The 113,759-nt window shown below is 61.9% G+C and carries 109 protein-coding genes and 3 pseudogenes (1 of these 112 running past the window's edge); 57 read left to right on the forward strand and 55 right to left on the reverse strand.

Annotation, left to right across the window (positions count from 1 at the left end):
- Both IEX64_RS12525 and IEX64_RS12530 read right to left on the reverse strand, forming a co-directional pair.
- Positions 1–1,091: acyl-CoA dehydrogenase family protein (locus tag IEX64_RS12525; RefSeq protein ID WP_188820013.1), on the reverse strand; the 1,091-nt coding region annotated here is incomplete at its 3' end.
- Positions 1,092–1,109: 18 nt separating this feature from the next.
- Positions 1,110–2,051: a VOC family protein gene (locus IEX64_RS12530; RefSeq protein WP_188820014.1), complete on the reverse strand. Its 942-nt coding sequence runs from the start codon at positions 2,049–2,051 to the stop codon at positions 1,110–1,112.
- Between the two features lie 456 nt (positions 2,052–2,507).
- On the opposite strand from IEX64_RS12530, the gene IEX64_RS12535 reads away from it, so the two are divergent.
- Together IEX64_RS12535 and IEX64_RS12540 are read left to right on the forward strand one after the other, a co-directional pair.
- A complete protein-coding gene (locus IEX64_RS12535) occupies positions 2,508–3,530 on the forward strand; it encodes an LLM class flavin-dependent oxidoreductase (RefSeq protein ID WP_188820015.1) in 1,023 nt (340 codons plus the stop codon).
- A complete protein-coding gene (locus tag IEX64_RS12540) occupies positions 3,523–4,578 on the forward strand; it encodes a class I SAM-dependent methyltransferase (protein ID WP_188820016.1) in 1,056 nt (351 codons plus the stop codon). Before IEX64_RS12535 ends, IEX64_RS12540 begins: the two co-directional genes overlap by 8 nt.
- A 48-nt stretch (positions 4,579–4,626) precedes the next feature.
- Here IEX64_RS12540 and IEX64_RS12545 read toward each other — a convergent pair whose 3' ends face one another.
- From IEX64_RS12545 to IEX64_RS12555, 3 genes are read right to left on the reverse strand one after another with little or no spacing between them, the layout of a single operon-like run.
- On the reverse strand, positions 4,627–4,884 hold the full coding sequence (locus tag IEX64_RS12545) for a cytochrome C oxidase subunit IV family protein (protein WP_188820017.1): 258 nt from the start codon (positions 4,882–4,884) through the stop codon (positions 4,627–4,629).
- A 16-nt stretch (positions 4,885–4,900) separates the two neighbouring features.
- Positions 4,901–5,509 (reverse strand): cytochrome c oxidase subunit 3, encoded by a 609-nt coding sequence (locus tag IEX64_RS12550; protein ID WP_229710236.1) that lies wholly within the window; start codon positions 5,507–5,509, stop codon positions 4,901–4,903.
- Complete coding sequence (locus IEX64_RS12555; protein ID WP_188820018.1) at positions 5,509–6,210, reverse strand: hypothetical protein; 702 nt, start codon at positions 6,208–6,210, stop codon at positions 5,509–5,511. The genes IEX64_RS12550 and IEX64_RS12555 overlap by 1 nt, the downstream gene beginning before the upstream one ends.
- A gap of 186 nt (positions 6,211–6,396) precedes the next feature.
- On the opposite strand from IEX64_RS12555, the gene IEX64_RS12560 reads away from it, so the two are divergent.
- The 5 genes from IEX64_RS12560 (at position 6,397) to IEX64_RS12580 (ending at position 11,071) form a co-directional block, all read left to right on the forward strand.
- Positions 6,397–6,786, forward strand: coding sequence for a nuclear transport factor 2 family protein (locus IEX64_RS12560; RefSeq protein WP_188820019.1), 390 nt, complete (start codon positions 6,397–6,399; stop codon positions 6,784–6,786).
- A gap of 117 nt (positions 6,787–6,903) precedes the next feature.
- On the forward strand, positions 6,904–7,746 hold the full coding sequence (locus tag IEX64_RS12565) for an SDR family NAD(P)-dependent oxidoreductase (protein WP_188820020.1): 843 nt from the start codon (positions 6,904–6,906) through the stop codon (positions 7,744–7,746).
- A 56-nt stretch (positions 7,747–7,802) separates the two neighbouring features.
- Complete coding sequence (locus IEX64_RS12570; RefSeq protein WP_188820021.1) at positions 7,803–8,585, forward strand: hypothetical protein; 783 nt, start codon at positions 7,803–7,805, stop codon at positions 8,583–8,585.
- A 140-nt stretch (positions 8,586–8,725) separates the two neighbouring features.
- Complete coding sequence (locus IEX64_RS12575) at positions 8,726–9,553, forward strand: SDR family NAD(P)-dependent oxidoreductase (protein ID WP_188820022.1); 828 nt, start codon at positions 8,726–8,728, stop codon at positions 9,551–9,553.
- A gap of 303 nt (positions 9,554–9,856) precedes the next feature.
- Positions 9,857–11,071 (forward strand): aromatic ring-hydroxylating oxygenase subunit alpha, encoded by a 1,215-nt coding sequence (locus tag IEX64_RS12580; protein WP_188820023.1) that lies wholly within the window; start codon positions 9,857–9,859, stop codon positions 11,069–11,071.
- A gap of 216 nt (positions 11,072–11,287) precedes the next feature.
- On the opposite strand, the gene IEX64_RS12585 is transcribed toward IEX64_RS12580, so the two are convergent.
- On the reverse strand, positions 11,288–12,886 hold the full coding sequence (locus IEX64_RS12585) for a phytoene desaturase family protein (RefSeq protein WP_188820024.1): 1,599 nt from the start codon (positions 12,884–12,886) through the stop codon (positions 11,288–11,290).
- Between the two features lie 5 nt (positions 12,887–12,891).
- Entirely contained in the window at positions 12,892–13,728 is an 837-nt protein-coding gene (locus tag IEX64_RS12590) for an SDR family NAD(P)-dependent oxidoreductase (protein WP_188820025.1), read from the reverse strand.
- 329 nt (positions 13,729–14,057) lie between these two features.
- Here IEX64_RS12590 and IEX64_RS12595 point away from each other — a divergent pair, with 329 nt between their 5' ends.
- Genes IEX64_RS12595 through IEX64_RS12605 form a run of 3 tightly spaced genes read left to right on the forward strand, consistent with a single transcriptional unit; the run spans position 14,058 to position 17,230 of the window.
- Positions 14,058–14,792 carry a GntR family transcriptional regulator gene (locus IEX64_RS12595; RefSeq protein ID WP_188820026.1) on the forward strand — a complete coding sequence of 245 codons (735 nt, stop codon included), beginning with the start codon at positions 14,058–14,060 and terminating at the stop codon, positions 14,790–14,792.
- A 2-nt stretch (positions 14,793–14,794) separates the two neighbouring features.
- Positions 14,795–15,958, forward strand: a complete 1,164-nt coding sequence (locus tag IEX64_RS12600; RefSeq protein WP_188820027.1) for an acyl-CoA dehydrogenase family protein — start codon at positions 14,795–14,797, stop codon at positions 15,956–15,958.
- Between the two features lie 51 nt (positions 15,959–16,009).
- On the forward strand, positions 16,010–17,230 hold the full coding sequence (locus tag IEX64_RS12605; protein WP_188820028.1) for a cytochrome P450: 1,221 nt from the start codon (positions 16,010–16,012) through the stop codon (positions 17,228–17,230).
- A gap of 45 nt (positions 17,231–17,275) precedes the next feature.
- Here IEX64_RS12605 and IEX64_RS12610 read toward each other — a convergent pair whose 3' ends face one another.
- From IEX64_RS12610 to IEX64_RS12650, 9 genes are all read right to left on the reverse strand, one after another.
- Positions 17,276–17,875: a malonic semialdehyde reductase gene (locus IEX64_RS12610; protein WP_188820029.1), complete on the reverse strand. Its 600-nt coding sequence runs from the start codon at positions 17,873–17,875 to the stop codon at positions 17,276–17,278.
- Positions 17,872–18,468: a gamma carbonic anhydrase family protein gene (locus tag IEX64_RS12615; protein WP_188820030.1), complete on the reverse strand. Its 597-nt coding sequence runs from the start codon at positions 18,466–18,468 to the stop codon at positions 17,872–17,874. The genes IEX64_RS12610 and IEX64_RS12615 overlap by 4 nt, the downstream gene beginning before the upstream one ends.
- A 4-nt stretch (positions 18,469–18,472) precedes the next feature.
- Positions 18,473–19,393 (reverse strand): quinone oxidoreductase family protein, encoded by a 921-nt coding sequence (locus IEX64_RS12620; protein WP_188820031.1) that lies wholly within the window; start codon positions 19,391–19,393, stop codon positions 18,473–18,475.
- Between the two features lie 87 nt (positions 19,394–19,480).
- The gene (locus IEX64_RS12625; RefSeq protein WP_188820032.1) at positions 19,481–20,707 is read right to left on the reverse strand and encodes an acyl-CoA dehydrogenase family protein; all 1,227 of its coding nucleotides are present in this window, start codon (positions 20,705–20,707) and stop codon (positions 19,481–19,483) included.
- A gap of 4 nt (positions 20,708–20,711) precedes the next feature.
- Positions 20,712–21,344 carry a TetR/AcrR family transcriptional regulator gene (locus tag IEX64_RS12630; RefSeq protein ID WP_188820033.1) on the reverse strand — a complete coding sequence of 211 codons (633 nt, stop codon included), beginning with the start codon at positions 21,342–21,344 and terminating at the stop codon, positions 20,712–20,714.
- Entirely contained in the window at positions 21,341–22,153 is an 813-nt protein-coding gene (locus IEX64_RS12635; protein ID WP_188820034.1) for an SDR family NAD(P)-dependent oxidoreductase, read from the reverse strand. The genes IEX64_RS12630 and IEX64_RS12635 overlap by 4 nt, the downstream gene beginning before the upstream one ends.
- Complete coding sequence (locus tag IEX64_RS12640; protein WP_188820035.1) at positions 22,150–23,322, reverse strand: NAD(P)/FAD-dependent oxidoreductase; 1,173 nt, start codon at positions 23,320–23,322, stop codon at positions 22,150–22,152. Before IEX64_RS12640 ends, IEX64_RS12635 begins: the two co-directional genes overlap by 4 nt.
- A 13-nt stretch (positions 23,323–23,335) precedes the next feature.
- Entirely contained in the window at positions 23,336–23,911 is a 576-nt protein-coding gene (locus IEX64_RS12645) for an aromatic-ring-hydroxylating dioxygenase subunit beta (RefSeq protein ID WP_188820036.1), read from the reverse strand.
- Between the two features lie 31 nt (positions 23,912–23,942).
- The gene (locus tag IEX64_RS12650) at positions 23,943–25,328 is read right to left on the reverse strand and encodes an aromatic ring-hydroxylating dioxygenase subunit alpha (protein WP_188820037.1); all 1,386 of its coding nucleotides are present in this window, start codon (positions 25,326–25,328) and stop codon (positions 23,943–23,945) included.
- Positions 25,329–25,420: 92 nt separating this feature from the next.
- On the opposite strand from IEX64_RS12650, the gene IEX64_RS12655 reads away from it, so the two are divergent.
- A complete protein-coding gene (locus IEX64_RS12655) occupies positions 25,421–25,627 on the forward strand; it encodes a ferredoxin (RefSeq protein ID WP_188820038.1) in 207 nt (68 codons plus the stop codon).
- Between the two features lie 125 nt (positions 25,628–25,752).
- Complete coding sequence (locus tag IEX64_RS12660) at positions 25,753–26,904, forward strand: NADH:flavin oxidoreductase (protein ID WP_188820039.1); 1,152 nt, start codon at positions 25,753–25,755, stop codon at positions 26,902–26,904.
- Here IEX64_RS12660 and IEX64_RS12665 read toward each other — a convergent pair.
- The 5 genes from IEX64_RS12665 to IEX64_RS12685 all read right to left on the reverse strand — a co-directional run bounded on the left by IEX64_RS12665 (position 26,901) and on the right by IEX64_RS12685 (position 32,122).
- Positions 26,901–27,626, reverse strand: coding sequence for an SDR family oxidoreductase (locus IEX64_RS12665; protein WP_188820040.1), 726 nt, complete (start codon positions 27,624–27,626; stop codon positions 26,901–26,903). The two genes, IEX64_RS12660 and IEX64_RS12665, sit on opposite strands and share 4 nt — an antisense overlap.
- Complete coding sequence (locus IEX64_RS12670) at positions 27,623–28,639, reverse strand: NADP-dependent oxidoreductase (protein ID WP_229710238.1); 1,017 nt, start codon at positions 28,637–28,639, stop codon at positions 27,623–27,625. The genes IEX64_RS12665 and IEX64_RS12670 overlap by 4 nt, the downstream gene beginning before the upstream one ends.
- 1 nt (position 28,640) lies before the next feature.
- On the reverse strand, positions 28,641–29,054 hold the full coding sequence (locus tag IEX64_RS12675) for a nuclear transport factor 2 family protein (protein ID WP_188820042.1): 414 nt from the start codon (positions 29,052–29,054) through the stop codon (positions 28,641–28,643).
- Positions 29,055–29,285: 231 nt separating this feature from the next.
- A complete protein-coding gene (locus tag IEX64_RS12680; RefSeq protein ID WP_188820043.1) occupies positions 29,286–31,622 on the reverse strand; it encodes a membrane-bound PQQ-dependent dehydrogenase, glucose/quinate/shikimate family in 2,337 nt (778 codons plus the stop codon).
- A 44-nt stretch (positions 31,623–31,666) separates the two neighbouring features.
- The gene (locus IEX64_RS12685) at positions 31,667–32,122 is read right to left on the reverse strand and encodes a nuclear transport factor 2 family protein (protein WP_188820044.1); all 456 of its coding nucleotides are present in this window, start codon (positions 32,120–32,122) and stop codon (positions 31,667–31,669) included.
- A 154-nt stretch (positions 32,123–32,276) separates the two neighbouring features.
- On the opposite strand from IEX64_RS12685, the gene IEX64_RS12690 reads away from it, so the two are divergent.
- Together IEX64_RS12690 and IEX64_RS12695 are read left to right on the forward strand one after the other, a co-directional pair.
- A complete protein-coding gene (locus tag IEX64_RS12690; protein WP_188820045.1) occupies positions 32,277–32,801 on the forward strand; it encodes an ester cyclase in 525 nt (174 codons plus the stop codon).
- Positions 32,802–33,253: 452 nt separating this feature from the next.
- Positions 33,254–34,588 (forward strand): MFS transporter, encoded by a 1,335-nt coding sequence (locus IEX64_RS12695; protein WP_188820046.1) that lies wholly within the window; start codon positions 33,254–33,256, stop codon positions 34,586–34,588.
- A gap of 199 nt (positions 34,589–34,787) precedes the next feature.
- Here IEX64_RS12695 and IEX64_RS12700 read toward each other — a convergent pair whose 3' ends face one another.
- From IEX64_RS12700 to IEX64_RS12750, 11 genes are all read right to left on the reverse strand, one after another.
- Positions 34,788–35,543: an SDR family NAD(P)-dependent oxidoreductase gene (locus IEX64_RS12700; RefSeq protein WP_188820047.1), complete on the reverse strand. Its 756-nt coding sequence runs from the start codon at positions 35,541–35,543 to the stop codon at positions 34,788–34,790.
- A complete protein-coding gene (locus IEX64_RS12705; protein ID WP_229710242.1) occupies positions 35,540–36,388 on the reverse strand; it encodes an alpha/beta fold hydrolase in 849 nt (282 codons plus the stop codon). Before IEX64_RS12705 ends, IEX64_RS12700 begins: the two co-directional genes overlap by 4 nt.
- A gap of 6 nt (positions 36,389–36,394) precedes the next feature.
- Positions 36,395–36,949: a VOC family protein gene (locus IEX64_RS12710; RefSeq protein WP_229710244.1), complete on the reverse strand. Its 555-nt coding sequence runs from the start codon at positions 36,947–36,949 to the stop codon at positions 36,395–36,397.
- Positions 36,950–36,968: 19 nt separating this feature from the next.
- Complete coding sequence (locus IEX64_RS12715; RefSeq protein ID WP_188820048.1) at positions 36,969–37,358, reverse strand: MaoC family dehydratase; 390 nt, start codon at positions 37,356–37,358, stop codon at positions 36,969–36,971.
- Entirely contained in the window at positions 37,355–37,813 is a 459-nt protein-coding gene (locus tag IEX64_RS12720) for a hotdog family protein (RefSeq protein ID WP_188820049.1), read from the reverse strand. The genes IEX64_RS12715 and IEX64_RS12720 overlap by 4 nt, the downstream gene beginning before the upstream one ends.
- Before the next feature lie 14 nt (positions 37,814–37,827).
- Positions 37,828–38,991: an acyl-CoA dehydrogenase family protein gene (locus IEX64_RS12725; RefSeq protein WP_188820050.1), complete on the reverse strand. Its 1,164-nt coding sequence runs from the start codon at positions 38,989–38,991 to the stop codon at positions 37,828–37,830.
- A gap of 63 nt (positions 38,992–39,054) precedes the next feature.
- The gene (locus tag IEX64_RS12730) at positions 39,055–39,609 is read right to left on the reverse strand and encodes an NADPH-dependent FMN reductase (RefSeq protein WP_268238453.1); all 555 of its coding nucleotides are present in this window, start codon (positions 39,607–39,609) and stop codon (positions 39,055–39,057) included.
- Positions 39,606–40,382 (reverse strand): SDR family oxidoreductase, encoded by a 777-nt coding sequence (locus IEX64_RS12735; RefSeq protein WP_188820051.1) that lies wholly within the window; start codon positions 40,380–40,382, stop codon positions 39,606–39,608. Before IEX64_RS12735 ends, IEX64_RS12730 begins: the two co-directional genes overlap by 4 nt.
- Positions 40,379–41,119, reverse strand: a complete 741-nt coding sequence (locus IEX64_RS12740; protein WP_188820052.1) for an alpha/beta fold hydrolase — start codon at positions 41,117–41,119, stop codon at positions 40,379–40,381. The genes IEX64_RS12735 and IEX64_RS12740 overlap by 4 nt, the downstream gene beginning before the upstream one ends.
- Before the next feature lie 5 nt (positions 41,120–41,124).
- A complete protein-coding gene (locus IEX64_RS12745) occupies positions 41,125–42,081 on the reverse strand; it encodes a VOC family protein (RefSeq protein ID WP_188820053.1) in 957 nt (318 codons plus the stop codon).
- A gap of 52 nt (positions 42,082–42,133) precedes the next feature.
- Entirely contained in the window at positions 42,134–42,985 is an 852-nt protein-coding gene (locus IEX64_RS12750) for a fumarylacetoacetate hydrolase family protein (protein ID WP_188820054.1), read from the reverse strand.
- A gap of 142 nt (positions 42,986–43,127) precedes the next feature.
- On the opposite strand from IEX64_RS12750, the gene IEX64_RS12755 reads away from it, so the two are divergent.
- Positions 43,128–43,823: a GntR family transcriptional regulator gene (locus tag IEX64_RS12755; RefSeq protein WP_229710246.1), complete on the forward strand. Its 696-nt coding sequence runs from the start codon at positions 43,128–43,130 to the stop codon at positions 43,821–43,823.
- Positions 43,824–43,831: 8 nt separating this feature from the next.
- On the opposite strand, the gene IEX64_RS12760 is transcribed toward IEX64_RS12755, so the two are convergent.
- Together IEX64_RS12760 and IEX64_RS12765 are read right to left on the reverse strand one after the other, a co-directional pair.
- Positions 43,832–44,614 (reverse strand): SDR family NAD(P)-dependent oxidoreductase, encoded by a 783-nt coding sequence (locus tag IEX64_RS12760; protein ID WP_188820056.1) that lies wholly within the window; start codon positions 44,612–44,614, stop codon positions 43,832–43,834.
- A 41-nt stretch (positions 44,615–44,655) separates the two neighbouring features.
- Entirely contained in the window at positions 44,656–46,365 is a 1,710-nt protein-coding gene (locus tag IEX64_RS12765) for a class I adenylate-forming enzyme family protein (RefSeq protein ID WP_229710254.1), read from the reverse strand.
- A gap of 121 nt (positions 46,366–46,486) precedes the next feature.
- Here IEX64_RS12765 and IEX64_RS12770 point away from each other — a divergent pair, with 121 nt between their 5' ends.
- The 5 genes from IEX64_RS12770 to IEX64_RS12790 are packed head-to-tail and all read left to right on the forward strand — an operon-like array spanning position 46,487 to position 52,655.
- Positions 46,487–47,689, forward strand: coding sequence for an acetyl-CoA C-acetyltransferase (locus tag IEX64_RS12770; RefSeq protein WP_188820147.1), 1,203 nt, complete (start codon positions 46,487–46,489; stop codon positions 47,687–47,689).
- Positions 47,690–47,723: 34 nt separating this feature from the next.
- Positions 47,724–49,874, forward strand: a complete 2,151-nt coding sequence (locus tag IEX64_RS12775; RefSeq protein ID WP_188820057.1) for a 3-hydroxyacyl-CoA dehydrogenase NAD-binding domain-containing protein — start codon at positions 47,724–47,726, stop codon at positions 49,872–49,874.
- Positions 49,871–51,028 carry an acyl-CoA dehydrogenase family protein gene (locus tag IEX64_RS12780; protein ID WP_188820058.1) on the forward strand — a complete coding sequence of 386 codons (1,158 nt, stop codon included), beginning with the start codon at positions 49,871–49,873 and terminating at the stop codon, positions 51,026–51,028. Before IEX64_RS12775 ends, IEX64_RS12780 begins: the two co-directional genes overlap by 4 nt.
- Positions 51,028–51,894, forward strand: a complete 867-nt coding sequence (locus tag IEX64_RS12785) for a MaoC/PaaZ C-terminal domain-containing protein (RefSeq protein WP_188820059.1) — start codon at positions 51,028–51,030, stop codon at positions 51,892–51,894. Before IEX64_RS12780 ends, IEX64_RS12785 begins: the two co-directional genes overlap by 1 nt.
- The gene (locus IEX64_RS12790) at positions 51,891–52,655 is read left to right on the forward strand and encodes a hypothetical protein (protein WP_188820060.1); all 765 of its coding nucleotides are present in this window, start codon (positions 51,891–51,893) and stop codon (positions 52,653–52,655) included. Before IEX64_RS12785 ends, IEX64_RS12790 begins: the two co-directional genes overlap by 4 nt.
- Positions 52,656–52,716: 61 nt before the next feature.
- On the opposite strand, the gene IEX64_RS12795 is transcribed toward IEX64_RS12790, so the two are convergent.
- From IEX64_RS12795 to IEX64_RS12805, 3 genes are all read right to left on the reverse strand, one after another.
- A complete protein-coding gene (locus tag IEX64_RS12795; RefSeq protein ID WP_188820061.1) occupies positions 52,717–53,223 on the reverse strand; it encodes a nuclear transport factor 2 family protein in 507 nt (168 codons plus the stop codon).
- Positions 53,224–53,317: 94 nt separating this feature from the next.
- The gene (locus IEX64_RS12800; protein WP_188820062.1) at positions 53,318–54,094 is read right to left on the reverse strand and encodes an SDR family oxidoreductase; all 777 of its coding nucleotides are present in this window, start codon (positions 54,092–54,094) and stop codon (positions 53,318–53,320) included.
- Complete coding sequence (locus IEX64_RS12805; RefSeq protein ID WP_188820063.1) at positions 54,091–55,092, reverse strand: quinone oxidoreductase family protein; 1,002 nt, start codon at positions 55,090–55,092, stop codon at positions 54,091–54,093. Before IEX64_RS12805 ends, IEX64_RS12800 begins: the two co-directional genes overlap by 4 nt.
- 230 nt (positions 55,093–55,322) lie before the next feature.
- Between IEX64_RS12805 and IEX64_RS12810 the strand changes: the two genes are divergently transcribed.
- From IEX64_RS12810 to IEX64_RS12855, 10 genes are all read left to right on the forward strand, one after another.
- Positions 55,323–58,004: a winged helix-turn-helix domain-containing protein gene (locus tag IEX64_RS12810; protein ID WP_188820064.1), complete on the forward strand. Its 2,682-nt coding sequence runs from the start codon at positions 55,323–55,325 to the stop codon at positions 58,002–58,004.
- Positions 58,005–58,085: 81 nt separating this feature from the next.
- The gene (gene kce, locus IEX64_RS12815; RefSeq protein ID WP_188820065.1) at positions 58,086–59,015 is read left to right on the forward strand and encodes a 3,5-dioxohexanoate:acetyl-CoA acetone transferase; all 930 of its coding nucleotides are present in this window, start codon (positions 58,086–58,088) and stop codon (positions 59,013–59,015) included.
- Complete coding sequence (locus IEX64_RS12820; protein ID WP_188820066.1) at positions 59,015–60,109, forward strand: CaiB/BaiF CoA transferase family protein; 1,095 nt, start codon at positions 59,015–59,017, stop codon at positions 60,107–60,109. Before kce ends, IEX64_RS12820 begins: the two co-directional genes overlap by 1 nt.
- Before the next feature lie 183 nt (positions 60,110–60,292).
- The gene (gene cofC, locus IEX64_RS12825; RefSeq protein WP_188820067.1) at positions 60,293–60,859 is read left to right on the forward strand and encodes a 2-phospho-L-lactate guanylyltransferase; all 567 of its coding nucleotides are present in this window, start codon (positions 60,293–60,295) and stop codon (positions 60,857–60,859) included.
- A 341-nt stretch (positions 60,860–61,200) separates the two neighbouring features.
- A complete protein-coding gene (locus IEX64_RS12830; RefSeq protein WP_188820068.1) occupies positions 61,201–63,576 on the forward strand; it encodes a TonB-dependent receptor in 2,376 nt (791 codons plus the stop codon).
- Between the two features lie 108 nt (positions 63,577–63,684).
- Entirely contained in the window at positions 63,685–64,686 is a 1,002-nt protein-coding gene (locus tag IEX64_RS12835) for an LLM class flavin-dependent oxidoreductase (protein WP_188820069.1), read from the forward strand.
- Positions 64,687–64,763: 77 nt separating this feature from the next.
- Positions 64,764–67,022: a 5-amino-6-(D-ribitylamino)uracil--L-tyrosine 4-hydroxyphenyl transferase CofH gene (cofH, locus tag IEX64_RS12840; protein ID WP_373290149.1), complete on the forward strand. Its 2,259-nt coding sequence runs from the start codon at positions 64,764–64,766 to the stop codon at positions 67,020–67,022.
- 83 nt (positions 67,023–67,105) lie between these two features.
- A complete protein-coding gene (gene npdG / locus IEX64_RS12845; protein ID WP_188820071.1) occupies positions 67,106–67,762 on the forward strand; it encodes an NADPH-dependent F420 reductase in 657 nt (218 codons plus the stop codon).
- Positions 67,763–67,931: 169 nt separating this feature from the next.
- Positions 67,932–68,852, forward strand: a complete 921-nt coding sequence (locus tag IEX64_RS12850) for a TIGR03619 family F420-dependent LLM class oxidoreductase (protein WP_188820072.1) — start codon at positions 67,932–67,934, stop codon at positions 68,850–68,852.
- 77 nt (positions 68,853–68,929) lie between these two features.
- Positions 68,930–70,585: an FAD-dependent oxidoreductase gene (locus tag IEX64_RS12855; RefSeq protein ID WP_188820073.1), complete on the forward strand. Its 1,656-nt coding sequence runs from the start codon at positions 68,930–68,932 to the stop codon at positions 70,583–70,585.
- Between the two features lie 240 nt (positions 70,586–70,825).
- On the opposite strand, the gene IEX64_RS12860 is transcribed toward IEX64_RS12855, so the two are convergent.
- Positions 70,826–71,899, reverse strand: a complete 1,074-nt coding sequence (locus IEX64_RS12860; RefSeq protein WP_188820074.1) for an aromatic ring-hydroxylating oxygenase subunit alpha — start codon at positions 71,897–71,899, stop codon at positions 70,826–70,828.
- Between the two features lie 14 nt (positions 71,900–71,913).
- Positions 71,914–72,906: a Rieske 2Fe-2S domain-containing protein gene (locus IEX64_RS12865; protein ID WP_229710258.1), complete on the reverse strand. Its 993-nt coding sequence runs from the start codon at positions 72,904–72,906 to the stop codon at positions 71,914–71,916.
- Between the two features lie 23 nt (positions 72,907–72,929).
- On the opposite strand from IEX64_RS12865, the gene IEX64_RS12870 reads away from it, so the two are divergent.
- Complete coding sequence (locus IEX64_RS12870; RefSeq protein WP_188820075.1) at positions 72,930–73,580, forward strand: TetR/AcrR family transcriptional regulator; 651 nt, start codon at positions 72,930–72,932, stop codon at positions 73,578–73,580.
- A 141-nt stretch (positions 73,581–73,721) separates the two neighbouring features.
- Here the strand turns inward: IEX64_RS12870 and IEX64_RS12875 are convergent, their stop codons facing one another.
- Together IEX64_RS12875 and IEX64_RS12880 are read right to left on the reverse strand one after the other, a co-directional pair.
- Positions 73,722–74,039: a 2Fe-2S iron-sulfur cluster-binding protein gene (locus tag IEX64_RS12875; RefSeq protein ID WP_188820076.1), complete on the reverse strand. Its 318-nt coding sequence runs from the start codon at positions 74,037–74,039 to the stop codon at positions 73,722–73,724.
- Positions 74,040–74,132: 93 nt separating this feature from the next.
- Positions 74,133–75,422 carry a sulfotransferase family protein gene (locus tag IEX64_RS12880; RefSeq protein WP_188820077.1) on the reverse strand — a complete coding sequence of 430 codons (1,290 nt, stop codon included), beginning with the start codon at positions 75,420–75,422 and terminating at the stop codon, positions 74,133–74,135.
- 285 nt (positions 75,423–75,707) lie between these two features.
- Between IEX64_RS12880 and IEX64_RS12885 the strand changes: the two genes are divergently transcribed.
- From IEX64_RS12885 to IEX64_RS12940, 12 genes are all read left to right on the forward strand, one after another.
- A complete protein-coding gene (locus tag IEX64_RS12885; RefSeq protein WP_229710260.1) occupies positions 75,708–76,496 on the forward strand; it encodes a helix-turn-helix transcriptional regulator in 789 nt (262 codons plus the stop codon).
- Between the two features lie 126 nt (positions 76,497–76,622).
- Positions 76,623–77,408, forward strand: a complete 786-nt coding sequence (locus IEX64_RS12890) for an SDR family NAD(P)-dependent oxidoreductase (RefSeq protein WP_188820078.1) — start codon at positions 76,623–76,625, stop codon at positions 77,406–77,408.
- 63 nt (positions 77,409–77,471) lie between these two features.
- Entirely contained in the window at positions 77,472–77,987 is a 516-nt protein-coding gene (locus tag IEX64_RS12895) for a VOC family protein (protein WP_188820079.1), read from the forward strand.
- Positions 77,988–77,993: 6 nt separating this feature from the next.
- Positions 77,994–78,758: a tyrosine-protein phosphatase gene (locus tag IEX64_RS12900; RefSeq protein WP_188820080.1), complete on the forward strand. Its 765-nt coding sequence runs from the start codon at positions 77,994–77,996 to the stop codon at positions 78,756–78,758.
- A 103-nt stretch (positions 78,759–78,861) separates the two neighbouring features.
- Positions 78,862–80,055 (forward strand): DUF1214 domain-containing protein, encoded by a 1,194-nt coding sequence (locus IEX64_RS12905; protein WP_188820081.1) that lies wholly within the window; start codon positions 78,862–78,864, stop codon positions 80,053–80,055.
- 10 nt (positions 80,056–80,065) lie between these two features.
- A complete protein-coding gene (locus tag IEX64_RS12910) occupies positions 80,066–80,521 on the forward strand; it encodes a nuclear transport factor 2 family protein (protein ID WP_188820082.1) in 456 nt (151 codons plus the stop codon).
- A 60-nt stretch (positions 80,522–80,581) separates the two neighbouring features.
- Positions 80,582–81,676: a TIGR03857 family LLM class F420-dependent oxidoreductase gene (locus IEX64_RS12915; RefSeq protein ID WP_188820083.1), complete on the forward strand. Its 1,095-nt coding sequence runs from the start codon at positions 80,582–80,584 to the stop codon at positions 81,674–81,676.
- 1 nt (position 81,677) lies between these two features.
- Positions 81,678–82,808 (forward strand): phosphotransferase family protein, encoded by a 1,131-nt coding sequence (locus IEX64_RS12920; protein ID WP_188820084.1) that lies wholly within the window; start codon positions 81,678–81,680, stop codon positions 82,806–82,808.
- 124 nt (positions 82,809–82,932) lie between these two features.
- A complete protein-coding gene (locus IEX64_RS12925; protein WP_188820085.1) occupies positions 82,933–84,120 on the forward strand; it encodes a sulfotransferase family protein in 1,188 nt (395 codons plus the stop codon).
- A 21-nt stretch (positions 84,121–84,141) separates the two neighbouring features.
- Positions 84,142–84,918 (forward strand): SDR family NAD(P)-dependent oxidoreductase, encoded by a 777-nt coding sequence (locus tag IEX64_RS12930; RefSeq protein ID WP_188820086.1) that lies wholly within the window; start codon positions 84,142–84,144, stop codon positions 84,916–84,918.
- Positions 84,915–86,183, forward strand: a complete 1,269-nt coding sequence (locus IEX64_RS12935; protein WP_188820087.1) for a hypothetical protein — start codon at positions 84,915–84,917, stop codon at positions 86,181–86,183. The genes IEX64_RS12930 and IEX64_RS12935 overlap by 4 nt, the downstream gene beginning before the upstream one ends.
- Positions 86,183–86,713: a VOC family protein gene (locus IEX64_RS12940; RefSeq protein ID WP_229710267.1), complete on the forward strand. Its 531-nt coding sequence runs from the start codon at positions 86,183–86,185 to the stop codon at positions 86,711–86,713. The genes IEX64_RS12935 and IEX64_RS12940 overlap by 1 nt, the downstream gene beginning before the upstream one ends.
- Here IEX64_RS12940 and IEX64_RS12945 read toward each other — a convergent pair.
- Positions 86,705–87,346 carry a TetR/AcrR family transcriptional regulator gene (locus IEX64_RS12945; RefSeq protein ID WP_188820088.1) on the reverse strand — a complete coding sequence of 214 codons (642 nt, stop codon included), beginning with the start codon at positions 87,344–87,346 and terminating at the stop codon, positions 86,705–86,707. The two genes, IEX64_RS12940 and IEX64_RS12945, sit on opposite strands and share 9 nt — an antisense overlap.
- A gap of 208 nt (positions 87,347–87,554) precedes the next feature.
- Between IEX64_RS12945 and IEX64_RS12950 the strand changes: the two genes are divergently transcribed.
- Positions 87,555–88,889, forward strand: a complete 1,335-nt coding sequence (locus IEX64_RS12950; RefSeq protein ID WP_188820089.1) for a spinster family MFS transporter — start codon at positions 87,555–87,557, stop codon at positions 88,887–88,889.
- Here IEX64_RS12950 and IEX64_RS12955 read toward each other — a convergent pair.
- Positions 88,879–89,664 carry an SDR family NAD(P)-dependent oxidoreductase gene (locus IEX64_RS12955; protein WP_188820090.1) on the reverse strand — a complete coding sequence of 262 codons (786 nt, stop codon included), beginning with the start codon at positions 89,662–89,664 and terminating at the stop codon, positions 88,879–88,881. The genes IEX64_RS12950 and IEX64_RS12955 overlap by 11 nt on opposite strands.
- Before the next feature lie 132 nt (positions 89,665–89,796).
- Here IEX64_RS12955 and IEX64_RS12960 point away from each other — a divergent pair, with 132 nt between their 5' ends.
- Positions 89,797–90,936 carry a sulfotransferase family protein gene (locus IEX64_RS12960; RefSeq protein WP_188820091.1) on the forward strand — a complete coding sequence of 380 codons (1,140 nt, stop codon included), beginning with the start codon at positions 89,797–89,799 and terminating at the stop codon, positions 90,934–90,936.
- Entirely contained in the window at positions 90,933–92,096 is a 1,164-nt protein-coding gene (locus IEX64_RS12965) for a hypothetical protein (protein WP_188820092.1), read from the forward strand. The genes IEX64_RS12960 and IEX64_RS12965 overlap by 4 nt, the downstream gene beginning before the upstream one ends.
- A 131-nt stretch (positions 92,097–92,227) precedes the next feature.
- On the opposite strand, the gene IEX64_RS12970 is transcribed toward IEX64_RS12965, so the two are convergent.
- Positions 92,228–93,493, reverse strand: a complete 1,266-nt coding sequence (locus IEX64_RS12970) for an IS701 family transposase (RefSeq protein WP_188820093.1) — start codon at positions 93,491–93,493, stop codon at positions 92,228–92,230.
- Between the two features lie 163 nt (positions 93,494–93,656).
- On the opposite strand from IEX64_RS12970, the gene IEX64_RS12975 reads away from it, so the two are divergent.
- Together IEX64_RS12975 and IEX64_RS12980 are read left to right on the forward strand one after the other, a co-directional pair.
- Positions 93,657–94,411, forward strand: a protein-coding gene (locus IEX64_RS12975) for an IS5 family transposase (RefSeq protein ID WP_373290148.1) whose coding sequence is annotated in 2 segments (ribosomal slippage) — positions 93,657–93,998 and positions 94,001–94,411 — 753 coding nt in all. Because the reading frame shifts where the segments join, the coding sequence is not laid out codon by codon here.
- A 73-nt stretch (positions 94,412–94,484) separates the two neighbouring features.
- Positions 94,485–94,850, forward strand: coding sequence for a hypothetical protein (locus IEX64_RS12980; RefSeq protein ID WP_188820095.1), 366 nt, complete (start codon positions 94,485–94,487; stop codon positions 94,848–94,850).
- A gap of 30 nt (positions 94,851–94,880) precedes the next feature.
- On the opposite strand, the gene IEX64_RS12985 is transcribed toward IEX64_RS12980, so the two are convergent.
- Positions 94,881–95,684, reverse strand: a complete 804-nt coding sequence (locus tag IEX64_RS12985) for an SDR family NAD(P)-dependent oxidoreductase (RefSeq protein ID WP_229710269.1) — start codon at positions 95,682–95,684, stop codon at positions 94,881–94,883.
- A gap of 1,069 nt (positions 95,685–96,753) precedes the next feature.
- Here IEX64_RS12985 and IEX64_RS12990 point away from each other — a divergent pair.
- Both IEX64_RS12990 and IEX64_RS12995 read left to right on the forward strand, forming a co-directional pair.
- Entirely contained in the window at positions 96,754–97,143 is a 390-nt protein-coding gene (locus tag IEX64_RS12990; protein ID WP_188820096.1) for an alkaline phosphatase family protein, read from the forward strand.
- 20 nt (positions 97,144–97,163) lie between these two features.
- Entirely contained in the window at positions 97,164–97,916 is a 753-nt protein-coding gene (locus IEX64_RS12995; protein ID WP_188820097.1) for an anti-sigma factor family protein, read from the forward strand.
- 353 nt (positions 97,917–98,269) lie between these two features.
- Here the strand turns inward: IEX64_RS12995 and IEX64_RS13000 are convergent, their stop codons facing one another.
- The gene (locus tag IEX64_RS13000) at positions 98,270–98,587 is read right to left on the reverse strand and encodes a GSU2403 family nucleotidyltransferase fold protein (RefSeq protein ID WP_268238454.1); all 318 of its coding nucleotides are present in this window, start codon (positions 98,585–98,587) and stop codon (positions 98,270–98,272) included.
- A 270-nt stretch (positions 98,588–98,857) separates the two neighbouring features.
- Positions 98,858–99,487: pseudogene (locus tag IEX64_RS13005) on the reverse strand (TCP-1/cpn60 chaperonin family protein); the annotation flags it as partial.
- A gap of 244 nt (positions 99,488–99,731) precedes the next feature.
- Between IEX64_RS13005 and IEX64_RS13010 the strand changes: the two are divergent.
- Positions 99,732–102,278 (forward strand): putative inorganic carbon transporter subunit DabA, encoded by a 2,547-nt coding sequence (locus IEX64_RS13010; protein WP_188820099.1) that lies wholly within the window; start codon positions 99,732–99,734, stop codon positions 102,276–102,278.
- 291 nt (positions 102,279–102,569) lie between these two features.
- Here the strand turns inward: IEX64_RS13010 and IEX64_RS24760 are convergent, their stop codons facing one another.
- The 3 genes from IEX64_RS24760 to IEX64_RS13025 all read right to left on the reverse strand — a co-directional run bounded on the left by IEX64_RS24760 (position 102,570) and on the right by IEX64_RS13025 (position 104,186).
- A complete protein-coding gene (locus tag IEX64_RS24760; protein ID WP_373290150.1) occupies positions 102,570–102,809 on the reverse strand; it encodes a nuclear transport factor 2-like protein in 240 nt (79 codons plus the stop codon).
- Between the two features lie 115 nt (positions 102,810–102,924).
- Entirely contained in the window at positions 102,925–103,698 is a 774-nt protein-coding gene (locus tag IEX64_RS13020) for an anti-sigma factor family protein (RefSeq protein WP_188820101.1), read from the reverse strand.
- Positions 103,695–104,186 (reverse strand): RNA polymerase sigma factor, encoded by a 492-nt coding sequence (locus tag IEX64_RS13025; RefSeq protein WP_188820102.1) that lies wholly within the window; start codon positions 104,184–104,186, stop codon positions 103,695–103,697. Before IEX64_RS13025 ends, IEX64_RS13020 begins: the two co-directional genes overlap by 4 nt.
- A 91-nt stretch (positions 104,187–104,277) precedes the next feature.
- Here IEX64_RS13025 and IEX64_RS13030 point away from each other — a divergent pair, with 91 nt between their 5' ends.
- Together IEX64_RS13030 and IEX64_RS13035 are read left to right on the forward strand one after the other, a co-directional pair.
- On the forward strand, positions 104,278–105,525 hold the full coding sequence (locus IEX64_RS13030) for a S8 family serine peptidase (protein WP_188820103.1): 1,248 nt from the start codon (positions 104,278–104,280) through the stop codon (positions 105,523–105,525).
- Between the two features lie 106 nt (positions 105,526–105,631).
- Complete coding sequence (locus tag IEX64_RS13035) at positions 105,632–106,348, forward strand: hypothetical protein (RefSeq protein ID WP_188820104.1); 717 nt, start codon at positions 105,632–105,634, stop codon at positions 106,346–106,348.
- Between the two features lie 180 nt (positions 106,349–106,528).
- On the opposite strand, the gene IEX64_RS13040 is transcribed toward IEX64_RS13035, so the two are convergent.
- A complete protein-coding gene (locus IEX64_RS13040; RefSeq protein ID WP_188820105.1) occupies positions 106,529–107,257 on the reverse strand; it encodes an alpha/beta hydrolase in 729 nt (242 codons plus the stop codon).
- Positions 107,258–107,411: 154 nt separating this feature from the next.
- Between IEX64_RS13040 and IEX64_RS13045 the strand changes: the two genes are divergently transcribed.
- Positions 107,412–107,993, forward strand: coding sequence for a TetR/AcrR family transcriptional regulator (locus IEX64_RS13045; RefSeq protein ID WP_188820106.1), 582 nt, complete (start codon positions 107,412–107,414; stop codon positions 107,991–107,993).
- 323 nt (positions 107,994–108,316) lie between these two features.
- A pseudogene (locus IEX64_RS13050) lies at positions 108,317–108,427 on the forward strand (IS481 family transposase); the annotation flags it as partial.
- Between the two features lie 135 nt (positions 108,428–108,562).
- Here the strand turns inward: IEX64_RS13050 and IEX64_RS13055 are convergent.
- Positions 108,563–108,979 carry a GbsR/MarR family transcriptional regulator gene (locus IEX64_RS13055; protein ID WP_188820107.1) on the reverse strand — a complete coding sequence of 139 codons (417 nt, stop codon included), beginning with the start codon at positions 108,977–108,979 and terminating at the stop codon, positions 108,563–108,565.
- Positions 108,980–109,141: 162 nt separating this feature from the next.
- Here IEX64_RS13055 and IEX64_RS13060 point away from each other — a divergent pair, with 162 nt between their 5' ends.
- Together IEX64_RS13060 and IEX64_RS24435 are read left to right on the forward strand one after the other, a co-directional pair.
- The gene (locus IEX64_RS13060) at positions 109,142–110,632 is read left to right on the forward strand and encodes an aldehyde dehydrogenase family protein (RefSeq protein WP_188820108.1); all 1,491 of its coding nucleotides are present in this window, start codon (positions 109,142–109,144) and stop codon (positions 110,630–110,632) included.
- Between the two features lie 417 nt (positions 110,633–111,049).
- Positions 111,050–111,244, forward strand: a pseudogene (locus IEX64_RS24435) (group III truncated hemoglobin); the annotation flags it as partial.
- On the opposite strand, the gene IEX64_RS13065 reads toward IEX64_RS24435, so the two are convergent.
- The 3 genes from IEX64_RS13065 to IEX64_RS13075 all read right to left on the reverse strand — a co-directional run.
- Positions 111,200–111,703 carry a DUF3604 domain-containing protein gene (locus IEX64_RS13065; RefSeq protein ID WP_188820109.1) on the reverse strand — a complete coding sequence of 168 codons (504 nt, stop codon included), beginning with the start codon at positions 111,701–111,703 and terminating at the stop codon, positions 111,200–111,202. The pseudogene IEX64_RS24435 and the gene IEX64_RS13065 sit on opposite strands and share 45 nt — an antisense overlap.
- 299 nt (positions 111,704–112,002) lie before the next feature.
- A complete protein-coding gene (locus IEX64_RS13070) occupies positions 112,003–113,301 on the reverse strand; it encodes a glycoside hydrolase family 130 protein (protein WP_188820110.1) in 1,299 nt (432 codons plus the stop codon).
- A gap of 7 nt (positions 113,302–113,308) precedes the next feature.
- Positions 113,309–113,759, reverse strand: the 3' end of a protein-coding gene (locus IEX64_RS13075; protein ID WP_188820111.1) for a glycosyltransferase family 4 protein. 1,808 nt of this gene lie beyond the right edge of the window; only the last 451 of its 2,259 coding nucleotides appear in the window; its start codon lies off the right edge, out of view; its stop codon occupies positions 113,309–113,311.

Genomic DNA, 113,759 nt, shown 5'->3' on the forward strand with positions numbered 1-113,759 from the left:
CATTCCATTCCTCCTTCGTGGCAAAATCTAAAACAGATTTTGGGCCACTCAGAAGGGGGCAGATCACCTTCCCCCTTGCTCTGCGCGCGTTGCTGCGGGGTCATCGGCACGCGGGTCAGCCCGACCTGGTCGATGAGTTCGCAGTTCTTGAGTGTAAGCGCCACGGCGGCGGAGATGCGGGCCGCCGCCTCGCCGATCTCGCCTTGCGCCATCACGGCTTCGGCCTGACGCGAATAGCTGGTGTAGATGATGGGCCGCTTCTGCGCCGCTTCCATCACGCGGTCGAGAATAGCGCTTGCCGCGCCCGCCACGACGGCATGCGCAGTGGCGCGCAGGAACGGCATGAACGGCCAATAGTCGGACGGCTCGCCGACATGACGTTTGCCCGCCTCGTGCCCGCCGATACCCAGCTTGGCGACATGGTAGAACTGCGCCTTAGGGATGAACACGTCCTTGGCGACGATGGTGTTCGAGCCGGTGCCCTTCATCCCCATCATGTGCCAGGTATCTTCGATCGTATAATCTTCGCGGCGCAGGTAAGCAAAACCGCCGTGTTCGACCGAACCATCAGGATTGCGGATATTGACGCCGAGCTGTGCCCATGACGCGTGGAGCGAGCCCGAGGCATAGGGCCAGCGGCCGTTGACAACGTAGCCGCCGTCAACTTCTTCCATCGTGCCTGGCGGATTGGCGATGCCGCAGATCACCGGATGCTCGCTGCTGGAGCCGAAGATGGCTTCCTGCAGTTCGTCCGGCCCCAGGCTGGCGACCCAGGTGGTACCGTGCAGAACGGTATAGACCCAGCCGACCGAAGGGTCGGCCTTGGCCAGTTCGGCACCGACGAGCGACATGGCGCGGGCGCTGGTGCCCAGCCCGCCCCAGCGGCGCGGCGCGGCCATCGCCCAGAAACCTGCGTCTGTCAGCGCGGCAAAGACGTCCGGGTGCAGCGTGCGGTGCTTATCGCCGTAAGCGGCGTGCTGCAGCAACAGCGGCTGAAGCTCGCGGGCGCGGCCGACCAACTCGCGTTCGGCCTCTTCGTTATAGCCGGTAGGTTCGACAGATAGGTCTGCAACTTTAAGAACGGTCGCCATGATCCATTCCTTTCCTGGTTAGGCAGTGACTAGCGGCTGCCCGGCGGGCAGGGCCTCGGAATTGGCAATGAAATCCAATGGCGGCGGCGGCCCCCAAAGATAGAAGGCGTCCTGCGCCTTGTGGTCTCCCGGAGCCCGGTCGGAGTCGGCCGCGATCTGGTCGAGGCCGGCGGTCAGTTCCACATGGCAATCCCAGGGGTCGCGCACATAGTGGAAGAAGTTGGAGCCCAGCGCGTGGCGGCCCATGCCCCATCCGGCTTCGTAGCCCTGCCGGGCGAGGTGGGCGGCGCGCAAGCCTATGGCGTCGATCGTGCCCATTTCGAAACTGTAGTGGTGAAGGCCCGGACCGGACGATTTCACCAGCGCGAGAATATGATGATCGCCGCCGTGTCGGCTGTGCAGGAATACGAGGTCGCCGCCGCAGCGGTCCGACACGCGAAGACCCAGTACGCGGCAATAGAAGTCCAGTGCCTCGGGCATGGCCGATACGAAAATCGCTGCGTGACAAAGGGACTGCGGGCGCGGCGTGTCGATTTCACTGTGGCAAGGAGCGTGCGGGAAAATGAGCGCTTGGCAATCATAGGCTTTCACGTGCGGCACGTCCCGTGCGACAACTTCGCTTTCAATGCCGTTAGGGCCGGACATGAGAAGTGAGGCAGGGGTGGCGGCAATTACCATGTGGCCCGCTTCAATAGCCCGTGTGTGGATGGTTCCGATTTCCGATGGAGGCGCCGTGAATGTGATCCGGCGGAGCCGGCGCCGGCGTCCGGAAACGGGCCTGAGCGTCATGCAGTCGGCCTGTGCGACCGTATGCACCGAACACTGCGTGCCATCGCCAGTCGCAGTCACGCCGAGTGCCGCGAAAAACGGCGCTGCGGCCTCCAGATCGGGCACTTCCAGCGAGATGCCGCGCAGAGCAGCTACTCCAGGGATTGAACTGATTGAACAGTTTGTGTTCATTTTGTCTCTCCTGGGGTCGGTATAGATGGCCGAGGCTGAGAGGCCTTTGATCTCGGTCAAAATTCAGCCGCCTAATTGGGCGGTCGCGAAATTAGGAGGTGTCAGGGGGGCGGCGGGGGGCTAAAGGCTGAAAGTGCCCGCATGCGGTCTGCTTTGAGCGGCTTGTCGAGAATTAGCCCAGGATGCTGGGCGCCCGCCCATGCATGCTTCATCTTCGATTCGGCCTTTGCCATAGACGCAAGCACCGCTGGCTTCAGCGGATGCGGACGTTCGGCCCCTTGGCACATGCCGGGATCGGCCGTCGTCCGTCCCGAATCGCCTGCCTGACTATCTTCGGGCAGGCGTGCGCATCCCCGCGCCCGTTACACATGCCCGATCAGGACCTGGCCAGCGATGCGCCCGGTTCCAGATTTTGCCCTGCCGTCTGATGGCAGGCGGAAGCATTAGGGAGAGGCCATGACCAAGCGAAAGTCAGTATGGGCGCAACTTGTGCCGGCAAGCGGAGATGCGCTGGTCTCGCTCGCACAGGCTTACGAAGCGGGCGGCGTGGAGGGCGTGTGGGCTCCGCAGATGTTCGGCGCGCCGTTTTCCACGCTGGCCGCGGTGGCGCCCGCCACACAGCGGATCAAACTGGGTACCGGCATCGCACTGGCTTTCGTCCGCAGTCCGCTCGAAACGGCGTGCAGCGCGATCGATCTAGACCTGATCAGTAACGGTCGAGTCGTTCTGGGCCTGGGGTCCAGTGCGCAGAGCCAGATCGAGGGTTCGTTCGGCAGCACTTATGGCAAGCCACTGGCGCATATGCGGGAAATCGTCGGCATGATTCGGGCGATAGTGGCGCGGGGGCATACTGGCGAACTGGAGCAGTTGGAGGGCGAGTATCACCGTTTGGATCTCTCAAATTTCCGGTTGCTTCAACCAGCGCCGCGCAGCGAAATTCCCATTGTCTTGCCCGCCGTGTTTCCGAAGGCCTGCGCGCAGGCGGCGGAGATTGCCGACGGGTTGCTGGGGCATCCCTTATGGAACGAGGCCTGGATCGAGCGCGAAGTGATCCCGAACGTCAAGGTCGGGCTGGAACGGGGCGGCCGGGCGCGGTCCGACTTCTCGCTCAACGTCTCCATCTTCACCGCGATTGCCGACGACCGGCGCGAGGCGATCGAGGACAGCCGCGCGACAGTTGCCTATTACAGTCAATCGCCACAGTATCTTCGCTATTTCGAGGGCATTGGTTTCGGGCGGGAGGCGGCAGCGATTCAGGCCGCGTTTGCTCGCGGCGATCTGGCTGCCATGGCAGGCGCGTGCCCGGATGCGATGGTGGAAAGCATCGCGGTCATCGGTTCGGCCGATGAAGTGCGCGCGCGTGTGGAGCAGCGGGCCGCACAGGCGGACGCGATCACGCCGGTGGTGCCACACTATGGCCTGTCGCCGGAAAAGAGCGCAGCCTACACCCGGCGTATAGCGGAGACCTTCTATGAATGAGCCGGCGCCGTCATCGATAGCAGCGATGGCAGGAAGCGGCTTGTATAACCGCCACTCCGGGCTTCAGCATGCCAACCTCCAGTCGGCTTTGCCGCTGTTGGAGGAAGCGGCCCGCATTGTCGGCCGTGAAGTGCATGGGCCGGTGACGATTGCCGACTATGGTGCATCGCAAGGCCGCAATTCGATGGGGCCAATGGCCAGTGCCATCGACCTGGTCAGGATCGGGCAAGCGGACCGGCCGGTCAGCATCATTCACACCGACCTTCCGTCCAACGATTTCGCTTCGCTGTTCACGCTTCTGGCGGATGATCCGGCAAGCTATATGGCGGACCGACGCGGCATTTATCCGCTGGCGGTTGGGAGATCCTATTTCGGTGCCATCCTGCCACCGGGCAGCGTCGATCTTGGCTGGTCGTCGAATGCGCTCCACTGGATGAGCCGCAATCCGGTTGAAGTCGAGGACCATGGCTGGGCCGTCTTCAGTCGCTCTGCGGAAGCGAGGGCGGCGGTCGATGCGCTTCTCGCACAGGACTGGCTGCGCTTCCTGACGGCGCGAAGCAGGGAATTGCGCCCGGGTGGGCGGCTGGTCTGCCAGTTCATGGGCAGGGGCGACAACGGCCACGGTTTCGAATGGATGGCTGGCCATTTCTGGCAAGCGATCATGGCGCTGCGGAACCAAGGGCAGCTGACCGACGAGGAATTGCTGCGAATGACGGCGCCGTCTGCCGGGCGTTCGCTGGCGCAATTAGCGGCGCCCTTCGAAGCCGGCCTCGTTCCCGATTTGCGGATCGAGCATCTTTCGCGGTTTGCGGCGCCCGATCCTTATTGGGATGATTTCCAGCGCACCGCCGATGCCAACCGGCTCGGCGCGAATTGGGCCAATATGATGCGAGCGGCAAATGGCCCCAATTTCGTTGCCGCACTCGATCCCAAACGGAACCGCGAGGCGTTGCTGGACAATCTGACGGAAATCCTTGCGGCCCGCACTGCCGCAGATCCCCAACGGAGCTGCTCATGGAATGTGCTGATCGCGATCCGCAGGGTCTGACCGTGCTTGGACGCTAGGACATTCGGGGGCGAGTAGCAGGTCCTGACCCTAGAGGTTGAAGAGAATGAGCAGTGCCAGGCAGGTGAGGGCGGCCCAGCCCTGAAATAGCCACAGCAGCAGTGGCGGTGCATGCCGCAGTTCCATGAATTCCCGGCCGACCATCAGCACTTTTGCAAAGGCGATGACAAGGATCACCGTGCGCGCCACGGCCGCACCGCCGAGCGTCTGGGTCTCGAATGAAAACAGCGTCGCCCCGACGAGTAGCGCCCAGACGAGCGTGATGCGTGTACGCAGGATCACAGACATGAAGTCTTCCGGTCCTTCAAAGCAGGTAAAGCAGCGCGAACAGGACGATCCACAGCAGATCGATCAGATGCCAGAAGGCGCCGCTGCCCTCGATCAGCGCGACGCCGCCAGGCATTCGGCCGGCCCGGTCAAAGCGCGACGCGGTGAAGCACAGCACGCCAAGCCCGATCAGCACATGAACCAGATGGATGCCGGTAAACATGTAGTAGTAGATCGAAAAGCTGTTGGTGTTCAGCGTGAAACCGTGCGCGATCTTGGCCGAATATTCGAAGGCCTTGACCACGACGAAGCTCGCGCCGAGTGCAATGCCTCCGAACAGGAAAAGGCGCGCGCGCGGGTCACTGCGGCGCACGGCGGCAACCGCCTGAGCCACGCACAGGCTGCTGGTCAGCAGGATAAGCGTGTTGAGGAGACCGAGATCGCGATCGAGCAGCCGCTGCGACGTTTCGAACACGGCTAGTTCCTGCCGGCGCGCCACGGCGTAAGTGATGAAAAACACCGCGAACGCCAGAAGGTCGCCGCCGATAAAGACCCATATTCCCTCCTCGCCGGGGATGTGCCCGCGGGATGTACGGCCGGGGATCCCGGTGCTCTGGCTGGTCATGTCGGAAACCCGCGTCGCCATCAGTCGCCGGCCAGGGCGCGGCGCTTGATGGCGGCGAGCATGGCGAAGATCATCAGGTTGAACCAGATTCCGAAGACGACCGCCGGCAGCCAGAAGGCGAGGATACCGTTCCAGGCGAATGGCCCGACCTTGAACAGGCCAACAGCCAGTCCGGGAAGGAGCAGGACGCCCGTCCACAGGTTCATGTAACCCAGCCAGCGCGGCAGGATGGGCTGCGCGCGCTTGTCGCCCAGAATGACCACGCCCGTCAGGACGTTCTGCACGAAACCCGGCACGGCCGGCATCACGAAAAGGAAGAAGGCGATATCGCTCAGCGTGCGGATAATGGGATCGGGATTGTCGGGGCGGTAAGCGGCGGCGGTGAAGAACAGTCCTGCGAAGAACAGCGTCACGAAGCCATAGGCGACAACCATCACGAAGGACCATGTCAGCGGAGAAACCGGGCCTTCGATCTTCTTCATGAACGTCGCCACCGCCGCGAGGAACGGGAAGAACAAGACCGAAGAGGTGGTGATGAGGATCCCGCCCACCAGGATGCCGGTCTGGTGCGCTCGGTAGTAATCGGCCACCTCTGCGGCGGATAACGTCGGTGCCAGCGGAGGGAACATTTGTGCCAGCGGCCAGATACCGACGAACATCATCGTTCCCGCCACGGCGCCCATGTAGGTGCACAGTTTCATTGTCGTGCTGCTTGCGTTCATGGCCCCTCCTAGCGCCGTCTCCCGGCGTTCGATGGCATATCGTGAAGAGGTCGCAACAAAGGGCCACCCATCCGTGGATAGGGTTCTTGGCAGGGGATGCCGCGACATGATCGGAGGGTTCGCTCAACGAGGCGGGCAGGGCCGGCCCAGCGTGGCTGACGCATTCAACCCTATTGGAGGTGGATGATGAGCGATATCGAAGCGAACAAGGCGGTGGCGCGGCGTTACATGCGCGCGGTCGAGGAAGGCGACGTCGAGGCGATCGAGGCGCTGCAGCACCCGGACTGCAGCTGGTGGATTCTGGGCCATGGCGACATGAGCCGCGCCGATTTCATCGACAGCGTGAAGCTAGGGCTGCTGACCGCCGAGCGCCGCACCGCCGAAGTGGTGGGCATGACGGCGGAGGGGGACCGCGTCGCGATTGAAGTGCGCGGCGAAATGGTTTTTCCCGGCCACGTCTATCGCAACCAATACCACAACCTGCTCATCATCCGGGACGGCCAGATCGTATCGGGCAAGGAGTTCATGGATACGCGCGCGGTGGCGGAGGCCTTCTCGACAGGTGGCGGCGCGTAACCAGCAGGGGCGACTACGACTGCTGCCGTCAGCCGGTCTGTCTCACCATCGGATAGGTTCGACAGACCGGGACGGCGCGTACCCTATGGTTGCGAGTGCAATACAGGAAGGCTGAACATGGGCGATCGGATAGTGCTGGTGACGGGCGCAACGCGCGGGTTGGGGCGGGGGATGGCGCGCGGCTTCGCATCGCGCGGCCACACGGTCGCCATCACCGGCCGCGACCGGGCGCAACTGGCCGAGGTCGTTGGCGAGATCGAGAATGGCGGCGGCCAGGGCATCGCGCTGCAATGCGACCACCGCGACGACGAGGCGGTCGCACGCGCATTCGCGCAACTGGCCGATCAAACCGGTGGCCGTCTGGACGTGCTCGTCAACAACGCGGCAGCCGTTTATGGGCCCGAACTGGTTTCCCCGGGCCCGTTCTGGGAGAAGCCGCTTAAGCTGGCTGACATGATTGATGTCGGTTTGCGCTCGAGTTATGTCGCGGCCTATCATGCCGCACCGCTGATGGTGGCGGCGGGCCGCGGGCTGATCGCGAGCATCTCGTTCTATGGCGCCGTCTCGTACTTCCACGGCCCGGCTTATGGCGCGGCCAAGGCGGGTACGGACAAGATGATGGCCGACATGGCTGCGGACCTTGCGCCGCATGGCGTCGCCGCGGTCTCGTTCTGGCCTGGGTTTATCCTGACCGATGCGGTGCGGGCGATGCCGCCCGAAATGATTCCCGACGACATGCGCGCAATGCTGCCCTTTTGGGAGACGCCGGAATTTTCCGCGCTGGTGCTGGACGCTCTGGCGGACGACCCTGCGCTTTTGAGCTTCTGCGGCAGGGCCTTGATCGGCGCGGAACTGGCCGAGCGCTATGGCATCCAGGACAGCGACGGGAAGCAGCCGCAGTCCTACCGGGCGATGATGGGCGCGCCGTTCGCGTTTCAGGGACCTGCCGTCCCAGCCTGATCCCCGCAAGGCCATTCGAGCCGGGACGCGATTACGAAAAGGGAGTGAGAGGGACGATGATTGATGCCGTACTGGTGGTGCTGACCAAGGCTGTGGAAGGCCGTGAAGCGGACATGGAGGACTGGTATACCAACATCCATATCCGTGATGCCTTGCGATTTCGCGGTTCGGTGACGGCACAGAGGTTCCGTTTTTCGACCGAGCAGCCTTGCCGGCCGCAGGGGTTCGACTGGCAATATCTGGCGCTCTACGACGTTTTCGATCCTGTCCGCTTCAGTCGCGAACATCTGGAAAATGCCCTTACCTCGCGAATGCAGGTCTCGGACGCGATCGACGACAGCGTGCTTTACGATTTTCACTATTACCCCCTGGCATTTCACGACCACGATCCGGACGTGCCACACGAAGGTGGAGTGATTCTGGAGGAACTTCATTGCGCCGAAGGCCGCGAGGACGAATTCCGCTCGTGGTACGCAGCGAACTATCTCCCGCAAGCCGCAGCTCGGCCGGGGGTGAAGTCGGCCGCGTTCCTGGTATTCCGGACGTTCGGGCAGATGATTCCGGTGGCGCCAGAGTACCGTTACGTGGCGATCTATCGGATCAATGATGCCGATGCCGCCCGAACGGCGTGGCGGGGAGCGGATACTGCTCTTGAAAAATCCGGGCTGGTCGCGCCGCATGGTTCCCGCATTACCCAATGGGATGTCGCGACACCGCGGCTGACCAAGGATCATGTGCAGCATCCCACGGCTGCCGGTCTTGCCGAGGAAGAAAGGGCAAGGGCGCACATGGGCGGCAATGTGCGCGCTGCCGGCCTGGAAAAGCTGGCGGCAAGTTGACGTTCCGTTAGGTTTTCAGCCGCCTGAATGCCGATCGCCGTAGGGTCCGCCCACACCATGCAAATCAAGGAATGGCCTACCCTTCTATAGGTGCCTATTGACTTCGCCCCGTGCTTCCGGGGCCGGTGAAGGAGACAGGTATGAGCGGGAATCTCGAAGGGCGCGTCGCGATTGTAACTGGCGCGGGGCAAGGGATCGGGCTGGAAACGGCCCGCGTACTAGGCGAGCGCGGGGCAAAGGTGGTTCTGGCCGACATACTTGCCGACAGGGTGGAAACCGCTGCAGAGGGCCTGCGTTCTGAGGGTATGCTTGCCGATGCCGCGGCATTCGATCTGACCGATGAGGGCGCTGTGGCGCAAGCCGTCGCGGCAATAGCCGAGCGGCATGGAAGAATAGATATCGTTCACAACAATGCTGCATTCCAGACGAGCGAGCAGCGTGGCTGTGATCTTGATGTGATCAACCTCTCCGCCGATGCCTGGGACAAGGCCTTCGCTGTTAATGCGCGCGGGCCGATGCTGCTGTCCAAGCACGCCTTGCCGATAATGATTGCCGGCGGCGGCGGATCGCTGATCCATTCAGCGTCCGGCTTTGGCCTTCTGGGCGAAATGACGCTGACCTCGTACGGTGCCTCGAAGGCGGCGCTCATCAATCTCAGCCGTTTCCTCGCCACGCAATATGGCAAGCAGGGCATCCGTTCAAACGCCATCGCCATCGGCTTCGTTCTGAGCGAGACCGCGGAAGCAACAACGCCGCAAGCGGTGAAGGACATCCTGCTCGACCACCACCTCAACCCAGAATTGGGCTCTCCGCGCGATATCGCCAATGTGGTGGCCTTCCTCGCATCGGATGAATCGAGGTTCATCAACGGCGCGCTCATCCCGGTCGATGGCGGTTTCACTGCCCACCAGCCGACAATGGTGGATTTCCGGCGCCTGTTCGAGGCAGCGGGTAGCAACCAGCTCTGACCAAGAGAGGCGAAGGCCTGACCCCAAGGGCCTGCTTCCTTCGGGGTGATCTTCAAAGCGTAAGGATTGGCCCACAGGTCGATGTCGATCTAGGGGAGCTGCACCATGAAAGCCGGCAATCCACGCCGTAGAAGAGATCGCATAAGGAGCGGAGAAGGAGCATGCCTATCCTAATATAGGTTCGCGTCCTGGCGAGTGGATTACAAACTCTCTCCAATAGATTCAGTGCTTCGGAAATACAGCGTAAAAATAATAATATAGAACCGCACGCTGGCCGCCACGTTGACCTGAAGGGAGAATGATATGCGTCAAGCAGCACTCGAATTGCTCAACAAGACGATGGACGAGCAACTTTTGCGATCGGAACATCCCGAAGGGTTTCCGGCCCTGCCCCCGATACCGGCGGGCCGCTACACCGATCCGGGCTTTGCGGCGCTGGAGAACGAACGCCTGTGGACGGGAGCCTGGCTGCTGGCGGGGATCGAGTCCGAACTGCCGTCGCCTGGGTCTTACCGGCTGTTCCAGCACCTTGACCGGTCCGTGATCCTTTCTCGTGCCAAGGACGGTCAGATTAGAGCCTTCCACAATGCCTGCCGGCATCGTGGATCCCCCCTGCTGCTCGAACCGGCCGGGCGCGCGATGCGCTTCATCTGCCCTTATCACGCCTGGGGATACGATCTCGAAGGTGAACTGAAATCGGTGCCCAGCCAGCACGACTTCCCTTGCCTGGAGAAAGCCGGCAATGGTCTGGTAGCAGTACGGTGCGAAAGCCACAGGGGGTTCATTTTCATCAACTTCGATGATGATGCCCCGCCGCTCACCGATTTTCTTGGGGAATTTGTCGCGCTGACGGAAGGGTATCCGCTGGAACGGCTGGTGGTGAAGGACCGTTTCCTGGTGGAAATGGAATGCAACTGGAAAATTGCCTACCACAATTTCCTCGAAATCTATCACGTCAACACAGTTCATCCCCGGACACTGGCCCCACATCTCGATTCCAGCAGTTTCGTGATTGCGCTCTATGAGGGGGGGCACATGCGGTTCGGTACGCGCAAGAAGGGCGGGGATTCGCTTTTTGAAACACCGCCGGTCCGTCCCGACGACATCGCCAGCGTCTTCCTCGAAAACACCATCGCCCTACCGACTTTCCCCAACACCTTCTTCTCGCTGGATCCGGTGGGCTTCAATCTGCAGTGTTTCTGGCCGATGGGGCCCGATCGATCGGTCATGGAAGTTCGCCAGCTCGGCTGGGAGTGCGACAGCGAAGCCGACAAGGCGTACTGGACGGGCATGCGCGCGGCGACGGAACACATCCTCTCGGAAGACCTGTGCCTCTTTTCGAGTATCCAGCAATCGCTGCGTAACGGCACGATAGAGACCATACTCGCAGGCTATCAGGAGCGGGCGCTTTACTGGTTCGAGGAAGAGATCGATCGTCGAATTGGGCCGGATCTCATTCCGGAAGATCTGCGGGTGCAACCGCGCCTGGCGCAGTTTACCGCGCCGCGCAGCGCCTGATTTCAGGGGCGTACCGCCTCTGCGGTACGCCCCTTGTCCGGCCCGTTTCGTTTCGTCCGTCGCGACGGGCAGTTTCGTGATATGGCTATCGAAAAGCTGCGCGACATCGAACGAAAGCGCCACAGTGCCCGGGGGCCGTGGCTAATATCGTGGCCTGGTAAGATGTGTCAGGGCGCAGACGAGAAACTGCCCGAAGGGGCGGCAGGCGCCGTTTTCCTATTTCATCTTCTTGAGTTCGCGCAGCGCCCGGTTGGCAGCGATACGTCCAGCGATCCCCGATACGCCTCCCCCCGGATGCGCACCGGCGCCACCGATGAGGAATCCGGGGAACGGAGGCTTGGGACCACCGAAGCCCGTTGCCGGACGATGCACGCCCGAACGCAATGCGCCAAAATCGACGTGAGTGACGCAGCCGTTGGTCACGTTCAGGCGCTTCTCGCGTTCGCGCGCGGTTTCCACGAAACGCCCGACTTCGGCGTCGAGCCCGTCATAGAATTCGCTCAGGTGCAATTTGATGGATTCCATCGTCCGATCCTTGAGGGCAGGGGACCATCCTTCTCGGGCATCGACCGCTACGCCGGGCAGATAGACATAGGCTAGCGAGCCTCCCGGCGGGGCCTGGGTCGGATCGGAATTCGACAGCGGTGTAAGCGACACCGCGTGCCGCTCGGGAATGTCGCCGCGCCGGGCCAGGGCGAAAGCATTGCGCACCTCGTCAGGGGTGCCGATCAGACCTACGGCCTTGTTCAGATCGGCGTCGTCGTGCCGCATGTCCTGATGCTTTTTTAGCGTCAAGGGGCCGGACAGGGCCAGGTTGGCCAGGAACGGTGCGGCATTGGAGCGGTTGGCGGGGGCGTGCTCGATCCGCTGCGTCAAGGTGCGCGGGAGCCCCCCCGGGGTGGTCAAGCGCATTGCCGTGCGCGGATCGCAGGTGGCGATCACCATCTTGGCGCGGATGACCCGGCCGTCTTGCAGCCTGACCCCCTTCGCGGTGCCCTCGTCGATGATGATTTCCGCAACAGGAGCATTGAGCTCGATCATCGCGCCCGATGCCTCGATGCTGCGGGCGAGTGCATCGGAAAAGGACTGCAGGCTGCCGATCGGCTTGCCGGTGCCGTACTTGTGAGTCACTGCAAAGATCATGTACGCGGCCGCGTTGCCGTCGTCATCAATCGGGCCGGCGCCTGCTGCGATGCCCAGCAGCAGGGCGATGGTGGCGGGGTGTTCGAACCGTTCGCAGGCGATCTGGTCCGCAGTCCCCTTGGACATGGCGACGAGTTCGTCCTTGAGCCGCACGTTGCGAACGGCGCTGCCGATCATCCTGGATAGGTTCTTGATGTCAGGACGGCCCGGTTCCGCCATCATCAGCGGAAAGCCGATGTCCATCATGACGTTCAACGTCTCCATGAACTTCAGGTAGGCCTTGCCGTCGTTGCGATTGATGCGAGAAATATCTTCCGCTGTCCGGCGGTAGTCATAGAACAGGGCGATTGAACTGCCATCGGGGTGCAGATAGGCATAAGTCGGATCGGGATCGACAGTGCGCAACCCGTACTTGTGAAGATCAAAATCCTCGATGATGCCAGACTTTCGCGCGAACAGCAGTTCGACGGCGCAAGGCGTGACCAGGTGACCGGGCGCTTCCGGAATCATGTACCCGGAACTTGTCATCCCGCCGACCTTGTCCAGCCGCTCGACGACAACCACCTTCTTGCCCTCGCGCGCAAGATAGCCGGCTGCAGCCATGCCGTTGTGGCCCGCGCCGATGACGACGACGTCGACTTGTTCGCCAGCGACGCTCGATGCCTCGGTCATGCTGGTCAGGCGTCCGCTGCCGCGGTATATTCCTTGCCCCATTCCGCGAGCGCGACCAGCCGCGTCTTGCGGTCGGCCTGGATCTGCGGAATCTTGTCCTCGTCAGGGCCATCGGGCACCAGTACCAGCGGTTCATTGCCAAGGTTGGCAAGGGCAAGCGCGCAGACATCTGCGGGATCATAGGCCATCGAATAGTCGATGCCGAGGCCTTCGGTCGAACGGCGCAGGGTGGGTGTATCCATGATCGGCGCCGCGATTCCGACGATATCGACGTTCTTGCCGTCCAGTTCCGCCCAGAGCGATTCCACGAAGTTCAGTTCGAACGCCTTTGTTGCCGAGTACATTACCAGCCAGGGCTGTCCTCCCAGGCCCGCGCCGGAAGACATGATCACGATGCCGCCTCCGCCGCGCTTCAGGAAGCGATTACCGAAGCCGTGGGTGGCTTCCAGCACATTCGCGGCGTTCATCGTCAGAAGGCGCAATGACCGCTCGACAGGCGCGCCGAAGAAGCTGTTGCCGGCGCCGTCCGCCCCCGCATTGGAAATGTAGAGTCCGATGTCCAGATCGGCAGTCGCTGCGACGAGACGGGCGCCCGTACCCGGCTCGCTGAGATCCGCGGTCAGCGTGCGAAATTCTATGCCGTGATCCGCGGCCAGCCGCTGTCCAAGGGCATCCAGCGCTTCCTGTCGGCGCGAGACAAGGACCAGATTGATGCCCATCAATGCAAGCTGTTCGGCATAGCACGCGCCAGTGCCTTCGGATGCGCCGGCAATAATGGCCCAGGGTCCGTACTTTGCCGCGAACTGTCCCCGGTCGAAAGCGGGTACTTCAATCTTGCGCATAGCAAATCGTTCCTCTCAATCGTAAGCGGTGAAAAAGCACCTGCCATCCGTTTTGCGGCAAACCTAGACGAGGGCGCGTGTAGGCCTGCCTATCGGGGGGAAGGTTGAGGTCGGCCCTGGCGCTTCTGTGGCGTGCCGCTGTCGGCAAAAGAATGCGCCCGCAATCTTTCGGCATCACGGCAATTGGGTGACGCATTGCTGCCCCATTAGCCGCGACTACCTGGTTTCTGACCATTCTTCGCAATTCGCGAGGCGGGCGTTGGCCAATGAGACGAATTCCTTCCCACGGATAGGCGAAAGGGCCTGCCGACATCGCCATTCTATAGAATATGGAATTAGCGCACTCTTCTCGTTTTGAGCCCTCGTGGTCGTCGTTGGCAGAGGCGTCCGATTTCTGGCCGTTGGGAGCTCACGTCACGCTTCGTCAGGCGGTGGTCAGCCAGTTGCGGGCTAGGATCGTGTCGGGGGTCTTAGCGCCTGGTACTCTCCTTCCTGAAACCGCGTTAGCGCAGCAACTCAAGGTCAGTGCAACCCCGATACGTGAAGCGATGGCGACGCTGGCTTCGGAGGGGCTGGTGGAAATCGAGGCGCACCGCCTCAAGCGGGTCGCGCCGCTCGACATGATTGTGACCCGTGATCTCCTCAGGGTGCAGGCTGAATTGTGGCGGCTGGGTTACCAATGGGGAATGCCGCGGATTTGCCCGGAGCAAGTGTCGCTGCTCGACGAGGCAATCACCCGCTATCGGGCGGCGCTGGCGTCGGGCGAGCATATGGCGGCGATTTTCGCCGGGCTCGATTTCCATACCGTGTTCATCATGGCGTCGGACAATCGCGAGTTGCTACGATCCACGCTGGACCGGCGCGGGCTGATCGCTCGCTTCATCTTTCTTCACGGCATCCAGATGGTTTCCTCGATCGGTTTGTCGCAGCACGAGGCGATCCTCGCGGCATTCAAGGCTGATGATCATGCCGGGGTCCTCGCGTGTCTCGACAGGATGTCCGCGCGGCTGCTCACGCTGTGTGATCGCAACGAGCAATCAGCTACTTTTATCAGTGAGGTATAGCGATGGATTTTGAATTACCCGAGGAATACCGGGCTTTCCGCGATATGGTGCGGCGCTGGGTCGATAAGGAGGTCCCCAAGGAGTGGGCGCGGAGTCTGGAAAAGGACGAACATGCCTATCCCTTTGCCCTGTGGGACAAGTTTACCGAGGCGGGCTTTCACGGTGTCGGAATTTCCGAGGACTATGAAGGGCAGGGTGGCGACGTCGTCATGCAGATGCTGCTCGCGCGCGAACTGGCGCGTTCGCTGGGCGGCCTGGCGTGGATATGGGGCATCACCAGCTTTGCCGGTTCCAAGTCGATCGGCCTATACGGCAGTGCCGAGCAGAAGGCGAAATACCTCCCGTTGATCGCGACGGGACAGCTCAAGGCGGCGATCGCCTTTACCGAGCCCGGCGGGGGAACCGATCTCTTGGGCGCCATGGCGACGACGGCCGAGCGGGTAGAGGGTGGCTGGAAGCTTAATGGTGAAAAGATCTGGTCGTCGTCTGCGCATGTGGCGGACTATCTTCTGGTCATCGCCCGGAGCGACAAGACGGTTGAAAAGAAGCATCAGGGACTGACGCTGTTCTGGGTTCCGACCGGGACCGAAGGTGTGAAGATCACCCCGCTCGCGAAGCTCGGCATGCGTTCCATGGGCAGTTGCTCGATCCATTTCGAGGATGCCTTCGTCGCAGACGAGCACGTGCTGGGGGAACCGGACCGGGCCTGGTACATGCTGCTGCCCACGCTCAACAACGAACGAATCATGGTCGGAGCCTTCTGCCTTGGCGTGATCGATGGCGTACTCGAAGACGCGCTCGACTACATGAAGCAGCGCAAGGCGTTCGGTGGGATCATCGGCCGTTTCCAGGCCTTGCAGCATTACGTCGCCGACATCGCGACCATGCAGAAAACCACCGAACTGATGCTGCACTATTGCGCCGACAAGCAATGCCGCGGCGAGAACGTGGGGGTCGAAGCCAATATGCTGAAGCTGATGGCATCGGAGAATGCCAATGCAGCGTCGGATTTGGGCATCCAGATTCTGGGCGGCATGGGCTATTCGGCTGAAACCGACATGCAGCGGTACTGGCGTGACAGCCGGCTGTGGCGGATCGGCCCCATCACCAATGAAATGGTGCGCAACGGCATCGCTGAAAGTCTCGGGTTGCCCCGGTCGTTCTGAGCAGCAGGCGGGCGCTGGCCGCGCCGCTTTGGTATCTCAAGGAGTGTGAATATGTTTTCGCAGCAGCCGATCCCGGATCATGTGCCGGAAGAATTGGTCAGACCCGATTTTCCTTTCATCTTCGGCCTGACTACGGACAAGGACCCGTTCGAGGACTTCGCCATGCAAGTTCACGAAGGTCCGGACATTATCTACGCGCCTCATGCCTATCCTGGCGGCACGCCGGCGTGGGTGCCGCGGCGGATGGACATTCTGCGTGGCATTTATCTCGACACAGAGCACTTTTCCTCGACTGACTTTTCACCTTTTTCCAAGCTTGTCGGCGGTTCCTGGATCAATTCCCCGGCCGAACTGGACCCGCCGCAGCACGGACCATTCCGTCAGATGGTCAATCCGGCCTTCACGCCCAAGGCCATGGCGGCGCTGGAAGGCAAAATTCGCGATTATGCAATAGGCTACATCGATGCTTTTGCGGAGCGATGCGAATGCGAGTTCATGAGTGAATTCGCATTCGAATTCCCGATCAGGGTGTTCATGGAACTGATGGGACTGCCGCAGGACCGGGTGGCGGAGTTCATGGAGTGGGAAATGAACCTGCTCCACAACCACGACATGTCGAAAATCGCGGAAGCTACCCGCAATGTGCTCGACTACCTTGGCCAGGAGATCGACGATCGTCGCAGCCATCCGCGCGATGATCTCATCACGTTCGGCGTCCAAGGCAGAATTGATGGACGGCCGCTGACTCAGGACGAACTTCTGGGCTTCATGTTCAACCTGTTTATCGGCGGGCTGGATACTGTATCCACTAATATGGGGCTTCATTTCAGGCACTTGGGCGCCAACGTCGAGGACCAGCAGTTCCTGCGGGCGAATCCGGCTGAAATTCCCAATGCTATCGATGAACTGATGCGGGCCTATGGGGCCGTCACGACATTCCGCACCTGTAAGAAGGAAATAGAAATCGCCGGTGTGCGTTTCCTGCCGGGAGACAAGGTGGCGATGTCAACGACATTGGCTGGGCGCGATCCGGCGGAATTTGATGATCCGGCGGCAGTGCGATTGAACCGGCGCCCGCGCCATGTCGGATTTGGCTTTGGGATTCATACTTGTGCAGGCATGCATCTGGCGCGCCGGGAACTTCGGATCGCTATGGAAGAGTTCCTTGCGCGCATCCCCGACTTCCGCATCGCTCCCGGTCATACGGTCAATTATCATCTCGGCATGATCCAGCCGGTTGCGCTTCCGTTGGTCTGGAACCCGGCCGGGTAATCGGGAGCGGGGCCGCCGACAAGGTGGCCCTGCTCCGAACCCTAGCTACAAATCGAGGCATGCTTCGTCGAAATCGAGCCGGGGGTTTCGCGTGAACAGCGCCTCCGGCTCGCCATAGCCGATGTTGCACAGAAAATTGCTTTTCCACCGCCCGTCCGGGAAGAATTCGGCATCTGTTCCCGCTTGATTGAAACCCGACATCGGGCCGCAATCCAGACCCAGCGTGCGGGCCGCCATTATTAGATAGGCGCCTTGCAACGTTGAGGAACGGGCGATCGTATCCTCGATCAGGGCTTCCTGACCTTCAAATACGCTGCGCATGTCGCGCGAGGGGAACAGCTTGGGAAACAATTCGTAGAAACGGGTGTCTGCCGCGACTATGACCGTGCAGGGGGCCCGCCTGACCTTCTCGACATTGGTCGGATTGACGTGGGGAAGCAGCCGCGCCTTGGCCTGCGCAGACCGGATGAAGACGAATCTCGCCGGATTGCTGTTGGCGGCCGTTGGCCCCCATTTCGCCAGATCATAGATCGCGCGCACCGTAGCATCCGATACGCGGCGCCCGGTCCACGCGTTATGCGTGCGGGCTTCGCGAAAGAGCCGATCCTGCGTGTTTGAATCGAGGCAATCTAGGTTGTCGTTCATGCCGTTGGTTCCTCCTGGTCGGTTTCCGCTATTCCTTGGCGTTGCCATGCCAGCCACTCCCGCGCGAGGATGGTATCGGCCTCCTGTCCCAGAGCAGCCAGGTCGGCGCGCTCCCAGGCGCGATGATCTTCTGATGCATAGGCCCGGGCGTTGTCGCGATAGAGCAGGGCATCTATGATATTTGAACGGACCTTGTCGATACGGCGCGTGACCCGGCCCGGCGTTCCCATCACCATAGAGTGCGGCGGGATGATCGTCCCGGGCGGCAGAAACGCATGTCCGGCAACGATCGATCCGCGGCCTATCACACAGCCTTCCATGATGGTGGCGCCGGCGCCGATGAGACAGGCCGGCTCGATCGTGCAGCCATGCACGATGGCGCGATGCCCGATAGTGCAATAGGCCCCGATAATCGTCGGTTCGTTCCAGCCGATATGCACCATGGCGTGGTCCTGCAGGCTGGTGCAGGTGCCGATCGAAACATGATTCCGTTCGCAGCGAATGACCGCATAGGGCCACAGGCTGCAGTCCTCGCCCAGGCTGACGTTCCCGAACAGGCGAGCGGTGGGATCGACATAGGCGGCCCGGTTCATCGAGTCAGAACCGGATCACGATCTTGCCATGGGGGCTCCCGGCCTGTGCAGCCCAGGCCTCCGCCGCGTCGTCGAAAGCGTAGCACCGGGTATTGACCTTCAGGTTGCCTTCGCAAGCCATCGCCATCAAACGGTCAAAGGCGGCGCGGCGTTCCGCCGCCGGCCGCTGGCCGGTGCCTACGCCGATATGGCTGCGCGATACCAACTCGCGCAAGGACAGGCTAACAGTCTGTCCCGCCTGTACGCCGATGCTCATCATCCGCGCCCCAGGGCGGGTGGCGCGCATAGCCGCCTCTGCCGGCGAACCGTAGATGACATCGAGTACGACATCGTATCCGCCTGCGGCGGCGCCTTTCAGCGCATTTTCGTCATCGCCCTGGCCCAGCACGACGATGGCATCGGCATCCCCTCTTGCCTTCATGGCCTCCAGTGCGGGCCGATTGCGAGCTGCGGCGACAACCCTGCCAGCACCGAGGAGGCGGGCGACCTGTGCGCCGATCTGGCCTACGGGGCCGGTGGCGCCAAGGATCAGGACAGACTCGCCTGGAACGATCCGGGCTTCTTGCAAAGGCAGGAGCGCGCCCGTTCCGGAAATGGCAAGCGCGACGACCTGATCGTCGCTGAGGGTGGGTGGCGCGGCCCATATCTCGTCATCGGGAACCAGTGTCCGTTCGGCGAGCGCACCGTACGGTGGTTTGCTGTGCCCAAAATAGACGCGGCGGCCGTCGGCCAGATGCCCCAGGCCTTCGCCCGCGGGAACGTAGGGCGCGCCCACCGGGCCAAAAAATCCTTTGGCGCGCATCAGGTCGGTAGGGCCCAATCCCGCCACCGAAACCGTGACGAGGCTGCAGCCCGGCTCCGGCTGCGGCTCAGCGAAAGTTCCCACGGAAAAGCTGCCGTCGGTTCCTATCAGCGCCGCGCGCATGTCATTCTCCAGTCTGGTGGTACGAAACCGGCAGGGGCCGCCCGCTTATGCAAGCGGACGGCCCCCATTTTCCGCGAATGTGGCCGATCAGTAGGAGCCGGGAGGTGAAATCGGATCGGCGTCCGTCGTGCTGCGGCCGTAGATTTCGTATCCGATCGTCGGGATGTTTTGGATGTGGCGTACGCCCATCGAAACGTCGCGCCAGTAGCGGTTGATCGGCTTGTCCAACGAGAATGCCGAAGAGCCGGCCAAGAACATCAGTGATTCGCTGGCGCCGTGGATCAGTTCGATCATCTGCGCGCCGGCCGCGCGGTGGCGCGCCTTTTCGGCCAGTGAAAACTCCTCGCCCAGACCCACCCGGTCCAGCTTGGCGGTGAGGTCGAACAGGATCACTTTGGCTGTGTCGAGCTTTGCCGCAACTTCGCCAAGATCGCGCATATAGGCGCCCGAATTGGTGCGCGGTGTCATGAAGGTGGTCAAAACCGGCTTCTTTGGCGCTTCGGCGGCGACAATTTCCAGCATTGCTTCGACCGCCCCAAGCAACTGGGCGATGCCGGTGGTGCGGACGACCGGGACAGCCGGCAGCAAGTCCGAAGGGGCGCCGAAATGGCGTTTGGTGCGGTCAATCTGCCCTGCGCGTTCGTCCATCAGCGCCATCTGTGCGTCGGGGATGAACACATCCTTGGCGATCGCGGTGTCAGAACCGGTACCCTGCATGCCCGAGACGAACCAGGTGTTTTCGATGGTCATGCTATCCATCGGCAGATAGCACATGTTGATGCCGGGCACGACCGGGCCGTCGTAGCCTTCGAGCACGACACCCTGCTGTGCCCAGGTCGACTGGCGCGAGCCGGACATATAGGGCCACTTGCCGTTGATGATCCAGCCGCCATCGACCTTGCGCGCCTTGCCCGGGGGGTTGTAGGCGCCGCAGACCGGCTGCGGACCTTCGCCGAATACCGCGTCCTGTACGCCGTCGGGGGCCAGGCTCGTGATCCAACTGGTGCCGTTTACGATCTGCATGACCCAGCTCACGGCAGGATCGCCTTTCGCGATTTCAATCTGGACGCGGCAAAAGTCGGTTGGAGAAAGGCCAAAGCCGCCAAGGCGTTGCGGCAGCAACAACCGGAGGAAGCCCTCGTCCTTCAGCATTTTGTCGACGGCAGGCGTAGGGTTTCTGCGCTTTTCGCCTTCGGGGGCCTCGTCCTGCAGGAATTTCCGCAGGCTGCGGGCCTTATCCACGAACGCATCGGCGATCGATTTGTCCGCGAAGCTGCCTGGCGCTTCGGAATCCAGTTTTGCTACGGTAGCCATGAGGTCATCCTTTCTTGTGATCGGTTTGCGAGTTGGCGATCTGCAGGGCCCATTCGGAAAGCCGGTCAGGCGTGCTGTTCCAGATCGCCAGCCATTCTGGCGTGGCGGGAATGATGAGGGTACTCAGCTGCATCCGAACCATCGTGTCGCAGAAGGCGTCGCGGTCGATGGACGTGCCGATCAAGGATTCGAAATAGTCGAACACCGGGCCGAGGGCGCGCGCGACGGCGGCCTTGTGCCGATTGAAGTGGCTGCGCAGGAATTGGAGATGAAAGGCGGGTTCGACTTCGAAAATGCCATCCGGCGAGCGTTCGATCGTAAATCGGCCATAGAACCGCATGACCGCACGAAAGCGTTCGATGGGATCGGCAATGCCTTCTCCCGCTTCGACAATACCTCTCTCAAAACTGCTGCAGACAAACTCGCTCACCGCGGCCAGCACGTCTTCCTTGGACGTGAAATAGCGATAGAGGGTGCCGCGCGAAACGCCGCTGCTTTCGCAGATATCACTCATCGACAGGCGGCGTGTACCCATGCTGCCGATCGCTCGCAAAGTACCGTCAAGAATCTTGAGGACACTGCCTGATTGATCGGTAGCTACGAGTTGGCTCCAGTCAGGATGCGGCACCATTTTCATGTATGGTTTTCCATCTCGGCAAGGTTATGCGGGACACTGACATACCCGGGGAGATGTTGGCCGCCATCGACATTGATCAATTCGCCATTGACGAAGCGGGACATTTCCGAGGCCAGGAACAGCACGACTGGCCCAATATCCTTTTCCGGATCGCCCGCGCGCTTCAGAGGATTGCTTGCCGTCGCCATCTCCAGAAAGCCGGGCACATTTTCGGCAAGTTCGGCGAAAACCTGACCCATCCCGGTAGGGGCAATCGCGTTGGTACGGATATTGAAGCGTCCCCATTCAACCGCTGCGCTGCGCGTCAGGCCCATGATCGCGCCCTTGTTCATATTGTAGTCCGCGTGGAGCCATGCGCCCGTCTGGGCGTCGATCGAGTAGAAGTTGACGATGGAGCCACCGCCACGGGCCTTCATGTGGGGGAAGGCGGCCCGCATCGCCCACCAACTGCCCCATGTGCCGATTTCCAGCGTACGCTTGAGCATTTCGTCGGTCTTCTGTTCCAGAAGGACGTTAGGCGAAAGCAGCGAGGCGTTGTTGACCAGAATGTCGAGGCCGCCGAATTCGGCGACGGCACGATCGATCATCGCCTCGACGTCTTCCTTTACGCCCATGTCGGCCGACATGCCGGCGGCGCGAACGCCGAATTCTTCCGTGATTTGTGTCGCGACCGTTTCCGCAGCAGCGCCGTCGCGGCCCGTGACCAAGATATTCGCGCCGTCCCGGGCCAGGCAGCGGGATATGCCGAAACCGAGCCCCTTGGCCCCCCCGGTGACGATTGCAACCTTGCCCTGCACCAAACCCGTCATGCCGCCGTTCCCATCATTTGCTCGCTCAGGGTGCGGTCCATGTCCATCCGCTCCTGGCAGTAGTCTCTTGTGAATACATAGCCCCGGACGATCCCATCGGCATCGCGGAACAGATACTTGAGGCCCTTCTCGTCATTCGCTTCTTCTTTCCACTCACCATCGACGCCGAATGGTGCAGGAAGGAGAACGACGGGATAGGCAGTGGTCTTGACCTGTACCGAAAGCGGCGGGAAGCGGATTTCGGTTGGCGTGCCCAGCGCACTGGGCGCGATAGCGCGCGCCGCGGACATGATCGGGGTTACATAGGCGGCAAGGCCCTGTGGATATTCCGCGCAGTCGCCAATCGCATAGATATCAGGGTCGCTGGTGCGGCCCGTCTGATCGACCCTGATGCCATGGCTGACTTCAAGACCGGCATCCCGGGCAAGCGCCACATGCGGACGCAAGCCTACGGCGGATAACACGGCAGGGGCATCGATAGTGACGCCATTGTCCAGTTCCGCGCGAATGCCGCCATCGATCTTGCGAAGCGCCACGACCTTGCGCCCAAGGTGCCATTCGACCCCCTTGGCGGCGAGGGCGTCTCGTATCATGTTCCCGACGCCGGGCGGGACAAGCTGGGCGAGTGGGTGGCTGAGCATATCGACCACGACTGGCTGGTAGCCGGTCGCCGAGAGATCGTTTGCGAATTCAGTGCCAACAAGCCCGCCGCCCATGATCAGCACGCGCGCGCCATCCGGCAGTTTTTCGCGAAATGTGCGATAATCGTCGAGATTATTGACGGCCATCGCCAGATGGACGGCATCCCCGTCGATCGGCGGCCGTACCGGATCGGCGCCTAATGCCAGCACCAGCTTGTCGTAAAAGATCGGGCCGCCCGTGGTCAGCACGGCCTTGTCCTCGCGGTCGATCGCTTCGACCAGACGGCCGGCGCGCAAGTCGAGCTTGAGCTGCGCGGTCATCTTTTCCGCCGGCGTGGTAATGAGGGTATCGGCGACCTTGCCCTTGGCGAGCGCCGTGGAGAGCGCGGGCTTCGAGTAGAAATGCCCGTCATCCTGCGTTACCAGCGTCAGCCTGGCGTCCGGCGCGAGCTTGCGAAGCTCACGCAGGACGCCGTAGCCGGCCAGGCCGCTGCCGATAACCACGATATGCGAGGACGATGCCGTCACCGTTTATCCCCGCTCAAAGGAAGACCGCGAGGTTGGACATGCCCAGGGTCGACTGGTCGAGGATGATCTCGCGGCGGGCCAGTTTGTAGGCGCCGTCGACCAGCCGCCAGATGTCGCGACGCTCGGCGCTGAGTCTCTCGTTCTCGGGATTGTCCATTCGGCTGCGCTCGAGATAGAGGTAGCTCACTACTTCATATTCACCCGCCGTTTCGCTTTCGCCAACCCTGACGTTGGTGACGAACCGGCGCGTGCGCGATGGCGGATCTTCCGCCCATGCGCTTTTTGCCAGACGGCCCGTGCGCATCAGCATCGAGCCGTAAGTCTCGTCGAAATGTTTCATAGTTCGAACGACGTCGCGGTCCTTGTTCGGACCATTGCGGGTCAGGCGCAGAGGCGCGGTATAGACGAGGTCCGTCTCAAGATAAGCCACCCAGTCGTCGAACCGGCGCTCATCGAGTGCGGCAGCCTCGTCATAGAGCGTTTCGAGAATACGGTTGTAGATTTCCGATCCCAGCGGCACGCGCTTGGTGGAAACCAGTCCGCGCATGACACTGGCCTTGTCGACGGCGGCTGTCGCGTAATTCACCATTTTATGATCCTCTCTGTTCGCGTCGGCAGGCTCAGGATTCAGCCATCAGATTGTAGTAGGCCATCCACCATGCCCACTGCGTGTCATCCTTGGTGAAGCCGGGATAGAGGTCGCCGCCACCGACCCAGCCTTCGGGCCGTTCGTGACCGTGCAGGGCCTGATACTTGAGTGTGATCGACTTGCTCATGTGGCCGCGCGAATTGCGCATGATTTGCGGCCAGGTATCGGCATCGTCCTGTTCGATGGTGCCCGATGTGCCGGTGTTCCAGATGGCATTCTGCAGCATGTCGCGCTTGACTTCTTCGGGAGCGTCCTTCTCCGCGAAGATGAAATTCACGAATTCCACCTTGTCCGGTCCCTTGGGCACGTAAGTGTGCAGCGACAGCGCGCCCGAGGCACCGCCATCGGCGCGCGGCGCGAAGATGAAGGCAACAAGGATGTTGGGAAACATGCCGCCAACCTGCGGCGGGATGGTCGCGAGCTGGTTGACCTGGTCTTCCGACAGGTTCTTGAACAGCTGCGGAATCAGGTCCTTGGTGATACCCGGCGGCGGCAGCAGGTTGAGGCGTTCTTCGGTGGATTTGCCCTCGAAGCTGACGTCGGCGAACATCTTGAAGGTCTGCGCTGCTTCCAGGCAGCGCAGTGTGTGGCCTTGCGGAACCGACAGATCGACGCCGTACATCCCTGGCGCCGTGTCATAGATCGATTCGGCGGTGCCGCCCATGATCCCGCCTTCCATCAGCGAGCGGTGCAGCGTCAGCGTGTGGAAGCCGTCCGAACCGGACTGTTCGCCGGGGATCTTCCAGTTGCAGGGCAGCATGAAGCGCTGCGGCGGGCCAAGCATCTCAAGGCCGCTGTCGGTACGGCAGAAGAGCTGGTCCAGATAGAACTTAGCGTCTCCCAGGTAATCCTCGAAGGAGAGTTCCTCGTTCCAGGTCGCGAAGATCAGGCCGCCGTAGAGATGCACGCGCGCCTTCTTGAGGCCAAGCTCCTCCTTGGACCGCTTGTTGCCGTGCATCTGCTCCTTCTCGATCGGCGCGCCGATGAAGCTGCCGTCTGCGCGGAATGCCCAGCCATGATAGATGCAGCGGTGCGCATGGGCGTTTCCGGCCTCGGCCGTGCAGACTTTCATGCCGCGATGCGGGCAGACATTGAGCATGACATGAACGTCGCCGGCACGGTCGCGCGAGACGATCACGTTGTCCTCGGCCATGTCGCGCATCACGTAGTCGCCGGCTTTGGGGATTTCGGATTCGTGGCCGAGAAGCAGCCATGTTCGCGCAAAGATGCGCTCCATCTCGAACTCATAGAGTTCCTTGTCGTTCATCACCCGCAACGACACTTCGTTCATGTCGCGGTTGATGAGATCGTTGAGCGTGGTTCCATCGCTCAAGGTTAGCCCGGCGTTGTGCAGCATGTCCCTCTCCTTGGGAAATCCGTATCGAGTCGATCTATACATATTGAACAAAAGTTGTTCAAGTTGTAAAGGCGGTGCAGAAGGAGAGAGAGATGACTCAGAAGTTGAAAGTGGTTATCGATAAGGCGGCTTGCTGCGGCTATGGGGTCTGCGCGGAAATCTGCCCTCAGGTGTACAAGCTGGACGACAACGGCATTGTCTATGTGGACGATGAGATCGTGCCCGAAGGGCTTGAAGAACTGGCTCGCGAAGGTGCGGAAGCCTGCCCGCAAGCCGCTTTGGAAATCGTCGACGCCTGAGCCTCTCCTGTTCGATTATTGAACGTAGCATGCGCCTGTCGCTTCGCCGGCAAACCTGTCCGAGGGTAGGTCTGCCGGCGAAGCGTCTTTAGGAACATGCGTGCAAACGAGAGGAGAGCTGTAGCGTGGGTATCGACACAGGCATTCTGTTCCAACCCTTCGAAACCGGGGGGCTGCATCTGCGTAACCGGTTCGTAATGGCGCCCATGACTCGCAATTTCTCGCCCGGCGGAATTCCCTCCGACGGCGTCGCGGCCTACTATCGCCGCCGCGCTGAGGCTGATGTCGGCCTGATCGTCACTGAGGGCATCGGTGTCGATCATCCTTCCGCCCTCGGACAGGAGTCGATGGGCGGCGGTGCCTCGCCGGTGCTTCATGGAGACGCGGCGCTGGCCAAGTGGCGCGAGATCGTCGCCGGCGTGCACCAGGCCGGCGGGGTCATCGTCCCCCAGCTATGGCATCAGGGCGTGATCCGCGTTCCCGGCACAGGCTATCATCCGGAGGTACCCAGCGCGCGTCCGTCGGGCATCTGGGGGCCGTTCGATGGCGCCATGGTCCCGCCGGACTATCTGCAACTCGTGCGCGAACCCACCGCCCCCTTAACGGAAAACGAGATAGCGGATATTATCGCGGCGTTCGCGCGCAGTGCCGCCAATGCAAAAGCTGTGGGCTTCGATGGCGTCGCCCTCCACGGTGCGCATGGCTACTTGATCGACAGTTTCCTGTGGGCGCAAACCAACCTGCGGGATGACGGATGGGGGGGCGACGGCCCGTCACGCGCGCGATTTGCCGCAGAAGTTGTCCGTGCAGTCCGGGCCGCGACGGCGCCGGATTTCCCAATTATCTTCCGCTTCTCGCAATGGAAGCTCCAGGACTACGGGGCCCGCAACGTCGCGACGCCGGCTGAACTGGAAGCGATGCTGGCACCCATTGTCGATGCGGGCGTGGATATCATGGACGTCAGTACGCGTATCTGGTCAACTCCGGCGTTCGAAGGATCGGACCTGAGCCTTGCGGGATGGGTCAAGAAGCTCACGGGCAAGCCGGCCATTGCCGTGGGGGGCGTTGGCCTGAGCAAGGACCTGCAATCTTCGTTCGCCCAGCCGACAGTGATGACGAACAATCTTCCGCTTGTGGCGGAACGGCTGGCCAGCGGCGAATTCGATCTGGTCGGCGTGGGGCGTGCGCTGCTTATGGATCCTCATTGGGTGCAGTGTATGCGCAGCGGGACCGAAGTAAGCCCGTTTCGGCTGGAGGCGTACGCCTCTCTTTATTAGTGGCTGTCGGCGGCGGCATAGATCTGGATGCGGGCCATATTGGTGCGCTGCGATTGTTGCGCCATGAAGCTGACGGCTTGGGCAACGTCGTCGGGCTGCATCGGCGGTATGAAGCTGTCCCATGACGGCTGGCCACGGCTCTTCATGTCTTCGAATATTTCCGTGCTGGTCGTTCCAGGGGCAACGATGCCGACCTTGACTCCGGTGCCGGCCAGTTCAATGCGCAGGCAGTCGGTGAAGGCTTCCAGCGCGCGTTTCAGTCCGCCATAGACGCCGACGCCTGGTGCCCGGATATTCGCGCCGATGCTCGAGATGTTGATGATCTGGCCACGGCCCGCCGCCTTCATCGTTCGCCCGAACAGCGTGCTGGTGCGGACGACCGTTTCATAGTTGAGCGCGATCATCGGCCGCAGTTGATCAAGGTCGAAGGCGTCGAGCGGCGCCGCGTGCAGAATGCCTGCATTGTTGACCAGGATGTCGGCACGCTCGAAGCGCTCCATTACGAAATCGTGCAAGGCCTGCGCGGCGTCCGGTTGGGTCATGTCGATGACAAAAGGCAGGCTGCCCCGGCCGAGTTCCGCCGTCAGGGCCGCAAGCCGGTCCTTCCGGCGTGCGACGGCGACGATGGTCGCGCCGGCATCCGCCAGGGCACGCGCGCAGGCCGCGCCAATACCTGAAGACGCGCCGGTAACGACAGCGATCCTTCCCTCAAGTGCGGTCACTGGTTTCCTCCCGCGTCGTCGCCGACGAGCCTGATCAGGCGCTTGCCGTCGTTTTCTCCGCGATAGAGACCGGCCAGTGCATCGGGGCACGCCTCGATGCCGTCCAATATGTCCTCCCGCCATAGCAGGCGGCCCTCCGAGATCCATGTGCGCAGTTGACCCACGGCGTCTTGATACCGATCCATGTGGTCGAAAATGACAAACCCTTCCATCCGAGCACGTTTGACGAGCAGGTGGCGTTCGACGCGAGGCCCGGTGGGCCACGGGGTCCAGCGATCGATCGATGCCGTGCCGCAAACGATCACACGCGCCCGTAGTGCGAGATGGGGCAGGACCGCGTCGCTGATCGGGCCCGCGACATTGTCAAAGTAGATGTCGATTCCGTCGGGCGCGTGCCCGGCGAGCGCCGCCGAAACGTCCTGCGCGCGGTAGTCGATCGCCGCATCGTAACCGAACTCGCCGATGCAGCGGCTTACCTTGTCAGGGCCGCCCGCTATGCCGATCGTACGGCACCCCAGGATGCGGGCAATCTGCCCGGCCGCGGAACCGACCGCACCGGCCGCAGTCGACACCAGCACGGTTTCGCCGGCCCGAGGCTGGCCGATCAAGGTGAGAGCAAGGTAGGCCGTCACGCCGTTCGTGCCCAGAATGCCGAGCGAGGCGCGCATTTCGCTCGCGGTGGTCCGCTGGACGATCTGGTCGGGCGTGATGCAGGCATAGTCCTGCCAGCCGAACCAGCCCGACACGCAATCTCCCTCACGATAATCCGGATGCCGCGATTCTATGACTACGCCCGATGCCAAACTGCGCATTACCGAACCAAGCTCAATTGGCTTCGTATAGTTGCCCGTGTCGGCGATCCATCCGCGCATAGCCGGCTCTACCGACAGATAATGGTTGCGCACGAGCAATTCGCCGGGGCCGGCAGCGGGCACTGCGGCTTCGCGTATGGTGAAATTCTCAGCCTGCGCGATACCGGAAGGCCGGAGGGTCAACAGGACTTGCCGGTTCATATCAGTCATCCAGCCCGGCCTTGACCATTGTGAACCGGCGGCGCGAAATCTTCCATCCGTCCGATGTCCGGATCAGGGTGTCGTCATAGAATCCCGCGGCGCGATGGGTGTGCCCTCCCTGAGTTGCCTCGGTCAGGATCGCATCGACATAGCTGTGTGCGATGACCTCGCCGTTTCGGCTTTCGATCACGATGTTTGTGATGCGGTGCATCGTGGCGCCCAGATGCCTATGCGCGCCCTCCATATATTCGACTATTTCGCGCGGGCCGTGCCAGGTGCCGAACGTCCCGTAGTCGGCTTCGAGGTCCGGCGAAAAGCAACTTCGGAACAATGGCCAGTCGCGCGTGTCGATACCGGTCGCGTATCGTAACAGTACGCCGCAAATCTCGCGTTCGTCTTCTGCAGATACCGGCATTTGTCTGATCAGATTGCCATGTGCTCGCATCCCGCTCTCCCTTTTCTCTGGGTGACAGCTTAAGTGCAGTGCACCTGAGCTTGCCCGTCGAAGGATAGGAAAACCCGGCGATGCCGCTGGATTTTGTGCACACAGATCGGCGATGGTCGCAGAGCGGACAGGCTGTGACTGGCATCAGAATCGAAACTGGCGCCAACCTTTTGGGCAGGGCCGCGTTGAACGGCGGCGTTATCACGGCTTGGGTAGCGCGTAGGCGATCAGTTCGTCACTGGAACCGGAAAGCATCGCGCCATGTCCGCCCGCCGCGATCACCACGAACTGGCGCCCGCTCTCCTGTGACCAATACGTCGTCGGCGAAGCATTGCCCCCGGCGGGAAGCCGCGTCTTCCAAAGGAGCCGGCCCGTAGCCGTCTCATAGGCACGGAAGGCATGCTCCTGTGTCGCTCCGATAAAGGTGAGGCCACTTGCTGTCGCTACCGATCCGCCGATATTGGGCACGCCCATGGGAATCGGTACGAACGTGGGAAGGGCCAGGGGACCGCTGTCGCGGGATGTGCCGAAGATCTTGCTCCAGACCATCTTTCCGGTCTTGAGATCGACAGCGCTGATCCGGCCATAGGGTGGCTGCTGGCAGGGGATCGCAATCGGGGAGAGAAAGGGGGCAATCTGGGCTGCGTAGGGCACGCCCATCTGTGCAGCCGGGCCGCCGACATCGCTCATATGCGACGCCGTCATGGGCTTGATGCCGCGGCGGTCGGCTGCGGTGCGGGGAATGAGGTAGTTGTAGTTCGCCACCTGGTTGTTGTTGACGATCATCAGTCCGCGCTCGGGATCGACCGCAACGCCCCCCCAATCGATGCCCCCTAAATAGCCGGGCCAGGTGATCGTGGGGTGTTCTGTCGAAAGCGGCGTCATGTCGCCATCGAAGCGCGCTTCCTTGAAGCGGATGCGGCACATGGCCTGATCGATGGGGGTTAGCCCCCACATGCGCTGTTCGGTCGGGCGGGGGCCACCGAAACTGGGCATCGCGATCGAATAGGGCTGGGTTTTCGCCAGCCGCTCGCCTTTTACGCCGCCCTGCGGCACGGGCCGCTCCGCCACCGGAAGAATGGGCTTTCCGGTGACCCGGTCCAGGAAAAAGATCTCGCCGCGCTTGGTTGGCTGAAGTAGTCCCTTGGTACCGCCAGGAAGGTCGACCAGAGTTGGTTGGGACGCCACGTCATAGTCCCACAAGTCATGATGTGTTGTCTGGAACGACCAGCGCACCGCGCCGCTTTCAGCGTCGAGCGCGACGACTGCGCTGGAGAAGCGATCGTCGTTTGCCGTGCGATGGCCACCAAAATAATCCGGGGTGGCATTGCCGGTCGGGACATAGATGAGGCCGAGAGCTTCGTCCGAACTCATCGGTGCCCAGCTGTTGGGCGATCCGCGCGTAAAAGTCTGACCTTCAGGAGGGAGCCCGTGCCGGTTGGGGCGCCCGATGTCGAATGCCCAGACGAAATCTCCGGTCACCGCGTCGAATGCGCGCATCACGCCGGATGGTTCGCCGGTCTTCTGGCCATCGATGACCCAGCCGCCCAACACCAGCTTGCCGCGCACCAGAGCCGGCGGAGATGTGACGAAGTAGTATCCCTTTTCCACTTTGCCGAGCCCGCTGGTCAGATCTACCTGTCCGCCGCGCCCAAAGCTGGGGCAGGGCCGGCCCGTCGCAGCGTCCAGCGCTATCAGCCGCGCATCAAGCGTCGCGGTGTAGATGCGCTCGGCGCAGAGTCCGCGCGCCTCGGGCACGGAATAATACGTAACGCCCCGGCAGACTGCACCGTAGACACCGGTCAGGTCGGTCTTCGGACTGTGACGCCACAATGTGCGCCCGGTTTCCGGATCGAGCGCGATCACGTCGTTGTTGGCGGCGCACAGGTAGAGCCGGCTGCCAACCTTGATCGGATTGGCCTGGAATGAGGTTCGCACTTTTCCGTCGGCCAATTTGCCGGCATGGAAGGTCCACGCCGGTTTCAGGTTTCCAACATTGCTCGGTGTAATTTGCTCCAGCGGCGAAAACCGTGATCCACCGCGATCATTGCCATAGGCGATCCAGTCCCCGTCTGCTGGCCTCGCAGGGCTTGGGCCCCACGCCGTGCTGGTGCCCGCAGGGGTGCTGTCGGCCCAGAAGGCAAGGGCAATCCCGCCCGCAATCAGGGTGGCCAATCCCGGCCATAGAATGCGCGCGCCGGGCAGCGGCCGGTCGAGGCAGACGTGGCGGCGGTAGGCTGGCGTGAGCATGTACAGCCCCATGCAGACAGGCATGGCAAGGCGCGGCGCTAGCGCCCAGTAATCGAGCCCGGCTTCCCACAAGGCCCAGATGAGATTTGCGCCCAGGAAAGCCCAGTAAAGCGTTATCGACAGCGGCTTTCTACGCCAGATGAGCGCTGCAGTCGTCAGCGTGACGAACCCTGAAAGCAGATACCAGGGCGAGCCGCCCAGCAATGCCAGGCGCCCGCCCAGCCAAAGCAGCGCCACGGCGCTGGTGGCCATAATGAGCAGGAACAGAACATTCAAAACGCGCAGCATGGCCAAGACCTGGTGTATATCGAAGAAAGGGGATCGAACGCCGTTCAGGCCGGCAGTTGCGCGGCAAGCCAGTCGGGCACATTCATGCTGTAGCATTTCTGTTCGTAAAGCCGGCTGATCCGCCAGCCCTCAGCCGTCCGAACGAAGTCGTGGATATACCAAAGGCCAAAGACCAGCGTGTCGGCCTTGCCGCCGTTGCTAACAGTCATCGGGTTGTAACAGGCAGTCTTGGTCTGCGCCCGATCGCCGTTAAACGTGTATTGCGTGGTCGAAACCGCATGCTGAAATGCCAGAATCGGCGTCAGGCTTTCGGCAAGGAATCGCTTGATTTCCTGTAAGCCACCGGACACGCCGACCATCTCGGAATAGTCGATGACCGCGTCGGGCATGAAAAACCGGTCCAGTGCGTCCCAGTCGGATGAGTCCACGGCATAGCAATACCCGACGATCAGATCCTGGATCTCGAACCGATCCGACATTTCTTCCACAGTCAGCGGCATGTTCCCTCCTCAATTCTATAGAATTTTGCTGACATGGTTCATACGCGTCGCCGCCTTTCGTTGGGTAGGTGCAGGTCCGGCCGCGAGAGAAGATCAGCCAGCAACGCTGCAAGATTTGCTGCGTTCAATTTTGATGATGCAAGGAGAGATAATTATGGGCCTCGCCCCGTTCACCGAAGCCGATTTCGTCCTGTCCAAGGAGAAGCGGGCTGAAATCAACGCCGGGCTGACCGAGCGCCAGGCTTTCATGGTCAATCAGTGGATGGACCTGCACGAAGTTATCAACCGCGGCGATTGGGACGGCATGGATGCATTCTTCCACACCGACACGATGACCTACGACAACCCTAATCGTCCCGATCTGGGCACATACGCGGTTTGGAAGTCCTCGCCGCAGGGCCTCTACAAGACGTTTCCGCCCAGCCTCTATCGCACACTGAAGGCTTGGGGCAGCGGCGAAAATGAAGTCTGCGTCCTGTGCCATCACCATGGCAAGCACACCGGCGGCCCTTACATGGGTGTCCAGCCGACGGGCAATGAACTCAATGTGCTGTGGTTCTCTTGGCTGCGCTTCCGCGGCGACAAGATCGATCACATCTATTCGATCTCGGACGTCTTGACGATGTTCAAGGATCTGGAAATCATCGACGTGCCCCAGCCGGTCGATCCCTACAAGTAAGTCGTATTCCCCCTCGACTGGTAACGATCCGGTCGAGGGGGCATCTGGCGACAGGGAAAGTCGCGTTTCTACACCCGTAGGCGGATGAGGATCGCCAAGACTATTCGTCCGTTTGAGGCACCGCATTTCCGGTTTATGGACGGTATCGTTCAGTAGAATCATCGCTACCCCTGCAATCCACTCATGGTGATCGAGGCGCGCACCCACCGCATCACCGTTCATGACGAAAACAACGCCTCAGCCATCTGGGCGCAAGGGGCAGGTTTTTTGTCCCGATGCCACAGGCAGGTTTTCCATTCCGTTTCTTGCAAGAGTGTTGGGCGCGCTGAGCATAGCCTGCAGATCATCGGTGCTGGTGAGCCATCAGCTCGGCGGACATGTCGTTACATTCAGGACCGTGGTGGCGCCGTTCGGTTGAAAGGCAGTGGTTTGCAGCAGGGGGAGAGAAGTGATTGACCGATCTTGATGCCGCGGGCGCGCCGGATGCGTCTTGTACTGCGAAAATATCGGGATGCTCACGCCATTATCCGTGGTACGTGCTTGGTATATTGACGCTTGCCCAGACGTGCCATGGCATCGATCGCGCGATCATCGGCCTTGTCCTTGCACCTCTGGGGCGGGAATTTTTCCTTTCCGATGGCGAGCTGGGATTTCTTGCCGGCTTTGCCTACGGCATTTTCTTTGCGCTTGCTGCCCTTCCTTTTGGTTTCGCGGCCGACACTTTCAATCGGCGCAACCTTATGACCGTAGCGCTGTCGCTATGGAGCGGGGCGACAGCGCTGTGCGGTCTGGCAACCGGATTTTGGACATTGATGCTGGGACGGGCCGCAGTGGGTACCGCCGAGGCTGCAGGGTCGCCTACAGGGATGTCTCTGATCAGTGACTATTTCGGAAAGGACCGGCGGGCGACGGCCATTGGCATCTGGTATCTCAGTTCCGGGATAGGGCTGGCCATCGCGTTTGTAGTGGGGGGCGCGATCGTCGAGCAATGGGGGTGGCGCTGGGCGTTTGCCGCTGCGGGGGTTCCTGGGCTGCTTCTTGCCCCCGTGCTGTTCTTGACGGTCCGTGAGCCGCCGAGAGGCGGTCAGGACGGACCGGATGAAGTAGTAAGCGATGAACAGCAACAGCTAAGCTTGCCTGCCCGCCTGCGGCTGCTGGCCGCAAGGCCGGGCTTGCTTTACTGCATTTTCGCAATCGTGATGATCGCCACCGGCATTTACGGCATGAGCACGTGGCTGTCGACCTATTTGATCAGGGTTTATGATGTGCCGATTGGGCGTTCGGGAATGATCATTGCCGGTGCCTATGGCGGTCTGGGATCGCTTGGCGGGTTTCTGGCCGGCGGGGCTATCGACTGGGTCAACCGGCGCCGAAACGGCTTCGAGCCTGCGCTAACTGCCCGGTTCGGAGCGGCCATACCGATCCTCACAGCCCTTGCCGGCCTAGGCATGGTCATGGTGTCTGACTATGCAACCATGCTCGTCATGCTCATGGCCTGCGGCTTCCTCAGCGCGTCCTACAACGGACCGATATATGCCGTAATCGTCACAATAGCGGGACCTCGCCTTCGCGGGCTGGCGGTCTCTACGGTGCAACTGGGCGCCAATCTGGTGGGGGTCGGGGCGGGCGCCTATCTCATCGGCGCGGTCAGCGACTACGTTGGCGGAGTTGGCGGCGTCGCCTGGGGGATAGGAGCCGCCATGCTGTTCACGTTCGCGGGAGGCATATTGTTGCTGCTGGGCGCGCGGGCTATCGATCAGGATAGAAAGCGCAGTCTGGCGGCATAAGGCGCCCAAGGTCAACGGGTGAAACTGCAGGATCACGAACGGGGCGGCAGCGGCAGGCCCATTCTGGCAAGGTCCTCTGTTGCAGTCCCGCTGCCGGTGCGTCACGGCGTGTTCGTGAAGCGTTTGCCGCTTCGAAGTTTGGGCAGGCGTTGGGCCTGGCTTCGTATCGGGCCTGACACGATGCGCGCTATCTCAGCCGTTACAGGCTGAAGCCGCCATCCACGATCAAGGTTTGCCCGGTGATGTATTCGGCCTGCCCGGATGCCAGGAACGCCACGGCGTTCGCGATATCCTTGCCATGGCCAAAGCGCCGCAGTGCGATCCGCTTGCGCTGGCTTTCCCAGATTTCTGGCGTGTAGAGCGACTGGAGGAAATCGGCTCCCAGTCCGGCATCGATAATTCCTGGAGCGACCGCGTTGGCTCGTATGCCGAAGCGTCCTTCTTCCTTGGCGATGGCCCGGCTCAGCGCCTCGATCCCCGCCTTGGGCACGGACGACAGGGCGTCCCCGGGCGGAAAGCAATAATTCGCTACCGAGACCACCGATACAAAATTGCCGAAACCCTGATCACGGAAATGGGGAAGGGTGGCCGCGATGATCCGGGTGAAGCCGATCAGTTCAACTTCGATCACCTCGCGCCACTGATCTTCGGAGATCATGCTGACAAACGGTTGTTCGATCGCCACGCCGCCAGCAAAGATCATCGTTCCGATCGCACCGAAGCGTTCCACGGTCGCGCGAATGCCGGATTCGATCGAAGTGCGATCCGAAAGATCGCAGGAAACGGCTATTGCCTGCTTTTTGGTGTCGCCCATGGCTTCAATGACGGCATGCGCTTTGCCGGGGGCCGAGCGATAGCCGACCGACACGCCTTCCCATTCTGAGGCGAGACGGTGACAAATCTCGCGACCCAGGCCGCCGGTCCCGCCCACTACGAAGGCTGCCCCGCGGTTCAAAGCGGCATGTGCCTGGCGAGATGCTGCAACAGGCGCTCAGCGAAGCTGTCGTTGCGGTCACCCGTGAACATATGACCGACACCAGCGGCGGTTTCGACCTCAAGTTGCGGCGTCAGGTCCTTGAAGCGTTGCACGCTCTCTTTCGACACGATCTCGCTGAGTTCGGCGCGGACGAGGACGACGGGGGTCGTGACGCGCCGGGCCGCAGCTACCAACGCCTCGGCTTCAGACGGCGGATGCAGGAATTGGGGCTCCGCAGTACGCGGGTCCCAATGCCAGAATAGCCGCCCGTCCTGTTCGCGCATGGCCTTGGCAAGGCCCGAAACATCGGGCAGCAGCGGCTGACCTAGATGCTGATTAAGGGCTGCGGCCGCTTGTTCCAGAGAGGTGAAGCCGGCTTCACTAGCCTTGAAGAAAGCCCGAATTTCATTGACCCCGGTGTCGTGAATGTGGGGCGCAACATCGGCCAGCATGATCAGGCGTACCAGGTCGGGATGGCGCGATCCACCCACAAGTGCCGATTGTCCTCCGCGCGACGCGCCGACCAGGGCCGAAGGACGACCCAGTGCCTGGAGAACGGCTTCGACATCGCGACCATAAGCTTCAAGAAGATAGTCGCCATTCGTAGCCCAGCCACTTTCACCGTGACCGCGCAAGTCGAAGGTTATCCCATAGTAACCCGCCTGCGCCACGCGGCGCGCCGAACCCGTCCATGACCGGCGGCTTTGGCCGCCTCCGTGGAAGAAGCACACCGGTGGGGCCGCCGGATCGCCATAGGCGTCGGCGGCTAGGGTCAAACCGTCGCCGGGCACGTTTATCCGGTTCTTGGCGATCGTGCCCGGCAAGGGATCTTACCCGGCCGTTACCGGCGGAACCATTTCGGCAAAGGAGGGGTGTTCGCCCGGGCCCTTGTAGGCGAATTTGCCGGGAGCATGGTGCCATTTGCCGTCGTTGCGGCTTTCATAGGGTGAGGCGACTTCGATCAGGCAGCCATGCGTGCTCTTGGCACCAACCCAGCTCCACTTCTGCCAGGTCATGTCGGGATCGTTGTAGGTCTGGCCATCGCCGGGCAGGTGGAGCCCCTCGGCCTTCAGCTTTTCCATAGCTCCGGGAACATCGTCCGTCGAATAGCACAAGTGGTGTACATGCTCGCCGACCTTGTCGAGGCGATTGCCCATCGGTGTGCCGGGGGCGGGCTGGATGAACTGGATTTCCGTACCGCCATTGTTGACGAAGGTGGCCCACTTCATGCCTGCATCGTCGCCACTGGAGAACTCGTCATACTTGACGATCCGCTCTTCCAGCGATGCGGGATCGAGCACGCGCAGGATGCGCGTCCAGTCGTCGATGGCCTTGTCGAGATCACGGACGACCATGCAAACGTGAGCGAAAGGTCCACTAGGCATACAACTATCTCCTCGAATTTCAGATTTGCACGATTGCTGTGCCGGCGTTGACCGTGCCGCGGCCCTTGACGTCGAGGGCAAACTCGCATGTCACTGCATTGCCCTCGATCGCCGTGACCTTGCCGGTCACCACAGCGCTGTCGCCGCCATAGACGTTATCCAGGAAGCGCGAATCCATCGCCTTGATCGTTCCGCCGGGAAACGCCTGCATCAGCATGTTCATCATGTAGGCGACATTGATCGGGCCCTGATTGATGACCCGGTCGCCCAGGCCCTTGGCCTTGACCACTTCGACATCAAGGTGGATCGGGTTGGGATCGGCCAGAAACACGGCCCACTGCTTCATGGCTTCCGGACTTACGCTGACGATAGTGAAAGGCGGCAGTTCGTCTCCGACGGCGTAACTCATGCTGCGAACTCCTTGCGTGGCAGGACCCAGACATTGTCGGTTTCCAGAACCTGCGTACCGTCGAGCAAGTGGAGGCGGAGGCGATAAGTGAGCACGTCCATGACGCCCAGCTTGCGGCTGCGTTTGCGCACCAGGCTCAGAATTTCGCCTGTAACCTTATAGCTTTCGCCGACTTTGAGCGGCGCAGCGAAACGAACGCCGCTGCTGCCCATCATCGGGCCGTCCTCGACATCAAACTCGCAAGCTTCGCAAACCCCGGCCACGGTCTTGCCCATCGCGACCTGGGTCGCGACGTAATAGTAGATGGGGTGGGCCGTTCCGTCCGCCGCAGGCTCGATCCCGGTCGAGCGGCACATCGCAGCGTTTTCCTCAGCCGTGATCGTAAACACCTTGGTGCCGTCCAGCGAGGTGCCGGCAGCGGGCGGTGCGGGGGGCAGTTCGTCAAGCTCGCTCATAACATAAGTGGTCCCTAGAATGAACGCGGCAGACCGAGACTCTCGGCGATCGTGTTGCGCACCATTTCATTGCTGATCGGCGTCATGCGCAGGATGCGATGGTCGCGCCAGTACCGCTGCATGTCGGTTTCGGCAGAATACCCCATGCCGCCCAGAATCTGGATACCCAGGTCCGCCGCCTTCACGGCATTTTCCGTGGCCACCATCTTGAGCATGTTCGCCTCGACTCCGCAGGGCATGCCGTTGGCCTGCATCCAGGCGACGTTGTTGAGCAGCAACTCGGTGGTCTTCTGCCAGGTTGCGATGTCGGCCACGTAATGCTGGAGCACTTGGAACCGGCCAATGATACCGCCGAAGGCCTTGCGCTGCTTCATGTAGTCGAGCGCGTCTTCCAGAACCCCGTCGATTGCGCCCAGGCACTGCGCTCCGACCATGATGCGTTCGTTGTTGAGTGTCGGCAGCATCGCATACCAGGCCTGGCCCGGCTCACCCAGCACGTCCTCGTCCGGGACAAAGACGTCTTCGTAGTGCACTTCACACGACCCCATCGCACGCATTCCCAGCTTTGGAAGCAGTGACGTGGTGATGCCGGGCGACTTGGCATCGACAAAGAACATGGTCAGGCCATGGTGCTTTTTCTCGACGTTCTTGTCGGTACGGGCGAGGACCAGTAGCCTGTCTGCAGCTTTGGCGCCGGTCGTCCACATTTTGGCGCCATTGAGGCACCAGCCGCCATCGACCTTTTCGGCATGGGTCTTCATAGCCCCCAGCACGTCCGTGCCGCCGTCAGGTTCGGTCATGGACAGTGAGACACGCAGTTGCCCTTGCGCCATGGGTCGCAGCCAGCGGTTCTTCTGTTCCTCCGTGCCGACAGCGCCGATGGTCTTGGCGCCGCCAAAGGATGTCAGGCCCCAGACCCACAACAGACCGCCTGCAGTCCGTGCGAATTCGCGGGCGAAGATCATCTGCATCATGACGTCGCCGCCAAGGCCGTCATATTCCTCGGGAATGCCGATGCCGAAGAATCCCTGCTCGGTCAGCTTGTCCCACAGCGCATAGGGGTAATTTTCTTCGTCAGCCTCCAGCGAGCGCATCCAGTCTTTGGGCGCTTCGGCATCGACCCAACGCCGTACAACGTCGCGAAATGACCGTTGCTCCTCAGTCAGCGAAAAATCCATTGTCGTTCCTGTTCCTTTGCCGGAACACCAGACACGCCCGGTGCCCTGTCAAAACCTACCAATCTATAGGGTGGGAGGGACGAAGTGGAACATTTGGTCAATCATCATGCCAATTTGGTCAGGCACTGGCGCTTGCTCGACAGGATCACCGTCACTGCCAGCTGTGTTGATCGCAATGCCCAGAGGCGTCGGCCAGCCTCGAAGCGCGTGCGTGATCGCCCGAAGCTGCTGGAGCGTTGCGACGGCGGCCTGCCATCCGGCAGCGGTTGCAATGCTGCCTACCGGGAGGCCGTCGAAATAGCAGCGCTCATCCCGGCTTAAATCCTCAACATAATCAAGCGCGTTCTTCACGAAGCCGGATATTGCGCCATGATAACCCGGCGAACCAATTATAACGGCATCAGCAGACCGGAGTGTGGCAATATATGCGCGCGCAGCTTCGGACCTATCGGCAGACTCCGGTGCGTAATGTGGGAAGTTGATTGCCTCGCCGGATAGCAATGTGGTGCGAGCGCCTTTCGTCTCGGCAATCGAAAGAGCCTTCCGAAGGGCGCGCTCGGTCGAAGAGTAAGCGCGCATGGTGCCGCCAATAGCGACAAAATGAAGTTGGCGAGTCAAATCGAAAGCCCTCCCTCGACCGGTATGATAGAACCCGTCACATAGGCGCCGGCACGCGATGCGAGATAAATGGCTGTGCCGGCCAGATCTTCCGGTGTACCCACACGGCCGCGCGGCACCATGTCTTCGATCATCTTGCGCATTTCATCAGACGTGATGACGGTCATTTCGGATTCAAAGAACCCGGGGGCGATCACATTCGCGGTGATGTGGTCTCGGCCGAGCCGTTTGGCGAGGCCCTTGGCCATCCAGTGGATCGCTCCCTTGGACGCCTGATAGGCATAGTTTTCCTTGGGTCCGACTTTCAGTGCGCCGACCGAGCCGATATTGATCAGCGACGCGGGGCGGTCCGCGGTGCCGCCTGCGCGCAGTAGCGGCAGGAACTTCTGCAGGATGAAGAACGGAGCCTTCAGATTGAGATCGACTACGGGATCCCAGTCTTCCTCGCTATAATCGTCGATGGGGGCTTCTGCCATCGTCCCGGCATTGTTGACCAGAATGTGCAGCGCAGCTTCTTTGGTGGCCACGCGGGCCGCCAAAGCTTCGATTCCGGGCAGAGTCGAAACGTCTGCGGCGAGCCCGATGCAGGCCCCGCCCGTTGTTTCGCTGATTTCCCGCGCAGCGGTAAGGACTTTGGCTTCCGTGCGGGCGCAGATATAAACCTTGGCGCCCGCCATTGCGAGCCCCGTTGCGATATGCTTGCCGATCCCGGCCGATCCGCCGGTGACCATGGCCACGCGGCCTTCGACGGAGAACAGATCGGCCACGTTCATGCCGACACCTTGCGGCCGACGATCTTGAGGATAAGGTCTACCGTGCCCTCGGGGTCGCCGACGAGCAGCGCATGATCGCCCGGATGCTGATGCATCGTCCAGCCGAGCGCGCGGGCGCGTTCGTGCATGGCGGTCATGACGGTGACTGCGGCCGCAATGTAGTCCACCGGCTGCTTGATCGTTTCCGCCCCAACGGCGATCCGGCCCGCCGTGGCCTTCATCGGCTGATCGGACAACTTGTCCAGCAGCCATTGCTCGCGGGCAGGGTCCATCAGGTGTGGGTGTTCCTTGGCGGCGGCGCGCTGCATCTCGTGCACGCCTGAGCCGACAGGGCCTTCGCCGGCTTCCAGCATGGCATCCAGGGTGGCGACGTGCTCTTCGGGCATATAGCCCATCAGCGAGGCAATCCGTTCGCCCGAATAGGGCACGATGGCGTCGAGATAGATGACAGAGGCAATCCGGTCGCCGACTTGTGCGATCACGCCGGGCGCTACGGTGCCGGCATAGCTGTGCGCGACGAGGATCACATCATGAAGGTCTTCATATTTGAAGACATTGACGATGTCCTGCACATGGGTCGCGTTGCCGACGTCGCGGCCGGTCAGGTGCTCGCGCTCACCGAAGCCGGTGAACGTCGGCGTATAGACGGTGTGGCCCTTGGCCTCCAGCAGGGCGCGGACATATTTCCATGTCCAGCCGCCCATGCCGCCGCCGTGAAGAAGTACGAACGTGCTCATGGTTTTTACGCCTCCGCCGGTTCTGTGTTCTGGATGAATTCCGGGAAAGGGTCCGGCCCCCATAGGAACATGCTGTCCTCGGGGGCGTGGTTCTCCGCAGGCCAGTCCACGTTGTGCGGAATGAAATCGATGTCTGCGGAATATTCGCTGAAGCTGCCCCAGGGGTCACGCACGTAATAGAAATAGTTGGCGCCCAGGACGTGCTGACCGAGGCCCCAGTTAGGCCCGTATCCTGCGCGGGACATGGCCGCGCCGCCAAGGCCGATTTCCTGAATCGATCCCATGTCCCAACTGTTGTGGTGCATGCCGCGGCGATCGGAAAGGACCAGGGCCAACAAGTGATGATCGCTGCCATGGACGCCATGGAGGAACGCGACAGCCGGCTCGCTCTTGTCCGACAGGCGCAGCCCCAGGGTCTTCTCGTAGAATTCGATGGCGGCGTTCACGTCCGTCGTGAAGATCGCGAAGTGTGACAGGCGGCGCGGATGAACCTGCGGCGCCTGGCTGTTCAGGATCGCGCCCGATGTGCCGGGGGCGGCACTGGGCGAGGTGAACGCGCACTTTTCGTCGGGAGTGGCCTTCTCGCCGACGCGGACATTCAGCGGCAGCTTGTCGAAACCCTCGAACCAGATGCCATCCGGATCCGCGCCAACTGGCGGGTCGATATATGTCACACCGCATGCGTCGAGGTGCTTGCGGAACGCATCGATCTCGTCGGCATAGACGCCAAAGCTCAGGTAACGCAGCTTCCTGGCGCCGTTGCCCTTGGTGATGACGGCCCAGCAATGCGGATGGTCCTTGGTATAGAGCTCGAGCGCACCGTCCCTGTCTCGAACCTCGAGACCGAAGAGCGTGTAGAACGTCCGGGCCTCTTCTAGGTCGGGCACTTGCAAAGCAAAATGGTCGATCGAGTGGACGCCCAGCACATGGGGCCGGCGGCCGGATTTCACTTGGTCTTTCATGCTGTCCTCCCTGCGCGGGGCCGGGCGGCTCTATCGAGCCGCCCGTGTCGTTTCAGGCTGCCTTGATCGGGTTGACCAGCAGGCCGACTTTTTCGATCTCTACTTCGCAGACATCGCCATCCTTCATGAACAGCGGGGGATTGCGTGCCAGGCCAATGCCGGACGGGGTGCCCATGACCAGAATGTCGCCGACCTCAAGCGTGAAGCAGGTTGAAAGCAGGGCAATGGTGTCGACCACGTCGAAGACCATGTCGGAGGTATTGGCGCTCTGGACGACCTGGCCGTTGAGGCGGGTTTCGATCTTGAGGCCAGCGCCGCCTGCGGGCAGTTCGTCCGCCGTGACAAGCCATGGGCCGAAAGCGCCGGTGTCGTCGAAGTTCTTGCCCACGGTCCACTGCGGAGTCTTGAGCTGGTAATCGCGAATCGAGCCGTCATTGAATACCGAATAGGCAACGACGTGAGACAGGGCGTCTTCCTTGCTGATGTCCTTGCCACCCTTGCCCAGAACCGCGATGAGTTCGCCTTCGTAGTCGAGCTGGTCGGAACATTCCGGCTTGATGATCGGTGCGCCGTGACCGATCAGGCTGGAATTGAAACGGCCGAACACGGTCGGGAACTCGGGCACTTGGAACCCGCCTTCGGCCGCGTGATCCTTGTAGTTCAGGCCAAGGCAGATGATCTTGGGCGCCTTTACCAGTGGAGGAAGGAACGTCAGGTCGTCCATCGCCACGGACGTGCCCGCGGACAGGACCTTTGTGCCGGCCTCGGTGAGGGCGTTGCCGCCTTCCGCCACGAGCGCGTCAAGATCACAAAGGGCGCTGTCACCGAACAGCACCTTGATGTCCTCGCCGGTATCGACCGCCAGACCGGTCTGCCCGTCCTTGGAAACTTTAGCGAAACGCATGATTCGATCCTCCTGAAACGCCTTGTCCGTGCAGCCCGCCGGGGCGATGGTCAACATTAAAATATATTTCTATAGATGAAATATACTTACATTAGTTGCTCCGGTTTCCAAAGCTGCTATTGCTTTTGAGATGAAGAAAAAGATGAGCCTGACCGAGCGGGCGTACCGCCATTTGCGCGACGATCTCCTGACCTGTCGGCTGGTGCCTGGCGAGCGGATCAACATCAAGGATGTCTCCGACAGCCTTGGTTTCAGTCTCGGTGCGGTGAGGGAAGCGCTTTCGCGCCTCACCTCCGAAGGGTTCGTAACGCAGGACGAAGCGCGGGGCTTTCGCGCGACGCCGATTTCGATGGCGGATCTCAATGATCTGGTGACTGTGCGCAGCGAAATTGAGGGCCAGTGTTTGCGCCGTGCGATCGCGTGTGGCGGGATCGATTGGGAGTCTGCGATTGTCAGTGCCGCGCACCGCCTCAGCAAGACTCCGACGCGCGATCCGGCCGATCCGGCACGGCTCAACGAAGACTATGCCGATGCCCATGCCGCTTTGCATCATGCCCTTGTGGCTGCGTGCGACAGTCCTTGGTTGCTGAAGATGCGTGACTGGCTCTACAACCAATCGGAACGCTATCGCTATCTGACTGTTCCGCTCGCCAATGGTGAACGGGATCTGGCCCATGAACATGCTGAAATCGTGGCGGCGGCGCTGGCGCGCGATGCGGACCGCGCCGTCAAGTTGCTGGGCCATCACCTTGTCACGACGGCCCGCCTTTTGATCGATGCAAGGGCGGGTGCCGCAGCCGATGAGGGAATCCCTTTTCTCGGCGTCAAGGCGGGCTGAAGCCATATTCAGTTCTGCCGCTTCTGTCCGGTGCCGCCTCCGCTAGCCGGCATCAGCATATTGCTCATCCCGCCATCGACCAGCACGTCGATCCCGGTGATGTGACTGGCCAGTGGGCTGATCAGAAACAGGATGGCGTTGGCCACCTCCTCGGCCGTGCCTAGCTTGTGTAGCGCAATATTCGCTTCGCGCTCGTCCCGCGCGGTCGGATCGCTGTAGCCCGCGGCTGTCATCGGCGTGTAGGTCGGACCCGGTGACACGGTGTTGCATCGAATGCCGTCGGTGCCCCATTCGATGCTGAGCTGCCGGATCATCATCAACAATGCCGCCTTGCTGGTCGAATAGAAGCCTAGGGCAGGGGTCGGCTGGGTGGCCGACATAGACGCGGTGGCCACGAATGCGCCCTTGCTGGCTTTCAGGTGCGGGTGCGCGGCCTTGCCGAGCAGCCAGGCCGACTTGGTGTTTATAGCGAAGATACGATCGAAATCGGCGACAGGCAGATCGACGAGCGCGCCGCCCATGATGATGCCGGCATTGCTGATGACGGCATCGATGCCGCCCATGTGGGCAAGAGCGGCTGCGACGATCCGTTCGCCGCAGTACTCTTCGGCGAGATCTACAACGCAGGCAGCCGCGGCAGGGCCGATCATCTCGGCAACCTGCCTGAGGTTCTCCGCGTCGCGGTCGGCAAGGAGCATCCGGTGTTGCCCTGCGATGACCTTTCCACCCGCCAGCAGCTCGGCGCAGGCCCGGCCAATGCCACTCGCCGCACCGGTGATGATCACACGCATTTGTCTCTCCCTTTGTCGCTGGCCGGTATTGGGCCGGCAGGTCAGTCGCTCAACCCAAGCTCATCCATCAGCGCGGTGCGCAGCTTGAATTTCTGGATCTTGGACGCGGACATCGGCCATTCCTTGATGAAGCGGATGTGCCGCGGCACCTTGAACGAGGCGATGCGCGCCTTGGCGTAGGCGATCAGTTCATCCGCATCCACCGTCAGTTCGTCATTGCATTCGATATAGGCGGCGGGTATCTCAGCCAGCCGTTCGTCCGGGAGGCCCACGACTTGCGCCAGCCGGACAGCGGGATGGGTGGCAAGCACCGCCTCGACTTCGGCGGCAGCGACATTCTCGCCGCCAACCTTGAGCATGTCCTTGAAACGGCCATGGAACATGACGTGGCCGTGTTCGTCGATCGATCCGATATCGGCGCTGTGATACCAGCCTTCCAGATCAAAGGCTTCCGCTGTCTTTTTCGCGTCCTTGTAGTAGCCGTCGAACAGATTATAGCCACGGATGAGGATTTCGCCGCGTTCATCGACGCCCATTTCTTCGCCGGTCTCGGGATCCACGATCTTCATTTCGATCCCCGCAAGCGGATAACCTAGTTTCTTGAAGCCCATCTCGGGGTCCATCGCGTAGCCGCCGGTCGTTACGATGCCGGTGGCCTCGGTCATGCCCATCGTGCCGACTTGCAGCATGTTCGGGGCCTTTTCGCGATAGGCCTGCCCGACACGGTCCGGCATGAACGCGAAGCAACTGTTTTGCAGCCGGACGGACGAAAGGTCTGCGGTTTTCCACAAGGGATGGGCAATCATCGCCTGGTGGAACGTGACGAACGGCAGGAACATCATCGTTACCCGTTCGTCCTCGATCTGCCTGAGACTTTCACCCGCATCGAAATGGGGCTGGCCGATGAACGTGCCGCCTACCTCGATTGCTCCCAGCATGCAGAGCATTGCGGCGATGTGGAACAGCGGCAGCGGCGACCATGCCCGCTCGTCATGCTGAAACGCCCAGCGGTAGCGGGCCAGATTGGCGGCCTCACGCGTGACCGCCTCATGACTGAGCAGGCATCCCTTGGGATTGGCTGACGTGCCCGACGTATACAGTATCATGGCAGTGTCGCGAATGCGCACTGTCAGGCGGGTCCGGTGGATGTCCTGATCGCTGACGGTCATGGCCGCGGCGTCAAACATCGCCTGATCGATAAAGCCGGACGCGCTGCGCCCGCCGAGCATGACGATACGCCGCAGCAGCGGCGCTTCGGGCAGATGCAGGGTCCGGGCATCGGCCTGGCTGGCCAGGTCCGGGAACGCCTCGCCCAGACGTTTGCCGAAATCGACGTGCTCGCTGACCACGTCATTGGTGACAATCGTGGTCAAGTCGGCGTTCTCGGCCACGTAGGCCATTTCGGGCGCCTTGTAGCGTGCGTTCATCAAGACCGAGATGGCCCCAAGCATCGCATTGGCGAACAGGGTCTCGACGAACTCGATGCTCGACGGCAGCAGAATGCCAACATGATCGCCGCGCTTTACGCCCAGCGCCTTCAGCCCCCTGGCCCGGCGCAGCACGCTGGCGGCAACTTCGTTGTACGTCTTGCGCTCGCCTGGAAAAACCAGCGCTTCCTTGTCTCCGGCAACGTCCCTCCCTTTCAGCAAAAGGTCGCCCAGAGTCGTCGCAGAGACGCGAATTGCGGCGTAGTCCTCGCCCTTAGTGCCCACCAGTGTCCGCTCCAGAATGGTCGTTCGATTTAGATGCAAGGTTTGTTTGCAGCACGGCCGGTGGCGTGCGCCTTTCGTTGGATAGGTGCGGAAAGGGCAGGTCACCTCAAGAGCGGATTGGAAATCAAAAATCTGGAAGATCACTGGTCGGGAATTTATGATGGAAGCCTATGTCTACGATCATGTTCGCACGCCGCGCGGCAAGGGCCGTCCTGATGGCGCGCTGCATGAGGTCACGTCGGTCGAGATGGCAACGCAGCTGCTGCAGGCGTTGCAGCAGCGCAACGACCTGGACACGTCGCTTCTGGACGATGTCATTATCGGCATGGCCCAGCCGGTGGGCGAGCAAGGCGGGGTGCTGGCGCGCGCGGCGGTGCTTCAGGCCGGTTACGCCCAGACCGTCGGTGGGCAGCAGATCCATCGATTCTGCGCTACCGGCCTTGACGCCGTCAGCCTGATCGCAGCGCAGGTTCATGCGGGGATGATCCAGGCCGGTATCGGCGGGGGTGTTGAATCCATGAGCCGGACGGTCATGGGGTATGACTCGGGCGCCTGGACTTCAGATCCCGCAGTGGCTTGCCAAAATCACTATGCGCCCCAGGGTATCGGGGCGGACATGATCGCGACGCTTGATGGCTATACCCGTGAAGACGTCGACAGATTCGCGGTCGAGAGCCAGCGCAAGGCGGCCAATGCCTGGGAGCAGGGCTATTTCAAGAAGTCCATCGTCCCTGTGAAGGATGTTCTCGGCGAAGTTCTGCTCGACCATGATGAGCACATGCGCCCCGGCACGACCGTGGACAGTCTGGCCAAGCTGAAGCCGGCATTCGAAGGGTTCGGGAAGGCGGGCTTCGAGGCGGTCGCCAAGGCCAGGTATCCCGAGATCGAAGATATCAGCTACGTCCATCACGGCGGCAACAGTTCGGGCATTGTCGATGGATCAGGCCTGGTGATGGTGGGGTCGAAGGAATTCGGCGTGAAGGCCGGACTCAAGCCGCGAGGCAGGATCCGTTCCTATGCCAATATCGGATCGGAACCGACGATCATGCTGACGGCCCCGTCGGCCGTTTCGCGCAAGGCGCTCAATGCTGGCGGGATGACCGAGAAGGACATCGATCTGTGGGAGCTTAACGAGGCCTTCGCCAGCGTGGTCCTGCGCTATCAGCGCGAGATGGACATTCCCGATGACAAGATCAACGTCAACGGCGGGGCGATCGCCATGGGCCATCCGCTCGGCGCCACTGGTGCCATGCTTGTAGGCACTGTGCTGGACGAGCTGGAGCGCCGGGACCTGAACGCCGGTCTCATCACCCTTTGCGCTGCCAATGGCCTCGGCACGGCCGCGATCATCGAGCGCGTCTGAGCTCGCAACCGAAATTAGAGAGCGGGAACATCCCATGAAGACTATGCGACTGGATAAGGCCGAGGACGGCTTCGCGATCCTGACCCTTGACGCCGATGGCGCAATGAACGTCGTCAACGACGATTTCATCGCCGACATGGAGCAGGTCACCAAGCTGGTGGCCGGCGACGACGCCATCAAGGGCGTGATCGTCACGTCGGCCAAGAAGACGTTCATGGCGGGCGCCGACCTCAAGCAGCTCGTGATCGGCTTTGAGACGCTGACCCCTGCAGAAGCTTATGCCTTTTCCCAGCGCGCCACCGGAATGCATCGTGCGATCGAACACTCGGGCAAGCCCTGGGTCGCCGCGATCAACGGGCTGGCCCTGGGCGGCGGCTTCGAACTGGCGCTGGCCTGTCATCACCGCATCCTGGTCGACGATCCCAAGGCGCTCGTCGGCCTTCCCGAAGTTAACGTGGGCCTGCTGCCGGGCTCGGGCGGCACCGTGCGCCTGGGCATTATCGCGGGAATGAAGACCGCGCTCGATCTGCTGCTGTCCGGCCGCTCGGTCGGCCCGGCAGAGGCGCTGAAGCTGAAGATCGTCGACGAGGTCGTCCCTGCCGGCACGCTGATCGACGCAGCAAAGGCCTGGCTCGCCACTGGTCCCGATGCGGTGAAGCCTTGGGATGTCAAAGGCTGGGTTCCGCCTCAGAAAAAGGGCATGACCGTACCCGAGGATTCGGCTGCCTACATGATGGCCACGGGCGGCCTCGCGAAGAGTGGCTACAATCAGCCGGCCCCCTTGGCGATTCTCAATTCGGTGTTCCAGGGGCTCCAGCTCCCCTTCGACAAGGCGCTGGCGGTCGAGGGCAAGCATTTCGCCAAGCTGCTGACCAATCCCGTGGCGCGCAACATCATCCGCACCACCTTCATCTCCAGGCTGGCCGCCGAAAAGGGTGCGCGCCGTCCGGAAGGCGTGCCCAAGTTCGAGGCGAAGAAGGTCGGCGTGCTGGGCGCGGGTATGATGGGCGCCGGCATTGCCTTCGTTTCGGCCAATGCCGGGATCGATGTCGTGCTGATCGATCGCGACACGGTAACGGCCGAGAAGGGCAAGGCCTATTCGGCCAAGGTTCTCGGCAAGCTGACGCAGGACCAGGCCGACGCCGTGCTGGCACGGATCACACCGACCGACGATTTCGCGCTGCTGGAAGGATGCGATCTGGTGGTCGAGGCGGTGTTCGAGGATACCGAGATCAAGGCCGAGACCACGAAGAAGGCCGAGGCGGTGCTGCCCGCCCATGCCGTCTTTGCTTCCAACACATCGACCCTGCCGATTTCGCAGCTGGCCAAGGCTTCGCTGCGGCCCGACCAGTTCATCGGCCTGCATTTCTTCTCGCCGGTCGATCGCATGGCTCTCGTGGAAGTCATCATGGGCCAGCAGACCAGCAAGGAAACGCTGGCCAAGGGGCTCGATTTCGTCGCCCAATTGCGCAAGACGCCGATCGTCGTCAATGACAGCCGCGGCTTTTATACCAGCCGTGTGTTCCAGATGCTGATCCATGAAGGCGCGGCGATGCTGGCGGAAGGCGTACCCCCCGCCGTGATCGAGAATTCCGCAAAGGCTGTCGGCATGCCGGTAGGGCCGCTCGCGCTGCTCGATGAACTGACTCTCGACCTGCCGCTAAAGATCGTCGATCAGGCGATTGCCGAGGAAGGCGACAAGTACACGCCGCCTGCGGGAACGGCCGTGATGCGGCGCATGAAGGATGAAATCGGCCGGTCCGGCCGCAAGTCCGGCGGCGCGTTCTACGAATATCCGGAGGGCGGTAAAAAGCACCTGTGGGCCGGCCTCGGTGAATACTTCCCCGTAAAGGACGGATGGGATGTCGAAGAGCTGAAGCGGCGCTATCTCTATGCCCAGGCCATGGAAACGGCACGGTGTCTGGAAGAAGGCGTCCTCGAGACGCCCGAGGACGCCGATCTGGGTGCCGTCTATGGCTGGGGGTTCCCGACCTGGACCGGCGGGACGATCAGTTACATCGATACGATCGGCATCGAGAATTTCGTCAAAGAGGCGGACCGCATGGCGCAGCTTTACGGGCCGCGCTTCCTGCCCTCTGCCTGGCTGCGGGAAAAGGCTGCCAGAAGCGAAGCGTTCTATGCCCCGGCTGAAGACGCCAGCACCAAGGAAGCGGTGCCGGCATGAAGCGGTTGACGTTCGAGCCCGAGCACGAGCAGTTCCGCGACAGCGTCGTCAAGTTCATGAAGGCGGAAGTGGGGCCCCATGCCGAACGTTTCCGCGAGCAGGGCATCGTTGACCGCGAACTGTTTCGGAAAGCGGGCGCTCAGGGACTGCTGTGCACTTGGGCCGATGAGAAATATGGCGGGGCGGGGACCGATGATTTCCGCTTCGAGCAGATCATCATCGAAGAAAACATGCGCCACGGCGACATCGGTTTCTATATCAATCTGCATAACGATCTCGTCGCGCCCTACATCGCCAAGTTGGGCACGGAGGAGCAGAAGGATCGCTGGATGCCGGGCATCGTCAGCGGGGATAAGATCCTTGCCGTCGCGATGACCGAGCCATCGACCGGCAGCGACCTGGCCGGCATGCGCTCCAGCGCGGTGGACAAGGGCGATCACTGGCTGCTGAACGGCGCCAAGACCTATATCTCCAACGGCATCCTGAGTGATTTGATTGTGGTGGCGGCGCGCACCGATCCGGAAAGCCGCCACGGCCTGGGGCTGTTTGTCGTCGAGCGGGGCATGGAAGGCTTCGAGCGCGGTCGCAAACTTGAGAAGATGGGCATGAAGGCGCAGGATACTGCCGAACTCTTTTTCAGCGACGTCAAGGTGCCGAAGGACAATGTGCTGGGCGATCCGGCGCAGGGGTTCCGTTATCTGGCCCGCTTTCTAGCTCAGGAACGTCTCGTTGCCGCGATTGGCTTCATGGCCACCGCGCAGACCGCGTTCGACATCACGCTCGACTACGTCAAGGAACGCAAGGCGTTCGGCAAGCCCATCGGGGCGTTTCAGAACAGCCGCTTCAAGATGGCATCCATGCGCGCTGAACTGGATGCGATCCAGACATATGTCGATCAATGCGTACTGCTCCTCAACGCTGGCGAACTTAGCGCAGAGGATGCGTCGGCTGCCAAGCTGCTAGCGAGCGAGCTTGAGGGTCGGGTCATGGACGAATGTGTCCAACTCCACGGCGGGGCGGGCTACATGGAAGAATATCGGATCTGCCGCATGTATACGGATGCGCGCATCAGCCGCATTTTTGCCGGTACGAGCGAGATCATGCGCGAGATCATCGGACGCGGCCTCGGGCTGGATGAGAGAAAGCTCGGCTGATGGCAGTGCTGGATATCGATCGGCTACTTTCCTATCCGGTGCCGGAATATCGTGAATCCTACGATTTGCGCGACACGATTCTTTATGCTCTCGGGGTCGGGGCAGGGCTATCAGAAAACGTCGATGAGCTTGGTTTCCTTTACGAACGTGACCTCAAGGCGCTGCCGACGATGGCATTGGTGCTGGGAACGCCCGGCTTCTGGGCCATGGACCCGAAGACCGGGCTGGACTGGCAGCATATCCTGCACGGGGAAGAATCGCTCGTGCTACATCGGCCGATCGAGGCTGAAGGCGAACTGGTCGGTAAAACGTGGGTCGAGGATATCGCCGACAAGGGGCCTGGCAAACCGGTCATGATCCGAAGCCGCCGGACGCTTTCGACACTTTCGGGGCTGCTCGTGGCGGAAATGTCTGAATTGTGGGTGGTGCGCGGCGCAGGCGGTTTTGGCGGCGAGCGCAACCTTCCGGGCGAACCTTTGCCGCCGCTGCCCGATCTGCCAGCCGACTGCACCATCGAACTCCCGACCAGCCGCAATCAGGCGCTGATCTATCGTTTGTCGGGTGACCGTAATCCGCTTCACGCCGATCCCGAACTGGCCAGAAGCGTCGGTTTCGATGGACCGATCCTGCACGGGCTATCGACCATGGGCGTGATCGGCCGGGCACTGATCCATATGTGCGCGGAGGGCAATCCCCGTCACCTGCGCTCTATGAAGCTGCGCTTTACGGCGCCAGTCGTGCCCGGGGACGTAATAGCGACCGAGATCTGGGACGAAGGGGATGGCTCGGCGCGTTTCCGTGCATCGGTGCCCGCACGCGGTGTGGTCGTCGCGGATTGCGGTATCGCCACGTTCGGCAGGATATGATTCCCAGCACAGTCATCGCGGTTCCCGCTCATCCTGCTCCGGCTGCGGCCGGGTTGTCATTCCTGGTCGGCACTTGTGTTATCTTGGCCGCGATCCTGCTGTGGTGGCTGTTGTCGGGCGAACGTCACCGGCACGGTTATATGCTGCCACTGGTGTTCGCAGGCACGGCGCTCTCCGCCGTTCTGATCGAGCCGATCTTCGACAATACGCTGCTCTACTGGTATCCGCCGGTCAACGATCTTGCGTTTTTCCGTGGCTACGACAGGACGATCCCGTACTACGTGCCGCTGGGCTACGCGTGGTTTTTCGGCGGTAATGCCTATCTGCTTGCACGGCTGTTCGCGAAAGGGGTCGGCCGGGGACTGGTGTGGCTGCTGTTCGCCGGCACTGTGGCGATCGACTGGCTGGCAGTCTCGATTTGTGAGTGGCTTGACCTCAGTGCCTTTTATGGCCCGCAGCCGTTCCATCTTGTCGGTTCGCCGCTGTGGTTCTCGTTTTGCGACGCCACCGGCGCTTTCGTACTGGCGGCAGCCTTGCGCCTGTTCGGCAATCACCTGACCGGCGAGCGGCAGGCGTGGTTGCTTGTCCTGCCCACGTTCACGTACGGTGGAACGCTGGGCTCGGTGACGGCGCCTGTCTCGCTGGCGCTCAATTCCGGCTGGTCCGCGCCGTGGGTCTGGGCAGGAGGCGCAGCTACGATGGTGCTGTGCATGATGGCGATACACGTGATCGCCGGGTTCGCCTCTCGGGAGCGCGGCTGAGACCATCAACGCGCATACGTTGACACCAGGATCAAGCTTCACCGGACCACGCGTGCGCGGATCACGCAGGCCAGCTGGGCGCCCGCTCGTGCATCGCGGAAAAGGCTGGACGCATCGCTTCGGGTACCTGGCCTATGCCGACGCCGGTGCCGAAGTTGACGCCGCGACGTTCGTAGATCCGCCATCCCGCCGGCGTCCGGCGCAAGCGGTCTTCGTAGCCGCCCACTGCCAGCAGCTCGCTAGGGCGCAGCGGATCGGCGTCGGCAATGGCGAACCAGTGCCAGGCTAGAACGCGGCTCGCAGCGCGGGCTTCATCACCGGTGACTTCGATCATGAGATTGCTGACGTTGTGCGAACAGCCCAGCAGGGCGCCCCGGTAAGCCATGCACTGGGCATGGATCGCCTCGCGCCCGACGGCCAGGGTGGCGCCGAACTCGATACGCCCGTCCTCCGCGAAGACCTCGTCGGCGACACGGTGGAATTGCAGGGAATCGATCAGGTGCGCGTAGCGGTAAACGCATTCTTCGATGGCGATGCGATCGGCGATCGTCTGCAATTCCAGGCTCATGGCAAGTTTACTCCCTGGCGCACAGCAAGTTGGGACATGCAGCCCCATGGCTGCGCCGTTCGCGCGGGTCGGTGCCAGCCCGCGCACCTTGGTGTCAGCTGCAGCCGACGATGCCCCCATCGACCGGGAGCTGTGCTCCGGTTACATAGGCTCCCGCGCGCGAGCACAGGAAGATCACGATACCGGCGATGTCCTCGGGCGTGCCCATCCGCTTCATCGGGATGTGTGCCAGCAATGCCGGGTCGACCGTATCCTCGTCCCGCATGTGCGCGGTCATTTTGGTTGGGAAGAAGCCAGGGATAACCGCGTTGACAGTGATATTGCGGTCTGCAAGGTCGCCGGCCAGATCCCGGCTCATCATGTGGACTGCGGCCTTGCTGGCAGCGTAGCTGTAGGCGTGAAGCTTCTCGGTCCTCATGCCCGCGACTGATCCGATGTTGATGACACGCGCCGGGTCGAATGCCGATCCGGCGGCTGCGAGTTCAGGCAGCAGTTCGCGGATAATCGTGAAGGGCGTCTGGACATTAACGGCCATGACGCCGGGCCAGGCTTTGTCCGGGAAGCTGTCGATCTCGCCGCCCCAGGTCTTGCCGGCATTGTTGACGAGGATATTGCACTGGCCGACCGCGCCGCGATAGCGGGCGACGAGATCGACTGCCGCCTCGGGAGTGGAAAGATCGGCGGGCAGGGCAATGCACTGGCCGAGCGATGCCATCTCTGCTGCTGCCGCCTCGCAGATGTCGGCCTTGCGTGAAGTGATGGCAACCGTGGCGCCAGCCTTGAGCAGGCCTTCTGCGATCATGCGCCCAAGTCCTTGTGCGCCCCCGGTTACAAGCGCCTTCTTTCCGGCGAGACTGAACAAATCACTCACATCGACACCACGACTTTGCCGAACTTGTGGCTGTCACGCAGGTGGAGCAGGGCTTCCTTGGCCTGGTCGAGCGGATATGTCGCCTCGATCACCGGCTTGATCTTGTGTGTGTCGGCGAAGGCCAGCATGTCCTGGAAATCCTGCGGATCGCCAACCTGGCTGCCCACGATGCTGGCGCTTTTCAGGAAAATGTCAGTCGCGTTGAATTTCACTTCGTTGCCGGCGGTCGAACCATAGATTACGATCCGCGCGCCCGGATTGATAGCGCGCACGTAATTGGCGAAGCTGGGCGAGGGGGCACCGTCGAGTACCACGTCGATGCCTCCGGTCAGCTTGCCCACCTGCTTGCGCCAGTCGGGATCGGTATAGAGCAGGCCGCCCTTTGCCCCCATGGCAACGGCACGGTCGATCACGTCCTGGCTTTCACCGGTAACATAGACGTTAGCGCGTTTGGCCACCGCGAAAGCGAGACCGAACGTTGCCACGCCGCCGCCCACGCCGCTGATGAGCAGCGTTTCGCCGGCCTGGAGTTGGCCTTTGAACATGAGCGCTCGCCAGGAGGTCAGTGCCGTGAGCGGCATCGCGCCTGCTTCCTCGAAGGTCATGAACGCCGGCTTGGGCGCGAGGTTTTCCGCCGGAACGCAGATATATTCGGCGATGGTACCAGCAAACGGCATGCCCAGCAGGCCGAAGTCCGCCGCTGGTGCGTGACGGTTCGGCCCCCAGTTTCGGGCCGGATACAAAACGACTTCGTCGCCTTCGCCTACGCCCGAAACACCATCTCCGATCATGTCCACGACACCAGCACCGTCGCAGCCCAGCGAGACCGGCACCACCATGCCGGGATACTGGCCGTGGGTGATGAACAACTCGCGGTGATTTACTGAGGCGGCTTTGACCGCAACGCGGACTTCACCAGGGCCCGGAACCGGCGTCTCGATATCCTTTACGACGACGGAATCCGGTCCATCGGTCTTTTCGAGATAGAGAGCCTTCATGGTCAACCTTTCCTATTTTGCCGTCCGTTCGGCTTTTGCCGTTGATTCTGGGGCAACGATTCGACGCCGTGGCGCGGATCGTTCCCTCTCTCTCCTGCGTGGACAATGTCGCTGTGATTTGATGACCTATCTGCCGATAGGGAAGAAGGATTGCATTTATGATTTCATTGCCCGAAATATATTTCAGTTGAAAGAACGAATCGCACCAAGCGATTCGCGGGAGAGACACAATGAGCGTTGTTCCAACGACTATCCTGCCGCCGCGCGTGACGCGCACGCTTGTGCATCGACCGGCCTTAGAGGCTTTGACAGACAAGATCGCCCAGTCGCGGCTGACGGCAGTTTCCGCACCTGCAGGCAGCGGAAAAACCACCGCCATGCTCTTTTGGGCTGATCTCCTGAAAGAGCAAGGAAGGCCTGTCCTGTGGTTGGCGGCGCGGGCCGGGATCGAGAGTAAACGCTCGTTTCTGATGGCGCTCCAGGCTGCGGGCGTTGCCGCCGGTCTTGGGTGGGATGGCCTGAACGAGGACGCGGCCGACATGGACTGGCTCCACATGATCGCCTCTAACGAGACGGCGAGGCCGGTCATCGTTGTTGATGACGCGCAACTGCTGGGCGAACCTGTCCTGGACTTCCTCGGCCAGCTTTCAGCCAGCGCGCGCGATGCCTTGACGATCATCGTCGCGTCCCGAGGAACCATCGGGCTACCGCTTGCGCGCATGCGTGCGCTCGGGTTCCTGGTCGAGGTCGGCAATGGGGAACTCGCCTTCACGCTTGCTGAAGCGACCGAACTGGTATCGCGCAGCGTCGGCGGACCGATTGATGCTCAGACCTTGCAGGACATCGTTCGCGACACGCAGGGCTGGGTGTCGGGTATTGTCATGGCCTGTGATCTTTACCGCCGAGAGGGCATGGGCAAGAGTAATATGCGGCTTACCGGACTGCGTCCGGAGTTCGCAGAATATTTTCACGAGGAGGTCGTCGGGCAACAGACCGACGAGGTCCGCCGTTTCCTCGTCGACACGTCGATTCTTGACGAATTGACGCCGTCTGCCTGCGCTGCGGTCACCGGCGACGAAAATGCGCGCAAGATGCTGGATCATGTGTTCCGTCAGGGGCTGTTCCTTCATGCCATCGATCAGGAGCATAGCCGGTATTCCTATCATCGGCTGTTTCGCGAGATGGTGCTGGGCCGGCTGATGGACAGGGCGCCCGCTCGTGCCGCCGTCATGCACCGCCGCGCGAGTGAGCATTTTGCCGCAGAAGGCCAGCTTCCGAGAGCCATCGAACATGCGCGGCTAAGCGGCAGCCAGGACTTCCTGGCGGAGCAACTCGACCGCCTTGCGGACCCGCTTACGTATTCCGGATATCTCTATCGTATAGATGAACTGGGAGCCGAATTGCCGTGGTCGGTGCTGTCGGGTCATCCCAATTTGCTGCTCGCCCTGGCATGGCGCCGTATCAGGCAATTGTCCTTTGCTTCGGCAGAACGTCTGATCGCTGCCGCAAGCGCGGCTTGCGGAACACAGGTCGCATGCGGCGTGTTGTCCGACCATGAGGCGGCAGAGTTTGCGCTTACCATCCGTCATCGTCAGGTCATGCTGCACGCGGCGCGCGATGATATGGTCAGCGTCGAGGCTGAAGCGGAGGCGCTGCTGAGCGAACTGGGCGATGGCCATGCCTACCTGAGTTGCACACTGCTGGCCCAGCTGATGTCAGCGCGACGGGAACTCTACCATTTCGGCGACATGCTGAAGCTGGAGGCGGAAACCCGCGTGGCGCTCTCCCGGCCGGGCTCGGATTTTGCCTCGATCGCTCTCAAAGCATCCGTCGCGCCTACCCTTATGGCGCAGGGCAAGACGCAGATGGCGCGGCGCTTTCTGGATGAGGCATTTGCTCTGGCCCGCCAGCTTCATGGCGATGGCTCGGGCGTTGCAGCCCTTCCGGCGCTGCCGCTGGCCGAGATGCTCTACGATGCCAACGACATCGACGCCGCCGCCGAACTGACTGAAAGCTATCTGCCGGTGGTCCGGCAGTGGGCCTTCGCTGACCAGATGGCCTCGGGCTTTCTCGTTACGGCCCGGCTTCGCGCGGCACGCGGCGATCTTGCCGGGGCCCTGTCCATTCTGAACGATGCCCACCTCGTCGCGATCGAATGCGGGCTCCTGAGGCTGAGGTCGATCGTGGTGGCGGAAGAGGTGCGGTTGCTGGTGAAGGCCGGACATGTCGAGGAGGCCGAGCGGCATTTCCTCGCAGGCGATCCGCAGATCGATGGTGAACCGGTCCCGACCTTGCGTCCGACCCGGAGGAACGAAAGCATCGCGATTGCGTGGCTACGGATCGAGATGCAGCACCACCGGCTTGGGCGTGCGCGTAAGGTCGCACACCGCTGGCTTGAGTTCGTGAAGCGCAGCGGGGCCATTCGCTCGGCCGTGACATTCGAACTGCTCCTTGCGGAAATCGCGGTGCTTCAGGGGAACCGTTCGGAAGCGCGCCGGGCCGTTCGTGCGGCCGTGGAAATGGCAGAGCCGGCGGGCTGGGTCCGCATCTTCATTGATGAGGGTGAGGTGATCTCGACCCTGCTGACCGAGGCGTATGCCAATGGTCCGGACCTGGAAACCCCGGCAGATCGGTTCGCTGTCAAGCTTGTGTCGCTGATGCGGGGCGGCCCCAGGATCGAAAGCGACGAGACCGAGGATGACGAATTCGGGCTCACCGGCCGACTTGCCAATCGGGAAGTGGATATTCTCACCATGGTCGGTGGCGGACTGCGCAATCGTGAGATCGGCGACAGGCTGGGCCTGACCGAGGGCACGGTCAAATGGTACATGCAGCAGATATACGACAAGTTGGGCGTGCGCCGACGGCCGCAGGCAGTTCAGCGTGCGCGGCAACTGGGCATCCTTCCCTGACGCTTCGGCGGCCTCCTACCGAAGGATAGATTACTCTGGAAGCGCCACTTGCAAAGCGCGCTTGGCGCGAAAGGAAAAGTCATGGCCAAACGAAAAGTAATTATCAGCTGCGCTGTCACCGGCGCGATCCATACGCCGTCGATGTCTCCCTATCTGCCCATCACGGCGGAAGACATAGCCGAATCGGCGATCGGGGCGGCAGAGGCGGGGGCCGCGATCATCCATCTTCATGCACGCAATCCGGTTGACGGTCGGCCGGACCAGAACCCGGATCTGTTCGAACCCTTCCTCAAGGTTATCAAGCAGCGCAGCGACGCGGTGCTCAATCTGACCACCGGCGGCCATCCGTCCATGCCGGTCGAAGAGCGCATCCGCCCGGCCCGGACCTTCGCACCAGAAGTGGCCAGCCTCAACATGGGGACGATGGGCTTTGGACTTTTCCCGATGCTGGAGCGCTACAAGGATTTCAAGCATGACTGGGAGCCGGCCGCGCTGGAAGCTTCGCGCGATCTTGTGTTCAAGAACACGTATGCTGACATTGAACATCTGCTGACGACGCTTTCGCCGCTCGGCACGCGGTTCGAATTTGAATGCTACGACACCAGCCATCTTTACAATCTCAAGTATTTCCTTGATCGCGGCCTTGTGAAGGCGCCCCTGTTCATCCAGACTTGCTTTGGGATTCTGGGAGGTATCGGCAGCCATCCCGATGATATCATGCACATGAAGCGGACGGCCGACCGGCTGTTTGGCGATCAGTATCAATGGTCGGTTCTGGGCGCTGGTGCGCGGCAGATGAGCATTGTCGCGATGGCGGCTTCTATGGGAGGCAACATTCGCGTGGGTCTGGAGGATTCGCTCTGGGGCGGCCCGGGCCGCCTGGCTGAGACGAACGCCGAGCAGGTTCGTACCGCACGTCAGATCATCGAAGGCATGGGGCTGGAAGCGGCTAACGCAGATGAGGCACGCGAAATGCTCGACCTCAAGGGCGGCGACCGGACGAACATCTGATGACGGAAGGCAAGGGGCCGCTCGCCGGCATCCGTATTGTCGAAATAGACGCAATTGGACCGGTTCCCCTGGCAGCCATGTTGCTTGCGGACTTGGGGGCCGACATCGTGCGGGTTGCCCGTCCGGCAACCGCAGGGGGCGGGGATTGGGAAGATGTCGGCGGCGACATCCTGCATCGTAGCCGTTCAGTCACGCACCTCGACCTCAAGAATGACCGGCATCGCGCGCTGCTGCTCGACCTGATCGAGCGGGCCGATGGCTTGATCGAGGGCTATCGCCCGGGGGTGATGGAGCGCCTTGGTGTGGGGCCCGAGGTGTGCCTTGCCCGCAATCCGCGGCTGGTCTTCGGCCGGATGACGGGATGGGGGCAGTCCGGGCCGCTGGCCCTGCGTGCCGGGCACGACATCAATTATCTCTCGATTACCGGAGCCCTGCACGCAATGGGGGCGAAGGGTGAGCCGCCACCGGTCCCGCTCAACCTTGTCGGGGACTATGGCGGTGGTTCGATGTTCCTGATCATGGGCATGCTCAGCGCGCTCCTTTCCGCGAAGATGACCGGAAAGGGACAGGTAGTCGATGTCGCTATTACGGATGGCGTCGTCTCGTTGATGAGCCTGTTCTATGCATGGCTACCCAAGGGCCTGTGGAGCGATGAACCCGCCACCAACCTGCTTGACGGCGCGGCTCCTTTCTATCGCTGCTATACTTGCGCCGATGGGCGGCATGTCGCGGTTGGATCTCTTGAGCCCAAGTTTTTCGCACAAATGGTTGCGGGGCTGGGGCTTGCCGATCGAGAGTACGATCAGAACGACCGGGCAGGATGGCCGGTTATGCAGGCAGACTTCGCGGCGGCTTTCGCGTCACGAACCCGCGACGAATGGGCTGCGGTGTTCGAAGCGACCGATGCCTGTGTCACGCCGGTGCTTTCGATGGAAGAGGCACCTGTGCATCCGCACAACCACGAGCGCGCCATATTCGTCGACCGGAACGCCACGAAGCAGCCTGCTCCGGCGCCGCGATTGTCGGTGACACCGGGAACCGTAGAGGAGCCGCAAGTGCTCGACATCTCGGATGCAATCGAATCGTGGTCATGATGACCAGGAGGGCCATTTAATGGCACGCGACCTTCTCCCGGCCATATGCTTGAGGGCGCCCAGCGGAAACAGGTCGGAATGGCCCCGCGGCGGCGCCCGGCCGCTCAGGGCGAAGCGGACGATCGGCAGCGAGCCGTGTGCCTACTGCTTTGCGTTCACGGAGTGCTGGCGGGCGGCGCAGTGGTGAGTTGGACAGCCGTCGTCCCGCTCAAGGCGGCTGCGGCCCGCAAGACCCGCCTCGCTTCGGTGCTTGCGCCTGAAGCGCGCGTGGTGTTGACCGACCGGATGGCGCGGCATGTGATTGCGGTGCTCCGACAGGTGCGATCGATTGAGCGGGTGCTGTTGTTGTCGCCCGTTCCACTGAGCGCCTGTGACGCGGAGTGGATCGAAGACCGGGGCGCGGGGCTCAATGCCGAGTTGGCGCGGGTTTACGCTGGCTTGGATGGCGCCTTGCTGATCGTGCACGCCGACCTGCCGCTGCTTGCGACCCCTGACATTTCAGCGCTACTCGCGGCAGCTGAAAACAGCGGCAGGGCGATCGCCTCCGACCGCCACGGACGAGGTACCAATGCCATCGCTCTGTTCGACAGGCAGCCGATCGTGTTCGCCTTCGGCCCCGGCAGTTTTCTAAATCATGCCGCGCAAGGCACCGCAACCCGGGTGCGTCGGTCCGGACTGTCCCTGGATGTCGATTTCCCGGATGATTTGGCCGTCGCCTTGGCGACACAGGAATTTCTTCAGGCGCATTAACAATACTGGCTCGTGACGAAGAACGGGTGTTTCGCGCCTGAGTGCGCGTTCAAAACAACGACGCTTGCTGCTGGCAGCACTCGCTTCCTGATGCAGGGCATTTGCAGCAACTCACTGAAATTTGGCTCATATGTGGCAAAAATGTCGCAATGCGCGAGCCTTATCTAGGGTTGTCCGCAGCGGGAACTGTCTTTGGCAACAAGAATCCTTCGCATTGCCAATCCTTTGCCTATCCGTCGACAGGTGGAGGCGAGGCATTTGGATCGTCTTCGTGCGCCACCATCCGTACCTGGCCAGAGATCAGGACGGCTTCCGAGGCCTGGTCCTTATGAGGGGAACCCATGAATAATCGAATTTTGAAATGCGTCCTGTTGTCGACGGCAGTGTTCATTGCGGCACCCGTTGCCGCACAGGACACAGGTGCCGAGGTGAGCGATGCCGATGCGGCGAGCTCGGGCGATATTGTTGTCACTGCCCGCCGCCGCGAGGAGAGGTTGCAGGACGTACCTGTTTCGATTTCGGCCTTCTCGCCCGAAGCATTGCAGCGCAGTACTGTTCAGACGGTCAGCGACATCAAGACGATCGCACCGGGATTCACGTTTTCGTCCGAAGGCGGCAAGGACAACGTCTCGTTGACCCTGCGCGGTATCGGCCAGTTGCCGCTGGGCGAAGTGACGCCGGGCGTGGTCATCTATCTCAACGATACGCCGCTTCCGTCCGTCGGGTCGAACGTTCCGACTTACGACATTAGCAGTATTCAGGTGCTCAAGGGGCCGCAGGGCACGCTGTTCGGCCGCAACACACTCGGCGGCGCGGTCGTCATTGGCAGTCAGAAGCCCACCTACTATTTCGAGGGTTATGTCGAGGGGACTTACGGTCGGTTCGACTACCGCGAAGTGCAGGGCGCGGTGAATATCCCGATCATCGAGGACAAGGTGGCGTTTCGTGCGGCCGGCCAGATTCGGCGCCAGGACCCTCGCACCGTCGCATTCGATGGCGGGCCGGGTTTTGACGACGTGCATCAGGATGCCTTTCGCCTGTCGCTCCTCCTTGAACCGTTCGAAGGGTTCAAGAGCACGACGGTTTACGAATATTTCAAGGCCGATGAACTGGCCGGCGGGCTCTACTTGCTGCGCCAGAACTATCCTTTCGCGGCGCTCGGTCTGGGGGTAGTTGATCCGCAGGTGGCGGCCGCACTGGAAACGCAGCGGGCTAACCGGCGCGGCTCCTTCGACGGGGGGATCGACGGAGGTCTTTCCTATCGCAAGACCACCGCGATCACCAACGATACATCGTACACTTTCGGCGCGCTGACGCTGCGGAATATCTTTGGCTACCGTAAGAACTACAGCGACCAGTTGATCAATAGCGGCGGCCTGCCGTTGCTGCAGATCCCGACCGGCCTGGCTGATCCGGCAACCGTGCCGTTCACGCTGTTCAATGCCTCGTCCGCCCTTGATCGTCAGTACCTGACCAATGAGACACAGTTGCTAGGGGAGTTCAGCGGCTTCAACTTCATCGTTGGTGTCTTTTACAACAACGACAAGCCCGACGGCCCGAGCGGTTCGCAGTTCACCGCCTTTTCGGTCGGCAGCGTTCCCGCACCGGCGGTGACGGCCCACGTACGCAACAAGAACTGGGCTGTTTACGGTCAGATCGGGTACGAGATCACCGAAAAGCTGAAACTGAACCTGGGCGCGCGTTACAGCTGGGACAAGGTTTCGGCATGTGGCGGAACTATTGGCAGCACCTACGTTGACGAGTCCACTTGCCTCGACGTTGCCGCCACGGGCCTGATTGACGGCGTCGGCACGGTATCCAACAAGGGCGAGGAGCCGAGCTGGACCATTGGCCTGGACTATAAGGCCAATCCGGACTGGCTGCTCTATATCGTCTCACGTCGCGGCTACCGCGGTGCGAACGTCAATACGCCGTTGTTCGAGACACCTTATACGACTGGCGGCACCGATCCCGCCTGCACTGCAACGGGCGGCGTCTGCCCGGACTTGCGTCCGTTCCAGAAGACCGGCGAGGAGACGATCACCGACGTTGAGATCGGTTCGAAGTACAATTACCGGGTGGGGGCGGCGCGCGGCCTGCTGAACATCGCGGCGTATTACAGCAAGTACAAGAACGCGCTGCAGTTCCTCAATACTCAGACCACTGTACCCAATGGAACGCCCGATTCCCCCACCAACGGGTCTCTGGCGGTCAACGCGGCGGACTTGAGGATATGGGGCGTCGAACTTGAAGCTTCGATCAGCCCGGTGCGCAGCCTGACCGTGGGCTTCAACGCGGCTTACACCAACGTGAAGGTTGAAAAGCTGGCACTGCCCGCCGTTCTGCCCTCGACGATCGAGCTGGGGCCGGATCAGGTCAACAAGTATTCGCCCAGCTTTTCCGGCACCGCGAGCATCAGTTGGACCTTGCCGGTTCGCCCGGTGGATGGCGATCTCATCTTTAATGCCGACGTGTTCATGACCGATGACTTCGGCGGCCAGAACGGTGAAAAACTACCGGGTTACGAACTTGCGAATGCCCGCCTTGACTGGCGCAGCATTGCCGGAACCGGTCTCGATCTGGGCGTTTTCGTGAAAAACGTCTTCGACGTGGATTACTACTCCGCATCAAGCGTCCTGTTGTCCTCCTTCCCGACCAATTCTGTCTATGTCGGCGAACCGCGGACCTGGGGCGTGTCGGCCAAATATTCCTTCTGATATCGGTGAAAGGCCAGGGCGCATATTCGCCCTGGCCTTTCCATGGATGGGTTCGGGAGAACTGGCCAAGCCTTATTGCCGGAGCGGAAAGGAACGCGAGGAGGAGACATGAAACTCGGTATTTGCAGCATGTGGGGCGACAGCCTTGATGTCTTTCGCAACGAGGTCCGGCTGGCGTCGGACCTGGGTTTCGACCTCGTGACAGTCGGTGATTCTCCTGCGGGGTGGCATGAGCTGCATGTCTCGCTGACGCTTGCGGCCCTCGAGGCGCCTCGCGCGAGGCTGGCGCCGCTGGTGACGTCACCGTTCATGCGCCATCCGATCGTGACCACTGCGGCGCTTTGCAGTATCGACGACCTTTCCGGCGGGCGTGTTGCGCTGGGTCTGGCGACCGGCGGCAGCACGGTCATGGCCATTGGCAGGCCTCCGGCTACGCAGTCAGAAATTCGCGCTGAACTCGCCGCGCTCCGTGGCCTTTTTGCCGGAGAGCCGGTTGAATGGAACGGGGCGCAAGTCAAGGCGCCGCGGTTCGCCCGGCGCATTCCGATCTACTATTCCGCCTTTGGTCCCAAGGCGCTCGCGCTGGCGGGCGAACAGGCTGATGGAGTGATCCTGTTTGCGGGAGAGCGCCACCTCGACGGTCTGCATGATCGTATCGCCGCCGTACACCGCGCAGCCGAAGCGGTGGGCCGTGACCCGGCAGAGATTGATATCTGGGCGGTCTCGTACGCGTCCGTCCGTGAAAGCCGGGCGCAGGCGATTGATGATCTGAAGGCGTTTATCGTCGTCAACGGCATGGCCATGCGGACGCCGGCAGCCCTTGCACAGGTCCCGTCGCAGTTGCGTAGCAAGATCGACGAGCTTCATGCTCGGTACGACCCGAGCGAGCATGTGGTGGTCGGCGGCAGGAATGTGGCATTGATGGATGAACTGGGGCTGACGGAATTTCTGTCCGGGTTCGACACTTTCGCCGGCACCGTCGAATCGGCGACAGCAATGCTGGGGGCGCTGGCCGCAATGGGGGTATCCACTTTCATCGCAGCCCTCCCAGGACATGCCGCGCCGCTTGAGACGATCAAGGGGCTGGCTCAGGCGCGGAGTGCGATGTGATACTGGACGAACTCTATTCGGGCACCGAGGCTGCGGAAGGCATCGCGGCGCAACTGCTTCGTAGCGATCTTGATGAGATGATGGCCGCGGCAGAGGCGATGACCCTTGCCGGGCATGGACGGCGCGTGACCTATTCACGCAAGGTTTTTATCCCGCTTACCAAGTTGTGCCGTGACGTCTGTCACTATTGCACGTTCGCCACCACGCCCGCGCGCGCAGGCGATGCCTATCTCGGTGCGCAGGACGTGCTCGCGATCGCGAGGGCGGGCGCTGCGTCCGGGTGCCGTGAGGCGTTGTTCACGCTGGGGGATCGCCCGGAAGGACGCTATGCGCCAGCACGCGAGGCTTTGCAGCGTCTCGGTCACGATTCGACACTGTCCTATCTGGCTGAAATGGCGCAGCTCGTGCTGCGCGAAACGGGCCTGCTGCCGCATCTCAATCCGGGACTGATGTCGGCGGCCGACTATGCGATGCTGCGACCCCACGCGGCTTCGATGGGCATCATGCTGGAAAGCAGCGCAGATCGTCTTTGCGAGCGCGGCGGACCCCATTTCGGTTCGCCCGACAAAGTGCCTCAGCGCCGACTGGCCGCGATCGAGGACGCAGGGCGGGCGAAGGTGCCGTTCACGACTGGCATCCTGATCGGCATTGGCGAGACGCGCGCGGAGCAGGTCGATGCGCTGGTGGCAATCCGCGACCTGCATCGCCGGTACGGCCATATCCAGGAGGTTATCATCCAGAATTTCCGTGCGAAGGCGGATACGAAGATGATGGCGCATGACGAGCCGCCGCTGGAAGATCACATTTGGGCGATAGCCGCCGCGCGGTTGATACTGGGGCCGGAGATGACGATTCAGGCTCCGCCAAACCTTCACGAACGCGCCGATCTCGCTCCGTTGATCCGGGCTGGCGTGAATGACTGGGGAGGCGTATCGCCGGTTACGCCCGATCACGTGAATCCCGAGGCGCCCTGGCCCCATCTGGAGATCCTCGAACACGCAACCCGTGCCGCCGGGCGCAGACTGTCGCAGCGGCTTGCGATCGGTCCGCGCCATGCCCTTGCGGCAAAGGACTGGGCGCATCCCGAAATGGCAAAACGGGTTTTGCGTCTGATCGACGCGCGCGGACTGCCCAAACCTGATGAATGGGCGGCGGGGCGTGGCGATCCAGTGCCCGAACCGGCAGGCGGTGACGGCTCGCGGACAAAGGGTGCGGTGGGCGCAGTGCTCACCAAGGCCGAATCCTGCGAAGCATTAACCGAATCCGATATCGAAACCCTGTTCGATGCGGAAGATGAGGACCTTCTGGCCGTTCTCGCGCTGGCCGACGGGTTGCGCCAGGAAGCGGCAGGCGACACGCTGACGTATGCTGTCAACCGCAACATCAATTATACCAATATCTGCCTCTACAGATGCGGCTTCTGCGCGTTTTCCAAGGGCAGTACCAGGGCCATGCGCGGTCCGGCTTACCGGCTCGACCTTACCGAAGTCGGCCGGCGGGCCGCGGAAGCCTGGGATCGCGGCGCGACGGAAGTGTGCCTCCAAGGCGGCATTCATCCCGACTATGACGGGAACACCTATCTCGACGTGCTGCGCAGCGTGCGCGAAGCCGCACCCGATATTCACATCCATGCCTTTTCCCCGCTGGAAGTCACTCACGGAGCGCGAACGCTGGGCCTGCCGCTGGAGGACTACCTAGTCCGGCTGAAAGCGGCCGGCCTCGCATCCCTGCCGGGCACCGCGGCCGAGATCCTCGATCCGGAAATCCGCGAGATCATCTGCCCTGACAAGGTGACTGCGGACGAATGGATCGAGGTAATGCGCGTCGCGCATAGCGTTGGCCTGCGCAGCACCGCGACGATCATGTTCGGCCATGTCGAGGGGTATCGCCACTGGGCGCGCCACTTGCTGCGCATCCGGGCGCTTCAGGATGAGACCGGAGGCTTCACCGAATTCGTGCCGTTGCCGTTCGTTCACATGGAATCGCCGATCTGGCAAAAGGGTCTTGCCCGTTCCGGCCCGAGTTACCGGGAAGCCTTGCTGATGCATGCCGTTGCGCGGATCGTCCTGCATCCTGTCATCTCGAACATTCAGGTGTCGTGGGTCAAAATGGGACCGGAGGGTGCTGCTGCCGCGCTCAAGGCCGGTGCCAACGACATGGGCGGTACCCTGATGGACGAATCCATTACCCGCGCCGCCGGGGGGGTGAACGGGCAGGAATTCGGCCCCGCCGAAATGCGCGCGCTGGCGGCTGCGGTTGGCCGGCCGGTCCGTCAACGCACGACGCTCTATAAGCCGGTGCAAGGCAGGGCCGCAGTCAGTACTCAGGCTCTGTGAGCCTTTGCCAGCATGAATTTCCACCCTTTTTTCGACATGCCCGAAGGCGCGTCAAATCGGGGATGATTGATGAGGAATAACCAATGACTTTACCAACTATCGCGGTCGTGGGCGGCACCGGCAATCTGGGGGCAGCGATCGCCTGGCGCCTTGCTCGCGCGGGCTATTCCGTCGTCGTCGGCTCCCGCGCTGAGGAGAGCGCCCGAAAAGCTGCGGACGAGCTTGGCCACGGCCTGCGGGGCGCTGCCAACAGTGATGCCGCAGCAAAAGCGGACATTGTCATTGTCACTGTGCCTTTCGCGGCGCAGGAGGCGACACTTGCCGATATCGCACCGCATGTGGCCGGTAAGCTGGTGGTCGATACCACTGTCCCGCTGGTCCCGCCGCGTGTCATGCGGGTGCAATTGCCACCGGAGGGATCGGCCGCTCTCAAGGCGCAGGCCATCCTGGGCGAAGCGGTCACGGTGGTGTCCGCCTTTCACAATGTTGCCGCGCACAAGCTGGCCAAGGATGTCGATGTCGGCTGCGACGTGCTGGTTTTCGGCGACGACAAGCAGGCGCGCGGGCGTGTTGTGGCGCTGGCCGACGCCATGGGCCTTCGCGGGCTGCACGGCGGCGCGCTGGCCAATTCAGCGGCGGCCGAAGCAATGACGTCGATTCTGATCTTTCTCAATAAGACCTACAGCGTTGACGGGGCCGGCATTCGCATCACCGGAGACCTGATATCGCCTGAGAAATAGGCATACGACACGAAGACCCGGCCAAGTTTCCGGCAGGCTGAACCGGCGACTTGTGTGCGGACGAGGGGAGGCGACGAATGTTCCGTGTCCCTTCCTATGGGAAGGTGTGTTCACCCCCCGCACGCCGAAGGTTATCTCCCATCAATAATTGCGGTGAGGACAGCGACCTATGAAGCTCAACGTCGGGGTGCCCAACAGCATGCATGTCGCGGCTATGACCCAGCCCTGGGAGCATGCGTTGACAGGAGAGGATATCGGCAAGGCCATGGCGCTTGCCGATGAACTGGGTTTTCACAAGTGTATGCTCGGTGAGCACTTCATCATTCCGCAAGAGCACGTCGCTCTGTCAGGCGACCACTATCTGCATGGCAGCGTGGCTTTGGCTTTTCTGGCTGGTCATACGAAGAAGATGCGGGTCAGCTCGTCGGTTTCGATTCTCCCGTTGCAAAGTCCGATCGTGCAGGCGAAGGCCTGGTCGACGCTCGACTGGCTGAGCGGGGGCAGGGCTACGGCGCTCTTCGGTGTCGGCTGGCTGAAGGAAGAATTCGACATGCTCGGCGTGGATTTCCACCTGCGCGGGCGTATGGCTGACGAATATGTCGCAGCAATCATCGAGTTGTGGACTGCGGAAGATCCGGAATTCGACGGTGAATTCGTAAAGTTCAAGGATGTCGGCTTCGCGCCCAAGCCGGTGCAGCAGCCGCGCCTGCCGATCTGGTTCGGGGGTGATGCGCAAGCGGTGCTCAAGCGGGTCGCCAAATTCGGCGATGGCTGGTCACCATTTCGCACCCCGCCCGAAAAATTCCCCGAATGCCTCGATTTCGTTCGATCTCAGCCGGAATACGATGGCCGGTCCATCGACATGTTCTTCGCGCTGGAGATGCTCAATGTCGGTGCTCACCACGAAATCATGGACGACCCGCGCGCGCCGGGCACGCACGATGCGCAGAAGATAATCGATCAGGTCGGCTGGCTCAAGGAGCTGGGCGTCAACGAAACGATTGTGCCGCTCCCGCCGGGGCTTTCGGGCTTCGATGAATATGCCGACCGCCTGCGCTGGGTGGCCGAGGAGATCATGCCGAATATCTGACCTTCCCGGCGGAAGGGGCTGCAACCAGCAGTGGGTGTCAGGAAGGTCAGGCATGAACAAGGGACCGGGAGATCGCGATGAGCGAATTTGATGTCGTTGTGGTAGGGTCGGGTGCAGCGGGGATGACCGCAGCGGTGCGCGCCGCCGCGTCCGGGGCAAAAGTGCTTGTACTGGAAAAGGGATCGCATTTTGGCGGGACGACGTCCGTCTCGGGTGGTGGCATCTGGGTTCCCGACAGCCCCCAGGCCCGTGCCGCCGGGGTGAAAGATAGCCGTGCGGTGGCTCGCCAGTATGTTCTCGATGTTATCGGTCCCAGCGCCGACCCGGCGCTTATCGACGCGTACCTCGAAAACGGGCCAGAGATGGTCGAGTGGCTGGAAAAGCACAGTTCGGTGCGTTTCCTTCTCTCACCTCCCAGCAGTGACTGGTACCCGGACGTTCCAGGCTCGGTGGACCATGGGCGGCTCCTTTCGCCTGCGGAATTCGACGGGAAGAAGCTGGGACCGCATTTTTCCGAACTGCGGCCCGCGCGTGAGGAGTTCAACGCTCCGGCCGGTTTCATGATCGACCTTTTCGATTTGCCCTATCTGACCGAAATGCCGTCGGCAAAGTCGATTTTCCATTTCGGCAAGCTGGCCGTGCGCTTCGGTGCCGACAAGCTGCGCCGCTATCCGCGCGGGACCCGGCTGACGATGGGCAATGCGCTTGCCGCGCGCCTCATGTCCTCGGCGCTCGCGGCGGGCGTTACGCTGCGCAAGGATGCCGCCGTCGATGGCTTGTTGACGCGGGATGGTGCCGTCACCGGCGTTCGGGTCGGGGGGGAGGAAATTTTCGCTCGTATCGGCGTGCTGCTGGCATCAGGCGGTTTTTCGGCAAGCGAGCAACTGCGCAAGGCGTACATGCCCTTCGCCGAACAGCACGTTTCCATTCTGCCCTACGAAAATACCGGCGACGGGATGAACATGGGCCTCGAGGCGGGCGCTGTGCTCGATGGGGAGAACATTTCGAATGCGGTTTGGGCCGTGGTGTCCAAGATGACCCGCCCCGACGGATATGTCGCCCGGTATGCCCACCTCATAGATATGTCGAAACCGGGGTGCATTGCCGTCAATGACAGGGGCGAGCGCTTTGGAAACGAGGCATCGGTTCACTTTGTTGAAGCCATGCACGGTGCGGGGGCGGTGCCGGCACACATCATCGGCGATGCGGATTTCGTGAAAAAATACGGGATGGGCATGGTCTATCCCGGCGGCGGCGGACTGAAAAAGCTGATTGCGGCCGGCTATGTCATAGAAGCACCGACGATTGGAGAACTGGCGGAAAAGATCGGTGTCGATGCGCAAGGTCTGGAAACCACTGTCGCCAAGATGAACCGCTATGCCGAAGTTGGCAAGGATGCGGAATTCGGCAAGGGCGACACGCAAATCGACATTGAGATCGGCGATCCCAAGCACAAGCCGAACCCCTGCCTGGGCCGCGTGGAAAAGGCGCCATTCTATGCGATCAAGATCTATCCAGGCGATGGATCGACTACGGTGGGCCTCAAGATAGATCCGGAGTGCCGGGTGATGGGACCCGACGACAGACCGGTGCTTGGGCTCTACGCCGCCGGCCTTGATGCCAATTCCATCTGGAGGGGCAAGTCGCCGGCACATGGCTGCAACGTCGGGCCAGCGATGGTGACCGGCTACATCGCAGGCAAAGCGATGGCAGGGGCGTTAGTGCTGGCCTGAGTCCAAGTTTGCCGGGGTATGCCGACCACCAAACTTATCGGTCGTGTATTCCCCGGCGCCTGTCGTCGCGTCAAGCTGTCGCTAGAGCCGCAGGCTTTCGTTTGGATTGGCGCAGACGGTGACCTATCACGCATGATCTGTTTAGACCGCTGCGCCTCTCACGCGCACAGCGCAGGATGAAAATACGGGCGGGCTGCTCGCCCGCCCGGCAACACGCGCCCGCCCGGAAAAGGGGGGCGGTCAGAACTGAAAGAGTTCCTTGCGCAGACCGATGATTTCGCTGCAGTCGGCGCTTACATTGTCGCGATAGGCGAAGTCACCTTTTGCCTGACGATCCGCCAGTTCCATCATCGCCATTCGATAGCGCTGACCGGCCTGATCGAACTTGCTGTGCAGGTCCTTGCGATCAGTGTCGCGCATGTAGCGGGGGCTTTGCGGCGAAGTCATGTAACTGTCCTGCCGCGAAACCTTGTAGCCAGCCTTGGGCATAACATGGCGGAACAGCAGATCCGAATTGGTCGTGTTCATCACCATTTCCATCCGGGTGCGGTCCCGGGTTTCGGGCGTGCAGGGATGGAACAGCGGCACGTCGTCACCCGGCGTGAAGCGGCCATAGGCTATGGCGCAGTGCGAGCGCAGGTAGATGCGGATCACCTGACGGACATTCTGCGTCGGCTGCTTGATGCCGCTAAAGAATTTCATCACCGGAGCCACCGACTTGTTAGTGCAGGTGCGCACCATGGTGACGGTCTCGCTGTCGAAGAAGGTCTCTACAGTCTCGCTGTCCGAACGCTCGTCACCGACCACATCTGCGTGGAGGAAGTCGGCATGCGTGAGGTCGATCAGGTTTTCCAGGCTGATCGGCGCCGCGCATTCGAACCGGACTGTCGATGTCATGTGTCGCGGCAGGCCGCCCTTCGGCGGAAGGAAAGGCAAGCTGGGAAGATGCACCGGATCGGCGGCGAGCGGATTGCCGAACCAGACCCAGACCACGCCATAGTGCTCCATCACCGGATACCGGCCCCGGGCATCGGTGTATTGGCTCTTCTCGCCCACGACTTTTTCGTTCGGATGATTTTCGCTCGCGACGACCACGCCGTTTTCGCGCCATAGGAAGATCGGATGCGAATATACGGCGCGGCGCACCGGCTTGCCGGTAACCGAGTAGTTGTGCGCGACGGGGAACCAGGTGTCGCGCATGACGATATCGTGTGGGACCCAGTGATTGACAGCGTTCAGGGCGATGGTGCCCTTGCCACTGTTCGTGGTGGAAACGTCATCGTGGGACGTTGGTCGATCAGCAACTTCGAGCATATTCGGATCCTTATTCAGGCGGCGGCGGTCTGTCCGGGGGAAGGCTGAGCGCCTTCCATTATAGCCTCGCGCAGGTCTTCGCCATTCATCGAGACTGACGGCTTGGTGGTGCGCAGCTTCGTTCCGTTGACCGACGAGAACACCGTCAGCGGATTGATGCCGCGCAGCAATGCGCCGCGCAGGCCCGGATAACGGGCGCCCTGGCTAGCGCGCCAGCGCACTGCGGTCACGCCGCGGGCCGATGGTACCGGCGCCAGAACAGCGTGAAACAGGCTACGAAACTCGTCATCACGCAGCAACAACTCAGTCTCGCCAGTGACAGGGTCGGTCTTGGTCAACAGGGTGAGCGGGAATTCGGCGACGAAATGGGCGGGCCAATGCATGCCGGCCCACTGACAGCTTCGTTCCATGACGAGCTTGCCGTCTTCCTCGTGCAATTCCGCCATCAGGTACGACGTGAAATGGACGCCCCGGATGGAGAACAGCAGGCTGGGATCGTCATAGAGGGCGTTGAGGTATTCCCTATGGGTCAGGCTGACATTGGCCGTGCCGCAATAATCGTAACGCCTCGCCGCAACAAGCGGGGCCGCAACGTTGGGGTTCAGGCAGACGCGGACCAGGCCGGCCTGCTCTGTTACGCCGAACGCATTGGCCTTGTAAACCGGCGGGAAGCGCTGTTGGTCCTTCATGTTAGGGATTTCCTTCAGGCGCCCGGTTTCGCCGTCGAAGCTCCAGCCGTGATAACCGCACTGGATCCAGCCGTTATCGCGGACGCAGCCCAAGGAAAGCGGCGCGCGGCGATGAGGACAGCGATCCTCCATCGCGCGGGCAATTCCCTGATTGTCGCGCCACAGCACGACAGGCTGGTCTCCGATATCGACCGATAGCGGCTTTTCCGATGTAACTTCTTCGGACCGGGCCACGGCCCACCAAGCATCCTGATTAAGACTCATTGCAGCATCCAATCTCCTTGTGATTAAATTGACGAATGACAATTTAAAAGTCAATGTCTTTTCGCTAAGGGCGAGAGATGCTTGACCGTCCTCTACGCACACGTGGCCGCCCGGCGCTGAACGCTTGCGACGCCGTCGATGAAGACCGGCTGCTTGGGCTGGCCTTCGCGACGTTCGCTGAGCGAGGCTATGAAGGAACCACCTTGCGGGATCTTTCCAAGCGGCTTGGCGTCAGCCACAATCTGCTCAATGTGCGGTTCGGGCGTAAGGAGGACTTGTGGACCCGTGCGGTCGATTGGCGGATGGCTCAGGCGTCGTCGTTTGTTGCAAGTGTATTCGATGAAAAGGCGGATCCGGAAATCCGGCTGCGTCATCTCATTCACCGCTTTTGCCTTTGGGCCACGCTGAATGCCGATATCGTCGCGCTGACGAACGTGGAGGGATGCCGATCGACCTGGCGCCTTGACCATATTGTCGACTGTTTCGTGCGACCGTTCCAGCAGCGGCTTGATGAGCTGCTGGAAGCAGTGCGTCTGCGCCGCTCGGTTTTCGATCTGTCTACACCGGCGCTGATGGCTCTGCTGGTGCAAGGTGTAGGCTACTACTTCAGTGCCATCCCGCTGCAGCAGCGGCTAGGTGCCGGCGCCGAAGTCGATTCGGATCATGCGGCCGGGCAGGCCGCCCGGCTCGCGGAATTTGTTCTGGCAGCCCTTCTGTCGGAGCCGTGAATGCAGGGCCAATGATCGCCAGGGACAGTTCGCGCCGACCCTAACCGAAAGCCATCACATGCAGGGATCGAGCAAAGAGGTCTTCCCTGCATCAATGATCTGACCGAAATCGCCAGTATTGAAGGCCAGTTGCCGATCTTCTCAGTCCTCGGGAGCGATGGTGACGGTCATCCCAGAGAGGGCGTCGGTCATCATTACTTGGCAAGACAGCCGCGAAAATTCATTGCGATGCGACGACCCATCAAGCAAATCGCTCTCGTCGTCGCTCACCGGCGGCAGTGACGCGGCGACCGCAGGATCGACGTAGACGTGGCATGTCGCACAGGAGCAGCAACCACCGCACAATGCCAGCAATTCATCGAAGCCGGCATCGCGAATGGCTTCCATCACGCTGACGCCATCGGCGGCTTCGATCGTCTTTTGGTTTCCGTCGCGGGTTACGACTTTCAATTCGGGCATGGCATTCCTTTTGTCTGATGGATTGGTCACCGTGGATCCTAATCATCGGCATTGCGCTACCGTCCTGTCGGACGATAGGAAATGCCAGTCCCGCTAACGGACTTCTATTTCGACCGGAAAACGTTCGAAATAAAACCCCAGCGGTCGGCGTAACTCTTCTGCGGTCACATGGAAGTCACGTTCAAGATCGTAGACGATCTTGCCCTGCTTCTGTTCACCGTGATCGGCGAGGTATGCATGGAGATCGGCGAGGGCTTCGTCGGTAAGCGGAATGTCAGCTACGCGGTAGATTTCCTTGAGGATCGGATCGGGATTCCTGATCCAATCGTGGAAATAGACATCGATCGTCTGGTTAGGCGGAAGGATGTCGCGGTCGCGAACGCAGGCGCGAAGGAGGCGCTCGTACCGGTCCGGCCAGTATCCGAGCGGTTCCTGGATATCGATGGTCTTGCGGAACATGCGCGCAGCATATGTGTACATGGTCAGCTGCGAGCGGATTGAACCGACCGGGTCGCGGTGGGTGATGACGAAGGTTGCATCGGGGAAGGTCTTGTAGAGGGCTGGCAACTGCTCCATGTGCTGCGGGCACTTGATGACCCAGCGGTTCGGCCCCTTCAGGAACGTCAGAACCTGCAGGCATTTCTTCAAGTAGGCGTATGTCCCCAACTGATCATGGCTGAGATAATAGTCCCGCCAGCGCGGCACAAGCGCGAGCCATTCTATCAGGTAGGACGAGAAGTCCGGCGCCTGCAGTTCGATATCCTCGCTGATATGGTCGGGTGAGAATTCGTGCATGATAGCCATATAGGGCAGGATCGACTCCATCATGCGCCAGCCCTGTTCGGCCTTGGTCCAGCGGGGATTGGAATCCTGCGGGGTGGGGGCTTCGTCTGCCGCAGGCACCGGCGCGATGGCCTCCCACCAAGGCAGTGAGCGGAAGCGCCGATCGGCCGACAGCAGGCCCAGCAAATGCGTGGTGCCCGACCGCGGCAACCCGGCAACGATGATCGGGCGGTCGATATCGATTTCAAGGATCTCCGGGTGGCGTTTCACGATGTCCTCAATGCGCAGGCGCGTTGCGGCATAGCGAATCATCATCTGGAACAGGTTTGCACGGGTCACGGCTGAGGCATTGCCGTCCTCGTCGATCGCCTGGCACCAGATTTCCAGCCGTTCGCGGAAATCATCAGCTCCGAAATCGCCAAGGCCGGTCTGGGTTTGGGCCGCGGCCAGGATCACGTCAGGGCGCAGCACGATCTGGTCTGCGGCGGCTTGCGCGCCGGCCAGCACCTGTTTCTGGATGTCGGTGAGGACTGGATCGTGCAGGTCTGTGATGTCGATGAGGTTGGCGCGCGCGGTCTGTTCCTGCTCGGGGCTGCTCATGTTGCTCTCCCTGTCCAAAGCCTTGTTGGCCGATTTGCGGGCCATGCGGCTGTTTCATGTGATGGACGTCATTTAACGCCGCGGACCCTTTCTTCGGCAAGGTGCGCGGCTGTCGCCGCCGCGCCAAAATCGGCGTCAGGACGCCACGCACAACAGGCGCAAAATCCAGGCAAGGACACGGCGCGGAGAGGATGGATGAACGCAATTTCCCACGTCTATGACCTGCCGGGCACCTCGGCGATCGACTGTACGATACAGGGACGGATCGCCTTGCCCGGTGTCGTCATGGAACTGCACCACTATCGCTTTTGCGGGCCACAGGGTGCGGTCTTCTCTTCGCCGCGCAGTTTTCTCGATCTGGCGTTGACCCCGCGGCCCGGCGAGCCGCGCGGCGAGTTCGGCGCCGCCGCAGGGGCGCCCGCCCGGGCGCTGGGGCCTATCATCTTCATTCCGGCGGGCGCGAACCTGCATACCTGTTGGGGAGAGGGGGAGCAGACTTCGGTCTGCTGCGGCTTTGACGGGTCGGGACTCGATGCGGAAAACATGGCCCTCACGGGACATATGCTTGAGGCCGCTCTCGACGTGCGTAGTCAGGCAGTTGGTCAGGCGTTGCGGCGGATCGCCGAAGAAATAGCGTTGCCCGGCTTTTGCAGTGAGATGCTCGCCCAAGCCATCTGGACTCAGGCGACGATAGAACTGCATCGCTATCTGCACGGCGCCACCGCTCCTGAAAGCCATGCCGTCGCCGGATTGTCCCGCGCCCAGATCAAGCGGATCGATGAATGCGTGCGGCAACCGGGCAAGCCGCCCGCGGTCGCCGTGCTGGCCGCCGAATGCGGTCTGTCCACCCGCCATTTCTTCCGCCTCTTCAAAGCCACCACCGGGCAGACGCTGACCGGCTATGTCACCGATCGCAAGATCGAACGGGCACGGCAGCTTCTGCGGCCCGGCGGCCCGCCGATCAAGGTCATCGCCTGGGAATGCGGGTTTCAGAGCGCCGCGGCCTTTTCGGCCGCATTCCGCAAGGTTGAAGGATTGACGCCCCGGCAATTTCGCGAGGCCCTGGCGCATTGATGGCAAGGCGGTTTCGCGATGGCATTGGCATGATCGCGCGTGTTCACCGGCTTGCAGGAGGATAGCGCGGGCATCACTGTCAAGAGCAGGCGCTGCTGAATCAGAGGGCGTTGAAGGAGAGGAAGATTGCCGGAAAATCTGTTCGATCTGAGCGGCAGGGTAGCTCTGGTGACGGGGGCTAATTCCGGACTCGGCTTCGGGTTCGCCAGAGGACTGGCGCGCGCGGGAAGCGATATTGTGATATGGGGGCGCCGGACGGACAAGAACGCAGAGGCGGCGGAGACCTTGCGTGGCTATGGCGTGCGGGTCTTTACCGATTGCGTGGACGTGTCCGACGAGGCCGCGATCGTTGCCGGCTTCGGTCGCGCGCTTGAAGCCATGGACCGTGTCGACACGGTTGTCGCCAATGCCGGGATCGCTGCCCAGGTGCCGTTTACGGACATGGATATCGCCCGCTATCGCAAGCTCATCGACGTCAATCTGGATGGTGCCGTATTCACATTGCGCGAAGGGGCGCGGCACATGAAGGCGCGGGCCGAAGCGGGCGATCCCGGCGGATCCCTGATCGTCTGTGGCAGCGGGTCGATCTTCCAGGGCGTGCCGACCATGGCTCACTACGGGATCGCCAAAGGGGCGCTCAACGCTCTGGCCAAGGCGCTGGCCGCCGAACTGGGGCCGATCGGTGTCCGTTGCAATGTCATCGCGCCGGGCTTCATCGAAACCGAGATGACCTTCGCCGACCCTGAGCAGGGCAGAATGATCGCCGAGATGGTGTCCGCCCGGACGCCGCTGGGGCGCGCGGGCAAGCCGGCAGACCTTGAAGGAGCCGTGGTCTATCTCGCCAGCGACATGTCCGCTTACCATACCGGAGACACGCTGGTGGTGGATGGCGGCAAGATGTCGGCGAACTGACCTTTCGGCAGGTGCTGCGCGGGCACCGTGCGACTTTACAGATGATGTGGTGAGGAGAAACGCATGTTCGCCCGGCCTAACAGCCAGCACAGTCAGGTGGCTTATGTCACGAATGACCTTGTCGCGGCCATGGACCTGCTCAAGCGAGAATACGGCGCGCCGGGATTCTTTGAACTGACCAATATACAGCCGGGCGAGGATCCCACCGGCAAGCCGGTGCTGAAGATCGCGTTGGCTGTAGTGGGCGGGGTCGAGATCGAGCTGATCGAACCCCAGGGCGATACCGCGCCGCTTTTCAGCGATCCGTTGCCGGAAGGGGACAAGCTTGCGATCCGCTTCCACCATGTCGCCGTCCGCATAGACGGGTCGGAAGAGAACTGGGACGCGCACGTCGCTTCTCTCGATCTCTCCCGGCATCCGGTGGTTTTCGAAGGCGAAGTAGGGGATATGCTGCGCTACATCTACACCGACGAGCGCGAGACATTGGGGCACTTCATCGAACATGTCTGGATGTCCCCGGAGCTGCTGGCGCAGATGCGGGCGGTCGTACCCCGTTACCCAACCCAGATAGAGGATTGAAAGGCCATGACAATTGCCCTCTCACGGCTCAATTTCCGCGATATCGGCGGGTTGCCGGCATACGGCAACAAGACGGTGCGCCCGGGTGTTCTGTTTCGGTCGGAAGGTCCGGCGAGCTTTGCCGAGGATCATCACGCGGAACTTGCGGCAATGGGCTTCCGTTCGGTAGCCGACCTCCGATCGGAACTGGAACGCGACAAGGCGCCGCACCGCTGGTGTGAACCGGGATGCAGCCTGCTGAACCTCGATATGAACACCGATTTGCGCGCGCAGGGGGAAGACATGTGGATGGCGCTTGGCCGCGATCCGACAGCGGCCCGCGCGTCCGAGGTTATGGCACAGAATTATGGGCAAATGCCGCGGGCCTTCTTGCCGCATCTTCCAGTTATGACGGAGGCGCTGCTTGGCGGCGATGTGCCGATGCTGGTGCATTGCACGGCGGGAAAGGACAGAACAGGGGTCGTCATCGCGCTGTTCCTCGAACTGGCAGGCGTTGCGCGCGATGTGATTGTGCAGGATTATCTCAAGTCGGACGTCTTTGGTGAGAACCTGACGATGTCGGGCCATCTCAAAAGGGATCTCAACGCCACATTCGGTTTCCTACCTCCCGACGACATGGTCGCAGTGCTGATCGGCGTTGACCGGCGCTTTCTCGACCAGGCGTTGCACGCGGTTATGGTGCAGTGGGGCGGCATCGATGGCTATTTCGAGGCGGCCGGCATCGATGCGGCCCGGCGCGAGGCGCTGAGGGACCTGCTTGTCACTGTCTAGGCGCGATGTCTGTGCCGGGGCATCCGCCCTGCTTGCAGGCGCGATCCTGCCTGTCGGTGCAGCCGCTGCCGCACCTGAAAAACGACGGATTGTGGAGAAGACTATGACTGACCGCGGTGTTTTCGAGTGGGAGAACCTGCTCGATCAGCTTCGACCCCTAGGCCAGCTCATGCGCGAGCGGATCCCCGAGCGGCTGCGCCGTGATCCGCGGATCATGCAGGAATCGATGCGGCTGTTGCTGTCCGGCGTTCTGCGCACCACCAACGATGCGATCATGCACGACCGCTCGCACCCTATGTTCGTGCCCGAACTCAACATCTGCCAGAACATTTTTCAGCCTAATGCCGACACCATCTACAAGGCCGCGCTGATCGAGAAGGGGGGCACCTATCGAATCCGCGGCGACCGGGGCACGACGCGGATGATGATTCTTGCCCAGTTGGGGCCGGACACGTTGCGGACCGGCAAGCACCATCCCGCCCAAGACGCCAACGATTTCGACGATCTCGTGATTGGCGACGATGGCAGCTTCGACGTCGTCCTCTCGCCGCGACGACCAGCCGGCCATACCGGCGACTGGTGGGAGTTGAAGCCCGGGACCGAAAAGTTGATGGTCCGCATCGTCGGCTGCGACTGGGGCAACGAACGCGAGCCTCGGTTCGGCATTGTCCGGCTGGACGCGCCCCAGGCGTCCAGAGGGCGGCCAAGCCTGGAGGAACTGGCGGCGCGCTTTACCGAGATCCCGTCAACCGCCGCCGTTTGCGCGCTGGCCTTTCCGGACAAGGTGCAGCAGCTGCGTGACGAAGGGCTCGTCAATACGCTGAAAGTCGTGGACTTCTCGCAGATGACCGGCCTCGCCCGCCAGTCCTACTACGAAGGCGCCTATGATCTTGCCGATGACGAGGCCTTGATCACCGAAGTAAGGATACCTGAAGTGGTCGGCTACTGGTCGCTGATCCTTACCAACGAACTCTACGAGACCACGGACTGGTATCACAACCACTCCAGTCTGAACGCGGCACAGGCGGTGGTGGACAGCGATGGGGTGTTCCGCGCCGTGATTTCCGCGCGCGATCCCGGGGTCCACAATTGGCTCGACACGTCGGGATATCCTGCCGGCGCGGTGCAGGGCCGCTGGTTCGACACTGACGAACGCCCGACGCCGAGCATGAAGAAGGTTAAGCTGAACGACGTCCACAGCCATTTGCCGGCGGAGACGATCCGGATGACGCCGGAGGCTCGCGCAGAGGCGATGCGGGAACGAACCCTGCGCGCCCACATGCGCATCATCTGGTAGGGAGGCGAGAATGGACAGCGAACTGGCGAAGCTGCTCGACTATGAGGCGATCCGCACGGTCAAGGCGCGCTATTGCCGGATGCTCGATACGAAGGACTGGGACGGCTTTATCGGCCTGTTCACGGCGGATGCCGTCATGGACGTCGAAGAGGACACCGGGCATCCACCGATCAGCGGACATGCAGCGATCCTCGATCAGGTGCGCTTCGCGGTCGCAGACGCGCAGTCAGCGCATCAAGTCCATTCTTCCGAGATCGATCTGCGAGGGAATGAAGCGTTTGCCATAACCGCAATGCAGGACCGCGTAGTGTGGGCGCCGGGAAAATGCCCCATACCCGGTGCTCAGTCGATTACAGGCTTCGGGCACTATGTCGAACACTATGTCCGCCACGAGGGGCACTGGAAAATCGCAGCGTTAAAGCTGACCCGCCTCTACGTGGAAGCCCATCCGGCGCCTGCCGATTGATAGGTTGCCAGGCAGGGCGCAGCGGGCATGCCCAAAGCTGAACTTTGAGAGGATGATGGCATGACAACTGGGCAGGCTGCGGCATCGGAGCCGGGCGCACGCGCTCTTTTCGACAAGTTTGGCACATATATCCTGCCAGGCCGGGTAAGCGATCCGCGTCGCGGCATCGACGAAGCCCGGGAAGCCGAGCGCATTGGTCTGGGCTGCGTCTGGATCTCGGAACGTTACGCGCTCAAGGAGCCGGCAGTCCTGTCTGGCGCGGTGGCCGAGGCGACTTCCAAAATTCGCATTGCCGGCACGATGTACGCGACGATGCGGCATCCTCTGGTGACGGCTAGCGTGGCGGACATGATGCAGGCCATGAGCGGCGAACGCTTCCGCATGATGTTCGCGCGCGCGGTGCCTGCCTACATGAAGATGATGGGCGCGCCGGCGATCACGATGGAGCGGCTTGCCGATCTTATCTCGATCTGCCGCCGCCTCTGGGCGGGTGAAACCGTGAGTTATGAAGGCATCATGGGCAAGTTCCCGGCCATCAAGCTGACCGATCGTCACGGTGGTTCGCCGCCGCCAGTCATCTTTACCGCGATCGGCCCGAAGAGCCTGGAATTTGCTGGCCAGCATTGCGACGGCGTGTTGCTGCACCCGTTCGTTTCGGCGCAGGGTGTCAAGAACAGTGCGAAGATCGTTCGTGATGCGGCGGAAAAGGCCGGGCGCGATCCCATGGCAGTGAGAATCTATCACAACATCATCGTCGCGCCTGATTTGCCCAAGGCCGAAGAGGAAGCCGTCGTCGGCGGCCGTGCGATCACCTATTTCGAATTGCCCAATTTTGGTGACCTGATCATCGACATCAATGGCTGGGACAAGAAAGTGCTCGAACAGATCCGGGCCCATCCCAAGATCGCCGTACTCAACGGTAAGCCGGCGGATCAGGCTTACACGCGCGAGGAGCTGGTCGATGTCAGCAAAGTGATCCCGCAGCAGTGGCTGGACGAGGGTGCGGCGGTGGGTACGGCCGCGCAGTGTGCCGATCAGCTCATGGCCTTTCTCGATGCCGGTGCGGACGAGATCCTGCTCCATGGGTCGTCACCTAACGCCATGGGGCCGCTGACGGCAGAACTGAAGCGTGCGTTGGCGGCAAAGGGGCTTTGACGTGGAATTGCTGACCCCCGAACGCATTACGACTAAGTTGCAGGACTGGCTTGCCTCAGAGAAGGCCGAATGGCGCGATATTGCGGTGAAACCGTTGGACATGACACTTGGCGCTGGCTTTTCGGCGGACATCTTTTTTGTTGATGTCGATTATGTCGATGCTGATGGCCCCCAAAGCCAGACCTTGGTGGTGCGGCGCCAGCCGACCGATCTTGAAGTGGTATTCGGCAGCAGCCTTGCCCTGCAGGGCAAGATGATGGCGGCGCTCGATGCGCGCGGGGACATCGCCGTGCCCGCATGGATCGGCATGCATCTCGAACCGGACATCCTGGGCTTGCCCTTTCTTGTCATGGGACGGGTCGAAGGTGAATGCGCCAAGCAGAATCCCAACTACAATCTCGAAGGCTGGCTGGTGGATATGACACCCGGCCAGCGCCACCAGGCGTTCGCCAATGCCATTTCTGCCTTTGCCAGCCTTGCCAGGATCGACTGGCGCGACGGCTTTGAATTTCTGGCCCAGCCCGAACACGGCGAACCCGGCCTCGGCCAGTACGTCGGCGCGCTGGAGACCTGGTACAAGGCTGCGGGGAAGGGGCGGCCGATGCCGATAGTCGATGCGGCGATGGCCTATGTGCGTGAGAACATGCCCGTCGACGCGGGCGTCAACGTGCTCTGGGGCGATCCCACACCGTCCAACGTGATGTTCGCGCCGGACGGGAGTATCAATGGTCTGATCGACTGGGAACTGGCGGCGCTGGGACCGGGGGAACTCGACCTTGCCTGGTGGCTCTATTTCGATGATCTGTTCAGCCGGCGTTTCGGCGTGCCGCGGCTTGAAGGTCTGCCGACCAAGGACGAGACCATCGCCATGTGGGAAGCGGCCAGCGGCCAGAAGGCACGGCACCTCGAGTATTACGACATCGTGGCAGGGCTCAGAATGGCGTTGGTCGCGGTCGGCGCTTTCGACCGTCAGGTCGGGATCGGCAATATTGCCGCCACGAACAAGTCGCTGAACGACAACTTCATGACGATGTACCTTGCCGAAAAGCTGGGAATGCCGCTGCCCGAATTCGGGCCGGATTTCGTGGCCTTCATGAAAAACCTGACGCCGGTGGACGAAAAAGCGGATTGATTTAGCCGTCAAGCGCGCCCGCTGCGCGTTTGGCGGCATTTTCAGTACATTAAATACACAGTGTGGAATATTGAAGCATGGGAGAGATCGTCATTATGCCAATTTTGCACACGGACCTCCACGCGTGAGCGCAGGGTCGGAACCGGGCACTGCGCTCGATGCCGATGCGCTGATCGCGGAGGCAACAGCCTTGACGGGGCTGGACGATTTCGGCGCGGACCGATCTTTCCTCACGGGTTACGGTAAACTCGTCGCAGCAGTGGAGGCGATGAGCCCATCGGCGCAGCTGCGCGAAACCGCCCACGGGAAGATTGTCGGCCTGCTGGCGACGCGGCTGCGTTATGTTCAGGATGAAAAGGATCATCCGGAGATTATTGCCCAGGAAGTGGGCGAGCCGCTGGTTGTCTGCGGGCTGCCGCGCACCGGAACGACCATCACATACGATCTGCTCTGCTTGGATCCCGCAGCGCGTGCACCCCGAGAGTGGGAATGGTACATTCCTTGGCCAGCCCCGGAAGAGGCGACCTTCGACAGCGATCCGCGGATCGCGCAAGTGCAGTCGATCTATGAAAACTGGCTCGCGCATGCTCCGCAACTGGCCGATATCCAGCGGATGGATTGCACCCAGCCCGGCGAATGCAATCACGGAATGATGCTGCATTTCGCCAGCACCAACTTCCCCGCCGAACTGGGCGTCCCTGATTTCTCGCAGTGGTTGCAGCAGACCGTTCCGGAAGGCCAGTATCGCACGCACAAGCGGATGCTTCAGCAATTCCAGTGGAAAGGACCGAAAGGCCGCTGGACGCTGAAATCGCCGCAGCATCTGTTCGATCTGCCCGGGCTGCTGGAAGCCTATCCGGGGGCCATGCTGGTGTGGACGCACCGCGACCCGGTCAAGACATTTTCGTCGCTTTCCAGCATGATCTCGAGCTTCCTTGCCGCCGTCGGCGCGCCGCAGGACGACCACGCCATCGGCCGCTCGGTGCTTGATACCTGGAGTGCGGCAATGGCTCGCGCAACCGAAGCGCGGTCATCCCGTCCCGACATCGAAGGCCGAATTCTCGACCTTGCGCATGCCGAGATTGTGGCTGATCCGGTGGCGGCGGTGGAAAGCATCTATGCGCGCTTCGAGTTGCCCCTGAGCGATGAGCATCGTTTGCGGATCGGGACTTTCCTCGCGGGCAATCCTGCCGCCAGCCGGCTCGGCAAGCACAAGCATAGTCCAGAACAGTTCGGCATCGACCCGGACGAAGTGCGTGAACGCCTTGCCGTTTACTATGAACGATACGGCCATCTGCTCGGTCGTACGTGAATTCCATGCGGGAGAAGTAGTGTGAGTGTTCTTGACCGTTTCCGTCTCGATGGACGCACCGCGATCCTGACAGGCGTTGGCCCGGGCGTGGGTGAGCATGTTGCGAAGGCCTATGCTGAATTGGGTGCCAATGTGGTCATTTCCGCCCGCTCTCAGGACCGGCTCGACAGGATCGCCGCAGAGATCAACGCCTCCGGTGGCGGCAGGGCCTTGGCGGTTGCCGCCGATGCCGGATGCAAAGACGATCTGGAACATCTGGTAACCGCCGCGCGCGATGCCTTCGGTGTCATCCATATCGTCTTCAACAACGCCGCGGCCGGTGTGGTCTATGCGGCCGATGGCGGCCTGTGGGCCAACACCGACGAAGTGTGGAGAACCGCCATGGACGTCAATGTGATGGCGACATGGCGGCTGGCCGAGCTGACCGAGCCCGACATGAAGGCGCACGGCAAAGGCAGCATCATTTCGGTGCAGAGCTGCGGCGGCTTTACCCCCATCCCGCCCGCCGTGGCTTACGGCGTGTCAAAGGCGGCGCTGCTTTTTCTGGTGCGCGAACTCGCCAAGACCCAGGCGCCACATACCCGCATCAACTGCCTGTGCGTGGGGTCGATGAGCCCTGACGGGCAGGAGGCGGAGATTCACAAGGGCCTGGGGCTGGCGGAACGCAATGCCATCAAGCGCTTCGGCGCGGCGGACGAGGCGGTGGGGGCCGCCATCCTGCTCGCAAGCGATGCGTCCAGCTATACCACCGGCAGCACGGTCTTCACCGAGGGCGGGCGCGTGGGGACCATTTCATGACCGCGAACCCGCTCTGGACTGAAGAACAGGCGGCGGCCGAGAAACTGGCGCTTCGCCTCATCGAAAGGCCCGACATTCGCGCGGCCCGTGAACAGGCCCGTTTGGGCATGCTGGCCGATCCTGTGGCGGATACGCTGGACGGACGCCTGGGACTGGACCGCGCGCTCGACCAGTGGGTGCTGGGTCTTGCCATGCGCGAGGCCAACGGCGACACCGCCGATCCCCGCGTGGTCTGGAACATCAGCAATGCGCCGCGACCCTGGTTCGGCCATGTCTATGGCGGCGCGGCAGTGGCGGTCGACAATCCGGACAATTTTAATCGCGAGATCCCGATCGACGGTAACGGCCAGTACGAGGTGGACATCCGCTTCGCCGCCGATCCGCCGCAGTTCAGCATCGTCGCCGAAGTGGAGCCGGACCACCACGCCGGGCTGGGCCGCAACCTGGGGGCGCTTACCCTGCAGCAACTGCGGCCGCATTGCGACGCTGAAGGCCGCGTGACTGTCACCGTGGGGCCAGGCGAGGGCGGGGCGACCCACTTGCGCACCGAGCCCGGTGCCCGCATTCAAGTGTACACCCGCGACAGCCAGAGCAACTGGCGCCAGGTGCCGGCGGAGGTGTGTGTCCGGCGCCTCGATCCGCCGGCTGGCTGGCGCCCCCGAACGGAAGACGAGATAGCGGGGGCGGTTGTGACGGACCTGCCCGCATGGATCGCCTTCTGGTCCGGTTTTAAGAACGACTTTCTCGGCCCCCACGGGCCCAATACGCTGGTCGGCCCGAACGGGCGCGACGGCGGCTGGGGCTATCTGGCCGGCGGTCGCTTCGCATTGGAGGACGGGCAAGGAGTGTTCATCACCATTGACCCGGCTGGCAGCTACTACACCGGCATCCAGATAACCGATCCATGGACCATCTCGCCCGACCCGATGTTGCGGATGGTCAGCCTGAACAGTGCGCAAGTGGCAGTCAATGCCGACGGCACGGTCAGCTATGTCATTTCTGGCATCGATCCCGGTATTGCCAACTGGGTCGACACCACGGGCCTTTCATCCGGTTGGATGCTGCTGCGTTGGCAGGGCGTGCCGGACGGCGCCGACCCGGCGCTGTTCCTGAGGGAGGTGCGGCTGGTCGATCTGGCCCGGCTCGACGAAGATATCGCTGGTGCCGTGCCTCGTGTCGATATCGCCGGGCGGGGCCGGCAAATTCGCGAGCGCACCCGGCAGCATGGCTTGCGAACGGCGGCGCCGACATGGGGAGAGGACTGATGCAGCCCAAGGGATCGATACTGGAACTGTGCCAGGTGGTGCGGGAAATGGATCGCGCGCTCGATCATTGGACCCGCGTCATCGGGGCAGGACCATTCTTCGTGTTCGATGTCCCGGTTCTGCCGGGGCAGTTCTATCGGGGACAGCCAACCGAAGTTGCCATGAAAGTGGCATTCGGTTTTTCCGGTGGCCTGCTGATCGAACTGTTGCAGCAGACCAACGACGGGCCTTCGGTCTTCACCGAAATGCTCGATGGCGATGCGCAAGGCTATCACCATGTCATGTTGCGCGTCCCTTATGACGAGGGGGTCGCGCGCCTGTCGGGGGAGGGTTACGACATGGCTTTCAGCGGCAGGATGCCTACCGGCGAGCGCTTCGCCTTGTTCGATACGCGCAGCGGCAATGGCGGCTACGTTGAACTCATGGAATCGTCGCCAGCGATGGAAACTTCGCTGGAACGCATGCATGCCGCCCATTGTGCGTGGGACGGTACAACGCGGCCGGTGCGCAGCATGGCCGATCTAGCCTGACCGCTGCCGCTTTGCCGCAGTGGAGCAAATCGTATCCAGAAGCATGTCCGCCGACCGCCCGAAGGCAGCTTCGACGACGTCCCGCTGCATGGCCAGTCGTTCCGTGTTTTTGTCCAGGCTTTCGGCGACAACGACGTTGCCGAGGATGACGACGGAGAAGATGACCAGCATTTCTTCGCCTTCGCGCGCAGAAAGTCCGGCCTCTCGAAACGCGTCGAAAATGGCGGTGCGAATTTTAGTGGCACGCGGCAGCGCAAGCTGGTTTGCGCTGCGCGACAGTATGAACGCCGCCGACCCCGGAAATTCGCGATAGGCCAGTTGCACGGCGTCGGCGATCCTGCGCAGCCGCTCCTGCCAGCTGGCCGCGCTCAGATCGGGCATGCGGCTGGCGAGGATCTCGTCCGTCAACAGCGCAAGCATTTCGTCCTTGTTGCGGACATAATGGTAGATAAGCCGCGGCGATACACCGAGTTGGCGGGCGACCGGGCGGATGTTAAGCGCGTCTATCCCCCCGCTGCGGGCCATGTCTTTCAGGGTCGCGACAAGGCGCGAGCGATCGAGTGCAGGACCTTCGGTCTGGGGCCGCCGGCCACGGCGCGGTGGCGGCAGGGAAACGTCAGGTGGCTCGGGCATGGCGGCACCCTAGAAGTTGTGGGACGCGGGGTCCATGTGCGTTGCTTTCAGCCCAACATCATTGACGCGACGTTCCCGCGCGTGGCCTTCGGCATGGCGGCGGCGCAACGCCTCTGCTGTTTCCGGATGAAATGATACAGATGGAATTAAAAATGTTCTATCTGCTCCAAGCTTGAGAGATAGCGCCAGGGGCGCAAAGGGGAAAACTATGGGCGTTGCGGGCTTTGACCGGCGGGATAAATGGTTTCTGCTGTTGCTGGGCGCCATCTACATGGTGAATTTTATCGATCGTACCATTCTTGCGGTGGTTGGTGAGTCGATTCGCAACGATCTGCGCCTGAGCGATCTGCAACTCGGAATGTTGGGAGGGCTGGCCTTTTCGCTGTTCTACGCCGTGCTGGGAATTCCGCTGGCCCGGCTGGCCGAACGCTTCAGCCGGGTCCGTCTGATCGCGGCGGTCACGATACTCTGGTCGCTGATGACGGCGCTTTGCGGTGCAGCGGGAAGCTACCTGCAATTGCTGCTGTGCCGGATGGGCGTGGGTGTGGGCGAGGCCGGGTTCACGCCTGCTCTGGTTTCGATGATATCCGACCGCTTCGATGTGGGCCGCCGCGCGCTGGTCTTTTCGCTCATCGCGCTGGGCGTGCCGCTGGGCGGCGCTGTGGCCGCGATTGCCGGCAGCGCCATGGCCCAGACCATCGGCTGGCGCTGGACGATGGCTGCCGTCGGTGTGCCCGGGCTTTTGCTGGCGGTTCTTTTGAGCATCACGATATCCGAGCCGGAGCGCAAAGATGCTGGCGAAAGCGCGGACACCCCCCCCTTCGGCCAGGTCCTGCGCCGTTTAGCACGGTCCCCTGCGTTCCTGCACCTGACGTGCGGGAGCGGCCTGGTCGGCCTGGTCGGCTTCGGGACCAACCTGTTCCTGATCCCACTCCTCGTCCGCCGTTTCGATTTGCTGCTTTCGCAGGCGGGACTGATATTCGCTTTGTCTTTCAGCATGGCGACGATGGTGGGGCAGATCTTCGGCGGCAATCTGGCGAGCCGGCTGATCCGGCGCGATGTGCGGTGGGGCGCCTGGGCTCCCGCAATTACGGTGGGTCTTGCCCTGCCGTTCTATCTTCTGGCGCTCTATCAATCGGACTGGCATGTGCTGGTCGGCTTCTTGTTCGTCGCGACCGCGATGCTCTATGCCTTCACGCCTGCGGTTATGACCGTCACGCAGACTCTGGTGGAACCGCGCATGCGGGCGTCAGCCGCAGCGCTGCACTCTTTCGGCCAGACGGTCGCCGGCCTTGGCATAGGCTCGGTCACGCTGGGCTATCTCAGCGACAAACTGGCTGCCTACAACTATGCCGGCGACTACGCCGCGCAATGCTTGGGATCGGGCGCCTTGAGCGACTCGCGTGAGTGCATAACCGCCTCGGCAACGGGGTTGCAGCACAGCATGCTGATCTCGGCATCGGTGCTGGCGGTGGCGGTGTTCAACTACCTCGTCGCCGCCAGGCACTTGCCCACGGAATCGGCGGCGGCGCTCAGCAGGTAAGCCAGCCGCCGTCCGCCACCAGGGTCTGGCCCGTGACATAGCCTGAAACGTCACTTGCCAGAAACAGGACGCAGCCCGCGATGTCCTCGGGCGTGCCGGCACGTCCGATTGGCGGTGCAAAACGCGCGATCTGGTCGGCGGGAAAAGCGGGGCCGCTCGCCGTCAACTGGCCTTCGGTGGTGGTATTGCCGGGACATAGTGCGTTTACGCGGATGCCGTCTTTTGCCACTTCCATGGCGGCGGCCCGGGTCAGGGCCGCAAGCCCGGCCTTGGAAGTCGAATACGTCATCAAACTGGGTGCGGTGGCGTGAAAGGCACTGTTGGAGGCGATATTGACAATCCGTCCGTCGATCCTGCCCGCGCGCATTATGCGCACCGCCTCGCGCGTGAGCAGCGCGGGGCCGCGCAGGTTGATCGCCATGACCCGGTCCCAGTAGGAGCTGTCGGTGTCCTCCAGCATCCTGCGGTCCTGGGTCCCTGCGTTGTTCACGAGCACGTCCAGCCGGCCCTGTTCGCTCTCGATCGATTCGATTGCCGAGAGGATGGATGCTTCGTCGGCTACGTCGAGCCGGCAGGATCGGGCGCTCGCCCCGCGCTCGCGGATGGCCGCGGCCAAGGCTTCGGCCTTGTCGACCTGGATATCGGCGATCACAACCTGCGCACCGGCATCCGCCAGGAGGCGGCAGATCGCCGCCCCCATTCCCTGCGCCCCACCGGTTACCAAGGCGACGCGGCCGGAAAGGCTGTAGAGCTTCATGTGTTCGGTCAGTGCCATCGCATCCTCTCCAAATCCTCTTTCACATCGTTTGGTCCCTGTCGCGGCGGCGATGCCCTGCCGGCAGACAGGTCGGTTTTCGAGTCACGGCCATAAGCTCCCGGTGATAGAAACGATCAAAAGGCCGGGAAGATGGAAATACCGACTGCGGAAGAGATGCTGGATCAAGCCGGTCTGGATGGTGAAATCGCGCAAGGGACGTTGCCGGGGCTTGAGGCGGCGCTCGCCGCGCTCGGCGCCGAGTCCGGTTTGACCGCAGCGGGACGGGACCGGGCGCTGGCGCAGTTTCGCGACAATCTGGCGCGGCTGTCCGCGATCGTCGCGGATCGGGCCGCGCATCCCGGGATTGCAGAGGTGCAGATCGACCGGCCCGTCTTCATCCTCGGCCTGCCCCGCTGCGGCACCTCGATTCTCCACGCGCTTATCGGTGCCGATCCGCAAATCCGTACGCCGCTGCAATGGGAAGTGGCTGCGCCGTCGCCGCCGCCCGAAGCCGCGACTTTCGCGTCCGATCCGCGCGCTGCCGGCTTCGACGCCTATGTCGCGGAGAATTTCACCGGCGCCTGGGCCGACGTGTTGAAAGCGCATCCGATCGGCGCGCGCATCCCTCAGGAATGCGGCATGATCCTTGAGACGCCGTTCCAGGGGATCAACCCCACTATGCTGTTCCGGTTGCCGGGATACTACGACTGGTACCGTCAGGCCGATACCCGGTTCGGATACCGCGTCCACAAGATGTGGCTGCAGCACCTGGCGTGGAAGAACCCGCGCCGGCGCTGGGTCCTGAAAGTGCAGGAGCATGCCCACCACTTGCCCGAACTGCTCGCGACCTATCCCGATGCCGTGCTGGTTCAGCCGCACCGCGATCCGGTTACCGTGATGGCCTCGATCTCCCGCCTGATCGAAGTGATCCGCATCGTCTCCTTCGATCGGATCGACCGTGCGGAGCTGGGCCATGAACTGCTGCACTTGTGGCACGATGGGCAGAAAGCGGCGCTGGCCTGGCGTGCGGCCAACCCGGCGTTCCCGGTACTGGATCTGGCGTTCCGCGATCTGATCGCCGATCCCGTCGCAGTGGTCCGGCGGGTTTACGAATACGCGGACCTGGACTTTACCCCGCAATCGCGGGCAGCGGTCGAAACCTTCTGGCGCGAGCATCCGGCCGACAAGCATGGGCAGCATCGCTACGAACTGGCCGACTACGGGCTCACGCGCGAGCGGATCGAGACCGTCTACGCTGATTACATTGCGGCCTATGGAGACTATTTGTGAGCCGCTGGCAGGATTGCATCGCCAGATTGGCGGCAACATCGGACGTGCTGGCCCCGATTGCGGAGGGCGGCGATCCCGACATGGCTGCGCGCGCCGAGCGGATGGCGTTCATGGCGCTGGCATCGGGATGGTTCACGGCCTTTGCCGATCGCGACCTCCCGGACTTCGTGCCCGCCGTAAACACCCACTGTCCCCTGGTGGGAACCAATCCCGATTTCATTTACGGCGCGGCCTCAATCGATGGCGCCGGACAATATCTGCTGACCGGAGAGCGTGGCGGGGGACTGTTCCTCCTGATGGACATCGCCGCCGGGGGACTGGGGGTGCTGGAGCCGCTCGGACCTTCGCTGGCTACTATAGATTTCGATACCCTGGCGCTCGACGAGAACGGATGCTTCTCGCTGCTGCTCAGCGCCGAGCGACCGGAACACTGGGCGGGCGACTGGCACAGGCTCGATGCATCGGCACTGTCTCTCTCGTTGCGGCAGGCAAGCTACGATTGGGGGGCGCATCGAGAGGCGCGTATCGCGATCGAGCGTATTGATATTCCCCGCGCGCCGCGCCGCTGGGACGAAGTAGAGATCGCCCGGCGTCTTGACGCTCTGGCAGCCTATCCCGGCCGGCTGGCCGGCATGGCGCTGGGCTTCATTGCAGGCCAGCGCCGCAAGGCCCTCTGGAACCGGTTCGAGCATGATGACTGGGCGGGACGGGGCGGGGTAGAAGGACAGCATTACTATCAGGGGCTGTTCCGGCTGGAGCCGGGCAAGGTTCTGCTGCTGGAAACCGAATTGCCGGAACAGGTGCTGTACTGGAACGTCCAGCTCAACGACATGCTCTGGACTACTGTCGACTGGATGAACCGTCAGTCCAGCCTCAATGGCGGGCAGGCGGCGATCGATGCCGATGGCCGTTTCCGCGCAGTGATCGCGCTCGACGATCCAGGCATCTCCAACTGGCTGGATCCAGGCGGGAACGCCGAAGGGGCGATCATGCTGCGTTGGACCGGCGCCAGCAGCGGTCCGGAGCCACGGCTGACCTTGCTCGACAGGGAGTCTCTCGCCGAGCGTCTGCCGTTGGGGACGCTGCGTGTCGATGCCCAAACACGAGAGGCGCAATTGCGAGCGCGGCGCCGTGCCGCCCAGATGCGGCGGCGATGGTAGGGGCGCGCGCAAGGCGTTGCCTAGCCGCCGACAGGTGTGCCTAGCACTACTTTGGCAGAAGTGTAATCGGGCTGGGGTCCAGTGAGCATCCGCAGTGAGGGCATTGCGATGGTGGGGAACGTGACAGGTGGTCAAGAATGGCTTGGCGCACTGCTGGCAGGCTGGGTTGCGGCGGCGGGCCGAGGACTCTTTTTTTTCCGTCTCGCCTGAGCGATCCGGCGAGTTTGCAGGAAGGCATAGGCCATCATCGTCATCAAGGCATGGCGATGGAGACCGGTCCACGATCGACCTTCGAAGTGGTCCAGGCCGAGTTCTTCCTTGAGTTGCTGACAGGCCCGATGGGCTTGCTCGCATATCCAGCGCGCCTTGATCGTGCCGGCCAGGATCTTGATCGGGGTGTCGGCAGGCAGGTTCGAGAGATAGTATTTGCGTTCGCCATTCGAGCGATGCTCGCCCACCAACCAGGCTTCCTCCCCCGGCATGTGCTGGGCCCCGGCGGAACCGATCCGCTGGGGCGCTCCGTCGGCAATACGCACACGCAGGGCGGCAAAGCTCGCGGCCAGGCGTCCCTTCGTTCCCCTCCGCCAGCTGACCTGCCGCCACTTCGCGTCTTCGAGCATGGCGTGTGCGGCCCGGGATTTGACGTCCGGCACATGCCGCATCCGCGGTCGTCCGCGGCCTGCGACCGGGAAGATCAGTTGCACGTTGGCCGGATAGACCTTCTGGTGCCTGGGGATGCCGACAGCCCAGCAGAGGCCGCGTGTACTCAGCGCCTGCCGGAACGGAGCGGACAGCCCGTAGCCGGCATCGGCCAACACGCTGCCGAAGCGCACCCCGGCAGCCATGACACGATCGATCTCCTCAATCGCGATCTCGGGCTTCGTGCGATATTCACGCAGCGGCGCAGGCACGCCAGCCTTGTCCATTCGCGCTGCATCGCTCGTCCAGCTTTCCGGCAGGAACAACCGCAAGCTCAGCATGACCGGAACTTCGCCCGAAGCCAGCGTCACTGATACCAGTGTCTGGCAGTTCGCGTTCTTGCCCAGCGCCGAAGCGTATTGGGGCGCGACGCCAACTGACGCCTTGCCCTTCTTCGGCAGGGCGGTGTCGTCGATGATCAGCCAGGCTCCGTCACCGCCGACCAGTTCGTCCGCCTGGCTCCACAAGGTCGCTTCCAAAGGGGCGCTGTCCCACAGCCCCGCTCCGATAAAATGATGCAGCCGGTCATAAGGAACCGCGCTCGATCGGGCCGCCATGGGCTGGATGCTCTTGCGATCACCCGGACCAATCAGTCCGGCAATATAGGCCGGGCACATCCGGCGCCTTGTCTTGTTCCCCAACTGCTCCAGATACGGCGCCAGCCACCGCTCCAGGTCCGCCTGCCAGTCCTCTGCCATCGCCAGCCTCCATCAAAGCTGGCTCCCCATGAATCACGCATTTCGCACCATGGGAATCCCAAAAATCACACTTCTGCCAAAGTAGTGCTAGGGTCCGGACCCAATAACCGGATTCCCACCACGACAGGATTGTGATTCATTGCCTCTGCGAGGAGGCGGTGAGATGTCTGATTTCTTTTGGTTTTCCGATGCACAGTGGGCTCGGATCGAGCCGCTTTTGCCGACGGATGTTCGCGGCAAGCCACGCGCGGATGATCGTCGAGTGTTGAGCGGGATTGTCCACGCGCTTCGCTGCGGCGGTCGCTGGGCGGGCTGTGCTGACGTCTATGGTCCGAAGAAGACGCTCTACAATCGGTTCGTCCGCTGGTCGGAGCGCGGCATCTGGGAAGGCATTTTCAGTGCGCTGGCGGGAGCCGGCGGCGCTCCAGATCGACTGTTCATCGACAGCAGTTGCATCAAGGTCCACCGCTGCGCCGGTGGTGGAAAAGGGGGGCCTTGGCTCATGGTATCGGCCGCACCAAAGGCGGACGCAACACCAAGCTCCATGCCGTCTGCGACGCGAAAGGCCGCCCCGTCGTCCTGCTCCTGACGCCCGGCAACGTCCACGATTGCAAGGTCGCGCAGCTTTGCATCGAGGCGATGCCGCCATCCACCCAACTCGTCGCCGACAAGGGCTATGACAGCCAAGCTCTGCGCGAGTGGCTCGACGAGCGCGGCACCGAGGCCGTTATACCGCCGCGCAAGAACCGCAAAATCCAGTACGACTACGACAAGGCCATCTACAAGCAGCGCAACGTCATCGAGCGCATGTTCTGCCGCCTCAAGGACTGGCGCCGCATCGCCACCCGCTTCGACCGCAATGTCAAAAACTTCATGGGCGCCATCGCCCTCGCCGCCGCCGTCATCTGGTGGCTGTAACGAGTCCGGACCCTAGTGCCGCTGGCGCCATGTTCCTGCCAGCCCAGTTAGAGGATGATGGGAGACAAAGCCGATGACGCCCACCGACACGCTCGACCTTGAGCAGGCCATTCGCGACAATTACCGCTTGTGGAACGAAGGCAGGCGGGAGGAACTGGACTTGTTGTTCCGCCGCATGGGACCCGCAGGCTTTACCATAGAATACGTCGGCTCCGCGCCTGTCGAGGGCGGGGCGGCGATGGAAGCTATGTGGGACCAGTATGGCGGCAAATGCACGACCGAACCGCTGGAAGTGATCGTCAACGGGGCGGAAGGCGCCGCCTTTGTCGCCAACCGCCTCCAGACCGACGATGGCATCGTGACATTGCCAAGTCTGGAGACGTATAAGATTTCCGATGGGCGGTTGACGGTTCGCTATTTCCACAAGACCGCGCACTGACCCGGTTTTCCCGGATGTTCGGCGGCAAGGTTAGCCATCGGATTCCATGAATGCCAGCAGGTCGGCGTAATGGGGCTGATGCACCAGGCCGCCGCCGGAAATTGATATGTTTTCGCCGGTGATATAGCGGGATTCGTCGGAAGCCAGGAACGCCACGAGTGCGGCTATGTCATCCGGGGTCCCGAACTCCGGCGTCAGGATATGGCGTTTGATGATGTCCTTGAGACCGGGAACCGTCTTTTCTAGCGCCTCGGTCAGGACCACGCCGGGGGCAATGCTGTTGCAGCGGATATTCTGCCGCCCATGCTGCGTAGCGACATATCGGGTCAGGCCCATGATCGCCGCCTTGGTCGATCCGTAGGCGATGCGCGCAAGATCGCCTGCGCTGCCGGAATTGGATGCCGTGTTGATGATCGACCCGCCGCCGCCTGCGATCATGTGGGGGATCGCATACTTGCATCCCAGCAGGTAGCCAGTCAGGTTGATGTCCAGGATTTCACGCCAGATGCCGATGGGGATGTCTGGGGCGGTGGTGTCCTGCGGGCTCTTGACCGGATCGGTCATCGCTGCATTGTTGTGCAAGATGTCGATCCGACCGAAGTGAGTCATGCAGCGATCGATCATCGCCTTCACCGATTCCGGATCCGCAGCATCAAACTGCACGGCGAGTGCGCTGTCTCCCAAGGGAGCAGCCGCTCGCTCCGCCGATTCCTCGAACAGGTCGGCGATGACGACGCTTGCGCCTTCGGCGGTCAGGCGCCGCGCCACCGCGGCACCGATCCCGCCCCCACCACCGGTCACAATCGCAACTTTGCCTTCCAGCCGCATCATCATTTCCACTCCCTTGTCCCGTGAGGCCTGTTTACGACTTTCGCTGGCGAACCCTTTCACGATTACCGAAGTTCCGCCGACAGCTTGACCGTTTCGGAGCCTGCCGCTTCAGATGGGGCGATTAACCCGCCAAAGGGCAGGTCAGAAGCAGTCAGAGCAGCGTGGTGCACATTATGTGATGACCGAGTTTGGCGGTCGCTTGCTAGATCATCCGTGAGATATGGTGCGCATGAAATTAGGGAGTGGGGTGTTGATTTTCGCTGAGAGCTGCACGCCGCGCCACAGTGTCGAGGCCAAGATCTATCCGGTCGCTGCTCTCGAAAACGCTGGGCACCTGTTGGGAATTGCCGCCAACCGTAAGGGTCGCGCGGCGGATCCGTTCGGGATGAGCCTTGCCGGACAACGGGAAAGGTTCGCGAAAAAGCGTGACGCATAGCGATAGCTCATCCATGCCCCGAGCCGGGCCCGCGGGACGCTAAGACCATTGCGATCATTCCCGCAGCTGCCTGCAAGCAGATCCACTCGCGATCCTGTCGATCGGTCGCGCAAACTTCGATATCGCCGAAAAGTGTTGGTACATGCCCGCGGCGATAAACCTAGAGCACCAGATGCGGATCGGACCGGCACAGGCTCCCGCCTTCTGCCGCAGCGCTCTTCGCGAAGCCCAGCCCAGATGCGCTGAACTGCAGAGACCACAGCCACCCCCAGATTTGTGACGGTCCCGGCTGGCGCGATCGAACTCCTCCCAGGCGACGGGGGCGATACGGCGCACGGCTATCTCCGTGAACTTGCCGGGTGGATGATGATTTTAAACTTCCGTGCCGCCCCTTCCGCTCGACAGGTTGGGCGCCTTTTTTTCGTCGGTAATTGGCTGCGGGATGAACAACCGCTGGAACCGACGGCCCGCCTGGGTCTGCATTACCCGATCGGCGGCGATATCGGCACTTGCGTGCCGCAGCACCGCCTTCGCAACCGTCGAGCCAAGGGAGGGCGCCCATAGCAATGGCGCCTGTGCGGCCCAATGTCCTGGTCATCTTGGCAGATGATCTCGGCGCGAAAGGGCATCGACGCGATGGGCCTGTCCGGCAGATTTGTCCTGCGCAATCCGCAATGGGCAAAGGCATCGTCCGCGCGGTCGCGTCTGTTGAAGACCTTTGTCACCGAAGGAGGGACGCTGGTGCCGATGATCATGCGTTTCCCAGGCTCGCCCGCAAGTGGACGGAATGCGGTGATCGGCGACTTGCGGGACTTGGTGCCGACGATCCTCGATGCGGCTCACGTCTCCGAAGAGCCGATGGTGGAGGGGCGCAAGGTTGCGATCGTGGAAGGGCGCAGCCTTCTGCCCTGGCTGCGCAAAGGGCGCGATGACCGGCCGGTGGAAGAAGTAGCATTCGAAAAGTACGGCCAGGCTACCGTGCGATTCCTGATGTGTTGTGCCCGCAATTCAGCAAAGCGAACATGACACCCTGCGCGGAGCACGAGTTGGAACTGCACGCCATCGCCGACGGTGAGTTGGACAGCATGGCCTGCATCGCGCTGGAAACCCATCTGCGCGGCTGCGTCGAATGTCGTACCGCGCTGGCCCGGCTCAAAACAGAGGATGTGCGATCTCGTGAAAGCGCGCCGCAGCATCCTGGGCAGCGAAGTTTACGCGACGCAGTGAGGGCGATTTTTTCCTCGGCGCGAGCCTCAAGACCTTTCGCCCTCGATGGGCGCGGCATTGACCCCCGGACGGCGCGATGGCTGGGGGGCGGCGCGTTCGGGGTACTGGGCGCAATTGCCGTGTTGGTGTTCGGCATGCCCGGGCAGAACACGAGGGGGCTCGAGGATGAATTGGTCGCAGCGCATGTGCGCTCGCTGAGCGCGCCCCAGCTGGCCGACGTCCAGGCATCCGACAGGCAGCGGGGAAACCTCTGGTTCGACCGACGGATTGGTTTCTCTCCGATCGTGGTGGACCTTGCGGCGGCCGGATTTCCGCTGGTGGGTACCCGGCTCGATGATGTCGGCGGGCGCCATGTCGCTGTGATGGTCTACGGCACGAGCCTGCATCCCATCACCGTGTTCGTGCGGCCGAAGCCGCAGCGCACCTCGCCGTTGTCTGCCATCTTGCGCAGTGATCGCTTCAGTATGTTGCGTTGGGAGTCCGGAAAGCTGGAATATTTCGCGGTATCCGACGTTGACGAAGTTGATCTGGAACAGTTTCGCGCCACTTTTCGCCAGGCATCGGAAAACTGATCGGTTGGCGATCGCCAAATTCTCCGTAGCCCTCAGTCATCGCCCATTTCGGCGTTTTCGTGCCGGTTCCGCCAAAAGTAGCGGGGCCCGTTACAGAAGTGGGGGGCTGCGATTTGCTCGGATTGCCTCCACATTTATCCAGCATGACAGCTGGGAGCATTGTGATGGACTTACGGCTTGGATTGGTCGCGGGGGATCTTCGGATAACGGTGATTGATCGTAGCCGGGTGGAGGCGCCTCATACGCTAAGTGATTTCGCATTGGGGCAACCCGTCGCCCATGCGCTCGTCTCCCCGGATCGGCGGGCAACCGAGCTCAACGGTGATGACCAAAGACCCCAAGAGCGCCAATCCTTACCAGTCGGATTCAGGTTCCTGAAAGGACGTCTGACGCTGCTCCCACGCATCCATTATCGGCTCAAGTTCGTTCGGAATCTCCGATCGGAATGCTTCATCGAGCGGATAGTGCGACATGGCAATCTTCACCGCATCGAGCAGCGCGTAACCCTGGGCCTCGTCTTTCGGACGCTTGAGAGGATTGCGCTTGGCTTGCGCAGACATCCAGAGCTTGTGCAGCGTGAACCATCGCGGATCGGGTGCCACGATACGGGCAGGCTCCGCAAAAGAGGGTCCCGATCCGGGGCCGGTATGCCACAGCAACCTTCGACCCATGGCGGGAAGGGGTCTTGAACAGGAATTCAAGATCGTGACCAGTCATGCATGGTCTTCCGTTTTGCTTCACGCATTCCGTTGGAGCACGGCAAAAACCGATTTAGTTGCGGAAGCCCGGAGCGAACAATCGCTCAACTGCGATAGCAGAAAGGCAAGCCGACTGCTCGCGGCGCATATGCTGCGCGTCCTGCTCAGCATCTGCGCTTCAGAAAGAAGACAGGCGCGTCCCGATGGACGCGCCTGTCCGGCTGCCAAGAACGGTCGCAAACGTTAGAAGTCCATGGCCGGCATGGGCGAAGCCTTGTCGTCCTTTGGAAGTTCAGCAACCAGCGCTTCGGTGGTGATCAGCAGCGAGGCGACCGATGCTGCATCCTGTAGTGCAGTACGTACCACCTTTGCGGGATCGATGACGCCCGCCTTCACCAGGTCTTCGTATTCGCCGGTCGCGGCATTGAAGCCCTGGTTGTAGTCCTCGCCTTCAAGCAGCTTGCCGACGATGAAGGACCCGTCTTCGCCCGCATTGTCCGCGATCTGACGCGCCGGCGCGCGCAAGGCCCGCCGAACGATGTCGATGCCGGACTGCTGGTCGTCATTGGCTGCCTTCAGGCCATCGAGCGCCTTGAGCGAGCGAAGCAGGGCAATGCCGCCGCCCGGCAGGATGCCCTCTTCCACTGCAGCGCGGGTGGCGTGAAGCGCGTCGTCGACGCGATCCTTGCGTTCCTTGACCTCGACCTCGCGGTGACAGTTTTTGTCGCCGCCGGCCTGCTGGACCTGCGGCAGGGTAGCTTCATCCCGGTGACGTTCGCCATCCTGACCGGCTTCCTGACGCTGACGATAATGCCGGCTGTAACCCGGCGTCTGCAGGATACAGTGCGGCTTGCAGCCTTGGGCACGGCCCTTCTCGTACTGCACGGGATCGGGCTCTCGGTCGCGCAGGTACTGATCGGATCGAACGGGCCGCCGCTTCTGCCAGCCGCCGGGCACGTAGCCATCGCCGCGTTCTTCCTCGCTTTGCTGGCGTGGCAGTTTCTGATCGTCCCCCGACGCGCCGGCTTCCCGCCCGCACTCTACGTGAGCCTGCTTAACGCCGGGACCCACCGCCCCTGATTCCCCCTCTCTCTCCCGAGACAAGGAGACCGTGACAATGAACTTCCCCGCAACCATCGCTCCGAATGCAGCGAACGATACCCTTGAAGACATCGTCGAGCTTGTTGAAATCGCCAAGCAGACAGTCCCTCCCTTGTGGCCATTAGAAAGCCCGATCGCCATCAATCCTCTCGCCGGTTTCGAGGACCTTCCGTTCGGCGAAGCCGTCGGTCAGGCCAGCCATATCTTCAATGCGCCGCTGAAGGGAGCCATCCGGCACTGGCGAAAGCTGGCGAAGGAAGGGAAGGTGGACACCACCGTGCTCGCGCAAGTGGCGATCGAGCGGCTGGGTGGACCGGACACTGCCTTCCGGGAAGTGACGCAGGGCATTCATGCGCTTGACCTGCTCAGCGCCCGGCTCCTTGAGGTAAAGGACTTCGGACCTTCTCAGTCCATCCGCTCGCTCGGTCCGGCCGAGCAGTTCGTGGCCAAATGGTGCGGCGCCTTCTTCGATCGCGGTCTGGCCGCTCATCCCATGCCCTGGCGCGCCAAGGGCCTCTATCGGGCGGTGCTGGCGCTTTGTGCTCACGACCGGCAGTTCGAGGCGCTGGCCGGCGGCCGGTCCCAAGCGCAAGCCATCCTGGCGACCATGCCGGATGATCCCTACGCGGCCATTCGCGACGCCCTTTTCGAGCGGGAAGGCGGCCACCCCGAACACCTGGCATGGCTGCGGCACATGATTGCGCGTTTGCCCGGCTGGGCCGGGCATCTCCGCTGGCGTAGCGAAAGAGCAGATCCCGAGATCCCGCAAGACGCGCCTGCCTCGATTGCAGACCTCCTGGCGCTCTGGGCGCTGATGGCTCGGTGCGGGCATGCCGACATCCGCAAAACGGCACGGGATCACGACCCGCGCCCTGCCATTCCGCGGCATTTCGGGCTGCCGGACAGGACGTTCGAACACCTCGGCGGACAACAGAGGGCCATGGCGGACTTCATTCTCGGCATGAGCGATGTGGACCTCGTGCTCATGTTCATGGAAGCGGCCGAGCGCGAATACGCGGGCAAGATCGCCTCCAGCCTGCGCAAGAGCATCCGTCACACGGCGACCACCGAAACACAGAGAGCCGATGCCCAGTTGGTCTTCTGCATCGATGTGCGTTCGGAGCCCATGCGCCGCGCCATAGAGGCCGCCGGCAACTACAAGACCATTGGCTATGCCGGTTTCTTCGGCCTCCCCATAGCCCTGCGTTCTCCGATCGATGCCAGAAAGCGGCGCCAGTTGCCGGTCCTGCTCGAACCGCAGCACGAGGTGGTTCATCAGGACGAGACCTGCGATCCGCAACTGGTAAACCGGGTCCGCCAGGGGCTGGCGATACGGCAAGTCGCCGGCACGGCAAAGCAGGGCTTTGCCAGCAGCTTCACCATGGCGGAAGCGACTGGCCCGCTGGCCGGGCTCATGCTTGCCATGCGCAGTCTCGCGCCGCAGCTTGCCGAGAAGGTCTCTGCGCCGCATCCCGACGTCCTGCATGCCGCCTTGCCATTGTGCACCAGCCGTGGCGAGGACAGCGACTTGCCGCTTCACAAGAAGCTCGACTACGCGCTGGGGCTCTTCCAGCTGACCGGCCTCCAGGCGCAGCATCTGGCTCCGCTCGTCCTCCTCGCCGGGCATGGAGCCACAACTGTCAACAACGCCTTTGCCGGCGCGCTGGACTGCGGTGCCTGTGGAGGCCGCGCGGGTGGCCCCAATGCACGGCTTCTCGCGCATATCCTCAACGAGGACGCCGTTCGCCGCCATCTGGCGAACAAGGGGCACGTGATCCCCGAGGACACCTGGTTCGTGGCTGCGCAACATGACACGACAACGGATGTCGTCGAGATCTTCGACGAACACCTGCTTCCGGTGGCCCATTCCGGGCCGATCGCTGCCTTGAAGCTTGATCTGGAAAAAGCCGCATCGGCAAACCGCGACCAACGCGCCGCTCGCCTCGGTCGGACTGCGGCAGATCTGGTGAGCGGAGCCTATCACTGGGGCGAGGTGCGCCCCGAATGGGGCCTTGCAGGAAATGCCGCCTTCCTGATTGCCGACCGCGCTGTGAGCAAAGAGGTCGATCTGGAGGGGCGCGCCTTCCTGCACAGTTATGACTGGCAGCAGGATGACGACGGCAGCGCGCTCGCTGCGATCATGACGGCACCCATGATCGTCGCCCAGTGGATCAGCTGTCAGTACCTGTTCTCGACCCTGAACAACACGCGCTATGGTGCCGGAGACAAGTCGACGCACAACGTGATCGGCGGCGTCGGGGTCGTGCAGGGCAATGGTGGCGACCTTTGCGTGGGACTGCCCTATCAGTCGCTTTTCCGGGATGACGGCACACCTTACCATGTCCCGCAACGCCTGTTGGTCGTGGTCCATGCGCCGGTCGAAAGGGTAGACAGGATCGTCGTCGAAACTCCGCTGCTGACCCGGCTGTTCGGAAATGGATGGCTCAAACTGGTGGTGATCGACCCGAAGGACAACACCGCCGACCGCTGGCTTTCCGGCGAGACCATCACCCACTTCAACGCAGCACCCGGTGGCTGGGCACCCAATCACTATGCAATCTGATTGCGTCGTCGAGACACGAGGCTGCACCCATTGGGGCGGAACGGCGATCGTCCCTCAGAGCATGCGACCAAAGTGTTGGTGAAAAGCGAGTGGGCTGCTCGATGCACAAGCAGCAGGCAAGGGAGCAGCCCACTCTGCCATCAGCGTCCCCCCGAACGCCTGATTGAAGCGTTCCTAAATCAATATGGTTAACTAACTCTTTAGGCTGGTGAAGTGCGAAAATAAGCTTTCAGTATGAGACAGTTCGGCGTTCCATAACATTGCGGCCACTATTCAGGCGTCTGGTGCAATTCAGGAGAGTGCCGAGGCAATCGAGTTCGCGGCGTAGAGAAAAGGACGCAGTTCTATGGCTTTGCCATCGCGGATGCCCCAGAGTTCCATAATCGACTTCGAAAATGGCCGTCGGCTCGTTCGCCCGACGCCTTTGATGGCCAGGTGGACGACCACCTCTTCGCCGCCAGCGAGAAAGTTGAATATCTCCGCTTCAAAGTCGTCGAAACTCGCAACGACACCAGCGAGGGTGGCTTTGATCTGGTCACGCCCCCTTTAAACGCCGCCTGGCATGCCGCTGTCGCCGCGATCCGATTGGGGCCTTTCAACCAAGGTAGGTGAAGCGCATTTCCGGTTCGTCCCCGGTTGCGGCGCTCTACCTGCTCCAGCCTTGTGATCGGGCGGCTTCTTCCTGAACCCGGTCGAGCGGAGCGCCCCTGGCCATCTCCTGTGCCGCTTGCATCAGAGCGCTTTCGGCGGAGCCTGCCTGGCGGTACTCGCTGGTTTGACGTTGCGTGCTCGCGCTTGTGCGTTCGAGTATCCAGCTGCCTCCGGTCTTGCACGCGATGCCGGATGTCGGGACGGCTTCGAATACGCGGCAGTAGTCTCCATCTTTACGCTGGAAACTTGTTAGGATGCGAAGATCGGTACCGTCGTCCTGAGCTGAAGCGAGTTGATTATCGAGGGTCTCGGAAAGCGAACCGGAAGCGACGAGCATGCCGTCCTTCTGCACGATCGATCCGCCCGGATGGAGCTGTGTTCCCAGAACTACGCCAAGCACCAGCGAGGCGGCGATGGCAAGGCCGCTTCTCCACTGTTGCCGAAGTCCGGAAGGCTGAGCGGCAGTGTGGTCGTTACGCGTTGCACGCGCAGTGGCTAGGCTCACGATCTTTCGATCATCGGCTTCAAGAGCAGCTTCAGGCGTGCTCACCTGCGCCGCAGCGGCGATCATGGCTGTCAACTCATCGGGAATGGGCTCGTCGACAACCGGCCTCAGATGGTCGCGCAATGCGGTACGAAGGCGTCGTTCGGCCGCAAGCCGTTCCTCCAGTGCCGGATCGGCCGCGATCGCAGCTTCCACGCGCGCAGCCTCCTTCGCACCCAGTTCCTCGTCGGCATAGGCCATCAGGTCTTCCTCGGTGATGCTCATGCCGCTTCTCCCAACTCACGCAACAGAGCTTCGCGTCCCCGGCCCAGCCGGGACGTCAACGTGCCCTGGGGAACGCCAACGATTTCGGCGGCTTCCTTGTAGGCAAAGCCTTCCACCAGCACGAGCACAACGGCTTCGCGCTGCTCATCCGGCAGGCGGGCGAGGGCCCGGCCAACATTCCCCAGTTCCACGAGGTTTTCGGCATCGATGTGTCCGGCACTGCCCACGTTGGTTCCTTCCTCTTCTCGCCCGAACGTTTCCGATCGTCTTTTTCTGGCCCTTGTCTCATCGATCCACTGATTGCGCATGATCTTGTATGTCCAGGCATCGAGCCGCGTTCCTTCCTGCCACTGGTTCCGGGCTTTGAGCACGCGCTCTATCGTTTGCTGACACAAGTCGTCGGCATCTGCCGCATCACGGGTGAGACCACGCGCAAAGCGCCGCAAGCGCGGAAGCAGCGCGGTCAGTTCCTCACAGAAGCGGTTCATATCCACCTACGTATCCTTGTTACGTGGATGAAACGGACGAGCCGGCGCGTTTCATCCCGCAGTGCTAGAAAATTTGTTATCGGACAAGGCTATGAACAGACCAGGAGCCAAGCGGTGGGTAATGGCGGCGATGCTGCTGGCCTATGCAACCGTGCCCGCGAAGGCCCAGCTCGGAGGCGTGTTGACGGCTTCCCCGCTGGATACCATCGGCCAGGTGGGAGAAACGATCGGAGACGTCACCGACACTACTCTGCAACCGCTGGCAGCCGCGAGACGTGACGTGCGCAAACTTGCCCGCGACCGATTGCGCAGGCTGGCGCGCCACGTGTCTGAGAACCGGGAGGCGGTCGAGTGGGACGACCGTCGTCAGCCTGCCGTGCGCGGCGAAGTCCTGCTGCTCGATCCGGATCCGGAAGCCTTGCAGATTGTAGGCAAGGCCGGATACCCGGTACTTGAGCGAAATAGCATAGCGGGGCTTGGAGTGCCTTTCGTGCGGCTTGGCGTGCCGGCCGGCAGGTCGCTTGCCCACGCCATCAGGGAATTGCGCAAGGCTCTTCCGGGCCGGACAATCAGCGCCGACAACCTCCACTTCCCGGCAGGCCGGGCGGGCGCCAGCGTGACGAGGAAGCGCAGTCCCGGCGCTTTGCCGCGAGGCGGGACAGTCGGCGTGATTGACGGCGGTATCGCGGGATCGGATCGGCTTGCGGCGCAGCACGGCTTTGCCCGGGGCGCTCCGAAGAGCAGCGAACATGCATCGGCAATTGCCTCGCTGCTGGCTGGCGCCGGCACTGCACACATTTATGGAGCGGATGTTTACGGGAGCGATCCGGCAGGTGGCAGCGCCCTCGCTATCGCCAAGGCGCTGGGCTGGATGGCGCAGCAGGCAGTTCCGGTGGTGTCGATCAGTCTGGTCGGGCCGGACAACCCGCTGCTGGCGCGCACGATAGCTGCAGCTCGGAAAAAAGGCATCGTGGTGGTTGCGGCAGTCGGCAACGATGGTGCGGCGGCCCCGCCGGCCTATCCGGCCTCCTATCCCGGGGTTATCGCCGTAACGGGGGTCGATGGTGCCAATCGGGTACTGATCGAAGCCGGTCGCGCCAAGCATCTCGATTATGCTGCACCAGGCGCCGACATGTCTGCGCTCGTCCCCGGCAAGGGCAGGATCGAACTGCGTGGAACCTCTTTTGCAGCTCCTCTCGCAGCCTCGCGCATAGCCGCGCGGCGCGCATCATTGCCCAGCGCTGCAAAAGCGCTTGAGGCGGTAGATACCGAAGCCGTCTATCCCTCGCGAAGGACAGGGCGGGGCGTCGTCTGCAATATCTGTCGTTCGGGCCTCTAGATTTTTCTTTACGTAGTCGCGGATGAAATTCGAAGCGGCATTCGTTCCTCCTGACAAACGCCCCGAAGGCAAGCTTTGGGGCGGATACAAGAGGAAGGAGCAAACCATGAACAAGCTTGCTATTACGACCGCGATCGCAACGCTCGGCCTGACACTGGTCCCAGGCACGGCCAGTGCCCAGCTTCTGGGTGGTGGCGGCGGCCTTGGCGGCATGGTCGGCGGCACTTTGGGCGGCAGCATCGGCGGTGTCGGCGGCACGATCGGCAGCTCGGTGAACGGGGCCGGCAGTGCCGCTCTTCCGAATGCCGGCCGCACCGTATCATCGACGGTGCGGGGCAACGCCGCAGCCAGCGCCAGCAAGACGGCATCGGCGCCCGACACCTCGGCGGTGACCGGCGCGGTTTCCAGCGCCCGCTCGACAGCCAACGGGATTGCCGGATCGGCTGGAAACGCGGCGAACGGTCTGGCGGGCAACGCAACGGCGTCCGGCAGCGGCACCGCGTCCGGCTCTGCTACAAACGGTTCTGCCTCCGGCGCGGCATCGGGCGCTCTTACCGGCGCTTCGACGCTGCCCATCAATCCGGTTGCTTCCGCTTCGCGTGCCGCCGATACGGCACGTGGGGCAGCCAATGGTGCAAGGTCGACCGCCGGCAATATGGCCCAGAGTGCGCAAAGCAATGCTTCGGGCAGCGCCTCCGGTAACGGTTCGGGCAGTGCCCTGGCTAGCGGAAAGAGCGCCAGTGCGCACGGTTCGGCCTCGGGCTCGGCATCCCAGGACGGGGTCAGCGGCTCGGCGAGTGTTGGCGCCAGCGCCGGAACCTGATCGCAGCCAACCCACGGTTCTGCATGGTAATCCACCGAGCATGCAGCGCCACGGTGTCCCCCGCAGCACTTTGCGGGGGACATTCTTATGGATGGCGGCGAGCGTCGATCACCGCAACCAATTCAATGTCCTGCGTATCGGGCCGGAAAAGTCAGTCCCGGTGGGGTGTGTTCGAGGCGTTCAGTTCGTTGGTTGCTTTCGGGCAACTTTCATGAGGGTCTCGGCGACCCATTCGGGTTCGGTCAGCATGAGATCGTGGCCGGTATCAATATCCCATACGCGCCCTTGAGCACGTGTCCGAAGCAAATCCATGTCGCGTCCTGGAATTGTGGACGAACAAATAAGGTGGGATTCCGGGATGGCGCGCATCGCATCCTCGTTCTTGAAGAACAGCTTTTGGGAGAAGCACTTCCAGGGTTGGGGAGACAGACGCTCGTTTGTCCACTTCGCAAGATCCGGTTCGGTTATTCCGAAGAAGCCGGCAAAGGCCGGGTCTGGACGCATCACAAGTTCAACGCCATTTTCCGTGTAGATGTTCTGGCGCTGTGGTTCGATGTTTTCGTAGGCATGCTCGTGGAGGGATTCCCCGTTGGAAGGATATGCAGCGTCAAGATAGATGCGATGTCCGACACGCTCGGGAACTCTGTCTGCCACGCCGGTGATTACCATTCCACCATAGCTATGCCCGACGAGTACGACGTCGTGCAGGTCCTCGTAGAAGAGAAGGTTCACGACATCGTCGATGTGCATTTCCAGATCGATATCGGCGTTCAGCTGATGGACATGCTCAGCCATGCCGGGAAGAGAGGGGGTGTAGACGAGATGACCTTGCGCTTGAAGCAGCCGTGCCACGGGCTGGTAGCACCAGCCACCATGACCACCGCCATGAACCAGTACAAACGTGCCCATTTCTTCTCTCTCCACGAATCATGTTGTCGTTTGAAAACATGTGAGGCTGACATTTTGTTGTCAATCGACAACAACTGCTGCCTGTGACAGTTGGATTGCTGTTATCAGGGCTGCATCGCTTATGCAGGAACGATCCGAGGATTGGAGTTTCGCCATGAAGACAAAACGAAATGCCGCGGAAACTCGTGCGAAGATACTGAAGGCGGCAACGGTTTGCTTTGCCGAGAAGGGATACAAGGCGACTGGAAATCGCGAAGTCGCCGCCGCTGCAGGCGTTAGCCTCCCTCTGGTGTCACGCTACTTTGGATCGAAGTCAGGCTTGCTTGAAGCCGCATTGCAGGCGGCACTTGAGCCCAAACCTTTTCTGAACGGACCTCGCGAGGAGTTCGGGACACGCTTGACGCGGATGATCCTCGTTGCTTCAGCCAGCGAATTGCCCATGGTGACGGCCGTGCTGGCGGCTGCAGATCCCGAGGCGAGGGAGATAGCCCGCAGGATCGTCGAGCGAGAGGTTGTCCAACCCCTTGCCGACTGGTTGGGGCCACCCGCTGCGCATCAGCGCGCGCTGGCGATCACGATGCTCGGCGCAGGTCTGACCACCCATCTCCATATTCTGCCTTTGAACGAAGCCCAGGGCATGATGCCTGACAGCCCGCTGATCGCCTATTTCGCCCAAGCGTTGCAGCGAATAGCCGATGGTGACGTGTTGTCCACTGAAGGTCTTCGGGAGGACTAGGCGGCGTGGACAAATTCCTCGCGGATCACGGTTGGCGTCAGATTGGCCCTGGTGAGGCGCGAAGGCGCAGCCAGAGCCGGCCTCTTTCAAGCCGGAGCAACGCTGCCAGGGCCAATCTGACGCCAACCCCTGCGGGGCCGGACCAAAACCCGCCACTTCCGCGTCGGCTCGGCTGGAACTATCGACATAGTCCTGCACCTCGCCTTCTTGAATTGACGGGTTTTGCCTCCGGCCGTGACCACGAGGAATTTGTCCACGCCGCCTAGGTGCCTAGTCCCAGCATGTGATGGTCTAAAACTGTCGCCATCACAGCGGAGGGAATTATGGGCGAGGTTCTCCATGGCAGCGCCAAGACCACGCACGCCATTCGAGCGGAGCTACAGCGATCGCATGCTTCGGTCGCGCACCTCGCCAGGAAGTACGGGATCAAGGATGGGCCGATTGCAATTCTCGGCTTTGCAACAGCCAGCAACGATACCGGAGGCTGGCTTTCCTGTCGCTTTCGGTAGCCGCGCGTCATATTTCAGCCCGACGGCTAGGTGCCCAACCGTCAAGCAGCATCGCACGAATCAGATCGTTTTATCCGCGCGTTCGGTATCGGCCGTAATTATCTGTTCCATGGCCGATTGCATGGTGCCGTAGAACGACGCGAGCTCTTCGATACGCCGAACGGCCTCGGGATCTGCCAACTTCGCGCCTCGCGTTTCCATCAGGCGGTTCAAGGCCCCGAGTGATGCGGTTCGCAGCAGAAACGGCGTGCCGAAATCCTCGCGCGCCACATAGAGCACGCGTTTGCTGCCCCGTTCGCCGACGCGCCGGATGTGCCCGGCCGTCTCAAGCAGCTTGGCAGCCTTGCAGGCATTGCTTTTGCTGATTTCAAGCTCTTTCGCCATTTCGTCGAGACTGGCCGGCTCACTCTGCAGAAGCAGGAAGCCATAAACCTGTGCGGCGTTTGCGGGCATATTCCACCCGGCAAGCAGCGTCACGAATTCGTCGAGGAAGCGGCGTCGATCGTCAGAAGGCATGGTGATTGACAATATTTCTCATTTAGGAAATATAGGAAATACGAAGCGGGAATCAAGCATCAGGTCATCGGCCTGCGCCGGATGAACGCCTCAATGACACAACAACAGATTGGGAAATGAGACATGCCTGCCTTGCCTGATACCGATGCCGCCATTCTTCCTGAAGGACTGCTCTATGTCGACGGCGTTCTTCGCCGCGCGGAGAATGACCGGACTTACGACAATATCGGTCCCTGGACCGGCAAGCCCGTCGGTGTCGCTGCCGATGCGTCCGCCCGCGACGTCGAGGAAGCGATTGTTGCCGCCCGCCGGGCGTTCGACACGACCGACTGGTCCACCAATCACGCAAAGCGCTTCGCGCTCGTGAAGAAGCTCTACGACCTGTTCGAAGCCAACCGGGAGCGGCTGATCGCCATTGCCCGGTACGAAGTGGGCGCCCCGCTCATGGCCGTCAACCGGGCCCAGGTTGCCAACTGCCTGAACAGCTGGCGCGACCTCATGGAGGTCTACCCGAATATGCCGTGGGAGAAAGACTACGGCGTCAGGGAAACCTCGTTCGGTACCAGCCAGCGCACCGCCTACTATGAAGCTATCGGCGTTGCCGCGGCCATAACGCCCTGGAATTTCCCGCTTTACGTCAATGCCGAAAAAGTGGTTTCCGCGCTGCTCGCCGGCTGCACCGTCATTCTCAAGCCGGCTCCCGACACGCCGCTGGCGGGTATTATCTTTGGTGAACTCGCCGCCGAAGCCGGCTTCCCGGCAGGCGTGCTGAACGTCATCACCGCCAGCGATCCGGCCGAGGCCGGGGAAATGCTGGTGACCGATCCAAGGGTCGACCTGATCACCTTCACGGGCTCGACGGCGATCGGCAAGCACATCATGCGGCAGGGCGCCGAAACGATGAAGCGGGCATTCCTCGAACTGGGCGGCAAGTCCGTCAACATAGTCCTCGAAGACACGCCCGACTTCGCGCAGGTCGTCGCGCAATCGATCCTCGTGTTCCATGCCGGCCAGGGCTGCGCGGTGCAGTCGCGCCTGCTGGTGCCCCGCAGCCGGTATGAAGAAGCCAAACAGATCCTCAAAGCCGCTTATGACGGCTTCGCAGACAAGTGGGGGCACTTCGACGAGCCGAGCTGTGCGATGGGCCCGGTCGTTTCGAGGAAGCAGATGGAGCGGGTGAAGGCTTATGTCGACATCGGCATTGCCGAAGGCGCGACCCTGCTGGCGGGCGGCAATCTGCGCCCCGACATTGGTCCGGGCTGGTTCATCGAGCCCACATGCTTTGTCGATGTTTCCAATGACATGCGAATCGCCCAGGAGGAGATCTTCGGGCCGGTGCTGGTCGTCATCCCGTTCGAGGACGACGAAGACGCGATCCGTATCGCCAACGACAGCGTCTATGGCCTTTCCGGCGGCGTCTGGTCGGCTGACCGGCAGCGCGCGATCAATGTCGCCAAACGCGTTCGCACCGGGACGATCGGCGTCAACGGGGGCACCCCGATAAACGGCGACCTGCCTTTCGGTGGCTACAAGCAGAGCGGCATCGGCCGCGCCTGGGGCATCGAGGGGATCGAGGAATACCTCGAAACCAAGGTTATGGCCTATCCGGTTTGAGCTGCCCGCTGTGGCCCGGCTGTTCAGCCGGGCCACAATGCGCTTGCAAATGCGCTCTGCCGTCGTCGGCAGCCCATAGCGGCGGTTTGGCCACCATCGAAACGCCTTCGCTTCCCGCTTAACCAATGCGCGAACACCCAGTTTGGATAGCGGATAAGCGAGATCGGACCGAGGCGCGAGATGGGCCTGCGACACTGCGCCGCCTTCCGGCAACTGCTGTGTCAAGACGGCTGCCGCTTCATGAGGCATAGGGAAATAGCTGGAATTTGAGGCGAACGGCACGGCCGCACGGAGCCTCTTCCTTTGCGGAGGGCATTTTCGTGAAAGGCCCGGCAGACCCGGCAAAACATGCATAAAGATTACATCTTTGTTTTGAGGCTCTAGGTTGACCTGAAACAAGAGCTTGGAGTCGCCAGCATGGAAACCGGAACAATCAACGAAGAGGGCCTCAGTGCGCTCGTCGAGGCATTCTACGCTCGCGTCCGGGTCGATGAGGAGCTCGGGCCGCTATTCAACGATGCGATAGCGGACTGGCCCGAGCATCTCGAAAAGCTCTGCGCCTTCTGGTCATCGGTCATGTTGACGACAGGGCGTTACAAGGGGCAGCCGGTCGCCACCACCCGCCAGCGGCGTTAGCACGTACTTGCCGTAGAGCCCCAGCGCTGTCTTGAGGTCCTTGGCCTCGCGGAACGATTTCGCGACCGGATCGTCGTAACCGGGTGCGCCTGGGTTCATCAGGCTGTAGGCCTCGCCCATGAATTCGGAATGGTCAGTCACAGCAGCAAAATCGAGCGGGCGCTTGATCTTGTGCATCGAGCCGTTGACCATGATCTGCTCGCCAGTGGCGAAGCGATAGGCGTCCTCGGGTGTCAGGCGGTTGCCGCCAATGAAGGCGTCCATGGAAACGCCGGTGTGGACATGGGTCTCGCCGAAATACGCTTCCTTGAGAGGGTTTTGGGGAACATCCGCTTCGGCGCTCGTGTCATTGGCCTCAGCCCCGGAGGTCTCTTCCTTCTCCGAGGAGCAGGCGGCAAGGCAAAGCGCCAGTGCGACGGTATAGGACTTCCTCATGGCATCACCCTCTGCAAGACCTCGTGCGGCACCGGCGCACGAACCAAAGGGCTCAAGGCCATAGTTCGGCGCCAGAAAAACGATGATAGGGCAGGGCAGTCGGCAAATGGCATCGGGGAAAACCCGGAAATCATCCGGCTTCCCAATGTACTGGTGCGCGCAATCCCCGGGGCTGATATAATCGGCTTTTAAAGCTGATAGCCGCTCGGCATTGTTGGCTAGAACCGCGTTAATGAAGGGCTACTATCAGGAAACTGATGTGCTTGAGCCAAGCAGTAGCTTGAATTGGCCGGGATACACTATTCTTCAAGGCCCTTCTTGAGAAGGTCGACCAAGACTGTAGCTTGCATCGTGGCGAAGGTCGAGAAGGTGTCGGAGATGGCGTAGGGCAGCACGATCAGATCGCCGAATCGCATCGCACCGCAGGAATAGACCACATTGGGTACATACCCTTCGCGTTCCGATTTCTCCGGCTGAACTAGCGGCACTTGCGATCGGCCGATCACCCGCGCGGGATAGGTCTTGTCGAGCAGAACCGCGCCGATCGAATAGTGCCGTACGGGCCCCACGCCATGCGTGAACAGCAGCCACCCCTCGTCCAGTTCGATCGGTGATCCGCAATTGCCGATCTGAATGAATTCCCATGGATACCTGGGCTTCAATATCGGTGTGCCGAGGCTCCATTCATGCAGATCGTCCGAATAGATCAGATGGAGGCTTTCATTGTCGTGACGGGCAATCATGGCATAACGCCCGCCGATCTTCCGCGGAAACAGCGCCATGCCCTTGTTGCTCGCCGCTGCGCCTTTCAGCGGGATCAGCCGGAATGACACGAAATCGGTTGTTTCCAGAAGTTCGGAGCGGATCGAATTGCCGCTGTAGGCCGTGTAGGTGGCGTAATACGTGGTCTCTCCCTTCTCCTGAAAGGCAACAAAGCGCGCGTCTTCGATGCCATTGGCTTGCGCCTCCGTGATCGGGAAGATCACGCGTTCCGACAGGCTGCTGTCAGGGGTGAAGGAGACATCTATCCTGTCGCCCACACGGGCTGTGACGGCCGGCAACCTGGAGAGACGTGCTGGCGGGTCAATGTCGAGCGCGCCATCGGCGGCGACCGTGCCAGACCGAAAAGTCAGCGAGGAAATATGTCCTTCGCCGACCGCTCGCAGCGAAAGAACCACGCGGACACATCCGGGCTTCACCCCGGTCTGACAGGGGTGCGGCACGATGCTGGGGTTGAACAGCGCCGCTGCCTCGAAGCTGTATTCATGCAGGAAATATGCGCCGATCAGCTGGCGTTGGGCAGGCGAGAACGAGGCGTGGTCGGAAAATGTGGCCTCCATTTCCTTGGCCCGTTGCTCGAAGGTTTCGGGAAGGTTGTGGTGACGATCGTCGAAATTATGCAGCGTGGCTCGCAGTAAGGCGGCCACCTCGTCCTCGTCCAGAGCCAATACCCGGTCGACGATGTGATCGGCGCGGGTCTTGTCGACCGGGTTGTAGTCGCGTGGCTCGATCGCCGGACGGAACGGTCGGACCACCACACGCGAGGGATCGGGCCGCAAGTGCAGGGCCTGGCGATTGAAGAATGGGGGCTGCGGCATGATATCCTCAGGCGGATGGCTGATTCTGGAAAGACGGTGCATCATGCAGGCGGATCTCGGCGATTGCCGGCGCCATCCGTTCGATCCGATGCATGTCCGCGAGGGCGAGGAGATAGGCGAGCAGCGATTCCGCGCCGCGGTTCTCGTTGGCGCGATCGGGATGTAACCCGTCACGGCAACTGCCCGTGCTCGGGTCGGCCAGTGGCATCCCCAAGTCGTTTGCGCCCGTGAACCAGGCGAAGGCCCTGTGCGCCTCCTTTCGCCATGCCGGCGCCGGATCGACGTTCAGCGCGGCGAGGCATGCGGCGATGGTCGCACAGGCCTCGACCGGTTGCTGGTCGAAGGGAAGCGGCTGCTGACGGGGGCGCAGCATGAACCCCTGCGAGCCGACCGGGCGGAAATGGCCCCCCGACCCTGTCGGGGCGGAGGCGGTCTGCATTGTCGTCAACCAGCGCAGC

It is taken from the genome of Novosphingobium indicum (assembly GCF_014645195.1).
GTDB classification, from domain to species: domain Bacteria; phylum Pseudomonadota; class Alphaproteobacteria; order Sphingomonadales; family Sphingomonadaceae; genus Novosphingobium; species Novosphingobium indicum.

Bases quoted from the DNA above. Each gene is read 5' to 3' on its own strand.
- IEX64_RS12530 (WP_188820014.1), bottom strand. From the start codon at position 2,051: ATGAACACAAACTGTTCAATCAGTTCAATCCCTGGAGTAGCTGCTCTG.
- IEX64_RS12535 (WP_188820015.1), top strand. From the start codon at position 2,508: ATGACCAAGCGAAAGTCAGTATGGGCGCAACTTGTGCCGGCAAGCGGA.
- IEX64_RS12540 (WP_188820016.1), top strand. From the start codon at position 3,523: ATGAATGAGCCGGCGCCGTCATCGATAGCAGCGATGGCAGGAAGCGGC.
- IEX64_RS12545 (WP_188820017.1), bottom strand. From the start codon at position 4,884: ATGTCTGTGATCCTGCGTACACGCATCACGCTCGTCTGGGCGCTACTC.
- IEX64_RS12550 (WP_229710236.1), bottom strand. From the start codon at position 5,509: ATGGCGACGCGGGTTTCCGACATGACCAGCCAGAGCACCGGGATCCCC.
- IEX64_RS12555 (WP_188820018.1), bottom strand. From the start codon at position 6,210: ATGAACGCAAGCAGCACGACAATGAAACTGTGCACCTACATGGGCGCC.
- IEX64_RS12560 (WP_188820019.1), top strand. From the start codon at position 6,397: ATGAGCGATATCGAAGCGAACAAGGCGGTGGCGCGGCGTTACATGCGC.
- IEX64_RS12565 (WP_188820020.1), top strand. From the start codon at position 6,904: ATGGGCGATCGGATAGTGCTGGTGACGGGCGCAACGCGCGGGTTGGGG.
- IEX64_RS12570 (WP_188820021.1), top strand. From the start codon at position 7,803: ATGATTGATGCCGTACTGGTGGTGCTGACCAAGGCTGTGGAAGGCCGT.
- IEX64_RS12575 (WP_188820022.1), top strand. From the start codon at position 8,726: ATGAGCGGGAATCTCGAAGGGCGCGTCGCGATTGTAACTGGCGCGGGG.
- IEX64_RS12580 (WP_188820023.1), top strand. From the start codon at position 9,857: ATGCGTCAAGCAGCACTCGAATTGCTCAACAAGACGATGGACGAGCAA.
- IEX64_RS12585 (WP_188820024.1), bottom strand. From the start codon at position 12,886: ATGACCGAGGCATCGAGCGTCGCTGGCGAACAAGTCGACGTCGTCGTC.
- IEX64_RS12590 (WP_188820025.1), bottom strand. From the start codon at position 13,728: ATGCGCAAGATTGAAGTACCCGCTTTCGACCGGGGACAGTTCGCGGCA.
- IEX64_RS12595 (WP_188820026.1), top strand. From the start codon at position 14,058: ATGGAATTAGCGCACTCTTCTCGTTTTGAGCCCTCGTGGTCGTCGTTG.
- IEX64_RS12600 (WP_188820027.1), top strand. From the start codon at position 14,795: ATGGATTTTGAATTACCCGAGGAATACCGGGCTTTCCGCGATATGGTG.
- IEX64_RS12605 (WP_188820028.1), top strand. From the start codon at position 16,010: ATGTTTTCGCAGCAGCCGATCCCGGATCATGTGCCGGAAGAATTGGTC.
- IEX64_RS12610 (WP_188820029.1), bottom strand. From the start codon at position 17,875: ATGAACGACAACCTAGATTGCCTCGATTCAAACACGCAGGATCGGCTC.
- IEX64_RS12615 (WP_188820030.1), bottom strand. From the start codon at position 18,468: ATGAACCGGGCCGCCTATGTCGATCCCACCGCTCGCCTGTTCGGGAAC.
- IEX64_RS12620 (WP_188820031.1), bottom strand. From the start codon at position 19,393: ATGCGCGCGGCGCTGATAGGAACCGACGGCAGCTTTTCCGTGGGAACT.
- IEX64_RS12625 (WP_188820032.1), bottom strand. From the start codon at position 20,707: ATGGCTACCGTAGCAAAACTGGATTCCGAAGCGCCAGGCAGCTTCGCG.
- IEX64_RS12630 (WP_188820033.1), bottom strand. From the start codon at position 21,344: ATGAAAATGGTGCCGCATCCTGACTGGAGCCAACTCGTAGCTACCGAT.
- IEX64_RS12635 (WP_188820034.1), bottom strand. From the start codon at position 22,153: ATGACGGGTTTGGTGCAGGGCAAGGTTGCAATCGTCACCGGGGGGGCC.
- IEX64_RS12645 (WP_188820036.1), bottom strand. From the start codon at position 23,911: ATGGTGAATTACGCGACAGCCGCCGTCGACAAGGCCAGTGTCATGCGC.
- IEX64_RS12650 (WP_188820037.1), bottom strand. From the start codon at position 25,328: ATGCTGCACAACGCCGGGCTAACCTTGAGCGATGGAACCACGCTCAAC.
- IEX64_RS12655 (WP_188820038.1), top strand. From the start codon at position 25,421: ATGACTCAGAAGTTGAAAGTGGTTATCGATAAGGCGGCTTGCTGCGGC.
- IEX64_RS12670 (WP_229710238.1), bottom strand. From the start codon at position 28,639: ATGAACCGGCAAGTCCTGTTGACCCTCCGGCCTTCCGGTATCGCGCAG.
- IEX64_RS12675 (WP_188820042.1), bottom strand. From the start codon at position 29,054: ATGCCGGTATCTGCAGAAGACGAACGCGAGATTTGCGGCGTACTGTTA.
- IEX64_RS12680 (WP_188820043.1), bottom strand. From the start codon at position 31,622: ATGCTGCGCGTTTTGAATGTTCTGTTCCTGCTCATTATGGCCACCAGC.
- IEX64_RS12685 (WP_188820044.1), bottom strand. From the start codon at position 32,122: ATGCCGCTGACTGTGGAAGAAATGTCGGATCGGTTCGAGATCCAGGAT.
- IEX64_RS12690 (WP_188820045.1), top strand. From the start codon at position 32,277: ATGGGCCTCGCCCCGTTCACCGAAGCCGATTTCGTCCTGTCCAAGGAG.
- IEX64_RS12710 (WP_229710244.1), bottom strand. From the start codon at position 36,949: ATGCCTAGTGGACCTTTCGCTCACGTTTGCATGGTCGTCCGTGATCTC.
- IEX64_RS12715 (WP_188820048.1), bottom strand. From the start codon at position 37,358: ATGAGTTACGCCGTCGGAGACGAACTGCCGCCTTTCACTATCGTCAGC.
- IEX64_RS12720 (WP_188820049.1), bottom strand. From the start codon at position 37,813: ATGAGCGAGCTTGACGAACTGCCCCCCGCACCGCCCGCTGCCGGCACC.
- IEX64_RS12725 (WP_188820050.1), bottom strand. From the start codon at position 38,991: ATGGATTTTTCGCTGACTGAGGAGCAACGGTCATTTCGCGACGTTGTA.
- IEX64_RS12735 (WP_188820051.1), bottom strand. From the start codon at position 40,382: ATGAACGTGGCCGATCTGTTCTCCGTCGAAGGCCGCGTGGCCATGGTC.
- IEX64_RS12740 (WP_188820052.1), bottom strand. From the start codon at position 41,119: ATGAGCACGTTCGTACTTCTTCACGGCGGCGGCATGGGCGGCTGGACA.
- IEX64_RS12745 (WP_188820053.1), bottom strand. From the start codon at position 42,081: ATGAAAGACCAAGTGAAATCCGGCCGCCGGCCCCATGTGCTGGGCGTC.
- IEX64_RS12750 (WP_188820054.1), bottom strand. From the start codon at position 42,985: ATGCGTTTCGCTAAAGTTTCCAAGGACGGGCAGACCGGTCTGGCGGTC.
- IEX64_RS12755 (WP_229710246.1), top strand. From the start codon at position 43,128: ATGAGCCTGACCGAGCGGGCGTACCGCCATTTGCGCGACGATCTCCTG.
- IEX64_RS12760 (WP_188820056.1), bottom strand. From the start codon at position 44,614: ATGCGTGTGATCATCACCGGTGCGGCGAGTGGCATTGGCCGGGCCTGC.
- IEX64_RS12770 (WP_188820147.1), top strand. From the start codon at position 46,487: ATGGAAGCCTATGTCTACGATCATGTTCGCACGCCGCGCGGCAAGGGC.
- IEX64_RS12775 (WP_188820057.1), top strand. From the start codon at position 47,724: ATGAAGACTATGCGACTGGATAAGGCCGAGGACGGCTTCGCGATCCTG.
- IEX64_RS12780 (WP_188820058.1), top strand. From the start codon at position 49,871: ATGAAGCGGTTGACGTTCGAGCCCGAGCACGAGCAGTTCCGCGACAGC.
- IEX64_RS12785 (WP_188820059.1), top strand. From the start codon at position 51,028: ATGGCAGTGCTGGATATCGATCGGCTACTTTCCTATCCGGTGCCGGAA.
- IEX64_RS12790 (WP_188820060.1), top strand. From the start codon at position 51,891: ATGATTCCCAGCACAGTCATCGCGGTTCCCGCTCATCCTGCTCCGGCT.
- IEX64_RS12795 (WP_188820061.1), bottom strand. From the start codon at position 53,223: ATGAGCCTGGAATTGCAGACGATCGCCGATCGCATCGCCATCGAAGAA.
- IEX64_RS12805 (WP_188820063.1), bottom strand. From the start codon at position 55,092: ATGAAGGCTCTCTATCTCGAAAAGACCGATGGACCGGATTCCGTCGTC.
- IEX64_RS12810 (WP_188820064.1), top strand. From the start codon at position 55,323: ATGAGCGTTGTTCCAACGACTATCCTGCCGCCGCGCGTGACGCGCACG.
- kce (WP_188820065.1), top strand. From the start codon at position 58,086: ATGGCCAAACGAAAAGTAATTATCAGCTGCGCTGTCACCGGCGCGATC.
- IEX64_RS12820 (WP_188820066.1), top strand. From the start codon at position 59,015: ATGACGGAAGGCAAGGGGCCGCTCGCCGGCATCCGTATTGTCGAAATA.
- IEX64_RS12830 (WP_188820068.1), top strand. From the start codon at position 61,201: ATGAATAATCGAATTTTGAAATGCGTCCTGTTGTCGACGGCAGTGTTC.
- IEX64_RS12835 (WP_188820069.1), top strand. From the start codon at position 63,685: ATGAAACTCGGTATTTGCAGCATGTGGGGCGACAGCCTTGATGTCTTT.
- cofH (WP_373290149.1), top strand. From the start codon at position 64,764: ATGATGGCCGCGGCAGAGGCGATGACCCTTGCCGGGCATGGACGGCGC.
- npdG (WP_188820071.1), top strand. From the start codon at position 67,106: ATGACTTTACCAACTATCGCGGTCGTGGGCGGCACCGGCAATCTGGGG.
- IEX64_RS12850 (WP_188820072.1), top strand. From the start codon at position 67,932: ATGAAGCTCAACGTCGGGGTGCCCAACAGCATGCATGTCGCGGCTATG.
- IEX64_RS12855 (WP_188820073.1), top strand. From the start codon at position 68,930: ATGAGCGAATTTGATGTCGTTGTGGTAGGGTCGGGTGCAGCGGGGATG.
- IEX64_RS12860 (WP_188820074.1), bottom strand. From the start codon at position 71,899: ATGCTCGAAGTTGCTGATCGACCAACGTCCCACGATGACGTTTCCACC.
- IEX64_RS12870 (WP_188820075.1), top strand. From the start codon at position 72,930: ATGCTTGACCGTCCTCTACGCACACGTGGCCGCCCGGCGCTGAACGCT.
- IEX64_RS12875 (WP_188820076.1), bottom strand. From the start codon at position 74,039: ATGCCCGAATTGAAAGTCGTAACCCGCGACGGAAACCAAAAGACGATC.
- IEX64_RS12880 (WP_188820077.1), bottom strand. From the start codon at position 75,422: ATGAGCAGCCCCGAGCAGGAACAGACCGCGCGCGCCAACCTCATCGAC.
- IEX64_RS12885 (WP_229710260.1), top strand. From the start codon at position 75,708: ATGGAACTGCACCACTATCGCTTTTGCGGGCCACAGGGTGCGGTCTTC.
- IEX64_RS12895 (WP_188820079.1), top strand. From the start codon at position 77,472: ATGTTCGCCCGGCCTAACAGCCAGCACAGTCAGGTGGCTTATGTCACG.
- IEX64_RS12900 (WP_188820080.1), top strand. From the start codon at position 77,994: ATGACAATTGCCCTCTCACGGCTCAATTTCCGCGATATCGGCGGGTTG.
- IEX64_RS12905 (WP_188820081.1), top strand. From the start codon at position 78,862: ATGACTGACCGCGGTGTTTTCGAGTGGGAGAACCTGCTCGATCAGCTT.
- IEX64_RS12910 (WP_188820082.1), top strand. From the start codon at position 80,066: ATGGACAGCGAACTGGCGAAGCTGCTCGACTATGAGGCGATCCGCACG.
- IEX64_RS12915 (WP_188820083.1), top strand. From the start codon at position 80,582: ATGACAACTGGGCAGGCTGCGGCATCGGAGCCGGGCGCACGCGCTCTT.
- IEX64_RS12935 (WP_188820087.1), top strand. From the start codon at position 84,915: ATGACCGCGAACCCGCTCTGGACTGAAGAACAGGCGGCGGCCGAGAAA.
- IEX64_RS12940 (WP_229710267.1), top strand. From the start codon at position 86,183: ATGCAGCCCAAGGGATCGATACTGGAACTGTGCCAGGTGGTGCGGGAA.
- IEX64_RS12945 (WP_188820088.1), bottom strand. From the start codon at position 87,346: ATGCCCGAGCCACCTGACGTTTCCCTGCCGCCACCGCGCCGTGGCCGG.
- IEX64_RS12950 (WP_188820089.1), top strand. From the start codon at position 87,555: ATGGGCGTTGCGGGCTTTGACCGGCGGGATAAATGGTTTCTGCTGTTG.
- IEX64_RS12955 (WP_188820090.1), bottom strand. From the start codon at position 89,664: ATGGCACTGACCGAACACATGAAGCTCTACAGCCTTTCCGGCCGCGTC.
- IEX64_RS12960 (WP_188820091.1), top strand. From the start codon at position 89,797: ATGGAAATACCGACTGCGGAAGAGATGCTGGATCAAGCCGGTCTGGAT.
- IEX64_RS12970 (WP_188820093.1), bottom strand. From the start codon at position 93,493: ATGGCAGAGGACTGGCAGGCGGACCTGGAGCGGTGGCTGGCGCCGTAT.
- IEX64_RS12980 (WP_188820095.1), top strand. From the start codon at position 94,485: ATGACGCCCACCGACACGCTCGACCTTGAGCAGGCCATTCGCGACAAT.
- IEX64_RS12985 (WP_229710269.1), bottom strand. From the start codon at position 95,684: ATGATGATGCGGCTGGAAGGCAAAGTTGCGATTGTGACCGGTGGTGGG.
- IEX64_RS12990 (WP_188820096.1), top strand. From the start codon at position 96,754: ATGGGCCTGTCCGGCAGATTTGTCCTGCGCAATCCGCAATGGGCAAAG.
- IEX64_RS13000 (WP_268238454.1), bottom strand. From the start codon at position 98,587: ATGGGTCGAAGGTTGCTGTGGCATACCGGCCCCGGATCGGGACCCTCT.
- IEX64_RS13010 (WP_188820099.1), top strand. From the start codon at position 99,732: ATGAACTTCCCCGCAACCATCGCTCCGAATGCAGCGAACGATACCCTT.
- IEX64_RS13020 (WP_188820101.1), bottom strand. From the start codon at position 103,698: ATGAGCATCACCGAGGAAGACCTGATGGCCTATGCCGACGAGGAACTG.
- IEX64_RS13025 (WP_188820102.1), bottom strand. From the start codon at position 104,186: ATGAACCGCTTCTGTGAGGAACTGACCGCGCTGCTTCCGCGCTTGCGG.
- IEX64_RS13030 (WP_188820103.1), top strand. From the start codon at position 104,278: ATGAACAGACCAGGAGCCAAGCGGTGGGTAATGGCGGCGATGCTGCTG.
- IEX64_RS13035 (WP_188820104.1), top strand. From the start codon at position 105,632: ATGAACAAGCTTGCTATTACGACCGCGATCGCAACGCTCGGCCTGACA.
- IEX64_RS13040 (WP_188820105.1), bottom strand. From the start codon at position 107,257: ATGGGCACGTTTGTACTGGTTCATGGCGGTGGTCATGGTGGCTGGTGC.
- IEX64_RS13045 (WP_188820106.1), top strand. From the start codon at position 107,412: ATGAAGACAAAACGAAATGCCGCGGAAACTCGTGCGAAGATACTGAAG.
- IEX64_RS13060 (WP_188820108.1), top strand. From the start codon at position 109,142: ATGCCTGCCTTGCCTGATACCGATGCCGCCATTCTTCCTGAAGGACTG.
- IEX64_RS13065 (WP_188820109.1), bottom strand. From the start codon at position 111,703: ATGAGGAAGTCCTATACCGTCGCACTGGCGCTTTGCCTTGCCGCCTGC.
- IEX64_RS13070 (WP_188820110.1), bottom strand. From the start codon at position 113,301: ATGCCGCAGCCCCCATTCTTCAATCGCCAGGCCCTGCACTTGCGGCCC.